This window comes from Amycolatopsis sp. NPDC050768 (assembly GCF_040654155.1).
Taxonomy (GTDB): Bacteria; Actinomycetota; Actinomycetes; order Mycobacteriales; family Pseudonocardiaceae; genus Amycolatopsis.
Map to the genome: position 1 here is coordinate 68,597 of NZ_JBFAHL010000010.1, position 95,993 is coordinate 164,589.

At 70.7% G+C, this 95,993-nt stretch carries 94 protein-coding genes and 4 pseudogenes (1 of these 98 cut by a window edge); 43 read left to right on the top strand and 55 right to left on the bottom strand.

Features of this window, described 5'->3' with window-relative positions; translation table 11 throughout:
- Positions 1-661 carry the 3' portion of a polyprenol monophosphomannose synthase gene (locus tag AB0H62_RS27890; RefSeq protein WP_220240743.1) on the top strand. It extends 107 nt beyond the left edge of the window, so only the last 661 of its 768 coding nucleotides appear in the window; its start codon lies beyond the left edge, outside the window; it ends in the stop codon at positions 659-661.
- A gap of 320 nt (positions 662-981) precedes the next feature.
- Here the strand turns inward: AB0H62_RS27890 and AB0H62_RS27895 are convergent, their stop codons facing one another.
- The 3 genes from AB0H62_RS27895 to AB0H62_RS27905 form a co-directional block, all read right to left on the bottom strand.
- On the bottom strand, positions 982-1,329 hold the full coding sequence (locus AB0H62_RS27895) for an RNA polymerase-binding protein RbpA (protein WP_091613651.1): 348 nt from the start codon (positions 1,327-1,329) through the stop codon (positions 982-984).
- 225 nt (positions 1,330-1,554) lie between these two features.
- Positions 1,555-2,301, bottom strand: coding sequence for a thymidine kinase (locus AB0H62_RS27900; RefSeq protein ID WP_220240742.1), 747 nt, complete (start codon positions 2,299-2,301; stop codon positions 1,555-1,557).
- A gap of 34 nt (positions 2,302-2,335) precedes the next feature.
- Positions 2,336-3,736, bottom strand: coding sequence for an MFS transporter (locus tag AB0H62_RS27905; protein WP_360589150.1), 1,401 nt, complete (start codon positions 3,734-3,736; stop codon positions 2,336-2,338).
- Between the two features lie 247 nt (positions 3,737-3,983).
- On the opposite strand from AB0H62_RS27905, the gene AB0H62_RS27910 reads away from it, so the two are divergent.
- Positions 3,984-4,685, top strand: coding sequence for a transglycosylase family protein (locus AB0H62_RS27910; protein ID WP_220240740.1), 702 nt, complete (start codon positions 3,984-3,986; stop codon positions 4,683-4,685).
- A 9-nt stretch (positions 4,686-4,694) separates the two neighbouring features.
- Here the strand turns inward: AB0H62_RS27910 and AB0H62_RS27915 are convergent, their stop codons facing one another.
- A complete protein-coding gene (locus AB0H62_RS27915; protein WP_220240739.1) occupies positions 4,695-5,480 on the bottom strand; it encodes a glycerophosphodiester phosphodiesterase in 786 nt (261 codons plus the stop codon).
- Positions 5,481-5,570: 90 nt separating this feature from the next.
- On the opposite strand from AB0H62_RS27915, the gene AB0H62_RS27920 reads away from it, so the two are divergent.
- On the top strand, positions 5,571-5,927 hold the full coding sequence (locus tag AB0H62_RS27920; protein WP_255638848.1) for a hypothetical protein: 357 nt from the start codon (positions 5,571-5,573) through the stop codon (positions 5,925-5,927).
- A gap of 126 nt (positions 5,928-6,053) precedes the next feature.
- A complete protein-coding gene (locus AB0H62_RS27925) occupies positions 6,054-7,646 on the top strand; it encodes an AMP-binding protein (RefSeq protein ID WP_220240737.1) in 1,593 nt (530 codons plus the stop codon).
- Positions 7,647-7,650: 4 nt separating this feature from the next.
- Here the strand turns inward: AB0H62_RS27925 and AB0H62_RS27930 are convergent, their stop codons facing one another.
- From AB0H62_RS27930 to AB0H62_RS27940, 3 genes are all read right to left on the bottom strand, one after another.
- On the bottom strand, positions 7,651-8,646 hold the full coding sequence (locus tag AB0H62_RS27930; protein WP_220240736.1) for a tyrosine-type recombinase/integrase: 996 nt from the start codon (positions 8,644-8,646) through the stop codon (positions 7,651-7,653).
- A gap of 632 nt (positions 8,647-9,278) precedes the next feature.
- A complete protein-coding gene (locus AB0H62_RS27935) occupies positions 9,279-9,881 on the bottom strand; it encodes a hypothetical protein (protein ID WP_360589153.1) in 603 nt (200 codons plus the stop codon).
- A gap of 111 nt (positions 9,882-9,992) precedes the next feature.
- Positions 9,993-10,382 (bottom strand): VOC family protein, encoded by a 390-nt coding sequence (locus AB0H62_RS27940; protein ID WP_360589155.1) that lies wholly within the window; start codon positions 10,380-10,382, stop codon positions 9,993-9,995.
- A 122-nt stretch (positions 10,383-10,504) separates the two neighbouring features.
- Here AB0H62_RS27940 and AB0H62_RS27945 point away from each other — a divergent pair, with 122 nt between their 5' ends.
- From AB0H62_RS27945 to AB0H62_RS27955, 3 genes are read left to right on the top strand one after another with little or no spacing between them, the layout of a single operon-like run.
- Positions 10,505-11,110 (top strand): TetR/AcrR family transcriptional regulator, encoded by a 606-nt coding sequence (locus AB0H62_RS27945; RefSeq protein ID WP_220240733.1) that lies wholly within the window; start codon positions 10,505-10,507, stop codon positions 11,108-11,110.
- A complete protein-coding gene (locus AB0H62_RS27950; protein WP_360589157.1) occupies positions 11,094-12,710 on the top strand; it encodes an acyl-CoA dehydrogenase family protein in 1,617 nt (538 codons plus the stop codon). The genes AB0H62_RS27945 and AB0H62_RS27950 overlap by 17 nt, the downstream gene beginning before the upstream one ends.
- Before the next feature lie 51 nt (positions 12,711-12,761).
- On the top strand, positions 12,762-13,412 hold the full coding sequence (locus AB0H62_RS27955) for a class I SAM-dependent methyltransferase (protein WP_360589159.1): 651 nt from the start codon (positions 12,762-12,764) through the stop codon (positions 13,410-13,412).
- A 1-nt stretch (position 13,413) separates the two neighbouring features.
- Here the strand turns inward: AB0H62_RS27955 and AB0H62_RS27960 are convergent, their stop codons facing one another.
- A complete protein-coding gene (locus tag AB0H62_RS27960; protein ID WP_360589514.1) occupies positions 13,414-13,596 on the bottom strand; it encodes a hypothetical protein in 183 nt (60 codons plus the stop codon).
- A gap of 349 nt (positions 13,597-13,945) precedes the next feature.
- Positions 13,946-14,173, bottom strand: a pseudogene (locus AB0H62_RS27965) (NAD(P)-binding domain-containing protein); the annotation flags it as partial.
- A 53-nt stretch (positions 14,174-14,226) separates the two neighbouring features.
- On the opposite strand from AB0H62_RS27965, the gene AB0H62_RS27970 reads away from it, so the two are divergent.
- Together AB0H62_RS27970 and AB0H62_RS27975 are read left to right on the top strand one after the other, a co-directional pair.
- Positions 14,227-14,802, top strand: a complete 576-nt coding sequence (locus AB0H62_RS27970; protein WP_220247740.1) for a DUF4865 family protein — start codon at positions 14,227-14,229, stop codon at positions 14,800-14,802.
- A 40-nt stretch (positions 14,803-14,842) separates the two neighbouring features.
- Positions 14,843-15,625, top strand: coding sequence for an SDR family oxidoreductase (locus tag AB0H62_RS27975; RefSeq protein WP_220240729.1), 783 nt, complete (start codon positions 14,843-14,845; stop codon positions 15,623-15,625).
- On the opposite strand, the gene AB0H62_RS27980 is transcribed toward AB0H62_RS27975, so the two are convergent.
- Together AB0H62_RS27980 and AB0H62_RS27985 are read right to left on the bottom strand one after the other, a co-directional pair.
- Positions 15,622-16,266, bottom strand: a complete 645-nt coding sequence (locus AB0H62_RS27980) for an SWIM zinc finger family protein (protein ID WP_220240728.1) — start codon at positions 16,264-16,266, stop codon at positions 15,622-15,624. The genes AB0H62_RS27975 and AB0H62_RS27980 overlap by 4 nt on opposite strands.
- Complete coding sequence (locus tag AB0H62_RS27985; RefSeq protein ID WP_360589162.1) at positions 16,263-18,785, bottom strand: DEAD/DEAH box helicase; 2,523 nt, start codon at positions 18,783-18,785, stop codon at positions 16,263-16,265. Before AB0H62_RS27985 ends, AB0H62_RS27980 begins: the two co-directional genes overlap by 4 nt.
- An 82-nt stretch (positions 18,786-18,867) precedes the next feature.
- Between AB0H62_RS27985 and AB0H62_RS27990 the strand changes: the two genes are divergently transcribed.
- The 5 genes from AB0H62_RS27990 (at position 18,868) to AB0H62_RS28010 (ending at position 22,724) form a co-directional block, all read left to right on the top strand.
- A complete protein-coding gene (locus AB0H62_RS27990; protein ID WP_360589164.1) occupies positions 18,868-19,638 on the top strand; it encodes a TetR/AcrR family transcriptional regulator in 771 nt (256 codons plus the stop codon).
- A gap of 134 nt (positions 19,639-19,772) precedes the next feature.
- Complete coding sequence (locus AB0H62_RS27995) at positions 19,773-21,080, top strand: RNA polymerase sigma factor (protein WP_360589496.1); 1,308 nt, start codon at positions 19,773-19,775, stop codon at positions 21,078-21,080.
- Positions 21,077-21,883 (top strand): alpha/beta hydrolase, encoded by an 807-nt coding sequence (locus AB0H62_RS28000; protein WP_220240726.1) that lies wholly within the window; start codon positions 21,077-21,079, stop codon positions 21,881-21,883. Before AB0H62_RS27995 ends, AB0H62_RS28000 begins: the two co-directional genes overlap by 4 nt.
- Before the next feature lie 10 nt (positions 21,884-21,893).
- The gene (locus AB0H62_RS28005) at positions 21,894-22,214 is read left to right on the top strand and encodes a YciI family protein (RefSeq protein WP_220240725.1); all 321 of its coding nucleotides are present in this window, start codon (positions 21,894-21,896) and stop codon (positions 22,212-22,214) included.
- Positions 22,215-22,235: 21 nt separating this feature from the next.
- Positions 22,236-22,724, top strand: a complete 489-nt coding sequence (locus AB0H62_RS28010) for a GyrI-like domain-containing protein (protein WP_220240724.1) — start codon at positions 22,236-22,238, stop codon at positions 22,722-22,724.
- Positions 22,725-22,757: 33 nt separating this feature from the next.
- Here the strand turns inward: AB0H62_RS28010 and AB0H62_RS28015 are convergent, their stop codons facing one another.
- Both AB0H62_RS28015 and AB0H62_RS28020 read right to left on the bottom strand, forming a co-directional pair.
- Positions 22,758-23,237, bottom strand: a complete 480-nt coding sequence (locus tag AB0H62_RS28015) for an anthrone oxygenase family protein (RefSeq protein WP_220240723.1) — start codon at positions 23,235-23,237, stop codon at positions 22,758-22,760.
- Between the two features lie 29 nt (positions 23,238-23,266).
- Entirely contained in the window at positions 23,267-24,088 is an 822-nt protein-coding gene (locus tag AB0H62_RS28020; RefSeq protein WP_220240722.1) for an NAD(P)H-binding protein, read from the bottom strand.
- 82 nt (positions 24,089-24,170) lie between these two features.
- Between AB0H62_RS28020 and AB0H62_RS28025 the strand changes: the two genes are divergently transcribed.
- Positions 24,171-25,112 (top strand): AraC family transcriptional regulator, encoded by a 942-nt coding sequence (locus AB0H62_RS28025; protein ID WP_360589168.1) that lies wholly within the window; start codon positions 24,171-24,173, stop codon positions 25,110-25,112.
- 45 nt (positions 25,113-25,157) lie between these two features.
- On the opposite strand, the pseudogene AB0H62_RS28030 reads toward AB0H62_RS28025, so the two are convergent.
- Positions 25,158-25,757, bottom strand: a pseudogene (locus tag AB0H62_RS28030) (ATP-dependent Clp protease proteolytic subunit); the annotation flags it as partial.
- A gap of 176 nt (positions 25,758-25,933) precedes the next feature.
- Between AB0H62_RS28030 and AB0H62_RS28035 the strand changes: the two are divergent.
- The gene (locus AB0H62_RS28035; protein WP_220240719.1) at positions 25,934-26,419 is read left to right on the top strand and encodes a MarR family winged helix-turn-helix transcriptional regulator; all 486 of its coding nucleotides are present in this window, start codon (positions 25,934-25,936) and stop codon (positions 26,417-26,419) included.
- Positions 26,420-26,517: 98 nt separating this feature from the next.
- Entirely contained in the window at positions 26,518-27,360 is an 843-nt protein-coding gene (locus AB0H62_RS28040; protein WP_220240718.1) for a TIGR03621 family F420-dependent LLM class oxidoreductase, read from the top strand.
- Here the strand turns inward: AB0H62_RS28040 and AB0H62_RS28045 are convergent.
- A complete protein-coding gene (locus AB0H62_RS28045) occupies positions 27,344-28,483 on the bottom strand; it encodes an NAD(P)/FAD-dependent oxidoreductase (RefSeq protein ID WP_360589171.1) in 1,140 nt (379 codons plus the stop codon). The genes AB0H62_RS28040 and AB0H62_RS28045 overlap by 17 nt on opposite strands.
- A gap of 70 nt (positions 28,484-28,553) precedes the next feature.
- On the opposite strand from AB0H62_RS28045, the gene AB0H62_RS28050 reads away from it, so the two are divergent.
- Both AB0H62_RS28050 and AB0H62_RS28055 read left to right on the top strand, forming a co-directional pair.
- Positions 28,554-29,246, top strand: coding sequence for a TetR/AcrR family transcriptional regulator C-terminal domain-containing protein (locus AB0H62_RS28050; RefSeq protein ID WP_255638031.1), 693 nt, complete (start codon positions 28,554-28,556; stop codon positions 29,244-29,246).
- A gap of 16 nt (positions 29,247-29,262) precedes the next feature.
- Positions 29,263-30,009: a hypothetical protein gene (locus tag AB0H62_RS28055; protein WP_360589173.1), complete on the top strand. Its 747-nt coding sequence runs from the start codon at positions 29,263-29,265 to the stop codon at positions 30,007-30,009.
- Between the two features lie 32 nt (positions 30,010-30,041).
- Here the strand turns inward: AB0H62_RS28055 and AB0H62_RS28060 are convergent, their stop codons facing one another.
- Together AB0H62_RS28060 and AB0H62_RS28065 are read right to left on the bottom strand one after the other, a co-directional pair.
- Complete coding sequence (locus AB0H62_RS28060) at positions 30,042-31,454, bottom strand: selenium-binding protein SBP56-related protein (protein ID WP_360589176.1); 1,413 nt, start codon at positions 31,452-31,454, stop codon at positions 30,042-30,044.
- A gap of 282 nt (positions 31,455-31,736) precedes the next feature.
- Entirely contained in the window at positions 31,737-32,828 is a 1,092-nt protein-coding gene (locus AB0H62_RS28065) for a response regulator receiver protein (RefSeq protein ID WP_360589178.1), read from the bottom strand.
- Between the two features lie 148 nt (positions 32,829-32,976).
- Here AB0H62_RS28065 and AB0H62_RS28070 point away from each other — a divergent pair, with 148 nt between their 5' ends.
- Together AB0H62_RS28070 and AB0H62_RS28075 are read left to right on the top strand one after the other, a co-directional pair.
- Positions 32,977-34,221, top strand: a complete 1,245-nt coding sequence (locus tag AB0H62_RS28070; RefSeq protein ID WP_360589180.1) for a tyrosine-type recombinase/integrase — start codon at positions 32,977-32,979, stop codon at positions 34,219-34,221.
- 222 nt (positions 34,222-34,443) lie between these two features.
- A complete protein-coding gene (locus AB0H62_RS28075) occupies positions 34,444-35,247 on the top strand; it encodes a pentapeptide repeat-containing protein (RefSeq protein WP_360589182.1) in 804 nt (267 codons plus the stop codon).
- Here the strand turns inward: AB0H62_RS28075 and AB0H62_RS28080 are convergent.
- A complete protein-coding gene (locus AB0H62_RS28080) occupies positions 35,225-35,410 on the bottom strand; it encodes a hypothetical protein (protein ID WP_360589184.1) in 186 nt (61 codons plus the stop codon). The two genes, AB0H62_RS28075 and AB0H62_RS28080, sit on opposite strands and share 23 nt — an antisense overlap.
- Before the next feature lie 25 nt (positions 35,411-35,435).
- Here AB0H62_RS28080 and AB0H62_RS28085 point away from each other — a divergent pair, with 25 nt between their 5' ends.
- Complete coding sequence (locus AB0H62_RS28085) at positions 35,436-35,960, top strand: CGNR zinc finger domain-containing protein (RefSeq protein WP_360589186.1); 525 nt, start codon at positions 35,436-35,438, stop codon at positions 35,958-35,960.
- 1 nt (position 35,961) lies between these two features.
- On the opposite strand, the gene AB0H62_RS28090 is transcribed toward AB0H62_RS28085, so the two are convergent.
- Complete coding sequence (locus AB0H62_RS28090) at positions 35,962-36,849, bottom strand: trypsin-like serine protease (protein ID WP_360589188.1); 888 nt, start codon at positions 36,847-36,849, stop codon at positions 35,962-35,964.
- A gap of 125 nt (positions 36,850-36,974) precedes the next feature.
- Between AB0H62_RS28090 and AB0H62_RS28095 the strand changes: the two genes are divergently transcribed.
- Entirely contained in the window at positions 36,975-37,793 is an 819-nt protein-coding gene (locus AB0H62_RS28095; RefSeq protein WP_360589191.1) for an SGNH/GDSL hydrolase family protein, read from the top strand.
- Here the strand turns inward: AB0H62_RS28095 and AB0H62_RS28100 are convergent.
- Genes AB0H62_RS28100 through AB0H62_RS28115 form a run of 4 tightly spaced genes read right to left on the bottom strand, consistent with a single transcriptional unit; the run spans position 37,761 to position 39,546 of the window.
- On the bottom strand, positions 37,761-38,366 hold the full coding sequence (locus tag AB0H62_RS28100) for a TetR/AcrR family transcriptional regulator (protein ID WP_354880998.1): 606 nt from the start codon (positions 38,364-38,366) through the stop codon (positions 37,761-37,763). The genes AB0H62_RS28095 and AB0H62_RS28100 overlap by 33 nt on opposite strands.
- A gap of 21 nt (positions 38,367-38,387) precedes the next feature.
- A complete protein-coding gene (locus AB0H62_RS28105) occupies positions 38,388-38,801 on the bottom strand; it encodes an SRPBCC domain-containing protein (RefSeq protein WP_360589498.1) in 414 nt (137 codons plus the stop codon).
- A gap of 35 nt (positions 38,802-38,836) precedes the next feature.
- Positions 38,837-39,154 carry a metalloregulator ArsR/SmtB family transcription factor gene (locus tag AB0H62_RS28110; protein ID WP_220240699.1) on the bottom strand — a complete coding sequence of 106 codons (318 nt, stop codon included), beginning with the start codon at positions 39,152-39,154 and terminating at the stop codon, positions 38,837-38,839.
- A 5-nt stretch (positions 39,155-39,159) separates the two neighbouring features.
- Entirely contained in the window at positions 39,160-39,546 is a 387-nt protein-coding gene (locus tag AB0H62_RS28115) for a VOC family protein (RefSeq protein WP_220240698.1), read from the bottom strand.
- 303 nt (positions 39,547-39,849) lie between these two features.
- On the opposite strand from AB0H62_RS28115, the gene AB0H62_RS28120 reads away from it, so the two are divergent.
- Positions 39,850-40,338 (top strand): hypothetical protein, encoded by a 489-nt coding sequence (locus AB0H62_RS28120; protein WP_360589193.1) that lies wholly within the window; start codon positions 39,850-39,852, stop codon positions 40,336-40,338.
- Positions 40,339-40,351: 13 nt separating this feature from the next.
- Here AB0H62_RS28120 and AB0H62_RS28125 read toward each other — a convergent pair whose 3' ends face one another.
- From AB0H62_RS28125 to AB0H62_RS28135, 3 genes are all read right to left on the bottom strand, one after another.
- A complete protein-coding gene (locus tag AB0H62_RS28125) occupies positions 40,352-41,509 on the bottom strand; it encodes a DUF6596 domain-containing protein (protein WP_360589195.1) in 1,158 nt (385 codons plus the stop codon).
- The gene (locus tag AB0H62_RS28130; RefSeq protein WP_360589197.1) at positions 41,506-41,913 is read right to left on the bottom strand and encodes a YciI family protein; all 408 of its coding nucleotides are present in this window, start codon (positions 41,911-41,913) and stop codon (positions 41,506-41,508) included. The genes AB0H62_RS28125 and AB0H62_RS28130 overlap by 4 nt, the downstream gene beginning before the upstream one ends.
- 110 nt (positions 41,914-42,023) lie before the next feature.
- Positions 42,024-42,521 carry a pyridoxamine 5'-phosphate oxidase family protein gene (locus AB0H62_RS28135; protein WP_360589199.1) on the bottom strand — a complete coding sequence of 166 codons (498 nt, stop codon included), beginning with the start codon at positions 42,519-42,521 and terminating at the stop codon, positions 42,024-42,026.
- A 254-nt stretch (positions 42,522-42,775) separates the two neighbouring features.
- Between AB0H62_RS28135 and AB0H62_RS28140 the strand changes: the two genes are divergently transcribed.
- Positions 42,776-44,122: an MFS transporter gene (locus AB0H62_RS28140; RefSeq protein WP_220240694.1), complete on the top strand. Its 1,347-nt coding sequence runs from the start codon at positions 42,776-42,778 to the stop codon at positions 44,120-44,122.
- A 61-nt stretch (positions 44,123-44,183) separates the two neighbouring features.
- Here AB0H62_RS28140 and AB0H62_RS28145 read toward each other — a convergent pair whose 3' ends face one another.
- The 3 genes from AB0H62_RS28145 to AB0H62_RS28155 all read right to left on the bottom strand — a co-directional run bounded on the left by AB0H62_RS28145 (position 44,184) and on the right by AB0H62_RS28155 (position 47,015).
- Positions 44,184-45,617 (bottom strand): SPFH domain-containing protein, encoded by a 1,434-nt coding sequence (locus AB0H62_RS28145; RefSeq protein ID WP_360589500.1) that lies wholly within the window; start codon positions 45,615-45,617, stop codon positions 44,184-44,186.
- A 53-nt stretch (positions 45,618-45,670) separates the two neighbouring features.
- Entirely contained in the window at positions 45,671-46,105 is a 435-nt protein-coding gene (locus tag AB0H62_RS28150; protein ID WP_220240693.1) for an NfeD family protein, read from the bottom strand.
- Positions 46,106-46,208: 103 nt separating this feature from the next.
- Complete coding sequence (locus AB0H62_RS28155; protein ID WP_360589202.1) at positions 46,209-47,015, bottom strand: DUF3097 domain-containing protein; 807 nt, start codon at positions 47,013-47,015, stop codon at positions 46,209-46,211.
- 102 nt (positions 47,016-47,117) lie between these two features.
- Here AB0H62_RS28155 and AB0H62_RS28160 point away from each other — a divergent pair, with 102 nt between their 5' ends.
- Positions 47,118-47,894, top strand: a complete 777-nt coding sequence (locus AB0H62_RS28160; RefSeq protein ID WP_360589204.1) for a M50 family metallopeptidase — start codon at positions 47,118-47,120, stop codon at positions 47,892-47,894.
- Between the two features lie 22 nt (positions 47,895-47,916).
- Here AB0H62_RS28160 and AB0H62_RS28165 read toward each other — a convergent pair whose 3' ends face one another.
- The 4 genes from AB0H62_RS28165 to AB0H62_RS28180 form a co-directional block, all read right to left on the bottom strand.
- Positions 47,917-48,612, bottom strand: coding sequence for a hemerythrin domain-containing protein (locus tag AB0H62_RS28165; protein ID WP_220240691.1), 696 nt, complete (start codon positions 48,610-48,612; stop codon positions 47,917-47,919).
- A gap of 112 nt (positions 48,613-48,724) precedes the next feature.
- The gene (locus AB0H62_RS28170; RefSeq protein ID WP_360589502.1) at positions 48,725-49,612 is read right to left on the bottom strand and encodes a phosphotransferase; all 888 of its coding nucleotides are present in this window, start codon (positions 49,610-49,612) and stop codon (positions 48,725-48,727) included.
- Positions 49,582-50,391, bottom strand: coding sequence for an SCO1664 family protein (locus tag AB0H62_RS28175; protein ID WP_360589206.1), 810 nt, complete (start codon positions 50,389-50,391; stop codon positions 49,582-49,584). Before AB0H62_RS28175 ends, AB0H62_RS28170 begins: the two co-directional genes overlap by 31 nt.
- 8 nt (positions 50,392-50,399) lie before the next feature.
- Entirely contained in the window at positions 50,400-50,975 is a 576-nt protein-coding gene (locus AB0H62_RS28180) for a DUF3090 domain-containing protein (RefSeq protein WP_220240689.1), read from the bottom strand.
- A gap of 119 nt (positions 50,976-51,094) precedes the next feature.
- Between AB0H62_RS28180 and AB0H62_RS28185 the strand changes: the two genes are divergently transcribed.
- From AB0H62_RS28185 to AB0H62_RS28205, 5 genes are read left to right on the top strand one after another with little or no spacing between them, the layout of a single operon-like run.
- Positions 51,095-53,026, top strand: a complete 1,932-nt coding sequence (locus tag AB0H62_RS28185) for a prolyl oligopeptidase family serine peptidase (protein ID WP_360589208.1) — start codon at positions 51,095-51,097, stop codon at positions 53,024-53,026.
- Positions 53,023-53,922 carry an LD-carboxypeptidase gene (locus AB0H62_RS28190; RefSeq protein WP_360589210.1) on the top strand — a complete coding sequence of 300 codons (900 nt, stop codon included), beginning with the start codon at positions 53,023-53,025 and terminating at the stop codon, positions 53,920-53,922. Before AB0H62_RS28185 ends, AB0H62_RS28190 begins: the two co-directional genes overlap by 4 nt.
- Positions 53,923-53,924: 2 nt before the next feature.
- Positions 53,925-54,338, top strand: coding sequence for a TIGR03668 family PPOX class F420-dependent oxidoreductase (locus tag AB0H62_RS28195; protein WP_220240686.1), 414 nt, complete (start codon positions 53,925-53,927; stop codon positions 54,336-54,338).
- Between the two features lie 4 nt (positions 54,339-54,342).
- Positions 54,343-54,747: a hypothetical protein gene (locus AB0H62_RS28200; RefSeq protein WP_360589213.1), complete on the top strand. Its 405-nt coding sequence runs from the start codon at positions 54,343-54,345 to the stop codon at positions 54,745-54,747.
- Between the two features lie 30 nt (positions 54,748-54,777).
- Positions 54,778-55,461: a hypothetical protein gene (locus AB0H62_RS28205; RefSeq protein ID WP_360589215.1), complete on the top strand. Its 684-nt coding sequence runs from the start codon at positions 54,778-54,780 to the stop codon at positions 55,459-55,461.
- Here the strand turns inward: AB0H62_RS28205 and mptB are convergent.
- The 5 genes from mptB to AB0H62_RS28230 form a co-directional block, all read right to left on the bottom strand.
- Positions 55,458-57,032 carry a polyprenol phosphomannose-dependent alpha 1,6 mannosyltransferase MptB gene (gene mptB, locus AB0H62_RS28210; protein WP_360589217.1) on the bottom strand — a complete coding sequence of 525 codons (1,575 nt, stop codon included), beginning with the start codon at positions 57,030-57,032 and terminating at the stop codon, positions 55,458-55,460. The two genes, AB0H62_RS28205 and mptB, sit on opposite strands and share 4 nt — an antisense overlap.
- A 159-nt stretch (positions 57,033-57,191) precedes the next feature.
- The gene (locus AB0H62_RS28215) at positions 57,192-58,844 is read right to left on the bottom strand and encodes an ABC transporter ATP-binding protein (RefSeq protein ID WP_360589219.1); all 1,653 of its coding nucleotides are present in this window, start codon (positions 58,842-58,844) and stop codon (positions 57,192-57,194) included.
- Positions 58,841-59,755, bottom strand: a complete 915-nt coding sequence (locus tag AB0H62_RS28220; RefSeq protein ID WP_220240681.1) for an ABC transporter permease — start codon at positions 59,753-59,755, stop codon at positions 58,841-58,843. The genes AB0H62_RS28215 and AB0H62_RS28220 overlap by 4 nt, the downstream gene beginning before the upstream one ends.
- Entirely contained in the window at positions 59,752-60,783 is a 1,032-nt protein-coding gene (locus tag AB0H62_RS28225; protein ID WP_220240680.1) for an ABC transporter permease, read from the bottom strand. Before AB0H62_RS28225 ends, AB0H62_RS28220 begins: the two co-directional genes overlap by 4 nt.
- 5 nt (positions 60,784-60,788) lie before the next feature.
- Entirely contained in the window at positions 60,789-62,555 is a 1,767-nt protein-coding gene (locus AB0H62_RS28230; RefSeq protein WP_255638847.1) for an ABC transporter substrate-binding protein, read from the bottom strand.
- A 238-nt stretch (positions 62,556-62,793) separates the two neighbouring features.
- Here AB0H62_RS28230 and AB0H62_RS28235 point away from each other — a divergent pair, with 238 nt between their 5' ends.
- Together AB0H62_RS28235 and AB0H62_RS28240 are read left to right on the top strand one after the other, a co-directional pair.
- Positions 62,794-63,621 carry a M55 family metallopeptidase gene (locus AB0H62_RS28235; RefSeq protein WP_220240678.1) on the top strand — a complete coding sequence of 276 codons (828 nt, stop codon included), beginning with the start codon at positions 62,794-62,796 and terminating at the stop codon, positions 63,619-63,621.
- Positions 63,614-64,912: a M20/M25/M40 family metallo-hydrolase gene (locus AB0H62_RS28240; protein ID WP_360589222.1), complete on the top strand. Its 1,299-nt coding sequence runs from the start codon at positions 63,614-63,616 to the stop codon at positions 64,910-64,912. Before AB0H62_RS28235 ends, AB0H62_RS28240 begins: the two co-directional genes overlap by 8 nt.
- A gap of 126 nt (positions 64,913-65,038) precedes the next feature.
- Here AB0H62_RS28240 and AB0H62_RS28245 read toward each other — a convergent pair whose 3' ends face one another.
- From AB0H62_RS28245 to AB0H62_RS28265, 5 genes and pseudogenes are all read right to left on the bottom strand, one after another.
- Positions 65,039-65,224 (bottom strand): hypothetical protein, encoded by a 186-nt coding sequence (locus AB0H62_RS28245; protein WP_360589224.1) that lies wholly within the window; start codon positions 65,222-65,224, stop codon positions 65,039-65,041.
- Positions 65,221-65,802, bottom strand: a complete 582-nt coding sequence (locus AB0H62_RS28250; RefSeq protein WP_360589504.1) for a recombinase family protein — start codon at positions 65,800-65,802, stop codon at positions 65,221-65,223. The genes AB0H62_RS28245 and AB0H62_RS28250 overlap by 4 nt, the downstream gene beginning before the upstream one ends.
- 9 nt (positions 65,803-65,811) lie before the next feature.
- Positions 65,812-65,964 carry a hypothetical protein gene (locus AB0H62_RS28255; protein WP_360589226.1) on the bottom strand — a complete coding sequence of 51 codons (153 nt, stop codon included), beginning with the start codon at positions 65,962-65,964 and terminating at the stop codon, positions 65,812-65,814.
- Positions 65,965-66,006: 42 nt separating this feature from the next.
- Positions 66,007-67,338 (bottom strand): annotated as a pseudogene (locus AB0H62_RS28260) (ISL3 family transposase).
- On the bottom strand, positions 67,335-68,612 hold the full coding sequence (locus tag AB0H62_RS28265) for an MFS transporter (RefSeq protein WP_360589228.1): 1,278 nt from the start codon (positions 68,610-68,612) through the stop codon (positions 67,335-67,337). Before AB0H62_RS28265 ends, AB0H62_RS28260 begins: the two are co-directional and overlap by 4 nt.
- A 132-nt stretch (positions 68,613-68,744) precedes the next feature.
- On the opposite strand from AB0H62_RS28265, the gene AB0H62_RS28270 reads away from it, so the two are divergent.
- The gene (locus AB0H62_RS28270; RefSeq protein WP_360589230.1) at positions 68,745-69,692 is read left to right on the top strand and encodes a LysR family transcriptional regulator; all 948 of its coding nucleotides are present in this window, start codon (positions 68,745-68,747) and stop codon (positions 69,690-69,692) included.
- A gap of 320 nt (positions 69,693-70,012) precedes the next feature.
- On the opposite strand, the gene AB0H62_RS28275 is transcribed toward AB0H62_RS28270, so the two are convergent.
- The gene (locus tag AB0H62_RS28275) at positions 70,013-71,416 is read right to left on the bottom strand and encodes an MFS transporter (protein WP_360589232.1); all 1,404 of its coding nucleotides are present in this window, start codon (positions 71,414-71,416) and stop codon (positions 70,013-70,015) included.
- A 197-nt stretch (positions 71,417-71,613) separates the two neighbouring features.
- Between AB0H62_RS28275 and AB0H62_RS28280 the strand changes: the two genes are divergently transcribed.
- Positions 71,614-72,177, top strand: coding sequence for a TetR/AcrR family transcriptional regulator (locus tag AB0H62_RS28280; RefSeq protein WP_220240673.1), 564 nt, complete (start codon positions 71,614-71,616; stop codon positions 72,175-72,177).
- Between the two features lie 178 nt (positions 72,178-72,355).
- Here the strand turns inward: AB0H62_RS28280 and AB0H62_RS28285 are convergent.
- From AB0H62_RS28285 to AB0H62_RS28295, 3 genes and pseudogenes are all read right to left on the bottom strand, one after another.
- Positions 72,356-72,584: pseudogene (locus AB0H62_RS28285) on the bottom strand (Tn3 family transposase); the annotation flags it as partial.
- 303 nt (positions 72,585-72,887) lie between these two features.
- Positions 72,888-73,226: a hypothetical protein gene (locus AB0H62_RS28290; protein ID WP_360589235.1), complete on the bottom strand. Its 339-nt coding sequence runs from the start codon at positions 73,224-73,226 to the stop codon at positions 72,888-72,890.
- A gap of 1 nt (position 73,227) precedes the next feature.
- Positions 73,228-73,899, bottom strand: a complete 672-nt coding sequence (locus AB0H62_RS28295) for a class I SAM-dependent methyltransferase (RefSeq protein WP_220240671.1) — start codon at positions 73,897-73,899, stop codon at positions 73,228-73,230.
- Positions 73,900-74,036: 137 nt separating this feature from the next.
- On the opposite strand from AB0H62_RS28295, the gene AB0H62_RS28300 reads away from it, so the two are divergent.
- Both AB0H62_RS28300 and AB0H62_RS28305 read left to right on the top strand, forming a co-directional pair.
- Entirely contained in the window at positions 74,037-74,438 is a 402-nt protein-coding gene (locus tag AB0H62_RS28300; protein ID WP_220240670.1) for a hypothetical protein, read from the top strand.
- 175 nt (positions 74,439-74,613) lie between these two features.
- Positions 74,614-78,921, top strand: coding sequence for a GH92 family glycosyl hydrolase (locus AB0H62_RS28305; RefSeq protein WP_360589237.1), 4,308 nt, complete (start codon positions 74,614-74,616; stop codon positions 78,919-78,921).
- A 67-nt stretch (positions 78,922-78,988) separates the two neighbouring features.
- Here AB0H62_RS28305 and AB0H62_RS28310 read toward each other — a convergent pair whose 3' ends face one another.
- Positions 78,989-80,440 carry an amidase gene (locus AB0H62_RS28310; RefSeq protein ID WP_220240668.1) on the bottom strand — a complete coding sequence of 484 codons (1,452 nt, stop codon included), beginning with the start codon at positions 80,438-80,440 and terminating at the stop codon, positions 78,989-78,991.
- 236 nt (positions 80,441-80,676) lie between these two features.
- Between AB0H62_RS28310 and AB0H62_RS28315 the strand changes: the two genes are divergently transcribed.
- The gene (locus AB0H62_RS28315; RefSeq protein WP_220240667.1) at positions 80,677-83,829 is read left to right on the top strand and encodes a GH92 family glycosyl hydrolase; all 3,153 of its coding nucleotides are present in this window, start codon (positions 80,677-80,679) and stop codon (positions 83,827-83,829) included.
- Positions 83,826-85,931 carry an FUSC family protein gene (locus AB0H62_RS28320; protein ID WP_220240666.1) on the top strand — a complete coding sequence of 702 codons (2,106 nt, stop codon included), beginning with the start codon at positions 83,826-83,828 and terminating at the stop codon, positions 85,929-85,931. Before AB0H62_RS28315 ends, AB0H62_RS28320 begins: the two co-directional genes overlap by 4 nt.
- On the opposite strand, the gene AB0H62_RS28325 is transcribed toward AB0H62_RS28320, so the two are convergent.
- The gene (locus AB0H62_RS28325; RefSeq protein WP_360589240.1) at positions 85,915-86,286 is read right to left on the bottom strand and encodes a VOC family protein; all 372 of its coding nucleotides are present in this window, start codon (positions 86,284-86,286) and stop codon (positions 85,915-85,917) included. The two genes, AB0H62_RS28320 and AB0H62_RS28325, sit on opposite strands and share 17 nt — an antisense overlap.
- Positions 86,286-86,684: a nuclear transport factor 2 family protein gene (locus tag AB0H62_RS28330; protein WP_360589242.1), complete on the bottom strand. Its 399-nt coding sequence runs from the start codon at positions 86,682-86,684 to the stop codon at positions 86,286-86,288. Before AB0H62_RS28330 ends, AB0H62_RS28325 begins: the two co-directional genes overlap by 1 nt.
- A 106-nt stretch (positions 86,685-86,790) precedes the next feature.
- On the opposite strand from AB0H62_RS28330, the gene AB0H62_RS28335 reads away from it, so the two are divergent.
- The 3 genes from AB0H62_RS28335 to AB0H62_RS28345 all read left to right on the top strand — a co-directional run bounded on the left by AB0H62_RS28335 (position 86,791) and on the right by AB0H62_RS28345 (position 88,897).
- Positions 86,791-87,231 carry a MarR family winged helix-turn-helix transcriptional regulator gene (locus AB0H62_RS28335; RefSeq protein WP_360589244.1) on the top strand — a complete coding sequence of 147 codons (441 nt, stop codon included), beginning with the start codon at positions 86,791-86,793 and terminating at the stop codon, positions 87,229-87,231.
- Positions 87,232-87,312: 81 nt separating this feature from the next.
- On the top strand, positions 87,313-88,302 hold the full coding sequence (locus AB0H62_RS28340) for a malate dehydrogenase (protein WP_220240662.1): 990 nt from the start codon (positions 87,313-87,315) through the stop codon (positions 88,300-88,302).
- A gap of 1 nt (position 88,303) precedes the next feature.
- A complete protein-coding gene (locus tag AB0H62_RS28345) occupies positions 88,304-88,897 on the top strand; it encodes an AAA family ATPase (protein WP_360589246.1) in 594 nt (197 codons plus the stop codon).
- Positions 88,898-89,023: 126 nt separating this feature from the next.
- On the opposite strand, the gene AB0H62_RS28350 is transcribed toward AB0H62_RS28345, so the two are convergent.
- The 3 genes from AB0H62_RS28350 to AB0H62_RS28360 form a co-directional block, all read right to left on the bottom strand.
- Positions 89,024-90,019: a sigma-70 family RNA polymerase sigma factor gene (locus AB0H62_RS28350; protein ID WP_360589248.1), complete on the bottom strand. Its 996-nt coding sequence runs from the start codon at positions 90,017-90,019 to the stop codon at positions 89,024-89,026.
- Positions 90,020-90,171: 152 nt separating this feature from the next.
- Positions 90,172-91,221: a zinc-binding dehydrogenase gene (locus AB0H62_RS28355; RefSeq protein ID WP_360589250.1), complete on the bottom strand. Its 1,050-nt coding sequence runs from the start codon at positions 91,219-91,221 to the stop codon at positions 90,172-90,174.
- Positions 91,222-91,397: 176 nt separating this feature from the next.
- Positions 91,398-92,279: an alpha/beta hydrolase gene (locus AB0H62_RS28360; protein ID WP_360589252.1), complete on the bottom strand. Its 882-nt coding sequence runs from the start codon at positions 92,277-92,279 to the stop codon at positions 91,398-91,400.
- A gap of 81 nt (positions 92,280-92,360) precedes the next feature.
- Here AB0H62_RS28360 and AB0H62_RS28365 point away from each other — a divergent pair, with 81 nt between their 5' ends.
- Positions 92,361-92,885 (top strand): helix-turn-helix domain-containing protein, encoded by a 525-nt coding sequence (locus tag AB0H62_RS28365; RefSeq protein WP_360589254.1) that lies wholly within the window; start codon positions 92,361-92,363, stop codon positions 92,883-92,885.
- Between the two features lie 100 nt (positions 92,886-92,985).
- On the opposite strand, the gene AB0H62_RS28370 is transcribed toward AB0H62_RS28365, so the two are convergent.
- Together AB0H62_RS28370 and AB0H62_RS28375 are read right to left on the bottom strand one after the other, a co-directional pair.
- Complete coding sequence (locus tag AB0H62_RS28370) at positions 92,986-95,037, bottom strand: M3 family metallopeptidase (protein ID WP_360589506.1); 2,052 nt, start codon at positions 95,035-95,037, stop codon at positions 92,986-92,988.
- A 105-nt stretch (positions 95,038-95,142) separates the two neighbouring features.
- The gene (locus AB0H62_RS28375) at positions 95,143-95,853 is read right to left on the bottom strand and encodes a histidine phosphatase family protein (RefSeq protein WP_220240656.1); all 711 of its coding nucleotides are present in this window, start codon (positions 95,851-95,853) and stop codon (positions 95,143-95,145) included.
- Positions 95,854-95,993 lie beyond the last annotated feature (140 nt).

Here is a 95,993-nt window from a genome sequence, read left to right on the forward strand (position 1 = left end):
GGCACTCCCGGACGTCCACGTGCTCGTCGTCGACGACGGCAGCCCGGACGGCACCGGTGAGCTCGCCGACGAGCGGGCTGCCGCCGACGAGCGCGTCCACGTGCTCCACCGCACGGAGAAGGCGGGGCTGGGCAAGGCCTACATCGCCGGGTTCCGATGGGGCCTGGCGCAGGGCTACGCCACGTTCGTCGAGATGGACGCCGACGGCTCGCACGCCCCGGAGGACCTGCCGCGGATCCTGGACGCGGTCACGGACACCGACCTGTCCATCGGCTCGCGCTACGTGCCCGGCGGCAGCACGGTCAACTGGCCGCTGAGCCGGCAGCTGCTCTCGCGCGGCGCGAACATCTACTCGCGCATCGCCCTGGGCCTCAAGGTCTCCGACATGACGGCCGGCTTCCGCGCCTACCGCCGGCCGGTGCTGGAGAAGCTCGAGCTCGACGAGATCGCCTCCCACGGCTACTGCTTCCAGATCGACCTCACCCGCCGCACCGCCGACGCGGGCTTCGACATCGTCGAGGTCCCCATCACCTTCACCGACCGCGAGATCGGCCAGTCGAAGATGAGCGGCGACATCATGCGCGAGGCCTTCTTCCGCGTCGCGGAGTGGGGCGTGAAGCGGCGCCTGGAGCAGGTCAAGCGCCTGCTCGGCCGGCACTGACGTACTGAGTTCCCGCGAGAGTCCGCCGTCCTGTTCCGGGGCGGCGGACTCTCGCATGTCCGGAGAAAGCTGTGCTGGAGCTGACGCGGGTCGTCCGCTACGGCCGTCCAGTCGACGCTCTCGATCCCGTCCACATCGCGCTCGTCACCCTCCGAGGCGTGGGAACCCACCTTCTCCGGCCAGCCGCACAGGCGGGCTGGCAGGCCAACCAGGGGAGCAACCCGCCGTAGTCGCCCCGGACATGCGAAAGGCCCCCGTGGAGGGAGGTCACGGGGGCCGATCGATCGGGGGATGGGTGGGAGCCAGCTACTGGCCGAGACTCACGCGGACCGGCTGGTCCGGCGTCCCTTGAGCTCGGCGAGACGTTCGTTCAGCAGGTCCTCGAGCTCGGGAATGGAGCGGCGCTCCAGAAGCATGTCCCAGTGGGTCCTGGGAGGCTTGGTCTTCTTCTGCTCGGGCTGCCCGCCATCGACGATCTCGCTCTCGCTGCCGTGCAGGCGGCATTCCCAGACGGTCGGGATCTCGGCGTCGTCGGAGAACGGCACCTCGAACTCGTGGTTCTTGGGGCACGCGTAGCGCACGGTGCGGCGCGGGGCGAGGTCGTGATTGCGGTCGGTCTCGTAGCTGACCGCTCCCAGCCGGCTTCCACGGAGAACACGGTCGGCCATGATGGGGTCCTTTCAGTCAGCTCCGGGTGGAGCCAGGGTGTTGCTCACCCTATGCAACGAACGAGGCGTTCGGGGGATTCCCCGGTAACCATGTCGTTGCTCACGATGAGCTGTGTCACCCTTCGGCATCAGCTTCCTCTACTGGGACAGGTTTCGCGCTCCGGCGTGACGCAGACACCGCCTTCCAAGTGCGGATATCCCCCAGTTGGGCTACTGGCGATCCGTTCACGACAACCGTAACTGACCGTGGTGGGCCGTCACGGGACCCAAGTCACCCAACCGGAAGTGTCGGCGGCACAATACCTGATAACGGACCGTAGTGGATTCAGCATCGGAACGTGCCGAAGCTGAAGATTCAACTACAGGCTGTTCGGTATCTGCTACTACAACGGTGTCACCCTCGCGGAGTATTTCGTCGTCCCGCACGCGTGCGTTGAACCGGCCCGGCAGCCCGCACCAGCACAGCACCTCGACCTGCACCGGCTGCAGCTCGTCGGCCAGTTCGAACAGCCGGCCCGCACCGGGGAACAGTCGGCTGCGGAAGTCGGTGGCGATGCCGAAGCAGTACACGTCGATGCCGGCCTCGTCGGCCAGCTCCGCCAGCTGGTCGACCTGCGCGGGGGAGAGGAACTGCGCCTCGTCGACGATGATGTAGTCCACGTGCTGCCCGTCGGCCCAGCGCTCGCGCACCAGGTCGCGCACGTCCGTGCCCGCGGCGACCTCCGTGGCGAGGCGCGTGATCCCGATCCGGCTGCTGATCTGCGGCGCCCCGGACCGGTCGTGGCGCACCAGCACCAGCCCGCGCCGGCCCTGCCGAGCGTGGTTGTGGTCGATCTGCAGGGCCAGCGTCGACTTCCCGCAGTCCATCGGGCCGTAGCAGAACTTCAGGCGGCCGCCCCGGGCGCGCGCGGCAGGGACCGGGGACAGCGCGTCGGTGGGATCGTCGGGCACGGCTTCTTCGAGGGCAGTCACGACGATCGACCCTATCCGGCCCCGGCCCGCCCGCTCACAGCACGGCGGGCGGACGGTTCCCGGCCGCCACGATCGCGCGCCGCACCGGCACCAGCGCCACGAACACGAACCCGAGGACGAAGAAGACCACCAGCGCGACGATCGCCAACCGGAACGACCCCGTCGCCTGCCCGACGCCCGCGAACACCAGCGGACCCAGCCACGACGTGCCCTTCTCACCCACGACGTAGAGCGAGTAGTACTGCGCGTCCTTGCCGGCCGGGATCATCTGGCTGAACAGCGACCGCGACAACGCGTTCGTGCCGCCCAGCACCAGCCCGATCCCCACCGCCACCGCGTAGAACTGGAGTGGCTGCTCCGGCTGGATGAAGTACGCGCCCACCAGCACCACCACCCACAGCACCAGGCTGCCCAGGATCGTCCGCTTCGCGCCCAGCCGGCGCGCGACCAGCCCGTGCAGCACCCCGCCCACGTAGGCGAGGAACTGGATCACCAGCACCGTGATGATCAGCACCTCGTCGGAGAAGCGCAGCTCGTCCTTCCCGTACTGCGCCGACACCGCCACCACCGTGGAGATCCCGTCGGCGAAGAGCAGGTAGCTGCCCAGGAACGCCAGCGTCAGCGGTAACGCCTTCGCCTCCGCCGCCGTCCGCCGCAGCTCCCGGAACCCGGCCCGCAGCACCGACACGCCACGCTCGACCGCCACCGGTGTGTGGACGCGGGGGAGCGCGCGCACCACCGGAATGGTGAACACCGCCCACCACAGGCCGGAGGTCAGGAAGCAGATCCGCACCGCCGTGCCCGTGTCCACACCCAGCGCGTCGCGGCTGAGGTAGAACGCCAGCTGCAACGCGAGCGCGAGCCCGCCGCCCAGGTAACCGAACGCCCAGCCCTTCGCGGACACGGAGTCACGCTCGTCGGGCTCGGCGATGTCGACCAGGAACGAGTAGTAGACGACCAGCGAACCGCCGTAGCCGATGTTCGCGACGATGAACAGCGCCGCGCCCAGCTGCCAGTCGGAGCCGGCCATGAAGAACATCAGCGCCGACGCCGCCGCGCCGAGCCACGCGAACCAGCCCAGGATGCGCCGCTTGTTCCGGCTGCGGTCGGCCACCGCGCCCGCGATCGGCAGCACCAGCACCTGCACCACCGTCGCCACCGACAGCAGGTAACCCCACGTCGAACCGGCAGGAAAATGCAGCCCGAACAACGACACGTCGCAGTTGTGGAGCTTGTCGTCCACACCGGACGCGTCGAGGCACGCCTTGTCCCCGTTAAGGGTGATGTTCTGCTTCGCGTCCGCCGCCGCGACAGTGCTCATATACAGCGCGCCGAACACCGTCGTCACCGACGAATAGAACGGCGAATTGGCCCAGTCGTAGAAGTACCAGCCCCACCGTTCCCGCTTCTTGTCACGGGTCTCGGCCAGCGTCATCCACGGCTCCTCAGCGGTCGCGAATCTCCAGGTCAGGCGGCAGACTACTGGGGCGGCCGCGCGCGACACCGCCGAACGGGTAAACCGTGTCCGGTTCGTCGCTTGCCGATCATCCGCGCTGCGCCGAACGGCTCCCGAAATAGCGCGGCGAGCGTGTCGCTCACGTGATTCTTTACCGATTTGTGTGAGACTGGTGTGCGTGTTGTGACTCTTGTGGTCAATGGGTCACGTGCTTACTGTGCAACCCATGACCAACCGCGTTCGCACTGCTCACCGCGGCGCCGTGAGGATCCTGCTCCTCGCGGCCGCCGTCCTGGGGCTGCAGCTCGCCGTCGCCGGCGCCGCGTCCGCGGACCCCGCTTCGAGCGCCTGGGCCAAGCTGCGGATGTGCGAGTCCAGTAGCCGCTACACGATCAACACCGGCAACGGCTACTACGGCGCCTACCAGTTCGACCTGCCCACCTGGCGCAGCGTCGGCGGCCAGGGTCGCCCCGACCAGGCCAGCCCCCGCGAACAGGACTACCGCGCGCTCTACCTCTACCGCATGCGCGGCTGGCAGCCCTGGCAGTGCGGCGGGATGCTCAAACTCGTCGGCGACGCCGACGCGCGCAGCAAGCGCATCCCGTCCTACGACGAATCCGCCTACATGGGCGGCACCGGCCTGCCCGCCCCGCCGACCCTGAAGCCCCAGCCCGCACCACCCGCGCCGCCCGGCGGCATGCCCGCCTGGCCCGGAGTCGTCTATGCCTACGGCGACTGCGCACCCGCGCTCAAAACGTTCCAGCTGCGCATGAACGCCTTCGGCTACGGCTTCACCGGCACCGGCTGCTACTACGACAAGACCAAAACCGCCGTGCTCGACCTGCAGCGCGCCAACGGCATCAAAGACTCCGGCCGCCTCGGCCCGCTCACGTGGAAGGCCGCCTGGCAGGGCAAACGCCCCAGGTAGAAACGCGGCTCAGCCGGCCTGCTGCCACACACCCCGCTCGACCAGCACGTCGCGCAGCAGGTCCGGCCGGTCCGTCACGATCCCGTGCACACCCAGGTCCAGCAGCTCCCGCATCTGCGCAGGATCGTCGATCGTCCACGCATGGACCTCGAACCCCGCCCGCTCCGCCGTCTTCACGAACGAACGGTCCACCACCGTCAGCGGCCCCTGCTTCGCCGGCACCTGAGCCAGATACCCGCCCGCGAACCGGCTCAGCGGCAAGGGCGGCACCCACCCGTTGGCCCACACCATCAGCACCGACCGCGGCCCCATCGCCGTGCACAGCTTCGGCCCCGCCAGCCGCCGCAGCCGAGCCAGCCGCGAGTCCGAAAAGGACGCCGCCGCCACCCGGTCGATCGCACCCGTGCGCTCCAGCACCCGCACGAACGGCTCCACCGCGCTGTTGGCCTTCACGTCCACGTTGAACCGAGCCTGCGGCAGCTCCTCCAGCACGTCCTCCAACCGCGACAACGTCGCCCGCCCACCGACCTTGACGCCCTTCACCTGCTCCCACGTCTGCGCCGCGATCGACCCGCCACCATCGGTGGTGCGGTCCAGCGTGTCGTCGTGATGCACCACCACCACACCGTCCGACGTCGCGTGCACATCCGTCTCGACGTACCGGTAACCCTCCTCGACCGCGCGCTTGAACGCCGGCAGCGAGTTCTCCATCCCCTCCAGCTCGTCGAGGTGCCACCCGCGGTGGGCGAACGCACGGGGGAGCGGATCGGCCAGATACGGAAACGGTGGGCGCATCTCCACAGTGTGCTCCACCGGCATGGCCTCGGCATGAGAACACGATGGCCAGCTAGGGTCTGGCGGGTGAGGGAACTGGCCGAGCACCCGATGACCGGCGACGAACTGGTCGTACCGCGCCGCAGCAACGCACCCAAGCACTGCGGCTGGTGCGGCCGCCGCCTGCCCGAGGGCGGCAACGTCGGCCGGCGCCGCCGCTACTGCGGGCAGTCCTGCCGCCAGCGCGCCTACGAACGCCGCACCGCCCTGCAACGCAGCGGCCTGCCCGAAGACGCCGTCGTGCTCTCCGACACCGAGATCGCCGCCCTGCAGGACCGCCTCTTCCAGCTGCGCTGCGCCGCCGAGGACATCGCCACTGCCACCCAGGACGGCGCCGACGCCAACGAGCTTCGCCGCCTCGCCGAAGCAATCGTGCACGCCGCGAAGGACCTCGAGCAGCTCCGCTGAGGATTCACGCGGCTCCGCCGGGATTTCAAGCGGCTCCGCCGGCCCGCGCGGCGGACTAGAGTCCGGAATGTCCCCGGGGGACTGCCGGCAGCGAAGCCGCGCGCCGGCCGAGCGAGGGAGACGCCCGTGACGAAGGCCGCGTTCACACCCGCCACCGAACTCGACGCCGTCCGCGAGCTCACCGTCGGCGACCTGCTCCGCGAAGCCGCCGACCGAGCCCCGGACGCACCCGCCCTCGTCGAAGGCCTGCCCGACCCCGCAGCGCGGCGCCGCTGGACCTACGGCGAGCTCCTCGGCGAAGCCGAAGACGCCGCCCGCGCCCTGCTCGGGCGCTTCGAACCCGGCGAACGCGTGGCCGCCTGGGCCAACAACATCCCCGAATGGGTCCTGCTCGAGATGGCCACCGCCCTCGCCGGCCTGACGCTCGTCACCGTCAACCCCGCCCTGCGCGAAGCCGAACTCCGCCACGTCCTCGGCCAGTCCGGCGCCTCCGGCGTGTTCCTCGTCGGCGAATACCGCGGCACCCCCATGGCCGCCATCCTCGACCACGTCCGCCACGACCTACCAAACCTGCGCGAAACCATCCGGTTCGAAGACTGGCGCGCCTTCCGCGCCTCCGGACTGCCCACCCAGGCCCTGCCCACCGTCGAACCCGGCGACCCTGCCCAGATCCAGTACACCTCCGGCACCACCGGCACCCCCAAAGGCGCCGTGCTCCACCACCGGGGCATCACCAACAACGCCCTGCTCTCCTACGCCCGCACACTGGACATGCGACCCGGCGAGAACTTCGTCAACCCCATGCCCCTGTTCCACACCGCCGGCTGCGTACTCGCCACCCTCGCCCCGATCGCCACCCTCGGCACTCAAGTCCTGATGCCCTGGTTCGACCCCGCACTACAGCTCGCCCTCCTCGAACAGGAGAAGGGAGTGGTCTTCGGCGGCGTGCCCACCATGCTGCTTGCCCTGCTCGGCCACCCCGACTTCCCCAAGACCGACCTCAGCTCCGTCCGCTACGCCCTCAGCGGCGGCGCGACCGTGCCACCCGCCCTCGTCCGCCGCATCGAAGCCACCCTGGGCGTCCCGATGTCCATCATCTACGCCCAGACCGAAGCCTCACCCGGCATTTCCATGACCACCCCCGCCGACAGCGCCGACGACCGCGCCGAAACCCTCGGCCGCGCCCTGCCCGCCTGCGCCGTGAAGATCGTCGACCCCCTCACCGGCGAAATCGCCGCCACGGGGGAGACCGGCGAGCTCTGCACCCGCGGCTACCACGTGATGACCGGCTACCACGCCATGCCCGAACAGACCGCCGCCGCCATCGACGCCGAAGGCTGGCTCCACACCGGCGACCTCGCCCGCATGGACGACCGCGGCTACCTCACCATCGAAGGCCGCGTGAAAGAGATGATCATCCGCGGGGGAGAGAACATCTACCCGCGCGAGATCGAACACGTCCTGCTCGACCACCCCGCCGTCGCCGACGTCGCCGTGGTCGGCATCCCCGACCCGGAGTGGGGCGAACAAGTCGGCGCGTTCGTGCTCCTGCGGCCCGGCGCCGACGCCGGCGAGGAAGAACTGTTCGCCCACGTCCGCGAACACCTCGCACCGCACAAGACACCCAAGGTGTGGCAGTTCGTCACCGAGTTCCCGCTCACCGGCTCCGGCAAGATCCGCAAACACCTGCTCCGCGAGCAGTACATGGCCACCCACTGAACCCTCAGCCCGCATCACCCGCGCCCAGCCCGTCCAGCGCGCGGTACGTCCGGTTGCTCGCCGCCGCGGCCCGCTGCTCCCGGCCCGTCGCCTCGATGTAGTTCTGGCTCGTGGCCAGGCTCGCGTGCCCCAGCAACGCCATGATCTCCGACGCCGTCGCCCCGTCCTCCGCCAAGCGCGTCGCGAACGTATGCCGCAACGCGTGCAGATTCGCGCCCGCCGGAACCCGGTCGTGCAACCCCGCCCACCGGTAACACGACTTCACCAGGTACTCCAGAGCCCCGCGCCCGATCGGCTCACCCGCCCGATCGCGCAGCAATGGCTCCGCCGCCGGGAACCGCAACTGCGGAAACCGCCGCCGGCACGACTTCCCGTAGTCCTCGATCAGCTTCGCCAGCACCGGCTGCACCGGGATCGACCGGTCCCGGCTGCCCTTGCCCGAGACGTGCAACCGCAGCTCACCGTCACGGCCCACCACCGAACGCGGCGTCAGCGCCCGCATCTCCGCCGCCCGCAACCCCGCCACCAGCCCGAGCGCCAGCACCAGCACGTCGCGTTCCGGCCACGGATCCCGCGCGCGCCGCGCACCGTCGGCTGCCGCGGCGAGCAACCGCTCCGGAGTTTCCTCACCCCGCAACGGTTTCGGCACCAGCGGGGGAGTCTTGGGCCGGGCGACCGCGCCCATCGGGTTGCCCGCCAGCAGCCCGTCGGACACGCAGAACGTAAGGAACTGGTTCCACGTCGACCACGCCCGCAGCACGGAGCTCTTCGCGTGCCCGTCGGCGAACGCGCCGAACGCCGTCCGCAACGCCGGCGCCGTCAGATGCTCGACATCCAGCTCCTCGGGCGCGCGGCCGAGCTCCTGGAGCAGGAGAGTGGTGATCCCGGCCAGATCACGACGGTAGGCGGCAGTGGTGTGCGGCGAGTCCTTGCGCGGCCGCCGTGCCGCGAAGAACGCTTGCTGCGCCTCGGAAACCAGCATCTGGATCTTGTACAGCACAGCACCGACAGTTCTGTCGCCCGGATGCTTGTCCGGTATGCTGCATAATGGCGATTATGCATGAAACATGGCCGCGGCAGGGGTGAATCCCCTTGGGGGACAACGGTTCTCTCGGTCTCGCGTCCTCGGCTCGCATGGCCGGTTTGGCGAGTCTTCGACTGTGTGGTGCAGGATTGTCGAGGGATCGTTCATCTGTTCGAGTGGTTGTCTGAGGTCGTTCCAGGCGGCTGTGTCGAGAGCTGATCGACTGTCGATGCTCCAGTACGCGTGTTGGTTGCGTACTTTCGATGTCCCGCCAGTCCCGTTCAATTCGTCACGGTGACGAATTGAACGGGTGTTCCGGGGTGGTATTGACGGCTGAGCTCGGGGATCTCCGCCGAAGTCTCCGGACGGCCTCCAGGAGGCTTGCTCAGGACCTGTCGTGTGGTGAAGGTTCGGTCAGGTGCGGATCGCGGCGCTCCGGCGGGCTTCCCGGGATGCTCTCTCGTTCGCGGTGCTCAAACCGCTGGAATCAGCCTCCTGAAGCCCCTCTCCGGGCTTCCTTCAGCAGGTCGGCCAAGTGCCGATAATGTACATTATGTCAAGTCGCGGTAATCGGCCCGCTCCTCCGGATCAGAGACCGGTGTGGACCACTACTCCGCAGCCGCTGGCACCTCGTTGGCCGAACGCCGACGTCGGGACCGTGACCGGTCTGCCCAATGGACCCATCCGAAGATCATCAAGAGATCGATGGCTCCGCAGACGATGCCGACGGTGAAGTCGACCTCGTCGGGCCGGTGCAGGTCCACTGCCGCTGCCGGGTCGGCTACCACGTCGACGACCGAGCCCGGCTTGTCGCCGTCCACGGCCACGACGCCGTGCTGCCCGTCCGGCGTGACGACGGCCAGGCCGTTGCGCGTGTACTTGCTCGGCGGCGTGAACTGTGCGGCGGTCCAATGGTCGGTGTAGCCGGTTGCGGTCGCCTGCACCTGCGCGCCACGGGTCTCCAGGACGAATCCGTCGACGGCGGTGAGTCCGGCCATGAAGATGATCACGATGTGGATGCCGGCGACGAAGATGCTCAGCAGGCCGAACACCGCGGACCGTGCCAGGATCGCCGGGATCACGAGGATCAGGGCGGCGCTGACCCAGATCAGCAGAGTGCCGCCGCTGCCGTGGAACACGGTCAGTGCGACGCCGACCCAGGTCACCGCGAGCAGCCCGAGTGTGGCCAACACCGTACGCACCCAGATCATGGCCGAATCGTAGCGGCGCGAGGCAGCGGAATGCCGGGGTGTTCCGGGCGTTCGCCCGGTCGGGGTCGCTCGGGGTGTGCGTGGCCGGTATCGGCTGCCTCTCCCCTGGTCTCAGGTCGTCGCGAGCATGTCGACGTAGTGCGGGTTGGACATGATGCCGAGGACGTTGCCGAACGGATCGACGACCGAGGCGGTGACGAATCCGTGGCCGCGTTCGCGCAGGCCGTCGTGTTCGGTGGCGCCCAGGGCGATGAGGCGGTCGAGTGCGGCGGGCAAGTCGTCGACGTGCCAGTACAGGATCGCGCCGGCGGGGCCTTCGGGCGCCGGCGGCAGGTATTGGCGGTCGATGATGCCGAGCTCGGCCTCGTGGTCGCCGAGGCGGTATTCGATGTAGCCGGGCCTGGCGAAGTACGGCTCGATGCCGAGCACGGTCGTGTACCAGACCTGGGCGGCGGAGAGGTCGTCGGCGGAGAAGTTGAGGGTGGCCATTCCACGCAGCATGGTGTGGTCCTTTCGTCCGGTTTCCCAGCCAAGCACGCCCCACTCCCCCTTGGCTGGGCGACTTTTTTGATGGGGGCCGGCGTAGTTGACTGAAGTAATGAATCAGTGCTTCACTTCTTGACGTGCCCTACCGCAGGACCCCCAAGGTGCAGGAGCGCCTCGACGCGCTGCGCGACTCGATCGTCGCCGCGGCGGTCGAGCAGCTGGCCGAGCACGGCTACGCGGGCTGTTCCGTGGCGGCCGTCGCGGAGCGGGCCGGGGTCGCCGTCGGCACGGTGTACCGGCACTTCCCCACCAAGGCCGAGCTGGTCGTGCGGGTGTTCCGTCAGGTCGTGACGCGGGAGGTCGAGGCGGTGCGGGAGGCGTCGGCGGGGCCGGGTGAGCCGGCGGAGCGGGTGGCGGCGGTGTTCGAGACGTTCGCGGCGCGCGCGTTGAAGGCGCCGCGGCTGGCGTACGCGCTGCTGGCCGAGCCGGTGGACGCGCTCATCGACGCGGAGCGGCTGGAGTTCCGGCGCGCTTTCCGGGATGTGGTGGCCGAGCACGTGGCCGCCGGGGTGCGTTCGGGTGCGTTGCCCGCGCAGGATTCCGTGCTGACCGCGGCGGCGCTGGTGGGTGCCGCCGCGGAGGTGTTGATCGGGCCGCTGCGGGGCGGTGCGGTGAGTGATGTCGTCGAGTTGCGGACGTTCGTCGTCCGGTCTTTGGGAGGTTCCGATGTCCGCCACGCATGAGGTCACCAACCAGGTGCCGCCGTTGGTCTACGACGTCGCGAAGGATCCGGCGCTGCTCGAGTCGCTGGATCGCGCGGACGCGGGCTGGGCGGCCGAGGAGGTCCACGAGCTGGGCCGGCTCGCCGGGAGTGAACAGGCCCAGGAGTGGGGCCGGATCGTCAATGAGAACGAGCCGGTGCTGCGCACGCACGACCGGTACGGGAACCGGATCGACGAGGTCGAGTATCACCCCTACTGGCACGAGCTGATGACCGTCGCCGTGTCGCACGGCTTGCAGGGCGCGCCGTGGCGTGACGAGCGGGCCGGGGCGCACGCGGCGCGGGCGGCGAAGATGTACGTGTGGGGTCAGGTGGAGGCCGGGCACACATGCCCGATTTCGATGACCTACGCGGCGGTTCCGGCGTTGCGGGCCAACACGGAGCTGGCGGCGCTGTACGAGCCGCTGCTGGCGTCGACGGAGTACGACTTCGGGCTGCGGGAGCCGAGCACCAAGCGCGGGCTGATCGCGGGCATGTCGATGACGGAGAAGCAGGGTGGCTCCGACGTGCGGGCCAACACCACGACCGCGCGGCCGGTCGCCGATGGTTCCTACCGGCTGGTGGGCCACAAGTGGTTCACCTCGGCGCCGATGTCGGATCTGTTCCTCACGCTGGCGCAGGCGCCCGGCGGCCTGTCGTGTTTCCTGCTCCCCCGCGTGCTGCCCGACGGCAGCCGCAACCCGATCCGCCTGCAGCGGCTGAAGGACAAGCTGGGCAACCGGTCGAACGCGTCGTCGGAGATCGAGTACGAGGACGCCGTGGGCTGGCTCGTCGGCGAGGAGGGCCGCGGGGTCCGCACGATCATCGAGATGGTGAACAACACGCGGCTCGACTGCGCGCTCGGCAGTGCGTCGGGGATGCGGCTGGGTGCGGTGCGGGCGGTGCACCACGCGACGCACCGGCACGCGTTCGGCAAGGCGCTGGTGGATCAGCCGTTGATGGCGAACGTGCTGGCCGACCTTGTGGTTGAGTCCGACGCGGCCGCGACCGTGGCGATGCGGCTCGCGGCGGCGGGCGATCGGCCGGACGACGCGCAGGAGCAGGCGTTTCGGCGCCTCGGGCTGGCGGTCACGAAGTACTGGGTGTGCAAGCGGGCGCCGATGCACGCGGCCGAGGCGCTGGAGTGCTTCGGCGGCAACGGGTACGTCGAGGAGTCCGGGATGCCGCGGCTCTACCGCGAGGCCCCGCTGATGTCCATCTGGGAGGGTTCGGGCAATGTCGCGGCGCTCGACGCGTTGCGCGCCATGACCCGCCAGCCCGAGTCGATGGCGGCGTTCTTCACCGAGGTCGAGCAGGCCGCCGGTGCTGACGCGCGGCTGGACGACGCCTTGGACCGGCTGAAGAAGGAACTGTCCGATCTGGACGATCTGGAGTTCCGGGCGCGGCGTGTGGTGGAGTCGATGGCGTTGGTGCTTCAGGGTTCCCTGCTGGTGCGCCACGGTGATCAGGCGGTGGCCGACGCGTTCTGCGCGTCGCGGTTCGCCGGTGACTGGGGCATCGCGTTCGGCACGCTGTCGGCGGGCACGGACACCTCGGCGATCATCGACCGCGCCCGGGTGTAACCGGGGCGTTTCGCGGACACGGGGCCGGGCGGCCCGCTAGCGTGCGCGGTTATGACCGCCTCCGAAACCGACTTCGTGTCCGCCACCCGCACCGCCTACGACACCGTTGCTGTGTCCTACGCCGATCTGCTGAAGGACGCCCTCGCCGCGAGTCCGTGGGAGCGCGCGATGCTGGACACCTTCAGCGAGCTGGTCGGCGCCGGAGCGCGGGTCGGTGATCTCGGGTGCGGGCCGGGCCGGGTCACGGGGTATCTCGCGGGGCGCGGGCTCGACGCGTTCGGGATCGACCTGTCCCCCGGCATGGTCGAGGTCGCGCGTGAGGCGTATCCGGGGCTGGAGTTCGAGGTCGGGTCGATGGCCGCGTTGCCGCTGGCCGACGCGTCGCTGGCGGGTGCGCTCGCGTGGTACTCGCTGATCCACACTCCGCCGGAGCAGTTGTCGGTGCTGATCATGGAGCTCGCCCGCGTGCTCGAGCCGGGCGGGCGGCTGCTGACGGGATTCCAGGTCGGTGCCGAACGCCGGCACATCGCCAACGGCTACGGCCACGACATCTCCCTCGACGCCTACCGCCTCGACCCGGACTTCATCGCCGGTCTGCTGACCGAGGCCGGCCTCACGGTGGAAGCCCGGCTGGTTCGCGCACCGGAGCCGCCGCACGAGAAGACTCCGCAGGCTTATCTGTTGGCGCGCAAGGAAAGCTGAGCTACTCGCGCAGCCGGGCCAGCACCGCGTCGAGGGCTCGGCGCACCGAGTCGGGCACGCCGTCGTGGCGCAACGCGGTCTTCAGCTGCTCGTTGATCCCTCCCGGTGTGATGTGCTTGCCGGTCAGCTCGGTGAGTGATTCGGTGCCCAGCGACTCGCCCAGCTGGGCGAACAGGTGCGTCACGTAGGTGTCGGCGGCGCCGGGTTCGACGCCGGCCGGCGAGCCAGCTCGCGATGGTGGCCAGGTAGTCCAGGTGCGCGGCGAAGGTGGCGGTCGCGGCGCTGAAGACGTCGAGCGTCGGCTCGTCGGGCGGGACGACCACCCCGCCGAGGGGCTCGAACAGGCCGCGGGCGACGGGGTGGTCCGGGAACAATGCGGTGAGGCTCTGCCGGCGCGCGGCCTGGGGAAGCGGGATGGTCCGTACGACGGGTGCGGCCGGCGCGGTCCACTCCTGCAGCGTCGCCAGCGGTACCCCGGCCACGGCGCTGAGTACCGCGTGGTCCGGCCGGAACTCCAGCTCTGCCACCACTTCCTGCGCCACGGCGGGCCGGACCGCGAGCACGATCACCGAAGCCGCGTCGAGCACGTCCTCGTTGCTCGCGCAGACAGCCACGTTCGGGAACCGCCCGGCCAGCTCGTGTGCGACCTGCCGCCCGCGCGGGGAGAGGAACACGGCGGGCGGGTCAGCCACCTCCGCGCTCAGTCCTTCGACGATCGCGGCCGTGATCTCCCCTGCTCCCACAAACCCGTACGCCCGCATGCCCCCGCCCTCCTAGTGTGGACCTCGACGATCGGAGGTCACCCGTGCACGCCATGCACTACGAGATCACCCTGCCCGCCGACTACGACATGCAGATCATCCACCGCAGGGTGCGCGAGCGCGGGCCGCTGCTGGACGAGTTCCCCGGGCTGGGGCTCAAGGCGTACGGGGTGCGCGAGCGCGGCGTCGACGGCTCGCAGCTCAACCAGTACTCCCCCTTCTACCTCTGGCACGACCCGGCCGGGATGCACTCGTTCCTGTGGGAGGGCGGGTTCCGCGGGATCGTGGACGACTTCGGGCGCCCGCCCGTGCAGCACTGGACCGTGCTGGCGTTCGAGGAGGGACCGGCGTTCGGCACGACACCTCGCGCGGCCGGCAAACGCACCGAAACCCTGCCGCGCGAGGTCCTTCCGGGTGATGTGATCACGCCGGCGCTGGCTGACCTGTCGGAGCACTCGCAGCGCGACGGCGTCCATTCCGCCGCGCTCGTGATCGATCCGCGCGGCTGGGAGCTGGTGCGCTACACGCTGTGGGCCGAGGACGCACCGGACGAAGACCCCGTGCGGTACCGGATCGGGCACGTGTCGATGCCGGAACTGGGGAAACTTCGCCGTGGCAGGCAGTGGTGAACTCGGTACGGTGATCGTCGGAGCAACCTGAGGGAGATCGATGACTCGCCTGCACGATCGCCGGATCCTCGTGACGGGTGCCGGTTCCGGCATCGGCCGCGCCACGACGCTGCGTCTGCTGTCGGAGGGGGCGCGGGTGGTGGCCACCGACGTGTCCGCCGAGACGATCGCGGGCACCGCCGAGCTGGCCGGAGACCCGCGCCTCGAGACCTTCGTGATGGACGTCGCCGACGAGCAGTCGGTGGTGAAGGGCACCGCGGCCGCGGTCGAGCACCTCGGCGGGCTCGACGTGCTCGTCAACGCCGCCGGGATCCTGCAGGCCTCCCACACGCACGAGACGTCGCTGGAGTTCTGGAACCGGATCGTCGCGGTGAACCTCACCGGCACGTTCCTGGTCACGCGCGAGGCGCTGCCCGCGTTGATCGCCACCGGGAAGAGCGTGGTGATCAACTTCAGCTCCACGTCCGCGGCGTTCGCGCACCCCTACATGGCGGCGTACGCGGCGAGCAAGGGCGGGATCCAGGCGTTCACGCACTCGCTGGCGCTGGAGTACAGCAAGCAGGGCGTGCGCGCGGTCAGCGTCGCACCGGGCAGCGTGAAGAGCGGCATCACCGACAACGCGGGCACCTGGATGCCGCAGGACGTGGACTGGGCGCTGTTCGGCAAGCTCCTGCCGATCCTGCCGACGGATCTCGCGACGCCGGTCGGCAACCCGGTCGGCCGCCCGGAGTCGGTGGCCGGTGTCGTGGCGATGCTGGCTTCCGACGACGGCGAGTTCATCACCGGCACCGAGATCCGCATCGACGGCGGCACCCACGCCTAACGCGGCACCGGGCTGAACTCGGCCAGATCCGGCAGGGGCGGCACCACCCGCGCGTACGCGTCGGCGGCGAGGATGCCGTCGGCGGGGCGGGTGGAGCGCTGCCCGAGCTCGTCGAGGACCTCGCGTTCGGTGCGGCCGCGGGCGAGCAGCAGCACGAACGGGTCGGCGTCGAGCAGCCACGACACCTGGAACGACAGCGCGGCCGCGTGCCGGCACGGCAGCTCGAAGCCGGGACAGTCGCAGTCCGGGTCGAGGTCGCCGATCCCCGGCAGCAGCGGCACGTCGTCGGCCAGCTCCGGCGGCAGGTGCCGGTCGAGCAGCGCGGCGAGGTTCCCGGCCCGGTCGGCGGCGCGGCCGAGCAGCAGGTCCCAGTCCGCTGTGGACAGTTCGGCCAGGTGCACGCTCGTGCGGAACGGACCGCCGTCGGTGTCGTCCACGGTCGCGGCGATCCGGCCGGGGCTCACGGTGATCGGCCCGACCAGTCCCGCCACGGCGTAACGGCGGCCGCGCCGCAGCTGCCGCAGATCCAGGGCCGTGTCCTCCATGGCCTGTAGCCACGCGCGGCCCCACCACGTGCGCGCGAACGGACCTCGGCCCTCGCGGGCGGGGAACGCCGGGAACCCCCTGACGCGGTCGGTCATGCCGGCCTCCTCAGCTGCACGAGCTCCGCGAGCTCGATGTCCGTCAGCTCGGTGAACGCCGCTTCCCCACCGGCGAGCACGGCGTCGGCGAGCGCGCGTTTCTCCCGCAGCAGCGCGGCGATGCGGTCCTCCACGGTGCCCTCGGCGACGAGCCGGTGCACCTGCACCGGTCGCGTCTGCCCGATCCGGTACGCGCGGTCAGTCGCCTGGTCCTCCACCGCCGGGTTCCACCAGCGGTCGTAGTGCACGACGTGGTCGGCACGGGTGAGCGTCAGGCCCGTCCCGGCCGCCTTCAGTGACAGCAGGAACACCGGCACGGCACCGTCCTGGAACCGGCGGACCAGCTCCTCCCGCTGAGGAACGGGGGTGCCGCCGTGCAGGAACTGGCTGGGGATTTTACGACCCGCGAGGTGGCGTTGCAGCAGCCGCGCCATCACCACGTACTGGGTGAACACGAGCACCGCGCCGTCTTCGGCGAGGATCGTGTCGAGCAGCTCGTCCAGCAGCTCCAGCTTGCCGGATCGGCCGGACAGGGGCGCTTCGTCGCCTTCGGCCAGGTAGTGGGCCGGGTGGTTGCAGATCTGCTTGAGCGCGGTGAGCAGCTTGACGATCCGGCCGCGGCGCGCCATCCCGTCGCTCGCACCGACCTCGGCCAGCAGCTCCCGCACGGCCGCCTCGTACAGCGCGGCCTGCTCCGACGTCAGGGCCACGGGCCGGTCGGTCTCGGTCTTCGCGGGCAGCTCGGGCGCGATCCCCGGATCGGATTTGCGCCGCCGCAGCAGGAACGGCCGCAGCAGCCTGGAAAGCCGCTCGGCCGCTGCCGGATCGCTGCCCGACTCGACGGGTTTCGCCCAGCGGGCGCGGAACTCCGTGAGCGTGCCGAGCAGGCCCGGCGTGGTCCAGTCCAGGATCGCCCACAGCTCGGACAGCGTGTTCTCCACCGGCGTGCCCGTGAGCGCGACCCGCGCGGACGATCGCAGCGTGCGCAACGCTTTCGCCGTGCCGGAGCGGTGGTTCTTCACGTGCTGGGCCTCGTCGGCCACCACCAGGTCCCACGCCACCGCGGCCAGCGGCGCCGGGTCCGCGCGCAGCGTGCCGTAGGTGGTGAGCACGAACCCGTCCAGGTCGTCGAGCGAGCGGGCACCGCCGTGGAACCGCCGCACGGCCACGCCCGGGGCGAAGCGGTGGATCTCGGCCTCCCACGTGCCCAGCAACGACGCCGGGCACACCACCAGCGTCGGGCCGGCGTCGCGGTGCAGGTGCAGGGCGATGAGGGTGAGCGTCTTGCCCAGGCCCATGTCGTCGGCGAGGCAGCCGCCCAGGCCGAGTGAGGTGACGGTGTCGAGCCAGTGCAGGCCGCGCAGCTGGTAGTCGCGCAGGGTCGCCGTCAGCCCCGCCGGCTGCGGCGCCGGGCCGGGCAGCTCGGCGAGCCGGGACCGCAGAGTGGCGAGCCAGCCGTCGGTGACGAGCTCGACCTCGGCACCGTCCACTTCGGTCGTCCCGGCCAGCACGGCGGCCAGCGCGTCGACGGGCGTGAGGGGCTTCAGCGCCCGCTCCCGCGCGCGACTCGCGGACGCCGGGTCGAGCAGTACCCACCGGTCGCGCAGCCGCACGACGGGCCGGCGGGCCTCCGCGAGTACGTCCAGCTCGGCCGCCGACAGCTGCGCGCCGCCGAGGGCGAGCTGCCAGTCGAGCTCCAGCGCGCGGCTGCCGCCGAAGAACGCGGGCACGTCGTCCGGCGCGGCGCCAGGGCGGGCGACCGCGCGGGCCGTGAGTCCCGCCAGCTCCGCGGGCCAGTGGACGGCGACGCCGAGCTCGGCCAGCCGGCCGGCGGCGTCACCGAGCAGCTCGCGGATGTCGTCGTCGAGCAGCGCCACCTCCGCGGGCACGGGCGCGGCCAGCAGCGGGGCGAGCGGCGGCCACACCTCGGCGCAGCGCCGCAGCACGAGCAGCACCTCGTGGCGGACCGCCTCGGCGCCCGTCCGCCACAGTTCCTCCGCGTCCACGAGTGTGTCGCCGTGGACCTGCACCACGGCGCGGAACCGGCCGCCGTCGAAGTCGTCCGATTCGAGCCGCAGCGACATCCGTGTGGCGGCGGCGAGGCCGGCGACGTCACGCAGGAAGCGCAGCAGCACAGGGAACGGCTCGGGCAGCCGGGCCGGATCGCCGGGCAGCGGGGTGGCGTGGGCGTGCGGCGGCATCGCGTCGGCGAGCCGGCGCAGCCACTGTTCTTCCTCCGGTGCCAGCGGTCCCGTCCACCCAGCCTCGGCCAAGCGCGTGCCCGCCTGCGCGGCGACCGACCAGAACTCGGCCGACGCGTCGCCGGAGACTTCCCTCAGCAGCGCGACGGCGTCGGCAATCGGCACCCGCCGCGCCGGAACCGTGCGCAGTCCGTCGCGCAGGACGACGTCGACCGTCCCGGGCTCGCCCGGTCCCGCCGGTGTGGTGCCGTCCGGGTGCCAGAACACGACGAAACCCGGCTCGACCACCACGGCCTCCCCGGGCGATGCGCTCCCCACGACTCCCCTTCCCGTCGGTCTCGTACGCCGTCCGCCGACATTACCAGAACTCTGTACGACGTACGAGGAAATGCAGGGCAGAATGACGCGGATGAGCACGGAGTACACCGGCGGCGGCGACCCGCGGCGCACGATCGAGCTGCTCTGGGGCGTCCCCGGACCGCCGCGGCGCGGGCCGAAACCCAAGCTCACCGTGGCCGACGTCGTCGCCACCGCGACCCGGCTGGCCGACGCCGACGGGCTCGAGGCCGTGACCATGCGCCGCGTCGCCGACGAGCTCGGCGTTGCCCCGATGTCGCTCTACACCTACGTGCCCGGGCACGCCGAGCTGATCGACCTGATGCTCGACGACGCCCACGGCGAGCTCACCGCCGAACTGCCGTCGACCGGCTGGCGGGACGCGCTCACCACCGTGGCCGAGGACCTGTGGCGCCTCTACCACCGCCACCCCTGGCTGCTGCAGATCACCACCGCCCGCCCGCCGCTCGGACCCAACACCTTCGCCAAGTACGAACGCGAACTCAGCGCGCTCGACGGCCTCGACCTCGACGAGTTGGAGCTCGACGCCGTCGTCGGCCTCGTCATCGGGCTCGTGCAGGGCACCGCGCGCGGCTCCATCGACGCCGTGCGGCTCGCGCGCCGCAGCGGCCTGACCGACGCCGAGTGGTGGGAACGCAGCGCGCCCGTCCTCGCCGAAATCCCCGCCGCCGACGCCGCGAACTTCCCGCGCGCGAGCCGCGTCGGCACCGTCGCCGGCCAGGCCCACGGCGCCGCGACCAACCCCGAGCACCACTTCCGCTTCGGCCTCGCCCGCATCCTCGACGGGGTGACGCTGCTCGTCGAGCGCCGCTGAAGGCCTGGAGAACTGTCGGTCCCGCGGTTTAGGTTCGCACCCGGGTGTCGGTTTCGGCGTGGCCCGCTCGTCGAGCGGGTACGAGCCGGTACCGGAGGGAGCGAGGGTTGCAGCAGGAAGGGCGAGACGCCGCGATGGAGGCCGCCGTCGCGCAGGCGTTCCGGGAAGAGTGGTCGCTGGTCGTGGCCACCCTCATCCGGGTCACCGGCGACTGGGACCTCGCCGAGGAGTGCGCCCAGGACGCCTTCACCCTCGCCGTGCGCACCTGGCCGCGCGACGGCATCCCGGCCAAACCCGGGGCCTGGCTCACCACCGCCGCCCGCAACCGAGCCGTCGACCGGATCCGCCGCGACGCCGTCGGCGCGGGCAAGCTCCGGGAGGCCGCGCGCATGATCGTCCCCGACGAACCACCGACCGACGACGGCACCGTGCCCGACGACCGACTCCGCCTCATCTTCACCTGCTGCCACCCGGCGCTCGCCGTCGAGGCGCAGGTCGCGCTCGCGTTGCGCACCCTCGCCGGGCTCAGCACGGCCGAGATCGCCCGCGCGTTCCTCGTCCCGGAGGCCACGATGTCGCAGCGGCTCGTGCGGGTGAAACGCAAGATCCGCAGCGCCGGCATCCCGTACCGCGTGCCGCCCGCGCACCTGCTGCCCGAACGCACCGCGGCCGTCCTCGGCGTGCTGTACCTGCTGTTCAACGAGGGCTACACCGCCAGCGCCGGGCCCGACCTGCAACGGCCCGACCTCGCCGCGGAAGCGATCCGCCTCGCCCGCGTGCTCGCGCACCTGATGCCCGACGAACCCGAGGCCACCGGCCTGCTCGCGCTCCTGCTGCTGCAGCACGCCCGCCGCGCCACCCGCGTCGCCGACGACGGGGAGCTCGTGCCGCTGGAGGAACAGGATCGCGGCCGCTGGGACGCCGCCGCCATCACCGAGGGCACCACCCTGCTGGAGGGAGCGTTGCGCCGCCGCAGCCCTGGGCCGTACCAGGTGCAGGCCGCGATCGCCGCGTGCCACGCCACGGCCGCGCGCGCTGCCGACACCGACTGGGCCCAGATCGCCGGCCTCTACCGCGAACTGCGCCGCCACCTGCCCACCCCCGTCGTGGAGCTGAACCACGCGGTCGCCGCGGGAATGGCGTTCGGGCCCGGAACCGGCCTCGCGCTCGCCGACGAGCTCACCGCCCGCGGCACGCTGGCCGGCTACCACCTGCTGCCCGCCACCCGCGCCGACTTCCTCCGCCGCCTCGGCCGCACCGCCGAAGCCCACGCCGCATACACCGACGCGTTCGACCTCGCCCGCACCGACGCCGAGCGCAGCTACCTGCGGCGCAGGCTCGCTGAAACATCTCCCGGGAATTCCGGAGCCGAAGTGTCGGTCCCGGCGCCGCCCGTTCGTCGGCTGGACGAACCGACCCGTGAACCGGAAGGACCGCGATGATCACCAAGACGCTGCGCGTACCCGGCGCCGAGCTGACCTACGACCTCGACGGCGACGGCCCCGTGCTGCTGCTCGTGCCCGGCGGCCCCGCCGACGCCACAGCCTTCACCGGCCTGCGCCCGCACCTGACCGACCACTACACCGTGGTCACCTTCGACCCGCGCGGCATCTCCCGCAGCCCGATCGCCGGCGAACCCGGCAGCAACCTCGTCGGTGAGCACGCCGACGACGTGCACCGCCTGCTCACCGAGATCGGCGGCGGGCCCGCGCACGTGTTCGCCAACAGCGGCGGTGCCATCACGATGCTGGAGCACACCCGGCGCCACCCCGGCGAGGTCGCCACCCTGATCGCGCACGAGCCGCCGGTCAGCCGCTACCTCGGCGAGATGCTCGCCGACTTCCCCGACATCCCGGCGATCTACCGCGAGCAGGGCGTCGAGGCCGCGCTCGGCGCGTTCATGGCGGCGTCCGGGTTCGACGTGCCGCCGCCACCGGCGAACCCGACGGCCGAGGAAATCGCGCAGGGCAAACGGATGCAGGGCAACTTCGCCTTCTTCTTCGGCCATCTCATGGCCGCGATCGGCGCCTGGGAACCCGACCTCGACGCCCTGCGCGCCACCGACACCCGCCTCGTCGTCGCCGTCGGCAAGGCCGCGGACGGCACCCCCGCCCACACCGCCGGGCTCGAACTGGCCCGTGCGCTCGGGCAGGACGCCGTGCAGTTTCCCGGCGACCACGGCGGGTTCGCCGGCGAGCCCGGTCCCTTCGCCGCCCGCCTGACCGAAGTCCTCACCCACGCCTAGGAGGCAGCTCATGCGTTACCTGCTCATGATCGCCGGCGAAGAGCCCACCGAAGACCAGAAGATCGCCGGCTGCGGAGGCTGGACCGACGACCTGCTCGCCCGCGGAATCCTCGTCGGCGGCGGAGGCCTGCACCCGCCGGCCACCGCCACCACCGTCCGCGTCCGCGGCGGCGACGTCCTGCTGTCCGACGGGCCGTTCACCGAGAGCAAGGAACAGATCGGCGGCTTCGTCATGATCGACTGCGCCGACCTCGACGAGGCCGTCGACATCGCCTCCCGCCATCCCGCCGCCGCGTACGGCACCATCGAAGTCCGCCCGATGCTGGGCTGACCCGAACACGAGGAGAACCCCATGCCGTCCCTGGTGGACCGCGAAGACCAGCCCTACGTCGCCTACCGCGCGACCGTCGGCTTCGACGGGCTGCGCGAGATCGCGCACCGCATCGCCGCGATCGTCGGCGCCCTCGCCGAACGCGGGGTCACGCCGGCGGGCGCGCCGTTCTTCCGCTACCTCGTGATCGGCCCGGACATGGCGAGCCTGACGGTGGAAGCCGGGGTGCCCGTCGCGGCGCCGGTCGAACTGGGCGAGGACTACCTCAACGACGTCGTGCCCGGCGGGAAGTACGTGACCGCCACCCACCACGGCGCGCCGGACGGACTCGTCGCCGCCACCGCCGAAGTCCTCGCGTGGGGTGCAGCCGAAGGCGTGCGCTGGGACCGCACCCGGGCCGCCGACGGCGAGCACTGGACCGGGCGCCTTGAGGTCTACCGCACCGACCCGCGTGTGGAACCCGACGCCACGAAGTGGGAGACCGACCTGTACTTCCGCCTCGCCGACTGACCCGCGCGCCGCTGGACCGGCTCCGGCACAGCGTCAACCGGTCCCGCGCGCCAGCCACCCGCCGAGCAGGCACGCGAACCCGGCCGTCGAGGCGAAGGCACGCAACAGGTTCCACCGGACCCAGCTCGTCTCGAACTGCCCGCGCAGCTCGGCGAGTGAAGCCGTGCCGCGGTCCAGCGCGTTGTTCATCGGGATGTTCTTCACGGCCGTGATCACGATCATCGCCAGCAGCAGCGCGAAGCCGGCGATCAGCCACGGCAGCGCCCCACGTCCGCCGGCCACCAGGTTCAGCACCACCGCGCCCGCCGCCAGCAGGGGCGCGCCGAGGAACGTGAGCAGGAACCAGCCGTTGACGATCGCGATGTTGATCTCGCGCATCGCCGTCACGAACGTGTGGTCGTCGGCCCGCGCCAGGCCCGGCATCACCGACACCGCGTAGGAGTAGAACAACCCCGCGATCAGCCCCGCCGCGACGATCGCGACCACGAGGACCACTCCGGACACTGTGGACATCACGTGCTCCCTTCCCCAGCCGGCGCGGCTCACCGCGTCCAGACGCCCGTCGCCGCCGTCGAGCGCGCGTAGTCCGCGAAATCGCGCGCCGGACGCCCCAGCACCTGCTCCACGTCACCGGTCACGTGCGAGTTGCGCCCGTCCAGCACCCGCGCGAACAGCTCGACCAGCACCTGCGCCTCGGCCGCCGGCACGCCGCCGTCGGTCGCGAGCCGCACGAACTCCTCCGCCGAAACCGGACGATAGCGGACATCCCGCCCGATCGCGGCGGAGATTTCCCGGGCCACGTCGCCGAAGGTCAGCAGTCGCGGACTGGTCAGCTCCAGCGTGCGGCCGTCGAGTGCACCCGTGGTCAGCGCCTCTGCCGCGATGTCGGCGACGTCGTCGGCGTCCACGAACGGCTCCGTGGTCTGCCCGGCCGGCAGCGCGATCTCGCCCGCCAGCACCGGCTCGAGGAAGAAATGCTCGCTGAAGTTCTGGAAGAACCAGCTCGCCCGCAGCACTGTCCACGCCGCACCCGACTCGCGCACCACCTCCTCACTGACGGCCGCGTCCTCCTCGCCGCGCCCGGACAGCAGCACGATCCGCTCGACCCCGGCCGCCACCGCCTCCGCGCAGAACGCGCGGATCACCGGCGCCGCCCACGGCACCACCAGATCGGGGTAGAACGTCACGTACACCGCGCCGGCCCCGTCGAGCACCGGCGCCCAGGTCGTGTCGTGCGCCCAGTCGAACCGCGGCTCGCTGCCACGCGACACCGCTCGCACCTCGACGCCGCGCGCAGCCAGCCGCTGCGTCACCCGGCGCCCTGTCTTGCCCGTGCCACCCAGAACCAAAGTTGTTTTTGTCATGCCCGTCAGTGAAGCCCGGCCGGGTGAGACTCTCCATGGTTCATCAGCTCGATCCCATGTTCCAGCGTCTACACTGCTGGGCATGGATCCGCTCGCCGCGCTCCTCGACGGGCCCCGCGCGCACGGGGCCTTCCTGCTCCGCTCGGTCCTGACGCCGCCGTGGTCACTGCGCATCGAGGACGAGGCACCGCTCACCATCGTCGCCGTGGTGGCCGGTGAGGCGTGGCTCGTGCCCGACCACGGCGACGCCACGCACCTGGAGGCGGGGGACATCGCGATCGCCCTCGGCCCGGACCCGTACCTGTTCGCCGACGACCCGGCCACCCCGCCGCAGGCGGTGATCCTGCCCGGCCAGGAGTGCCGCACCCCCGACGGCGAGCACCTCATCGACCTCGTCGACGTCGGCGTCCGAACGTGGGGCACCCCCGCCGGTGGCACCACGGTGCTGCTCACGGGGACGTATCCGCGGGTGGGCGAGGTGTCGCGACGGCTGCTCGCCGCCCTGCCCCAGACCCTGCTGGTTCGCGCGGCCGACTGGGACAGCCCCCTCGTCCCGCTGCTTGCGACCGAGATCGGCAAAGACGTGCCCGGCCAGGAAGCCGTGCTCGACCGCCTGCTGGACCTGCTGCTCATCGCGGCGCTGCGCACCTGGTTCGCCCGCCCCGGCTCACCCGCGCCCGCCTGGTATCACGCCCACGACGACCCCGTGGCCGGCCGCGCGCTGCGGCTGCTGCAGGACCAGCCCGCGCACCCGTGGACCGTCGCCGGGCTCGCCGCCGGCACCGGCGTCTCCCGTGCCGCCCTGGCACGGCGCTTCACCGCCACCGTCGGTGAGTCCCCGATGGCCTACCTCGCCGCGTGGCGCCTCGCCCTGGCCGCCGACCTGCTGCGCCAGCAGCCCGACACGACGATCGGTGCGATCGCCCGCCAGGTCGGCTACGGCAGCGCGTTCGCGTTGAGCGCCGCGTTCAAACGCGAATACGGCCGCAGCCCCCAGCAGTACCGCACGCGCGTCCCGGCGTGAGGACGCCGGGACGCGCGTGCCCGAGTGTCTGTCCGGAAGAGACGGTCAGGCCGTCGCGACCCGCTCCGCGCCCACGATGTGGTCCACGAACCCGTAGGCCAGCGCCTCCTCGGCGTCGAACCACCGGTCGCGGTCGGCGTCGGCGGTGATGCGCTCCACCGACTGCCCCGTCTGGGCCGCCGTGAGCTCCGCGATCCGCCGCTTCATCTTCCCGAACACCTCCGCCTGGATCGCGATGTCCGTCGCCGCCCCCGAGATCCCCGCCGACGGCTGGTGCATCACGATCCGCGTGTTCGGCAGCAGGTGCCGCTTGCCCGGCGTGCCCGACGAGAGCAGGAACTGCCCCATCGACGCCACGAACCCCAGCCCCCACGTCGCCACGTCCGGCTTCACCAGCTGCATCGTGTCGTAGATCGCCATCCCCGCCGTGACCGAACCGCCGGGCGAGTTGAGGTAGAAGGTGATGTCCTTTTCGGAGTCGTCCGCGGCGAGCAGCAACAGCTGCGCCGTGATCCGGTTCGCCACCTCGTCGGTCACCTCGGTGCCCAGGAACACGATCCGGTCGCGCAGCAACTGCTCGTACACCGACTCGTTCGGCTGCTGCCCCGCCGCGTGCATCCCGGGAACCACCGTCAGCGTCATCGTCTTCTCCTTCTCTTCGCGAGATCCCTGTCCGTCCCGAACGTAGGAGCGTGGGGGAGGCCGTGGGGACGGCGTTCGCTCACGGCGTGCGCGGTTCGCTCCGGGCGATCACCCAGAGGTAGCTGCGCGAAGCAGCCACTTCCCGCGTCGCGGCATCGCGCCGTCGTTACGCTCTGCCCATGCAGAACACCGGGGACGACCGCGTCCCCACCCTGTTGCGCAGCCGGCCCAGCTGGCTCGTCACCCAGCTCGCCACGCAGGTCACGCGGCTGGTGGGCGAGGCGTTCGACGCCGCCGGGTTCCGCCGCTACCACTACGCGCTGCTCGCCGCGCTCGACGAGTTCGGCCCCGCGAGCCAGGCCGCGCTCGGACGGCGCTGCCGAATCGACCGCAGCTACGTCGTCGAGGCCGTGGGCGAGCTGGACGCCGGCGGCCTGGTGCAGCGCGCACCCGACCCGGCCGACCGCCGCCGCAACGTCGTCACCCTCACCGGCGAAGGCCGCACCCACCTCGCCGCGATGACGAAAACCCTCGACGACGTCCAGGACGAGCTCACCGCGCCCCTGCCCGCGGCCGAGCGCGAGCAGTTCGTCGACCAGCTCGGGCGCGTCCTCGACCACCTGCGCGAACCCCGCGTCACCGGTAAGGGTCGCGAAACCTCGTGATCTCGATCATGGCGTTGAACGGGACTAGCGTGGCGTACGTGTGAGCCGGAGGCCGTACCGGCTTTCTCCGTTCGTCCGCATACGAAGGATCCGCCCCTATGACTACCCAGCCCTTCCGCTTCGGGGTCTCCCTGCTCAACGTCGGCTCCCGCACGGACTGGCGCGCCCGTGCCCGCGAGGTGCAGGACCGCGGCTACGACGTGCTCCAGGTCCCCGACCACCTCGGGATGCCCTCGCCGTTCCCCGCGCTGGTCGCGGCGGCCGACGTCACGAGCATCCGGCTGGGCACCTACGTACTCAACGCCGGCATCCTCAGCCCCGCCTACCTCGCGCGCGACGTCGCCGACGTGCAGCGCCTCACCGACGGCCGGCTCGAGCTCGGTCTCGGCACCGGCTACATGCCGAACGAGTTCGAGGCCGTCGGGGTGCCGATGGGCTCCGGCGGCGAGCGCATCCGCAAGCTGGAGTCCACTCTCAAGGCCACCCGCGAGCTGCTCGCCGCCGAAACCGGCACCCCCGTGCCGCCGATCATGCTGTCCGGTTCGGGCGACCGCATGGTGGCGCTCGGCGGCCGCGAAGCCGACATCTTCAGCTTCTCGATCATGGCCGGCGTCACCGCCGGCACCGCCCCGGAAGACGCGTTCGCCCACCGCGTGCAGGTGCTGCGCGACGCCGCCGGCGACCGCTTCGGCGACATCGAGCTGAACCTGTTCGTCGCGGCCGTCGGCGACAGCGTCGAGGAGCTCGACCTCGGCATCATCCGCCAGGCCAGCGGCCTGCCCGACGAGCAGCTCACCCAGCTGCCCGGCGTGCTCGTGGGCTCGCCGCGCGAGATCGCCGAGCGGCTCGAGCGCTACCGCGAAACGTTCGGCACCACCTACATCAGCGTGCTCGAACCGCACCTCGCCGCGTTCGCCGAGGTCATCAAGCACCTGAGCTGACGTCCACGGCGCCCAGGGACCGCATCAGCTCCAGCACCCCCTGGGCGCCGCGCGGCGACAGGAACTTCGCCAGGTTCGCCGCCGAGTCCCGCGCCTCCTCGGCGGCGCGGGCGAACATCTCCTCCTCGAAGCCGCGCACGTCTTCTGCCGACGCGAGCGCCAAGGCGAGCCGGGCTCCGTCGAGCATCGCCAGGTTCGCGCCCGCTCCGGCGAACGGCGGCATCAGGTGCGCCGCGTCGCCCAGCAATGTCACGCCCGGAACCGGATCCCAGCTCAGGCCGACCGGCAGCGCCGTGATCGGCAGCCGCGTGATCGGTCCTTCGGCCGCGGCGACGAGCTCCAGGAACTCGGGGGCCCAGCCCGCGTAGAGGTCCTGCAGCTGGTTCCTGGCCGTCGCCGGGTCGTCGAACGCGATGCCCGAGGTGGCGAACCAGTCCTCCTCACCGCGCATCGTCAGATGCACCCGGGCGCTGCCATCGCCGTTGCGCTGCGCGGACAGCGTGCGGTTCGGGCCGATCGCCATGAAACTGCCGCGCCCGACGATCCCCGACAGCACCGGATGGGCGCGGTCGATGTGGGGGATCACGAGCTCGATCGCGTTCACGCCCGTGTGCGCGGGTTCGACCGGGGTGACGAGCGGGCGGACGCGGGAACGGGCGCCGTCCGCGCCGACGAGCAGGTCGCAGTCGGCGGTGCCGCCGTCGGTCAGGTGCAGGCGATGACCGTGGGCGAGCGGGGTGACGTCCTCCACGGCGCGTCCCCAGTGGACGGTCTCGGGCGGCAGGGCGTCGAGCAGCAGCTTGCGCAGCGCGGGACGGTCGGCTTCCGGGCGGCCGAACGCGTCGTCGGGCGTGTCCTCGCGCAGCAGCAGGGTGCCGGTGTGGTCGTGGAGCACCAGGTCCTGGCCCTCGGGCCGGGCGATGGCGCGGAATCCGTCGGTCAGCCCCGCTTCGCGCAGCGCGAGCTGGCCGCCGGCGGGATGCAGGTCGAGCGTGCCGCCCTGGATGCGAGCGGTCGGGCCGGCGTCGCGTTCGTAGACGTCGGCGTGGATGCCGTGGACGTGCAGGACCCGGGCGAGCGTCAGCCCACCGAGGCCCCCTCCGGCAATGGCGATACGAGGCATGAGAACTCCGATCGATACGCTGTATTTCTACTATACGATGTATCGACGAGTGCGGTGTATCGTTACCGCGATGAGCGAACTGGTGTGGGAACGGCCCGAGCCACCGGCCAGATCGGCGCCGACCCCGCTGAGCCGGGAGCGGATCGTCGCCGCGGCCTGTGCGCTCGCCGACGCCGAAGGGCTGGAGGCCGTGTCGCTGCGCAAGGTCGGGGCTGCGCTCGGCGCCGGGCCGATGCGCCTCTACGGCTACCTCTCCACCAAGGACGAACTGCTCGACCTCATGGCCGACGCCGTCTACGGCGAGCTGCCCCTGCCCGAGCCCGGCACCGGCCGTCGCGCGGGCCTGCGGGCGCTCGCCCGCGCGGTCCGCACGGCGGCACACCGGCACGAATGGTTCGCCGACCTCCTCGGCGGGCGCCCCGGGCTCGGCCCGAACGCGCTGGCCTACCTCGAAGCGTCACTCGCCGCCGCGGACGAAGGCGATCTCGACGACGCGCTCGTCGCGGTGCACGCCGTGCACTCCTACGTGACCGGCGCCGTCCGCAGCGAGATCACCGAGCTGCGCCGCGAACGCGAGTCCGGCCAGGACGAAGCGCAGTGGCAACGCGCGTCGGCCCCCTACCTGCGGCGCATGCTCGCGACCGGCCGCTACCCCACCCTCGCCCGCGCCGTCGACCTCGGCTCCCACCCCGACCCGGACACCGCGTTCGACGCCGGCCTCGCCCGTGTCCTCGACGGCCCCGGTGGCCCGGTTACCGCTTAAGCGGCAAGATCGCGGCGTGATCCCCGAACTCGGCCCGACGACCCGCGTCATGCACGCGATGGAACAACTGTGGGCCGAAATCCGCCGCCGCCACCCCGACGTGCCCGAGGCCATCCTCGTCCTGGCATCCGGCACGATGGGCACCACCACCGAGATCCACGGCCACTTCGCCCGATCCCGCTGGCACGTCGGCCGCGGCGAGGATCCGCGCGCCGAGTTCTTCCTCGGTGCCGAAGGCCTGCGCCGCCCCGCCACCGACATCCTGGCCACCACGCTGCACGAAGCCGCCCACGGCCTCGCCGCCACGCGCGACATCGTGGACGTGAGCGACGGCCGGTACCACAACAAGCGGTTCGCGGCGCTCGCCCACGAGCTGGGTGTGCGGGCCGACCAGGCGGATCGGATCGGGTGGTCGGCCACCACCGCCTTGCCCGAGACGATCGACGCCTACGCGGATTCGCTGCGCGTTCTCGAACGGGCGTTGACGGTGTGGCGGCACAGCGAGCAGGAGGTGGTCCGTGCGCAGGCTCCGCAGCCGCTGCCCACGGACCCCGACCAGCCCGATGTCGTCGTGCCGGCACCGACTCCGATGGTGATCGCGCCCGTGGACGGCCGCGGTGCTCACCGCGGCGGGCCGAACTACGTGGCCGCGGTGTGCGGGTGCGACAAGCCGCGCCGCATCCGCGCGGCCCGGTCAGTCCTCGAACTGGGGCCGATCACCTGCAGTCTCTGCGCGTCCCCCTTCACGGAATCCGCGACCTGACCGACTCGGCCGGTCGCGGTCGGGTGCTCAGGTCAGCGGAAACAGTACGAGTCCGACGAGGCGTCGCCGCCCTCCAACCGGACCTGGTGTGGGCGCAGGCCACGGAAGTCGTCGCCGTGCAGGAAGCACTTCCCGTCGACGCGCAGCCCGCCGACGGCGGGATCGGTCTCGAGCTTCGCCATCCAGGCCCCGACACCGTCCGGGTAGAACTGGTCGTCCCAGGCGCCGTAGAGGGAGTTGGTGACGTAGATCCGGCGACCGTCGCGGCTCACCTCGACCATCTGGGGGCCACCCGAGAGCTGCAGGGACGGCGCGGACGGATGCGGGACCCGGCCGGTGATGCCCCCGAGGCGCACCGAGCCGGTCTCCCTCGGCCGGGCGGGGTCGCTGACGTCGAACTGCTTGAGCTCGCCGATGCCCCAGCACGACACGTACAGGAACCGGTCGTCCACGCTGAGACCGATGTCGGTGATCAGGGGCGGCACGGCACCGAACGGCCGCAGCGCCGGTGGCAGGTCCGCGGCGTCGGCGGGCTCGGCGGGCACGGTGATCACCTTGTCCACCGCCCAGGTGTCGCCGTCGAGATGCCAGCGCCACACCGACGCCGACAGGTCCTCGGTGGACACTGTCACACCGACGAACCCCCACGTGGCGTCCGGGTCGTGCGACGGGCGCACCTCGAGCACGATCTGGTGCTGCTCGCCGAGGTCGACGCTCTGGCGGTGCCGGCCCTCGGCCAAGTCCCAGAAGTGCAGCGCGTGCCCGTACTTGTGGCCCAGCAGCAGCTCAGGGTTGATGCCGTCCTCGATCATCGCGGGGGTACCCCACTCGCTGCTGATCAGGACGTTCCGGTTGAGGTGCCACCACGCGTCGTAGGCCAGGTACTGCGGGCCCCGCTCGGTCTCCCACGCGCGAACCACGTCGAACGTGTCGTGGTCCAGCAGCGCGATGCCACCCGGGCCGCCCGAGCCCTCCCCGGCGCCGAGGCACGTCAGATACACGCCGTCCGGCCCGCAGTGGGAGGTGTGCGGACGGGAGTATCCGGCCTTCTCGGCCAGCTCGGCCGCGGTCACCGTCTTGTGCAGGACGGGCTGGCGCGGGTCGGGCTGGGTGTCGAACACGTGGATGTTCGACGAACGGATCCCGGGCAGCAGCAGGAATCGGCGGCGCAGGCCGTCGGGGTCGTGCCCGGTGTGCGCGAACGCGCTACTGCACGCGTTCCATCCGAAGTGGTGCAGCTCATCGCCGAGGGTCGGCAGCTCCGACCAGCCGACCACGCTGCCGTAAGTGCCCGAGTCGGGATCCACGTCGACCGTCGCCAGGGCGTCCGGTTTGGCAGCCGTCCGGTCGAATGCCACGACATACGCGAGCTTCTCCGGCGGGGCCGCGATCGCGTCGCCCGGGCTGCGGTAGAAGGTCGGATCGGTCTGTGACTGCGCTGTCATCACGTTCTCCCTCCCCTGTCCGATTCCCCCGCGGCCAATGTCCCGCGCGTGCCGTCGTGGCCGCAAGGCACGAACGCGCACGTCAGACGATGCGTGCCACGGCTCCGCCGGATCTGCGGGCGCCCGCCTCCGCGGTGCGGGACCGGCGTTCGACGGCCGTCTTCCTCTGCCGTTCAAGGGAAAGCGGCTCCGAACGCCGCCCACGCACGTCCGCGAGCCGTCAGTCGCCCCGGCCGGCACGACGTAGTCTCACGGCGGCCGAAGCGGGGTGCGGTTGAAACTTCACGGCCCGGGAGGAGGGGGCTCCCCGGGCAGATTGAGCAGTTCCGCCAGCAGATCCGCGCGCAGGTCGGTGTTCTCGGTGGGAGTCGCCAGCGCGAGCCCGTGCACGCGCTCGAGCCGGGACCGCAAGCCGGTGTGGTGCTCCGCGGCCCGGGTCAGCTGCTCCTGGGCCGCGTCCAGCCGACTGGCCAGGACAGCGGACCGGCTGCGTGCCTCCGCGACAGCTTCGGCCGAGGCGGCGGATTCCGCGCGCTGGTGATGGTGAGCGGCGTCCAGACGTTGCTCGAGGTCCCCGAGGTGGGCCCGGGTGGTGGTGAGCGCCTCGGTGGCCTGGTCGAGCCGGCCGGTGAGGTCCCGCCGGACCTCCTCTTCGCGCGCGCGTGCCTGCGCCAGGCTGGTGAGCGCCGCGTCGCGTTCGGTGGTGCGGACGGCGAGCTGCTCGGAGCGTTGAGCGAGCTCCGCGGCGAGGGCGTCGGCGCGAGTGCGTTCGGTGCGGGTTTCGGCGGCGGCCTGGTCGGCGCGTTCGGCAGCGGCGATGGCGGATGCTTCGGCGCGGGCCTGGTCGAGCTCGGCCGTCTTCCGGGCTTTCACCGCTGTCGCGGCGGTTTCCTGGGCGGCTTTCGCCATGTCGGTCTGTTCCTGGGAGTGGGCCTGGGCGGCGGCGGTGACTTGTTCGGCTTCCAGCGCGCGGGCTTCGGCGGCTTGGCGGAGGCCGTCTGCTTCGGTGGCGCGGGCTTCCGCGGTTTCGGCGCGGGAGAGAGCGGAGGTCACCTCGTCCTGGGCGCGGGCGGCGACGCTGTCGAGGGCGTTGCGCAGCGTCTGCAGCGGCCCACCCAGTTCCGTGGCGGCGCGGACGAACTCCGCGGCCGCGTCGGTGAGGCCGGCGTGTGAGACCGAATCGCCCAGTGCTTCGCGCAGTGCCTGGTCGGCGGCGGCGAGTTGCTTGCACGTGCGGTCCCCGGGCCAGCGCCGGTCCGGGCAGAACTCGAACGGCCGGCCCCCACGCGGTCCCGGTGGCGGCAACGGCGCCCGGCACTGCCGGAACCCACACAGCGCGGCCGTCCGGTCCTCGATCACAGCTCCCTCAGTCACTTCTGAAGCTTATCTGATCGGTTATGCAACCTGTAACTGAGGTTGTAGTTATATAACTCAATACATAGGTCAGCTACAGAACAGAGCTTTTGTTGCTAAGCTGACAGGGAAGATGATCGATCGACGGAGAGTGACGGAACCAGCAGCTGTGAGTGAGATCGTGCGCCTCGAAACCGGCTCGAAAACTGGGTACCCCCTCTCGGCCGACCACGACGTCTGGCCGGGCGTCGAAGACCCCGCCGCACTGCTCGACGCGATCGCGGACTGGCTCGCCGGCTACGGCAACCAGGCCACCCGCCGCACCTACGCCGAAGGACTCGGCCTCCCCGTCACCGCGGCCGACCTCGCCGAGTGGGCCGAACCGGGACGTCACCTCGACACCTGGCGCACGGCCGTCCTCCACTACGCCGACGCCCTCCGCCTCACCCCGAGCCCGAGTTCCGCCACCGCTCCCCCGCCCGCGCCGCGCGGCCGGCTGCGTGCGCACCACTGGTTCCGTTGGTGCGTCACCCGCGGCCTCGACCCGATGGCCGCCACCTCGGCCGACGTGAAGAGCTGGCTCGACACCCTCGCCACCGCCGACGCCGCTCCCGCGACGCGCGACCGGATGCTCGCCACCGTCAAAGCGCTCTACGGCTACCTCGCCGACACCGGCCTCGTCACCGGAAACCCCGCCGCCCTCAACCGCCGCCGGCTCGGCCTCGCCACGGCCGCGAGCAGCACGTCCGGCACCGTCACCCTCACCACACGCCAGGTCCGCGCCCTCTACACCGCCGCCGGCACCCCCCGGCGTGGTGCCGGCCCGCTGGACACGGCGCGCGCGGTGGCCGTGGTCGCGCTCTTCACACTCGGGCTGCGCGTGAGCGAAGTGTGTGGCCTGGACCGCTCCGACCTGCACGTCACCCGCGGCCGCCGCGCACTGCGCGTGCTCGGCAAGGGCGGCAAGACGCGCGTGGTCTACCTCAGCGTCCCGGCGGAGAACGCGCTCATGAGCTACCTCTCCGCCCGCGACACCGCAGCCGCCTCACGCGAGACCACCGTCGAACGCCGGACCCAAGCGCGCCACGCCCCGCCGTCGCCGCTACTGCTGACCCGCACCGGCAACCGCTACCAACGCCAGGCGATCTGGCAGCTGCTCCGCCGCATCACCGCCACCGGCGGCACCGACCTCGAACCCATCGCCGGCGCCATGCACCCCCACGCGCTGCGTCACTTCTACGTCACCACCGCCGTCGAGGCGGGCGCCCAACTCGTCCACGTGCAGGCCGACGTCGGCCACAGCAGCATCGACACCACCCAGCAGACCTACGACCACGCCGCCCGCGCGCCGGAACGCAGCGCCGTCGACCTCGTCGCGAGCAGCTGGTTCCCCGACGACACCACCGCTGGCTGACGTGCGGCCACGGCGCCGCGGTGTACAACGCGCTGTTCGAACGGGGAATGGAACAGCACCTGGACGTCGTCCGGACGGCGGTCGCGGCGGTGCCGGAGGGGCGGCCGGCCCTGCGAGCGATCGCCTCCCGCCGAAGGTCTGCCAGTCGCTGTACGCCGGCTGTCCAGAGCGGCAACGGCGGCGCCGATACCCTGGTGAGAACCCCGCCGGCCAGGAGAACACTTGTCCCACCACGATTCGCTCACTGCCGACTGCGGCAGCTGCTTCGGGCTGTGCTGTGTCGCCCTCACCTTCACGCGTTCCGCGGACTTCGCGATGGACAAGGCGGCCGGCGAGCCGTGCGCCAACCTGGAACCGGAGTTCGGCTGCGGCATCCACGATCGCCTGCGGGACAAGGGGTTCTCCGGCTGCACCGTCTACGACTGCTTCGGCGCCGGGCAGAAGATCTCGCAGATCACCTTCGCCGGGCGTGACTGGCGCGGCGAACCGGGTGGCGCGAAGGAGATGTTCGCCGCGCTGCCCGTGATGCGCCAGCTGCACGAACTGCTCTGGTACCTCACCGAAGCCCGGTCCCTGGACGTCACCCGGGAGCTGCACGAGGGTCTCGACGCCGCGCTCGCCGAGACCGAACAACTCACGCTGACCGACCCCGGCACCCTGCTCGCGCTGGACGTCGCCGACCAGCGCGCCCGCGTGGACGTGCTGCTGCGGGCGACTAGCCGGCTCGTGCGGGACGGGGTGCGCGGCAAGAAGAAGGACCGCCAGGGTGCCGATCTCATGGGGGCCAAGCTCGCGAACGCGGACCTGCGGGGCGCGAACCTGCGCGGGGCCTACCTCATCGCCGCGGACCTGCGCGGCGCCGATCTTCGCCAGGCCGACCTGATCGGGGCGGACCTGCGCGACGCCGACGTCCGCGGCGCGGACCTCACCGCCTGCCTGTTCCTCACGCAGTCGCAGGTCAACGCCGCCCGCGGCGACGCCACGACCCGGCTCACCGAGCGCCTCAGCCGGCCCGCCCACTGGTAGCCGGCCGCGTCGACCCGACCACCACGCCACCGAGCCGCGCGACCCAGCTGCCGCACAGGCAGCGGACGTAGTCGGCACGGCTGCCGCGCGAGGCGGGCACGACGGCGGACGGGGGCAGTTCGGCCAGGGGCCAGCCACAACGGGGGCAACGGTTCTCATCCATGCCCCGATCGTGCTGTAATGAGTCAGTGCACTTCAACCCTTACGGCGGCTCCGGTGCTCAGGTGGCCGCGGCGCTGGCCACGCTGGCCCGGGACGACAGCGTCTCGGCGGACGACGTGCTGGACACCTGCCGGGCCCACGGCATGACGCTGACCGGGCTCACCGACGACGAAGCCGCCCGCATCCTCGACTGGGGCCGGCGGCTGCGTGAAGTTTTCGGCGCGGGCAAAGCGAACCAGGTGGAGCTGGTGAACCGGCTGCTCCTCACCGCGGCGGTGCGCCCGCACATCTCCGGCCACGACGGCAAACCCCCGCACCTGCACTACGCCGGCGAAGACGCCGAGGCCGTGGAACGCGTGCAGGCGCACTCGGCCGGTGGGCTCGCCCACCTCGTGTGTGAGGCGCCCGACCGCTTCGGCCTGTGCGCACGTGAGGGTTGCGGGATCGCGTTCGTGGACACCTCACGCAACGGCCGCCGCCGCTTCTGCTCGACGCGGTGCGGCACGCGGGTCAACGTCGCCGACCACCGGGCCCGGCAGCTCAGCGCCTGACTCAGCTCATCTGCTCGTGGATCCAGTCGAGGATCGTGTCCACGCGCGCGGTGGTCTCCACACCGGGCTGGGGGCAGTCCGGGCCGTTGTCCTCGATCGCCACGAGCCGGCCCTTCTGGTCGCCCTCGGGGATGAAAAACGGTGAGCCCGAGTCGTCGTGACACGGGCTGTTCTCGACGGTGCGCGCCTCCCGGGGGCTCATGTCGAGCTCGGTGTGGCGGATGTCGCTGACCTCGAAGTGGCCGCGTTTCATGTGGTCGGCCGGCGCGACGACGGTGGCCGAGAGCGAGCCCCAGCCCACGAAGTCGACGTCCTCGCCGACCTTCGGCGGACCGGTCGGCAGCGTCAACGGCGCGATGTCGGTGATCGGGGCGCTGAGCTTGACCAGCGCGAGGTCGTTGACCGGCGACTGGCGCACGTCCACGGCCTGCACCACGTGCCCGCGCGGGTCCTCGTCGTTGATCTTCCCGACCGCCACCGTCATGTGGTACTTCGGCGCGCCGCCGGCGCGGGTGCCGTCGAGGTCGTGGAAGCAGTGCCCGGCCGTGATGATCCAGTCCGGCGCGATCAGGGACCCGCTGCAGCCACCACCGCGCACGCCGCCGCCCTCGACGGGGATGTCCTTCGACGTGAGCTTCGCGTTGAACGGCATCACGCTCGGCGGCAAGGCCGGAGCAGTGCTGCTGGGCGCCGGCTTCGGTTGGGCCGACGCGCCCTGGCCGCCCGCGCCCGCCCGCGTGTGCGCGACTTCGGCCGCGTCGGCGGTCCCGGCGGCGGACGCTGTCGGGCCCTTCTGGATGGTGACGTAGCCGGCGAGGCCCGCACCAGCGACGATGGCGAGTGCCAGCGCGCCGTGCCGGGAGCGACGGTGACCGGATCGTGACTTCACACTTGCAACAACGGACGGAGACGCTGAGAAGTTCAGCCATCCGTGGAGAAATCTCAGCGAATCTCGTCACTCTGTGACACCGGAGGCGATCAAGGGACGATTCGGGCTGCATTAGGGTTCTCGTTATGACCAACCGCTTGGTATCTCTGGGCGATTCCTTCACCGAAGGTGTCGGCGACGACGATCCCGCCGCGCCGAACGGCGTGCGTGGCTGGGCCGACCGCGTCGCCGAGGTGCTGGGCGCCCGTGAGCCGGACTTCCGCTACGCCAACCTCGCCATCCGCGGGAAGCTGCTGCCACAGGTGCTCGCCGAGCAGGTCGAGCCGGCGATCGCGATGGAACCGGACCTGGTCACGCTCTACGCGGGCGGCAACGACCTCATGCGCCCGAAGGTCGACATCGACGCGCTGACCGACTCCTACGAGCTCGCCGTCGCCCGGCTGCGTGGGACCGGCGCCCGGGTCGTGCTGTTCACCGGTGTCGACGGGGTCGAGGACGCGCTGTTCCGGCAGATGCGCGGGCGCGTCGCGATCTACAACGAGAACGTGCGCGGCATCGCCGCCCGCCACGGCACGCTGCTGGTGGACATGTGGTCGATGCGGCAGCTGCGCGACCGGCGCCTGTGGGCACCGGACCGCCTCCACCTCAACTCCCGGGGCCACCTCGAGATCGCGATCGCGGTCCTCGGCGCGCTCGGGGTCCCCCACGACCTCACCTCGGCCGAGCTGGCGCCGCGCCCGCGCCTGTCGACCCGCGAACGCCGCGAGGAGAACCTGCGCTGGAGCCGCGAGCACGCGTGGCCTTGGGTGCAGCGCCGCCTGCGCGGCGAGTCGTCCGGCGACACGATGAGCCCGAAGCGCCCGGTGCTGGAACCGTTCGGATCCGGCGTACTTGGATCAGGCGCGCTTGAGTCAGGCCCCGACGCGCGGAGCGTGCGCGGCTGACAAGGCCGGGCGCAGGCCGTCGAACAGGATCGCGACCACGCGGTCGCGCAGCGCGCAGTCGGCACCGATGTGCTCGGCGGCCTTGGCCGTGCCGATGATCACCGGGATCAGTTCGGCCACGGTGAGGTCGGCACGCACCGCGTCGGCGTCCTGCGCGCGGCGCAGCAGCACCCCGAGCGCTTCCAGCAGGTGGGTGGCGACGTCCGAGCCTGCCTTCGGCACGTGGACGCCGGCGGCGCTGAGGGCTTCGAAGTAGGCGTTCTTGGCGCTGGACATCTCGATCCAGCTGGTCAGGAACGTGAAGAATGCGGCGCCGGCGTCGGGCGAGTCCTGCGCGACGACCACCTCGGCCTCGTCGACGAAGCGGTGCAGCCGCGCGTAGAGCACCGCTTCGAGCAGCGCCTCCTTGGTCGGGAAGTGCCGGAACACCGTGCCGACGCCTACGCCCGCCTCGCGTGCGACCTCTTCGGTCGGGGCGCCCGTGCCTTTGGCCGCGAACACCGTCTCCGCGGCTTCGAGCACTTTGGCCCGGTTGCGCCGGGCGTCGGCGCGCAGCGGTTTGGACTCCGTCACGGTGCCTGATCGTAGCCGGGTTCAGCCGGGCAGCGCGCTGAGCACGCGTTCCAGGGCCCGCGGCACGTGCGAGCGCCAGCCGCCGCCCATGATCCGGCGGGACACACGCTCGAACTCGTCGTCCGGGTCGAAGCCCTCGTGGCTGAGGAACAGCCGGGTGCCGGTGCCCTCCGGCACGAGTCGCCACGTGACCGTCCACTTCGGACCCCACTTGATGCTCAGCTCGCGTTCGGGGTCGGCCACGAGCACTTCGCACCGCACCGGCCCGCCCGCGAACCCGGCCGCCGGCACGGGCTGGGCGAGCAGCTCGAAGCGGTGTCCCACCACGGGTTTGATGTCGTTGGGCATCGCGAGCCAGCGTTCCAGCAGCTCGGGTTCGGTGAGCGCGCGCCAGACCTTGCGCGCGGGGTGCGGCAGGAACTGGTCGACGTGCACCGCCGTCGGGTCTTCCGGGTTCGGCGCGGCCTCGGTCACAGGTCCTCCTCGTCGAGCAGATCACGCAGGTTGGTGAGCTTCGTGCGCCAGAACCGCTCGAACGGGTGCAGCCACGTCGTGACTTCCTCCAGCGGCGCGGCTTCGAGGGAGTAGAGGCGGTTGCGCCCGGCTCGTTGCTCGGTGACCAGGCCGGCTTCCCGCAGCACGCGCAGGTGTTCCGACAGGCTGGGCCGGCGCATGTCGAAGCGCTCGGCCAGATCGCCGGCGGCCATGGGGCCGTCGAGCAGCATCCGCAGCACCTCGCGCCGCGCGGGGTTGGCGAGCGCGGCGAAGACGTCGTCGTTGACGGGCACGCCGCTCAGCCCGGCCGGTTGCCGAACGCCGAGGGCTCGAGCAGGCCGACGCCGTTGCCGTCGAGGTCCTGGAACGAGGTCGCGCGGCCCCACGGCATCGCCTGCGGCTCGGGGACCTCGATCCCGTTGTCGCGCAACGCGGCCACGTCGGCGTCGAGGTCGGTGGTGTCGAGCTGGAAGTGCAGCGGGCCGGTGAGCGTGACACCGGAGATCGGGTAGTCGACGAGCACCAGGCCGGTCTGGGCGCCCTTCGGCGCCACCATCACGAACCGGCCGGCCGGGCCGTGGCGATCGACGACGACCTCGAACCCGAGTTTGTCGACGTAGAACTCGCGGGCTTTCGCCTGGTCGGCCACCGGCACGGTGACGAACTGGATGCGGGAGACGGTCATGCCGGAAACAATAGGTAGGATAATTCCTACGTGTCAACCGCGGAGCGCTGCGCCAGGGTGGGTGGGGCTCGACCGGGTACGCGCCCGGGTTCGTCGGGCTGTTCAACGAGGCTCCCGTGCTGACCGAGCTGGCGCGGGCCAGCGCCGCGCGCTACGACGAGATCCCGGCCGGGTTCAGCCGCGTCGGCGGCCTGGAGGTCGCGACCACTGTGGACGGTCTGCGGGATCTGGAGCGACGAGCGACGGCGGCCGAAGCCGCCGGGCTGCCGGCGCGGGTGCTGGATCCGGCGGAGGCGGCCGCGTATGTTCCCGCGCTCGTGGATCCGGTTCGTGCGCTGGCCCGAGCACTACGTCTACGCGCGCGACCACGGCGAGCGCCTGGGACTCGGCACCTACGACCACCGTCCGCTGCCGGTCACGCCCGGCGAGTCCGCCCAACAGGCGTGGGTCACGGAGCAGTTCGACCCGGCCATCGCCACCGCGCTCGCGCTGCTGCCGGAAGCCACGCGCTTCACGCCGGCCGAGCGGCTCAACGGCGTGTTCTCCATGACGCCCGACAACCTGCCGCTGCTGGCCCCGGTCGCGCACGTCGCGGGCCTGTGGCTGGCGGAGGCGATCTGGGTCACGCACGCCGCCGGGTCGGCCGCGGCGCTCGCCGCGTTGCTGCGCGGCGAAGACCCCGGCGTCCCCCACCTCGAGACGCTGCGGCCCGGCCGCTTCGCCGGACAGGACGGCGACGACCTCACCCGCCGCGCGCTGAAGCGCTACCGCGACATCTACGCGACCGCCTGACCCCGAGCTGCGTTCACCCGCGCAGCCGGGAGTTCAGGCGGGCGGCCTGCCGGGTGAGGTGCTCGCGTTCGGGGAGGTTGGGCGCGGCCGCGGCGGCTTCGACGTAGAGCCGGGCCGCGGTAGCGGGGTCGCCGTCGCGTTCGTGGAGGTACGCCGACGCGGCGGTGTGGCGGGGCAGGGCGGGGTCGAGCTCAGCGAGCGCGGCCAGGCCCGCGCGGGGACCGTCGGCCTCCCCGACCGCGACGGCCCGGTTGAGCCGGGCGACCGGGCTGTCGGTGAGGCGCACCAGCTCGTCGTACCACTCGACGATCTGCACCCAGTCGGTCTCTTCGGCCGCCTGCGCGTCGGCGTGCAGCGCGGCGATCGCGGCCTGGGCCTGGAACTCGCCCAGCCGGTCGCGCGTGAGCGCCGCCTGCAGGATGTCGACGCCCTCGGCGATCAGGCCTGTGTCCCACTGGCTGCGGTCCTGGTCGGCCAGCGGCACGAGCCGGCCGTCGGAGCTGGTCCGCGCCGGGCGGCGGGCGTGGTGGAGCAGCATGAGGGCGAGCAGGCCCGCGACCTCCTCGTGGTCGATCCGGGCGGCGAGCTGGCGCGTGAGCCGGATGGCCTCGGCGGCGAGGTCGACGTCGCCGGAGTAGCCCTCGTTGAACACCAGGTACAGCACCCGCAGCACCGTGCCGACGTCGCCGGCCTGGTTCAGGCGCGCACCCGCCACGGTTTTCTTGGCCCGGGTGATGCGCTGGCCCATCGTCACCTCTGGCACGAGGTAGGCCTGCGCGATCTGCCGCGTGGTCAGCCCGCCGACCGCGCGCAACGTGAGCGCGACGGCCGAAGCCGGGGTCAGCGACGGGTGGGTGCACAGGAAGTACAGCTGCAGCGTGTCGTCCGTGACCTCGGTCGGGCCGGGTTCCGGCTCCTCGTCGGCGCGCAGCTCGCGGTCGCGCCGCGAGGAGTCGGCGCGCACGGCGTCGAGGAACTTGCGCCACGCGACGGTGACCAGCCAGCCCTTCGGGTCGCGCGGCGGGTCGTCCGGCCACACGCGCACCGCCTCGACCAGGGCTTCCTGCACCGCGTCCTCGGCCGCCGCGAAATCCGCTCCGCGACGGCCGAGGATCCCGATCACGGCCGGTGTGAGGGCCCGCAGCAGGGTTTCGTCCACCGGTGCCGTCATTCGGTGATGGCGGGGCACTCGCCGTAGAACGGGCGCACCTCGAGCCACTCCTGGGTCGGCTTCCCGCCCGCACCCGGCGACGCGGACAGCTCGCCGGCGAGCTCGACCGCGCGCTCGTGGGTCTCGACGTCGATGATCACCCAGCCGGCGATGAGGTCCTTGGTCTCCGCGAACGGCCCGTCGGTGACCGGCGGCCGGCCCTCGCCGCCGGAGCGGACCCACGTGCCTTCCTGCGACAACGCCTGGCTGTCCACGAACTCGCCGGTGCTTTCGAGCTTGGCCGCGAAGTCACGCAAGTACTGCATGTGGGCCGTGACCTCCTCCGGGGTCCACTGGTCCATCGGCACGTCGTTGCCCGCGGCCGGCGCGCCGCGGTAGTGCTTGAGCAGCAGGTACTTGGCCATCGTCGTTCTCCTTGGTGTGGTCCGGCCCATTCTGGCCGGGTTCGGTACGGGGACGCAGCCGTTCGCGGGTTCTCGACATCCCGCGGCGAAACTTTTTCCGGCTGGGGTTTTCAGGCTTGCTGACACTCGGCGCGCTGCTTGACCAGCTCTTCGACGGCGCTGGGCAGTGTGGTCTCGAAGTCGATGAGCTTCGCCCAGGTCGGGGTCACGACGATGCGGACCATGCCGTCGTAGAGCGAGCGGACCTCGGCCTCCCACTCGACCCGCTGTTCGGCGGTCATCTCGTAGTTGCCGTTCATCTGCAGATACTCCTCGGGGATCCCGTCGACGACGTCGAGCTCGGCGCGGCCCCGGATGAGCAGGATCTTGGGCGGGTGCACCTCGGTGTCGATCGTGAGCGCCACCATCGGGTTGGCCCGCAGGGACGGGAGCTTCGGCGCGTTCTTGGCGGTGCACATGACAATCTCGGTGCCGCTCCAGGTGAACGCGATCGGCACGTTGCGCGGCGTCCCGTCCTGCGCGACGTACGCCAGGCGGGTCAAGTCGCGCGCCAGCAGCTCCTGGCTGAGCGGCCGGTCGAGGATCTCGGTGATCTCACTGCGGTCCACGGGGTTCTCCTCGGTGGTGTCGGTCCGGCCGGTGAGCTTCGGTCTGTTGTCACCGCGGGGACGGAGCCGCGCACGGGTTTCCGACACCCATCGCGAAGTTTTTCGGAACAATCGCAGACCGTGGTTTTCGGCGGAATACGACCACAAAGGGTGACAGAACGAAACGACCTTCCCGCATCGTTCGTCAGGAATCGCCAAACAGGCGGGCACGGCTCACACTATTGAGTGACGCCAGTCACGAGAGGTGTGCACCCATGGTTCTAGGCGACAACGAAGTCAGCCAGTCAGTCCAAGCGTCCACGGGAGACCGTCGAGTGCAAGTGCGGCGAGCGGCGCTCGCCGGGTCGATCGGCACGACGATCGAGTGGTACGACTTTTTCCTCTACAACACGGCAGCGGCACTTGTTTTCCCGCACCTGTTCTTCCCCTCCTCGAGCGGATACGCCGGCGTGATGCAGTCGTTCGCCACCTACGCGGTCGGGTTCGCGGCCCGGCCGGTCGGCGCGGCGATCTTCGGGCACTGGGGCGATCGGCTGGGGCGCAAGGCGACGCTGATCGTCACACTCCTGCTGATGGGCCTGTCCTCGGCGGTGGTGGGGGTGCTGCCGGGGACGGCGTCGATCGGGTTCGCGGCGCCGTTGATCCTGGTGCTGCTGCGACTGATCCAGGGCATCGCGATCGGCGGTGAGTGGAGCGGGTCGGTGCTGCTCGCGATGGAATGGGGTGACCAGCGAAGGCGCGGGCTCCTCGCGAGCTTCGCGCAGATCGGCGTGCCGGTCGGCCTGGTGCTCGGAACCGGTGGCATGACGCTGCTGTCGGCGACGCTGTCGAAAGAGGACTTCGACTCGTGGGGCTGGCGGATCCCGTTCCTGCTGAGTCTGGTGCTCGTGGTCATCGGGCTGGTGATCCGGCTGCGGATCCTCGAGACGCCGATGTTCGCGGCGGTGGTGGCGAACAAGAAGACGTCCAAGGCGCCGGTGAAGGACGCGGTGCGCCACCACTGGCGGGAGATCCTGCTCTCAGCCGGTCTGCGCTTCAGCGAGCAGATGCCGTTCTACCTGTTCACCAGCTTCGTGCTCGTGTACGTGGTGGAGCGTCCTGAGTTCAGCAAGACGTTCGTCCTCAACGCGGTGCTCGTCGGCGCGTTGGCGGAGCTGGTGCTGATCCCGGTGTTCTCCCAGCTCTCCGACCGCATCGGCCGAAAACGGGTGTACCTGACCGGCGCGGTGCTCACGGCGCTGATCGCGTTCCCGTACTTCACGGTGCTGAGCCACGGCGGGCACGCCCTGATCTTCATCGCGGTGATCGTGTCGCTGGTCGCGCACGCGATGCAGTACGGGCCGCAGGCCGCGCTGATCGGCGAGAGCTTCCCGACGCACCTGCGTTACGGCGGCGCCGGCCTCGGGTACCAGCTGGCGTCGGTGTTCGCGGGTGGGCCCGCGCCGCTGCTGGCGACCTGGCTGCTGCACCTGACGGGCACGCCGTACTCGGTGTCGATCTACATCGTGTTGTCCGCGGTGGTCACGATCCTGTGTGTGATCGCGCTGCCGGACCGGTCGAAGGCGAACATCGACGACGTCAGCGTCTACGCCCGCCGCTAGCGACAAAAAGAGGGGCGCCGCACCGGAATCCGGTGCGGCGCCCCTCTTTTCGCGTGATGTGTCAGCGGCGCTGCTGCGGCGGCCCGCCCTGGGGTCCGCCGAACGGGCCCTGCTGCGGGAACGGCCCGCTGCCCGGACCCTGCTGTCCCTGCTGACCCTGCTGGCCGCCGAACTGCTGCGGCGGGCCCTGGTACGGGCCACCCGGCGGCGTGGTCGGGGGCTGCGGCTGCGGGAGCGACGGCGGGTTCTGCTGCTGGACACCCGGCGGCGGCGTGCTGGGCGGCGGCGTGGCCGGGGCCGGCGGTGCGGGCGGCTCTTCTTCCGCCGGTGCCGCCGGAGCCGCGGCTTCCGGTGCCGGGGTGGGTCCACCGAGGGCGCGGCGCGGCGGCGCGGTGTTGAGCGGGCTCGGCACCTCCTTGCGCGCCACGGCTTCTGCGGCGGCGACGGCCTCGGCGACCTTCGGGTCGGTCGAGGTGTCGAACCAGCCGGCGACCTCGTCGTCGTCCAGGTCGGGGCGTTCGGGGGTGTCGTCCTTCGGCGGCTCGTAGCGGAACACGCCGTCGTCGCCGGGGGCGCCGAGCGCGCGGGCGAAGCCTTCGAGGGCCTTGCCGTAGTCGCTCGGGATCATCCAGACCTTGTTCGCGTCGCCCTGCGCCATCTGCGGCAGGGTCTGCAGGTACTGGTAGGCGAGCACCTCGGGCGTCGGGCGGCCGGCCTTGATGGCGGCGAACACCTTCTCGATCGCCTTCGCCTGGCCCTGGGCCTGCAGGTAGCGGGCGGCGCGTTCACCCTGCGCGCGCAGGATGCGGGACTGCCGTTCGGCCTCGGCCGCGAGGATCGCGGCCTGCTTCTGGCCTTCGGCGGAGAGGATCTGGCTCTGCTTCTGGCCTTCCGCCGTCTTGATCGACGACTCCCGCTGACCTTCGGCGGTGAGGATCATCGCGCGCTTCTCCCGGTCGGCGCGCATCTGCTTCTCCATCGAGTCCTGGATCGACGGCGGCGGGTCGATCGCCTTGAGCTCGACCCGCGCGACGCGGATGCCCCAGCGGCCGGTGGCCTCGTCGAGCACGCCGCGCAGCTGGCTGTTGATCGCGTCGCGGGAGGTCAGCGTCTGCTCCAGGCTCATGCCACCGACCACATTGCGGAGTGTGGTGGTGGTGAGCTGCTCGACACCGATGATGTAGTTGGAGATCTCGTAGACCGCGGCGCGCGAGTCGGTGACTTGGAAGTACACGACGGTGTCGATGTTGACCGTCAGGTTGTCCTCGGTGATCACCGGCTGCGGCGGGAACGAGACGACCTGCTCGCGCAGGTCGATCCGGGCGCGGACCTTGTCCAGGAACGGCACCAGGAACGTCAGGCCGGGCGAGGCGACCGTGCGGAACCGGCCGAGTCGCTCGATCACCGCCGACTGGGCCTGCGGCACCACCATGATCGCCTTGACCACCGTGATGATGACGAACAAGATCAGGAGCGCGACCACGACGATCGCAATTGTGGACAAGAGCGTTTCCCCTTACCTAGTACCGTTTTCCGGAGTTCTCGCGATCACGACACGATGTCCACCACGGCGGTGGCGCCGGAGATTTCGACGACGGTGACGCTGGTGCCCGGCGCGATCGGCGGGTGCGACTCGTGCACGGCGCGCGCCGACCAGATCTCTCCCCCGATCTTCACCTGCCCGGCGTCGTAGTCCACTGTGGACACCACGACGGCGCGGGCGCCGATGAGCGCGTCCGTGCCCGTGGGCGTGTGGGAGCCGGCGAGGAAGCGGCGCTTGAGCATGGGGCGGGCCAGCGCCAGCAGCGCGACGGAGCTGACGGCGAACACGGCGACGTCGATGAAGATGTTGCCGGTGATCGCTTCGGAGCCGGCGCCGAGCAGCGCGGCGATGCCGAGCATGATCAACACGAAGTCGCCGGAGATGACTTCCGCGATCATCAGGACGATGCCGATGATCAGCCAGATCAATGCTGCTGCCATGTGCTCATGCTCTCAGATCGCGCCGGTTCGCACCGGGCAAGTGACTCGACGTGACCGACGCGTGACCTTGTCCGAAACCGGGCATACCGGGCTCATTTCGTGCTCATTCCGAGGGCTCGGTGACGAAGTCGATGAGCCGTTCGACGGCGCCGATGAGCGGTGTCTCGAGGTCGCGGAAACTGCTCACGGCGGCCAGGACCCGTTGCCAGCCTTCATAGGTCTCGCCCCAGCCGAGCGCCTCGCAGATGCCGACCTTCCACTCGGTGCCGCGCGGGATCTCCGGCCACGCGCGGATGCCGACGGCGGCAGGTTTCACGGCCTGCCAGATATCCACGTACGGGTGACCGGTCACGAGCACCTGCTCGTCGCGGACCTGTGCGACCAGCCGCGACTCCTTGCTGCCCTTCACGAGGTGATCGACCAGCACGCCGAGGCGGCGGCCGGGCCCGGTGCCGAACTCGGCGATCTTCTCGGCCAGCACGTCGACGCCGTCGAGCGGTTCCACGACGACGCCTTCCACGCGCAGGTCGTGGCCCCACACGCGCTCGACGAGCTCCGCGTCGTGCTTGCCCTCGACCCAGATCCGGGAGTCCCGCGCGACGCGCGCCTGCAGACCCTGCACCTTCACCGACCCGGACGCCGACACCTGCTTGACGGGCGCGGCGGCCTTGCGGACCGGCACGAGCGTGACGGGCTTGCCCTCCAGCAGGAACGCCGCGGGGCCGAGCGGGAACACACGCTGGCGACCCTTGGCATCCTCGAGGACGACGTTGCCGTACTCGATCTTCACGACCGCGCCGCAAAAGCCGCTGGCGGGGTCTTCGACCACGAGCCCCCGTTCGGCCGGGACTTCGGGGATCTTCCGCTTGCGCGGACCCGACAGCACGTCGTCGTACGAATGTGAGCGCACGGCCGAGCACGCTAGTGCGGTTCGTGGGGTGAAGTCCTGCCGCCACGCCGGGCGGCGGCTGATCCTTGACGCGCTTCGGTGGGCCGGAAATGTCGTACCCACGTGCGATTCTTCGGGTTCCTGCCGTTCCCAGGGGAGGTCGAGGTCATGGCGGGTGGGGGGTTCTTCGGGTCGCTGACTGAGGCGGTCGAGGCGCCCGGGCAGTGGTTGGTGCTGGTGACGGGGCTGTTCGCGGCCGCGGTGTCGACGGGGACGTTCGCGTTCCTGACGAGCGAGAAGGATCTGCTGATCGGGCGCGCGAACGTGCTGGGGACGGTGTTCCACGAGAGCGGGCACGCGCTCGCGAGCGTCGTCACCGGCGGTGGGGTGTACCGGATCGCGATCACCAGCGCCGACAGCGGCGCCACGTGGTCGTGGACGCGATCGCTGTGGTCGCGGACCTTGACCTGCGTGGCCGGGTACGCGATGCCGTCGCTGGCTGGGCTCGGTGCCGCCGGGCTGTTGCGGCACGGCTACGCGCCCGCCGTCCTCGCGCTCACCACGCTGGTGATGGTGCTCGTGCTGGTGGTCACGCGTGACCTGATCACCTTCGTCGCGGTCGTCGCGCTCGGGATGGTCACTTTCACCGTCTGGCGGACGGCGCCGGGGTGGGTGCAGAACGCGGTCGCGTACGGCGAGACGTGGCTGTTGCTCACCAGCGAGATCGGCGGGCTGGCCGCGCTCGTGTCCAACCGGGTGCGCCACGGCCTGCGGCACCACACCGACGACGCGGCCGGCCTCGCGGAGCTCACCTCGATCCCGGCGTTCGTGTGGATCGCCGGCTGGTTCGTGGTCATCGGCTGGGCACTGGAGAAGGCGGTGCCGCTCCTGTGGCCGTGACGTGTGGCCGTGACGTGCCGGTTCAGCGGGCCGGCGTGGATTCCTTCGGCGGGGTGCGGGTGCCGTGGAGGGTTTCGGCGAGGTCCGCGTACAGGCGCGGCGCCAGCTCGGCGACGGTGTCGCGGGCTTCGGCGGGCAGGTTGCCGAGTGCGTCCTGGACGGCGCCGGGGTCGCCTTCGTACATCATGATCCCGAGCACGAGCGGGAGCTTCTCGGCGGGGAGCTCGGCCGCGCCCTGGGCGACCATGGTGTCCCACTCCGCGGCGGTGATGTGCTGTTCGATGAGCGGGAGCACGTAGTCCTCTTCCGCGCCGAGGTGTTCGTTCAGCACGGCGATCAGCGGGTCGAGGACGGCCAGCACGGCGTCGCGGTGCGCGGTGTTCGGCTCGGCGCGCCACGCCGCGACGGCGTCGGTGAGGTCGACGCCGAGGAACGCGATGCGTTCGTGGTGGCGCTCCATGCCGTACACGAGCGGGGCGACGTCGGCGGGGCAGCGTTCGAGCAGGTTGGGCCAGATCTCGAGATCTTCGGCGTGATGGTGGTGGTGCAGGATCGTGCTGACGAGCCCGAGGTGGTCGGCGACGAGCGCGGCGCGCTGCGTGTCCCCTTCGGCGACGCCGGCGATCAGCTTCGGCATCAGCCCGAACTCGCGGCGCAGCGCGGTGTGCACCATGCGCATCTCGCGGGTCATCGCGCCGGGAGCCTTCGTTGCGGTCATGTCAGTCCTTCGGCAGCGGGAGCCGGCGCGTGCGCGCGCGGCTCCGCGCGACACGGGGCCCGGGGCGGCGGCGGTTGAACCCGGGGCCGAACAGTGACGAGCGCCACACTCGTTAAGGCAGGAGCGCGAGGACCGCGTCGGTGAAGGGCGTCGGGCCGGTACGGCGCAGGGGTCCCATCGCCATCAGCGGGGCGAGCGCGACGCACCACGCGCGGGTGCGGTCGGGGTCGGGCAGCCGGGCGAGGCCATCGTCGAGCGTGCCGCCGTCGGCGAGCGGGAGGAACGCCCAGTCGACGCCGTCGAGAGCGGGGTCGCCGACGCACGGGCGGGGGTCGATCGCGACGATGCCGCGGGCCGGGCCGGCGTCGAGGACGTTGCCGGGGTGCAGGTCGCCGTGGACGAGGGCGACGGGACCGGTCGTGGCGAGGGTTTCGGCGCGGGTGCGTCCGGCGTGCAGCACGTCGAGCGGCAGGTGCTCTTCCGCCCTGCTGCCGCGCAGCCGGCGTTCGGCGAGGTCGAACATCGCGTGGACGCGCTCGAGCTGGGTCGGGAACGGGCCGTCCGCCGCGACCTCGTGGAGCTGGCCGAGCAGGTCGCGGACCTCGTCCCAGGGAATTTCGGTGCCGGTCAGGGTCGTGCCGGGCACGAGGCCTTCGAGCAGGATCGCACCTGCGGCGAGGTCGGTGTCGAGCAGCTGCACGACCTGCGGCAGACCGGCCCACGCCAGCAAAGCCGTGGCTTCGGCCTGGGCGATCCCGGGATCGGGGCACAGCTTCAGGACATGGGGACCGTCGGGGCCGTCGCACAGCAGCGTCCGGCCGGTGTTGCCCGGGCGCGCTTCCCGGACCGTGAGGTTCCAGCGCTGCGCCAGGCGCGCGACGAGGTCGGGCAGTGCGTCGCACCACGGTCCGACGCCCGCGCCGAACCGGTCGACCAGCCGGGCGCGGGCCGCGGTGTCCAGCGAGTCGCTCAGAAGAGCGGCCAGGGGATCGCGCGCCAGTCGTCGCCGGGTTCGGGGAAGACGCCTTCGGCGAGCAGGAAGTCGGCGCGCTGTGAGAGCGCGCGGACCTCGAAGGTGGTGATGTGCTCGCCGAGGTCGGCGCCGAGCTTGCCGTCGAGGTCGGACCGCAGCTTGCGCAACTTCTCCGCGGTGTCGTCCCCGAGGCGCTCGCCGATCCAGCCCCACAGCACGGTCCGCAGCTTCGGGTCGGTGTGCAGGCAGATGCCGTGGTCGACGCCGTAGACACGGCCGTCGGTGCCCGCGAGCAGATGCCCGCCCTTGCGGTCGGTGTTGTTCACGATGACGTCGAGCACGGCCAGCTCACGCATCCCGGGGTGGTCGGCGTGCACCAGCACCGCCGGGTCGCCGAGGCGGTCGTGGGCGTGCAGCACGGTGCGCCAGCCTTCGGGGACCTCGTCGGGGGCGCAGACGTCGACGACGTCGTCGTCCTCGGCGGTCTCCACCCACAGCTGGACCATGCCGGGCCCGAACGGGCCGTCGCGCAGGACCGTGGGCGGGATGGCGCCGAGGCCGGACGCGTCGGCGATCATCGCGGTCGCGACCTCACGGCCGGCGAGGGTGCCGTCGGGGAAGTCCCACAGCGGCCGCTCCCCCGACACCGGCTTGTAGACCACACGGCCGGTGACGCCGTCGAGCTCGATCGCGCAGAACAGGGTGACGTTGGAGGCGTCGACGAGCCGGCCCTCGACGTCGATGCGGCCGTGGGTGACGAACTCGCGCGCGGCGGGGTCCGTCGGCTCCGGCGGAGTGCTGGCCACCGGCGCCCTCAGTCCTCGGCCACGTCGACGTCGCGGCGGTAGCCGTTCTGCCGCGGGCAGATGTGCCCGGTCGAGTCGAGCGGCTCGCCGCACAGCGGGCACGGCTTGCGCCCGGCGTTGACGACGCGGTCGGCGCGCTCGGCGAAGGCGCGGGCGCCGACCGGGGTGAGGAACACGCGCACGGCGTCGGGACCCTCTTCGGTGTCGTCGAGGACCACGGTCTCGTCGACCTCACCCTCGGTGATCGCGAGGAGCTCGATCACGACGGCGCTGGAGTCGGCGTCCCAGCCGAGACCCATGGTGCCGACGCGGAACTCCTCCTCGACGGGGACCGTGAGGGGGTCGACGTCGAGCTGGTCGTCGGGGACGTCGGTGGGCACGTCCGCGCCGAAGCGGCTGGCGACCTCCTCCAGAAGGGAGCCGAGGCGTTCGGCGAGAACGACGACCTGCTGTTTCTCGATCGTCACGCTGACCGTCCGGACATCTTCCGACGCCTGGAGGTAGAACGTGCGATCGCCGGGCTCGCCGACCGTTCCGGCGACGAACCGGTCGGGCTTGCGGAAGACGTGGATTACGCGAGACATAGCACCCCCGACCCTAGGCCACGGTCGCTTGATCGGCATCCGCCGCCCCTGGTTGATCGGGATTTCGGTGCGGTGCGTGCGGGTGCGGACACGCAGCGGATCGCCGTTAGGCTTTCCGGGTGCCACAGATCTCTGCATACGGAACCTGGACCTCACCCGTTTCGGCGGCGGACGTGGCGGCCGCGGGAGGTGGCGCACAGTGGCCGGCGACCGTGGGTGACGAACTGTGGTGGGCCGAGGCCCGACCGGCCGAAGGTGGCCGCGTGGCGCTCGTGCGCGCGGTGCCGGGTGGCGGGGTCGAGGACGTGGTGCCCGCGCCGTGGAACGTCCGCAACCGGGTGCACGAGTACGGCGGCCGCCCGTGGGTCGCGATCGGTGCCGTCGTGGTTTTCACCCATTGGGCCGATCAGCGGGTGTACGCGTCCGTCGCCGGTGAGGTGACGCCGCTGACGCCGGAGCCGGCCGAGTCGCAGGGCGTGCGCTACAGCGATCTCCGCGCAGGCCTCGCCGGCGAGGTGTGGGCGGTGCGTGAGCGCAGCACCGGGCCGCGCCGCACGGACATTTCCCGCGAGCTCGTGGCCATCCCCCTCGCGGGTGGTGCCGAGCGGGTGCTCGTTGAGGGGCACCGCTTTTTCACGGCGCCGCAGCTCTCGCCCGACGGCGCGCACGCGGCGTGGCTCGCGTGGGATCACCCGGCGATGCCGTGGGACGGCACGGAGCTGTTCGTCGCGCCCGTGGACGGCGACGGGGTGTTCGGTGAGGCCCGCGTGCTGGCCGGTGGCACTGACGTGGCGGTCTGCCAGCTGGAGTGGGAGACGCCGGACCGGCTGCTGGCGCTGCTGGACCCGGACGGCTGGTGGAACCTGCACCGCGTCGGGCTCGACGGGTCGGTGGTGAACCTCGCACCGGTGGAGCAGGAGATCGGCGGTGCCATGTGGAAGCTCGGCGCGAGCTGGTTCGCCCCGCTCGGCGGCGGGCGGCACGCCGTCCTCACGGAGGACGGGTTGGCGGTGCTCGACGAGCACGCCGGTTCGGTGACGCCGGTGGTGCCGGAGCTGAGCGTGTGGTCGACGTCGGGGCTGGCCGCGGTGCCGGGTGGTGTCGCGGGGATCGCCGGGGGCGCGGATCGCGAGAGCGCCGTGGTGCGGGTGGATCTCGAGGCGGGTACGTGGACGGCGCTGACGCCGCAGCCGGCCGACCTGCCGTCGTCGGACTACCTGCCGGTGCCGCAGGAGCGCGTGTTCGCCGCGGCGGACGGTTCGCGGATCCCGGCATTCGTGTTCGGGCCGCGGAACCCGGACTTCACCGGTCCCGAGGGTGAGCGGCCGCCGTTCCTGGTCCACGTGCACGGCGGGCCGACCGGGCGCAGCGACGCGGCGCTGGACCTGACGATCGCGTACTTCACCAGCCGCGGCATCGGCGTGGTGGCCGTGAACTACGGCGGCTCGACCGGCTACGGGCGGGCGTTCCGGGAGCGGCTGCGCGAGCAGTGGGGTGTGGTGGACGTCGGCGATTGCGTGGCGGTGGCCGAGGCGCTCGTGGCCGAGGGCGCCGCCGACGGCGCGCGGCTGGGGATCCGGGGCGGCAGTGCGGGCGGGTTCACGTCGGCGGCGTCGATCACGATGACCCGCACGTACGCGGCCGCGACGGTGAAGTTCCCGATCCTGGACCTCGCCACGTGGACGGGCGCGGGCGGCGAGACGCACGACTTCGAGTCGCAGTACCTCGTGGGGCTGGTCGGGCCGTACCCGGAGACCGAGGAGCGCTACCGGGAGCGCTCGCCGATCACGCACGCGGGTTCGCTGGCGGGGCCGGTGCTGTTCCTGCAGGGGCTGGAGGACCAGATCTGCCCGCCGGAGCAGGCGGACCGGTTCGTCGCCGGGCTGGCCGGCAGCGGCGTCGGCCACGCCTACCTGCGGTTCCCGGGTGAGCAGCACGGGTTCCGGCGGGCGGAGACGATCGTGACGGCGCTGGAGGCCGAGCTGTCGTTCTACGGCCAGGTGTTCGGGTTCGCGACGCCGGACGTGGCGAAGCTGGAGCTGTCCCGATGAGACCACCGCGGCTGGCGCCCGGGGACACGGTGGCGCTGGTGGCGCCGTCCGGTCCCGTGGCGCCGGACCTGCTCGACGCGGCGCTCCCGGTGCTGCGCGGCTGGGGCGTGAAGGTGCGGGTCGGCGAGGCGGTGCACGGCTCGACGTCGGGCTACCTGTCGGCGCCGGACCAGGTGCGGGCCGCGGAGTTCACGGCCGCGTGGCTCGACCCGGAGGTCTCGTGCGTACTCGCGGCCCGCGGCGGGTACGGCTCGCAGCGGATGCTCGACCTGATCGACTGGGCGGCGTTGCGGGCTGCCGGCCCGAAGGTGCTGGCGGGCTCGTCCGACGTGACGGCGCTGCACCGCGCCGTGGCCACGCACCTGGACCTGGACACGCTGTTCTCGCCGATGCCCGCTTCGGTCTTGTTCGACGAGACCGCGGCCGAGCACCTGCGCCGCACGCTGTTCGAACCGGAGCGCACGCGTGTGCTGCGGGCACCGGAGGCGGACGTGCTCGTGCCGGGCCGCGCGTCGGGGGTGCTGGTGGGCGGGAACCTGTCGCTGCTCGCGGCTGGGCTCGGCACGGCCGAGCAGGGGTCGGCCGAGGACGGGATCGTGCTGCTGGAGGACGTGACCGAGAGCGTCTACCGGATCGACCGGATGCTGACGCAGCTGCTGCGCTCGGGCTGGTTCGCCGGGGCGCGGGGCGTGGTGCTGGGTTCGTGGGCCGCGTGCGGCGACCCAGCCGAGATCCGGTCGCTGGTGCTGGACCGCTTGACGCCTTTGGGGATCCCCGTGCTGGGCGACTTCGGGTTCGGCCACGTGGCGTCGTCGCCGACCTTGCCACTGGGCGCGCGGGCTTCGCTGGACACGGAGCTGGGCACGCTGACTCTCGACTCCCCCGCGCTGGCCTGATCATGCGGCTTTCCGGTTTTGAGGCTCGCACCAGATTTGCCGCCGCTCGGGTGGCCCGCCTGGCGACCGTCTCGGCTGCCGGCGTCCCGCACCTGGTACCGGTGACCTTCGCGGTGTCCGGCGACGAGATCGCCTTCGCCGTGGACCACAAACCGAAGTCGACGACCTCGTTGCGACGCCTGGCGAACATCGCGGAGAACCCGTCGGTGTCCTTCCTGGTTGACGCCTACTCCGACGACTGGTCCCAGCTGTGGTGGGCGCGGGCGGACGGCGTCGCGCGCGTGCTGGATCCGGCCGCGCGGGCCGAGCCGGTGTCGTGGCTGGTGGCGAAGTACCCGCAGTACGCCGAGCGCCCGCCGGAGCACGCCGTGATCCTCACGACCGTCCGTTCGTGGCACGGCTGGTCCTTCGCATAACGGTGTGACGACGGCGGCTGCCGATCGCTGGGTGATCGACGATCTTGCTGCCGACCGGGTTCGCGCTGGAGACGGCGGCCCAGTCGATCATCAGCGTCGTGTACCCGAAGAAGCTCATCGTCGCGTGCAAGAACGTGGCGATGGAGTCGTGGGACAAGGCCGTTTCAAGGTGGACGAAACCTTCTCCGCCCCCGCTCTCCCTGGGGTCGACGCGCAGTACGGGTTCTGCGGCGCCGCCACCGACGCGCCCGATGCTCGCAAGTGCTTTCTGTTCCTCGCGCACGGCGATCGGGCAGAGGCCCTCCAATCCAGCGAAGTGAACGACGAGGGATTGAAACCCGGCAAGGCGAAGAAGAGCCTGCTGACCACGCTGCCGATGTTCGCCGGGGCCTTCACGAAGGACCGGTAACGATCACCGGGTGATCGACGATCTTGGTGCGTGCACAGACGGATTTTGTGGAAAACGGCGGTGGTGTCCGGTCTCGCGGTCCTGGTCGCGGGGTGTTCGTCCGGTGCGGCGACGCCGCCGCCCAGCGTGATGCCGAAGGCGCCGCCCGTGTCGAGCAGTGCGCCGCCTTCGCCGGTGGTGCATCCGCCGACCTTGGAGCGGCTGCTGCCGACCGACGACGAACTGGCGAAGGTCGGGCAGGACGAGTACGTGCAGCCGGTCGAGTACATCATCGGCGAGACCACGCCGTTGCGGCTGGTGAATGCCTGCGGTGCGGCGCAGCCGTGGGACGCGAAAGCCAAGCTGGGCGCCCAGGCGCATTCGAGCGATCGCAGCGGGGAGATCGCGCAGCTCGTGGCCGAGTACGACGGTTACACCGGTGCTCAGGTCGTGGATGGCGTGAAAAAGGCGCTCGCCTGTGGCCACGTGACGGTGCAGCACCTTGATTTCGCGTCGGTCAGCGAGTTCACGGCGCCGAAGGTGGCGGATGCGCAGTACGGGTTCTGCGCGGCGCCGACCGAACCCATCGGGGTGCGGATCTGCGTGCTGGTGCTGGGCAAGGGTGATCGTGCCGAGGCGCTCGTGTTCAAGAACATCGACTGGGTCGACAAGGCGGGCCAGTCCGTGTTGAAGAAAGTCGCCCCGGTGTTCGCCGAGGCGCTCGCGCGGTCTTAGTCCTGGGAAGCAGGGGAAGCAGCAGGAGCTGCGGGGAGGAACTTCTCTTCCCGCGGTCGCCGCCACGCCGCGATGAGGCCCAGCGGGTCCGGGCGCAGCAGCGACGCGGCCGCGTAGAGGCTCACCACCACGACGATCGCGATGAACCACCAGTCGTACAGGGCCTGCTCGCCGGTCGGGTAGTACACGAGGGTCACGAAGACCGACACGGCGACCACGGCGGAGAGGTTGCGGCGTCCCCAGGGGAACGCGGAAATCAGCACGAAGCCCCATGTGAGGTACCACGGCAGGGTGGGCGGCATGAGGATCGCGACGGCCAGCAGGGTGATCGCGGCGCGGTACACGGCCTTGGCGCCGCCTTCGCGGGCGAGCCACCACTGGCGGATGCCGAAGGCGGCGAGGCCGAGCATGGCGATCGCGCGGGCGACGGTGACGAACGGCGAGGCCTGGACGTTGGCGACGAGGTGCACGAGGTTGTACACGGCTTCGCCGATGCCGGTCGGGAAGTTGAGCCAGTTGGCGATGAGCTGGGGCGCCGCGAGGCCCGACCACCAGCCGAGGTTGAGCGAGCCCAGTGAGAGCCACGTGCCGGCGACGAACACGGGCAGGAAAAGCCCGACGGACGCGGCGCCGGCCTTGAAGAAGTTCTTGACCTTCGACTCGCCGGTCATGTTCGCGGCCCACATCCACACGAGGAAGGGCAGCGCGACGGCGGCGGTCGGTTTGATCAGCATGCCGATGGTGACGAGCACGACGGCGACGATGTACTTGCGTTCGAGCGCGGCGAGGACGCCGGTGGTGAGGAACCCGAGCATCATGAGGTCGTTGTGCGGGCCGCCGAAGAGGTGGATGACCATCATCGGGCTGGCGACCGCGAGCCACAGCGCCACGGGCAGCTTGCCGCCGAGGTGCTTCACGAGCCGCGGCAGCGCCCACAGGGTCATGCCGAGGCCGACGAGCAGCACGACGCGGGTGAGGATCACGCCGGCGATCATGTTGTCCTGCGTGATGGACACGATGCCCTTGGAGATCAGCAGGAACAGCGGCCCGTACGGGGCGGGCGTGGTCTGCCACAGCGGGTGGACGTTCTGCACCACGTTGGGGAGCACGTCGAGCTCGGCGGGGCCGTTGGCGTACGGGTCGAGCCCGTAGAGCAGCTGCGCGCCCTGGCCGAGGTAGGAGAAGACGTCGCGGGTGAACAGCGGCGGCGACACCAGCAGGGGCGCCATCCAGCACAGCGCGGCGATGAGGATCGGTTTGCTGCCGATGCGGCCGGCGAGCACGTAGCGGCCGAGGCGGACCCAGGCCCAGACGACGAGCGCGAAGCCGAGGTAGAGCAGTGCGTTGGCGAGCGCGCGGCCGTGGCCGTAGCGGATCCACGAGAGGGGCCCGTGGCCGAGGACGGGGTCGCGGATCAGGATCCCGCCGGCGCCGAGCGCGGCGAGCATGAGCAGCGTGGTCCCGATGGTGCCCATCGCGATCGTGCGGTATGGGAACCGCGAGGGCGTGAGGAATCGCGCGTCCGGGGCGCTGATCGCGGACGGCTGCGCGGAGTCGGTGGTGGTCGCCATTTCGATCCAGGAGATTACCGGGTGAATCTTCGCCTCACCGCACGGGCTCCCGCTCCGATGCCATTTCGCGCACCTGTTCGGATGGCCGGCGTGCGGTCCGGGTGAATCTTCCGCCCGTGGGTGGTGAACGTCGGTTTTTCCGGAAGCTGTCCGGAACGCTCAGCTGCCGCTGGTCGCGCGCTGGGCCGTGCCGCCGGGCAGGGCGGCGAGCAGGGAGCGCGTGTACTCGTGCCGGGGGTCGAGCAGGACCTGTTCGACGGTGCCCGTTTCGACGAGCTCGCCCCGGTACATCACGGCGACGCGGTCGGCGATGTTCCAGGCCAGGCCCAGGTCGTGAGTGATCACGAGCCCGGCGAGGCCGAGCTCGCGCCGCAGCCGCAGCAGCAGCGCGAGGATCTCGCCGCGCACGGACGCGTCGAGCGAGGCGACGGGTTCGTCGGCCACGAGCACGGCGGGTTCGAGCGCGAGGGCACCGGCGATGACCACGCGCTGGCGCTGGCCGCCGGAGAGCTCGTGGGGCAGGCGGTCGAGGAACTTCTCCGGGGGCCGCAGCTCCGCCGCCTCCAGGGCCTTGAGCACGGTCTCGCGTTCGGCGGGCAGGCCGTGGATGCGCGGGCCTTCCGCGACGGCTTCGTAGACGGTGTGGGCCGGGTTGAGCGCGCTGGTGGGGTCCTGCAGCACGAGCTGGACCTTGCGCCGGTACGCGCGCAGCGCGGCGCCCCCGGCGGGGATGGGTTTGCCGTCGTGGCGGACCGCGCCGGAGTCGGCTTTCTGCAGGCCGAGCAGTGTGCGCGCGAGCGTGGTCTTGCCGGAGCCGGACTGGCCGACCAAGGCCACGATCTCGTCGCGGCGCACGGTGAGGTCGACGCCGTTGACGGCGTGGATGCGCTTGCCGGTGCGGTCGCGGAAGCTCACGTGGAGGTTCTCGGCTTCGAGCGGCGGCGTGTCGTCGGGCCCGGCGCGGTGTTCGGGTTCGGGGGGCAGCGGGGTGCTGGTGGCCGGGGCGAAGCGGGACACGGGGTCGCCGACGGTGGGGAACGCGGCGGCAAGCGCGCGGCTGTGTTCGTGGTGCGGGTCGGCCATGAGCTCGGCGCTGGGGCGTTCTTCGACGAGCTGCCCGTCGTACATCACGGCGATGCGGTCGCAGGTGGCAGCGAGCACGGACAGGTCATGGCTGATCATGACGAGCCCGATGTCCTGTTCGGCCACGAGCTTCGACAGCAACGCCAGCACCTGGGCCTGCACGATCACGTCGAGCGCGGTGGTCGGCTCGTCGGCGATCACCAGGCGGGGTGAGCAGGCCAGGGCCATCGCGATCATCACGCGCTGCTTCTGCCCGCCGGACAGCTCGTGCGGGTAGGCGCCGGCGCGCGAGGTCGGCAGGTCCACCTGTTCGAGCAGCTCGGCGACGCGGGCCTTCACCTGGGTCTCGCTGAGCGCGCCGGTCTCGGGTGGGTGCAGGCGCAGGGGTTCGGCGATCTGCTCGCCGACGCGGCGCACGGGGTTGAGCGCGTGCATGGCGCCCTGGAACACCACCGACGCCTCGGCCCAGCGCACGGTGCGCAACCGGCCCCAGCGCATGGTGCTCACGTCTTCGCCGTCGAGCAGGATTTCACCGGTCACGTTGGCGCTGCGCGGGAGCAGCCGCAGGACACTCATGGCGACGGTGGACTTGCCCGAGCCGGACTCCCCCGCCACGCCGAGCGTGCCGCCCGCTTCGAGACGCAGGTCGACGCCGCGGACGGCGGGGATGTCGCCGCCGCCGGTGCGGTAGGTGACGCCGAGGTTCTTGAGTTCGAGCAGGGCGGTCACTGGTGTTGTCCTTTGAGCCTCGGGTTCAGCACCGTCTCCAGCCCGCGCCCGACCAGGGTGAAAAACAGCACGACGAGCACGATCGCGATGCCCGGCGGTAGCAGGTTCCACCAGGCTCCGCGGGTGACGGCCCCGGTGGAGAGGGCGGTCTGGAGCATCGCGCCCCAGGAGATGGCGTTCGGGTCGCCGACGCCGAGGAACGCCAGGGTCGCGTCGGCGATCACGGCGTTGCCGACGACCAGGGTGGTGTTGGCGAGCACGAGCGGCAGCACGCCGGGCAGCACGTGCCGGCCGATGACGTGGAGGTGGCCGCCGCCGAGAGCACGGGCGCGCTCGATGTAGGGGCGGCTCTCGATGGTGAGGGTCTGGGCGCGTACGAGCCGGGCGGTGCTGGGCCAGGCGGTGAGGCCGATGGCGAGGATGATCGTGCGCGGGCTCTGCGGCAGCACCGCCGAGAGCGCGATCGCGAGGATCAGCGAGGGCAGCACGAGGAAGAAGTCGGTGAATCGCAGCAGGATCGCCGAGAACCAGCCGCCGAAGTGCGCGGCGGCGATGCCGACGATCGCACCGATCAGCACGCTCAGCACGGTGGCGGAGAATCCGACGAGCAGCGAGAGCCGGGTGCCCCAGATCGTCATGAGCAGCACGGAGCGGCCGTCGATGTCGGTGCCGAGCCAGAACTGCCCGTCCGGTGGGCTGAGGGGACGGCCGGTGGCCTTGGTGACGTCGAGACCGTCGGAGTCGCTGATCAGGGGTAGCAGGATCGCGACGACGACGGTCACGGCGAGCAGGCAGAAACCGATCAGCGCACCCTTCTGGGTGGCGAAGTCGCGCCAAGTGCGCGCGACCGCCGCGCGCCGCCGGCGCCAGGTGATGGCGCGCGAGGTCTCGGTCGGGGCGGAGGTGGTCATGCGGTGCGCACCCTCGGGTCGAGTACGCGGTAGAGCAGTTCCGCGAACAGGTTCATCAGGACCACGGCGCTCGCCAGCACGACGAGCACGCCTTGCAGCACCGGGAGGTCGGGCCCGTGGATCGCGTCGTAGGTGAGCTGCCCGAGACCGGGCCAGGAGAACACGGCCTCGACGGTGACGGCGCCGGAGACGACCATGCCGAACTGCATGAACACCAGCGTCACGGTGGGCAGCAGCGCGTTGGGCACGGCGTGGCGGCGGCGCACGAGGTCCTCGCGCAGGCCTTTGGCGCGGGCGGTGGTGAGGTAGTCGGCGTTCATCTCCCCCAGCAACGACGAGCGCATCACCAGCATGTACTGCGCGTAGAAGACCACTAGCAGGGTCACGCACGGCAGGATCAGGTGGTGCAGCACGTCGAGCGTCTGCGGGAGGAAGCCGGGTGCCGCGTCGGGTGAGTGCATGCCGCGGCTGGGGAACAGGCCGCCGGTGGCGACGAGCAGGATCAGGCCGAGCCAGAATTGCGGGACCGACCACAACGTCAGGGCGATGCCGGTCTGGGCGCGGTCGAAGAAGCTGTTTCGCTTCCACGCGGCGCGGATGCCGAGCCACAAGCCGATCGCGACGGCCAGCACGGTGGCGCTGCCGACGAGCAGCACGGTGGGCCAGAGGCGTTCGCCGATCATGTCGAGCACGGGCCGGCGTTCGATGTAGGACTCGCCGAAGTCGCCGCGGAACAGGCCGGTGAAGTAGTCCCAGAACTGCGTGAGCATGGGCTTGTCGATGCCGAGGCGGTCGCGCAGTTCGGCGATCTGGGCGGGGTCGGTGGGGCGTTCGCGGACCATGAACGCCACCGGGTCGCCCGGCAGGAGCCGGAACAGCAGGAAGCCCAGCACGATCACGAGCAGGATGCTAGCGACGGCTTCGGCGACCTTGGTCAGGACGAAGCGGAGGGTCCCGGTGCCGCTTCGCTGCTCGTCGGGGTCGACGAGCAGCGAAGCCGGGTCCGAAGGGGAAAATGCCTGCGTCAAGAGGATTACTCCCGGTCGTCCGCGGCTTTGCCGCGCCGGCCGAGCAGGACGCCGCCGCCGACGAGCACCACGACCACGACCGCGCCGAGCACGATCCACAGCACGGTGTTCGAGCCGCCGCTCTCGGCGGCGGTGTTCTCCGTGCCGGCGGGGACGGCGCCGTAGACGCCCCAGTAGCCGGTCTGCTCCAGGATCGAGCCCTGGGGCTGCGGCTGGGTCTGGAAGCCGGAGAACTTGTCGGAGCGGTAGGCCTCGAGCGCGTTGTCGTAGTCGAGGACGACGTTCACGGCCTGGCTGTAGAGGCGCGCCTGGGCCTGCTTGACGTAGCCGGCGCGGGTGGCCGGGTCGGTGTCGGTGAGCTGCTGCTTGTAGAACCCGTCGTAGGTCGGGTCGCAGAAGAAGGTGTCGGTGGTGGCGCCCTTGCCCTCGGCGTTGGGCCGCGAGGCGCAGGTGTGCAGCGCGAGCGCGTAGTCCGGGTCGGGGTTGGTGGCGTAGCCGGAGATCACGAGGTCGTAGTTGCCGGCGGTGGTGCGGTCGTTGAGCTCTTCGTCGGAGACGAGCTCCTGCTTGACCGAGATGCCGATCTGCTGCAGCCAGCCCGTGACGTACTGCGCGGTGCGCTGGTCGAACGCGCGGTTGGCGTGGCCGGTGAGGCGCAGCTCGAGGCGCGCGCCACCCGGGGCGATCCGGACGCCGTCCGGGCCCTTGGTGTAGCCGGCCTGGTCCAGCGCCGCGTTGGCGGCGGCGAGGTCGAACTTGCGGGCCTCAGTCGGTGCGGGATCCCAGTGGTAGGCGGAGTAGATCGGCGGGATGACGCCTCCGCCGAGCTGGCCGTAGCCCCCCATGACCTTGTCCACGATGGTCTTGGTGTCGATGCTCTGGGCGATGGCCTGTCGCAGGCGGAGGTCCTTCAGCACGGGGTTGCCGTTGCCGATGGGCTTGTTGTTCACGTCTTCGACGCCGAAGTTGATGTTGATCTCGTTGTAGCGGCGCCCGGGTGCCTTGTTGGTGGCGATGTTCGGCTGGCCCGCGAGGGCGTCGAACTGGGTCGGGGTGAGCCGGTTGATCACGTCGACCTCGCCCTGCTTGAGGGCGTTGACGGCGGCCTCGACGTCCTTGAACACGAGCAGCTGCAGCTCGTCGACCTTGGGCGCGCCGCGCCAGTAGGACGTGTTGGCCTTGAACTTCACGTACTCGTTCTGCTTGTACTCGGTGAGTTGGTACGGGCCGTCGCTCACGCCGACCACGGACAGGTCGTCGGTCTTCGGGTCGTTGAGGTCCTTGATCGGCGCCCAGATGTGCTCGGGCACGATCGGCACGTCGAGCAGGTCCATGGTGGCCTGCACGGCCTTCGTCTTGATCACCAGCGTCGTGTCGTCCGGCGCGGCGACGCTCTGGAAGTTGGCGACGTAGTTGCCGTTCGCGGTGCGCGCGGTCTCGTCGTCGAGCATGCGCTGGAAGGTGAACGCCGCATCCTTGGCCGTGACAGGCTGCCCGTCGGACCACTTCACGCCCTGGCGGATCTTGAACGTCCAGGTGAGCTTGTCGGGCGAGGTCGTCCACGACTCCGCGAGCGCGGGCGAGGCTTCGGCCTTGTCCGCGCTCGGGATGGTGAGGAACTCGTAGATGAACCGGCCGACCTGCGTCGACGCCGCGAGCGACGCCGTGAACGGGTTCAGGTGATCGATCCCGGTCGTGAGCGCCACCCGCAGCACTTTCGGCTGCGCCGGCTGCTGCGCCGCGGCGGTGCCCGCCAGCGGCAAAATCGCCATGGTTCCCGCGGCCAGAACCGCGATGACGCGGTTCACCCCGCGCCGAACGTGCTTGATCCGCACTTGAAGACCACCCCATCGTCTAGCCCCAGATTCGAAAAGTAACCACATACCGAGGGAAGGGCGCAATATGTTCCGACAACTGTGCGGGTCCGATCGTTATGTGCGAAGCGGGGTCACCGTGGGTGACCTCGGGTGTTCCGCCGCGGGCCGGACGTAGGATGACTAGAGTGCCCGCATGCGGATCATGGTCTCGGCGGACATGGAAGGCGCCACGGGCGTCACGTGGACCGACGACGTCGTGCCCGGCACCGAGCCCTGGCAGCGGTTCCGGCGGTTGTTCACCGGTGACGTCAACGCGGTGCTGGCGGGGTTGTTCGATGCCGGTGCGTCCGACGTCCTCGTGAACGAGGCGCATTCGTCGCAGCGGAACCTGTTGCTGGAGGAGCTGGATCCGCGGGCGCGGATGCTCACGGGGCGCCACAAGCCGTTGTCGATGATGCAGGGCATCGATTCCGGTGTGGACGGTGTGGTGTTCCTCGGTTACCACGCGGGCGCGGGGTTCGACGGCGTGCTGTCGCACACCTACCTGGAGAACCAGATCACCGGGGTGTGGCTGGACGACGTGCCCGCGAGCGAGGGCCGGCTCAACGCGGCGCTGGCCGCGGAGTACGGCGTGCCGGTGCTGCTGGTCAGCGGTGACGACCAGGCGTGCGAAGACGCCCGTGACTACGCTCCCGAGGCGGAGCTGGTGCCGGTGAAGGAATGCGTGAGCCGGTACGCGGCGATCTGCCTGCCGCCGGTGCGCACCGCGGAGCTGCTGAGGACGGCGGCGCTGGACTCGTGCGTGCGGGCCGGGCGGGTGGAGCGGTTGCCGGGGCGGCACCGGATCGAGGTGGAGTTCGACGCGAGCCACCTGGCGCAGGCGACGGCGGTGATCCCGACGGTGGAGCAGATCGGCACGCGCCGCGTGGGGTTCGACGCGCCGAGCATGACCGAGGCGATGAAGGCGTTCAAGGTGGTCACGGCCATCGCGGCGGGGGCGGTGCAGGGTATCTATGGCTGACGTCGTCGAGCTCTGCGCGGACTTGATCCGGTTCGACACCACCAACCGCGGTGGCGGGGACTCCGAGGGCGAGCGGGAGGCGGCGGAATACGTCGCCGAATTCCTGGGGCGGCACGGGGTTTCGGCGAAGATCGTGGAGTCGGCGCCGCGACGGGCGAACGTGATCGCGCGGATCCCGGGTGCCGATCCGGCGTTGCCGGCGCTGCTGGTGCAGGGGCATCTGGACGTGGTGCCGGCGGACGCGGCGGACTGGTCGGTGGCGCCGTTTTCCGGTGAGGTGAGCGACGGGTTCCTGTGGGGCCGAGGCGCGGTGGACATGAAGGACTTCTGCGCGATGGTGCTGTCCGCCGTCGCGTCGGGGCTGCGGCCACGCCGGGATCTGGTGCTGGCGTTCGTGGCGGACGAGGAGGACAAGGGCGACTTCGGGGCGCATTGGCTGGTCGAGCGGCACCCGGAGCTGTTCGAGGACTGCGTCGCGGCGATCAGCGAGTCGGGTGGCTACAGCTACCACGTGCCGGCGGCCGACGGGCGCACCGTGCGGCTGTACCCGGTCGGGACGGCTGAGCGCGGCACCGCGCACATCAAGCTGACCGCGCGCGGCCGGGCCGGGCACGGTTCGCGCCCCAACGACGAGAACGCCGTGACCATGCTCGCCGACGCGTTGCACCGGATCGCCGGGCATCGCTGGCCGGTGCGGCTGACCCCGACCGTGCGGGCGTTCCTGGACCGCGCCGGTACGGCTTTGGGCGTGCCCGTGGACCTTTCTTCGGGTGACGCGGTGGACGCGACGGTGGCGCGGCTCGGTCCGGCGGGTTCGCTGGTGCTGCCGACGGTCCGCAACAGCACCACGCCGACGATGCTGTCCGCCGGCTACAAGGTGAACGTGATCCCGTCGACCGCGACGGCCCAGGTGGACGTGCGGGTGCTGCCGGACGCGGAGGACGAACTGTTCGAGGTCCTCGACTCGCTGCTGGGTCCCGGGGTGACGCGGGAGTTCGTGGCGCACCAGCCGCCCGTGCAGGCGCCGGTCGACTCGCCGTGGTTCGACGCCATGGCCGCCGCACTGCGCGGCGAGGATCCCGACGCCGTGGTGGTGCCGTACTGCATGGGCGGCGGCACCGACGCGAAGGCGTTCTCCAAACTGGGCATGGCGTGTTACGGCTTCGCTCCCCTGTCGCTGCCCGAGGGGTTCCCGTACCGCGCGATGGCGCACGGCGTCGACGAACGCGTGCCGGTCGACGGGCTCCGGTTCGGGACGCGGGTGCTGAAGCGGTTCCTGGAGTCCTGTTAGGCGCCCTTGTTCCGCGGAGGTTCTGGTGACCGGCAGGCGAAGCGGGTTGTGGACGATCGCGTGGTCGCGGAAGGCGACCTCGTCCATCGGGGAACATCGGTACAGCGGTTAACGCTAAGCCGGTGATCATGGTCCGGCCGGTGTGAGCGCGCTGACGCGATTCTCATACTCGCGGCGGGCCTTGCGCTGGGCCGGGACCGCGGGAACGCCGTGGCCGCCGTCGAGCGGCTGGCAGCGGGCGAGGAGTCCGAGGTGCACGGCGGGGACCGCGCTGACGCGCAGGGTGTAGCCCTGGCCACGTCGTACGTTCACCCCCTGGTCGAGCGCATCCCGCTCGGCGGGGTCCAGTTCGGAGGCGCGGAGGAAGTCGGCGACTTTGCCCGGCGTGTCGAGGGTGACCGGCAGCTCCGGCGCCGGGGGTCCTCCTCGAGGGCGGCGTGGTCGGGCAGGAGGTCGGCGACGGCCGTACGGATCGCGCCGCGGCTGACGCCGTGGTCGCGGGCGAGGGCGGCGATGGACCGGCCTTCCAGGTACGCGACGCGCACGTCGGCGGTCTTTGCGTCCGCCACGGCGGGGCGGCGACCGCCCTTGCTGCCCTTGGCCTCGGCGGCGCGCAGTCCGTCGTAGGTCAGCTCGCGCTGGAGGTCACGCTGGAGTTCGCCGGCGGCCGCGAGGGTCTGCACCATGAACTTCACGGTGGACAGCAGCTCGCCGGTGCGCGGATGACGGGCGGTGAGGTCCGTCGCGGAGAACGCGCCGTCGTGGATGCGCAGGGCGACCTGGTCGCGGTGGAGGACGTCGAGCACGTCGAGGATGTGGCCGGTGCCGCGTACGAGGCGAAGCATCTCGGAGATGTGCACGGTGTCGCCTGGCCGCGCGTAGTTCAGCAGCTCGCGGAACTACGCGCGCTGGAGCGGGTGGAGGCGGCTGGAGGTCCCCGGGTCCTCCTCGAAGACGACCGGGTCCTCGATCCCGGCCTCGTCCAGGACGAGGTTCTGCCGGGCGGTCGACTGCTGGTCGGTCGAGACCCGCTTGTAGACCAGGTTCGCCACTCGGGGGCCCCTTCCGTACGGAGGATCGGACCCCACCTGTCGTCAAACCGGCTCTTCACAGTCGAGGTGTAGGTGCGGCTTGAAGCCGCCGGTCTCGAGCAGGCTCCTGGCGATGTAGTGGGTGAGGTTGCGGAACCCGAGCGCGGGGCCGCGCAGGTGCTCAAGCCGGCCGTTGATCGCCTCCGTCGGGCCGTTGCTCGTTCCTGGCCGGTCGAAGTAGGCCAGCACATCGGTGGCGCGCCTCTTCAGGGTCCGGCCTAGGGTGACGATCTCGGTGAGCGCCTGCGGCACGCCGCTGGTGATCGACTCGATGAGCTTGACCATCGGTTCGCGGCCCTTGGCGCGGTCAGGCTCGCGGTAGGCGGCGATCATGCGCTGGTAGATGCCTCAGGTGACCTCGACCTCGATGTGGGCGTCGTCGGCGAACAGCGCGGCAAGTCGGTCCTTCTGCTTGTCGGTGAGCAGGTCGGCACCGGTGTGCAGGGTGCGTCGGGCGGAGTAGAGCGGGTCGTTCTTCATTCCGCGGTGGCCGTGGACGGCGAGCTGGATGCGGCGACGGCAGCGGTCGAGCGCGTCGCCCGCCAGGCGGATCACATGGAAGGGGTCCCTCACCGCGACTGCGTCGGGAAGCTCCTCGGTAGTGGCGGTCTTGAAGCCGGTGAACCCGTCCATCGCAACGACCTCCACGGCGTCGCGCCATGCCTCGGGGCGCTGGGAGAGCCAGGTTTTGAACGCCTGCTTGGAGCGGCCCTCGACCATGTCGAGCAGCCGTGCAGGTCCGGTGCCGTCACGGATCCCGGTGAGGTCGATGATCACCGTGACGTACTTGTCGCCACGGCGGGTGTGACGCCATACGTGCTCATCAATCCCGATCGCGGTGACGCCGTCGAACCGGCGCTCGTCATCGATCAGCAGCCGCTTGCCTTCGGCCAGGACGGCGTCGTTGGCGGAGTTCCACGCGACCCCGAGGCCTTCGGCGACCCGGGCGACGGTCAGGTACTGGACCACGATCGCTTCCAGCGCCCACCGCAGCCCGCGGCGCGACAACTTCGCTCGCGGCTCGGCCGCCAGCGTGGTGTCCTGACGCCAGACGTGCTTGCAGTCGGTGCATCTGTAGCGACGCACGATGATCTCCAGCATGGTCGCGCGCCAGCCCCGCGGTTCGTGCGCCAACCGACGGACGACACTGTCACGCGGGACGCCTTCACCGCCGCAGCGACGGCACCACTGATCGGACTTGACGACCCGGCACGTGATCACCGCGCGGTCTAACTCGAGACGCTGTCCTATGGCTTCGAGACCGAGCTCGTCGAGTCGGCAGAACGTGGTCAGGTCAGGGCACGCGAAACCCGCCGCCGTATGGCGGGCGGTCACATCTCCTCAGTGATGAGCGGCCTCGTTTGGCGCTCGCCAGGTGCCCCGGTGCGCGCAGGGGCGCTGTCGCGCGATGTCGCAGCCCGGAGCAGGAGCAGCGGCGTGGCAAGCAGCACAAGGCCGGCCAACCCGATCGCGATCCTCGTCGACGTCAGCGCTGCCAGGGCGCCCCACGCGAGCGTGAGGAAGGCCGTAGCGAGGCTGCTGCTGATCTGCCACGCCGACAGCGTCCGTGAGAGTCGCTCGTGCTCGATGTGCTTGAGCCGAAAGGTCGCGACCACCGGGTTGAACAGGCTCATCGGCATGATGACACCGAACTCGATGACCATGACCAGCAGCAGTCCGGCGATGCCGGTGGGAATGAACGCCAGTCCAATCGGCCATAGGACCGCGCCGATGGCCGCGAGCCACATGACCTTGTGCTCGCCGTACTTGGCGACTGTTGGACCGGCAAGGCGCGAGCCGACGAATCCGCCGATGCACGGTACGGCGAAGGCGAGTCCGTACTGCCACGGCGCGAAGTGGAGGTCACGCAGCATGAGCACCGCGACCAGCGGTTCCTGCGCCATGATGAGGCCGCCTACGGCGAGGCGGTTCAGGAATACTGGACGCAGCTGCGGGTGGCTGAGCAGGTACCGCCAACTGTCCGGCAGATCCCGCAGGGTGACCTTCTGCGCCGCATCCTTCATGGGAGTCGGCTCGCGGCCGCCGATGGCGGTGATGCCGAGCGCTGAGAGCAGGTAGCTCAGGCCGTCGGCGACAACGGTAGTGGTGTAGCCGAACAGCCCGATCGCGGCGCCGCCCAGCGGCGGGCCAATCGCGATCGAGCTCCACCATGTGGATTCGAAGCGGCTGTTGGCCGCCAGGAGGTCGTCGCGGGCCACGACCGACTTCAGGTAGGCGCCGCTGGCGGTGGCGAACCCGATCTTGGCAGCGGCAACCACGATTGCGACGAGCAACAGCTGCACGTAGGTCAGCCAGCCGAGCCAGTAGGCCAGCGGAATGGTCGCCATCGCGGCGAAGCGCAGCAGGTCCATCGTGATCATGACGGGCCGCTTGCGTCGGGTTTCGATCCAGGGCCCGGTCGGGATAGCGACGAGGGCACCGACGATGAGGCTTGCCGACGAGAGCGCGGAAACGCTGGCGGGGCTGGAGTGCAGGACGCTGATGGCGATCAGGCCGAAGGCGCCGAACCCGAGACCGGAGCCGTAGGCACTGACCGCGTACGCGGCCCACAGCCATCCGAACTGCCGCCCGAGCTTCCTGCGTGCCACGTCGTTCCTCCATCTCGTGTATCCACAACCGTCCGTACTGCTCGGGATATGCAATCCCCAGTGGCGAAGCGGGAGGTAACAACCGATCTGGCGGCGCGCCACAACTCCCCGTTGTGTCACTAGGGTGAGTGTGTGGATCTCGACGCGGTGCGGACCTTCCTCCAGGTCGCTTCGGAAGGACAGTTCCAGAGCGCGGCCGACGAGCTGGGCGTCACTCAGCAGGCTGTCTCGAAGCGCATCGGTGCCCTCGAGCGCGAGCTCGGCGTGGTTCTCTTCGCCCGCGGGCCTCGCGGCGCCACGCTGACGGTCGACGGCCAGGCGTTCCTGCCGCACGCCCGCGAGCTGCTCCAGGCCGAGGATCGCGCTATCGCATCGGTGATGCCCGGACGCCGAGCGCTCCGAGTCGACGTACGGAACCGGCGGACGGCACCGGCCACCCTCCTTCATGCCTTCTATCAGCAACGCCGCGGGCTCGACCTGAACGTCGTCGCATTGGCCGACCTCAACCTCGAGGCGGCGCTCGCGGCGGTCGCGAGCGGCACCGTCGACGCCACCTTCCGCGGCCTGACCGACCCGAAGAGGCAACTCTCAGGCACGGGACTCTCCAGCGCCCTGGTCATCGAGGACCGCCACGAGCTGCTGGTCGGCCCGAAGCACCCGCTTGCAGATGCTCCGTCTGTGACCCCACGCCAGCTCGCCGATCACCCGATCTGGATGCCGGGGCTGCCCAGCGGGGACGAAGTCGCGGCCTACTACGCCGAGCTCGCCGCCACTTTCGGGATCACCATCGACCTCCTGGGCCCTGCGTTCGGGGCCGAGGTGCTGATGACCGAGATCGCCGAGTCGGCGACACTCGCGAACCTCGTCGGCGAAGGCTCCCGCTATCTCTGGCCCGCGCACTACGACCTTCGACGCATCCCGATCGTCGACCCCACACCGGTCTTCCCGCTTTGGGTCATCTGGCGTACCGACAACCGGCAGCCCGATCTGGCCGAGCTGCTCGCCTTCCTCGAAGCCGACTTCGCCGGCCGACAAGGCAGCGACAGATGGCGCCCGTCCTGGGCGCGCCACGGCCACTAGTTAAAGCTGCTGCAACTTTGGTGAGCAGCTGCGACGCCGTCGCCGTGTCAAAGTTCCCAGTCCACCCTCATCTGTGATGAGCCGTCAAACCCTGTCAGCAATCACCATCGGATCTGATTGGATTCGCGCCGCCTCGAACCCCCGGATTGCACGGGTTCATTGGACGCGCCGACTGCCTGTCGTCAAACAATCGTTTGACGACAGGCAGGGCAAGGTTGTCCTTACCGCTAACCGCTGCGCTTCCTTCTGGTGTGAGCGGACAGTTCAGGCGTGACCCTGCTTGGTCTGGGGGGACCGGCTCAATCGGGTGGCGGTCCGGCTCAGTCGGCGTCGGCTGCGGTGTCCTGGGCGGGCTTGAGCCGCAGGGCCAGGGCGGCGGTGACGAGGCCGAGGACGGCGAGGGCGTAGAAGGCGATGCGGTAGCCGTCCACGACGGCCGTGTTGCCGCTGCTGGTGCTATGGCTGGTGACGGTGGTGGAGATGGTGACCAGGACGGCCAGGCCGAGGGCGGCGCCGAGCTGGCGGCACATGTTGATCAGCCCGGAGGCGACGCCGGCGTTACGCGGGTCGATGCCGCTGGTCGATGCGACGATCGCAGGCATCATCGTCAGGCTGGTGCCCGCACCGACGACCACGGTGGGCAGCAGCACGTGGGCGACGTAGTCGGAGTGGACGGGCAGCTGCCCCACCCAGGTCAGTCCTGCGGCGACGATGATGCCGCCGATCACCACCAGGCGGCGCGCGCCAACGATGGGGATCAGCTTCTGGGACAGCAGAACTCCGATGCTGATGACCGCGACCATCGGCAGGAGGGACAGTCCGGTGCGCACGGCGCTCTGGCCCAGGACCTGCTGCAGATACAGCGAGAGGAAGAACAGCGGCGCGGTGATGACGGCGCCCATGCACAGCGTAAGGACGTTGCCCATGCGCACGTTGGCGAGGGAGAAGATCCCTAGCGGGATCAGCGGGTCACTGCTGCGGCGTTCGATGGCCACGAACGCCGCGAGCAGGAGCACGCCGGCCACCAGGGAGACGACCACGCGGGCCGATCCCCAGCCCGCGTCGGGTGCGGCCGAGACGCCGTAGACGAGTGCCGCGGCCGACAGTGTCACGGTGATCGCGCCGGGAAGATCGATACGAGAGCGCCGCTGTCCGGTCTCGGTCGGTGCCAGGCACATCAGGCTGGCGATCAACAGGCCGATGCCGATCGGCACGTTGACCAGCATCACCCACCGCCAGCTCACCGACGCCAGCAGCCCACCGACGACGATGCCCGCGGCCCCGGCACTGGAGGCGGCAACACCCCACCACGTCATGGCCCGGGTGCGCTGGGAGGGCTCGGTGTGACTGGCGGTGATCAGGCTGAGGCTGGACGGTGCCAGCGCCGCCGCCCCAGCTCCTTGCACCAACCGGGCCGCCAGCAGCATCCAGCCGTCCTGCGCCAGCCCGCCGGCCAGGGACGCCAGCGAGAAAACGACCAGTCCGACCTGAAAGACGCGGCGGCGCCCGAACAGGTCGCTGGCGCGCGCAGCGAACAGCAGCAGACCGCCGAAGGCGACCAGGTAGCCGTTGACCACCCACTGCTGGGCAGAGGGCGACAGGCCCAGGCCCGACTTCATGCTCGGCAGGGCCACGTTCACGATGGAGGAGTCCAGCACCACCATGAACTGCGCCACGCATGCGACGGCCGCGACGGCCGCGAGTCCGACACCGCGCTTGGCCACCCCGTGTGAGGGGTCTGTCTCTGACGGCGCGGATGCGCCGGCGCTTGGGGAGAGGTGTGATCGGCTGGGCATGGCTGTGCTCCTCGAAGTTTCCGGATAGCCTGTCCGTCAAAGATAGAGCGATACCGGATAGGCTGTCCACTTGAGAAGTGCGGGCCTTGACCAGTGGGCGCGCCTGAGCACGCGTGGAGGAGTTCATGGAGGCAGGCAAGGCAGCGTTCCCGAAGCGGCGCGCAGCCGCAGAGCGCAATCGCGACAAGATCCTCGACGCGGCCCGAGAGGCATTCGCCGACCCTGCCCCCGACATCTCCATGGCGGAGATCGCCCGCCGCGCCGGAGTCGGTATGGCCACCCTGTACCGCAACTTCCCCGGCCGGCAGGAACTCCTCGAAGCGCTCTACGCCGACGAAGTCGACCAGATCTGCGCTGCGGCCACGATCGAGCCCGGCCAGACCCCCGCGTCAGCCCTCATCGCCTGGCTGCGCCTGCAGATCGCATTCATACCGCACAAGCGGCTCATCATCTCCGAGCTGCTGGAGCACACCGACCGGGACGGCATCACCAGCCACCGCGCCCGCGCCATAGAGGCGGGCCGTCCCCTGCTGGCCGCTGCCCAGGAAGCCGGGCAGATCCGCGACGACCTCACGCTGGAGCAGGTCTTCGACTTGATCGTCGCCACCGCCAAGGTTAATGAAACCCCCGACTACCTACGCCCCCTCTTCGAGACCATCCTCGACGGCCTGCACCGGACGACGGCATGACGAAGCCCGGCTCTGGCAGCGAAGTCAAGGAGTACGACGAGAACTGCCGGCCGCGCCTGCGTGCGGCAAGCCGAGGCGGCGCAGACGTACGTCCTGTGTGGTGCGGCCTCGGCCGTCGAGCAATGCGACGCAGCTCTGGTACCCGCCGGCTAACCATCCGCCTCCTGCGGTGCTTGAGCGGGGAGAGCCCGGCGATGTCCTCCTCGCGAATCTCGTGGCCCGGCCTTCAGCTGGGCACCGACCGCGTCGATGTACTTCGTCGTCCACAGCACGATGGCGTTGAGGACCAAGCCGAGCGCGCCGAGCTGGTCCTCCATGCCGTCCCGGTACGCCTGGTGGATGGTGCCGCGCTTGCCGTGGCACACGTCCCGGGCCAGTTTGTGGCGGGACTCCTGCACGGTCAGCTGCCGGTTCATCTGCCTCCGGTAGGTGTCGTCCACGGGGTCGACCACGCGCAGCAGGTGCTCGGCGACCGCGCGGGCCTCCGACACCTGCCGGGCCAGCACCGACACCCCGGGCAGCAGCACCCGCTACCTGCGCTAGAAGCCGTGATCACCGGTTTAGCGTTAACCGCTGTACCGATGTTCCCCGAGGCCGTCGTCCATCGGCACGGTCGTGCGCAGGCCGGGGAACCGCCGGAATAGCGCGGGCACGTTTTAGTGCCGCCCCGACCTACGGAGACTGTTCGTGCGCGGTGGCCGTCCGTAGCGCTAGGCGCGCCAGGCGCCCGGCAGGTTCTGCGGGTGCGTGCGGTCGAGTTCCGCTTCGAGCGCGGCTTGGCGCTGTTCCGCGGCTTCGGCGCTCGGGAGCCCTAGGCGTTCGGCGATGCGTTCCCAGGACCAGCCGCGCCGGCGGGCCTGGTTGATGAACTCGGGTTCGGACTGGTCGACGATCCGGCGGCTGGTGACGACTTCGCGGCCCCAGGCGTCGAGCACGTCGTCGGGGGCCGCGTGGCCGAGCTGGGCGGCCATGAGCAGCGCGGTGAGCACGTCGGTCGGCGGCAGGTCCGGGAGGTGCTCGGTGAACCAGCGTTCGAGGATCGGGTTCACGTCAGGCCGTCCGGGTGAACTGGGCCCACCAGCGGCTGCCGTCGCGGACGCGGTCGACGGTGGTGGCTTGGACGCCGTCGCGGGCGAAGGAGTCGAGCTCGGCGCGGTTGAGCGGCCAGGGTGGTCCGGACCAGGTCGCGAGGTCGATGCTCTCCTCGGCGAACGCGCCGACGACGAGCGTGCCGCCGGGGGCGAGGAAGCCGGCCACGGAGGCGATCGCCGCGTCGCGCACGGACTTCGGCATGGACTGCACGGTGAGGATCTCGACGACGACGTCGAAGGCGTGGTGCCATTCGGCGGGCGGGTCGAGCAGGTCGGCGGTGCGGTAGGAGACGCGCGTGTCGGGGAAGCGGTTCAGCACGGCCTTGATCGCGCTGGGCGAGACGTCGAACGCCGAGGTCGCGTAGCCGGCCTCGGCGAGCAGTTCCGCGTCGTCGCCCATGCCGCACCCGACGACGAGCGCGCTGCGGCCCTGGCCGGGGTTCGCCGCCGCCCAGGCCGCGAGTTCGGGACCCGGTTCGCCGCGGTACCACGGCACGACGGCCTGCCCCGCTTCGGCCGCGGCGTAGAGGGGTTCGAACCATCCCGTCGGGTCGCCGGAGGCCAGCGCGGTCTCGGCGCGGCGGCGCGCGGCGTCATCGGCCGCCGCCTGGTCGATGGCTTCAGGGGGCATCTTCCCCTTATACCGGCGGCGGCCATCCGGTGTGCGGGATTTCCGGATGCGCCACCCGGCCGCGCAAGGCTCCCTGGTGTGAATCCGGCGCGAATCCGGTGAAGGCCCGACTGTGCGGCTGCGGTTCACTGATCGCCATGAACCGACTGCCCGACCTCCAGACCAGCCTGCTGATCCGCACGGACTTCGCCGATCCGGCGGGTTGGGACGCGGTCCGCACCGCCGTGACGACCCCGATCGAAGAGGATTTCCTGCCGGACCTGCACGTGGTCGACGACCCGGCGTACCGCGACGCGACCGCGGACCAGTTGGTCGCGCTGGCGCCGGAGTGGGCGCTGCTGGTGCTGGCGGACCGGACGGCGCTCGCGTCGGCGGAGCTGCCGTTGCTGGTGGTCCGGGTGAGCCCGCGCGTGAGCGGGCGGCTGCGGGTGGTCGCGGAGCACCTGTACTCGATCGAGAACAACATCTCGCTGGCCAACATGGATTGGGAGGAGTTCACGTCGGCGGCGGACGAGGACGGGGTGTTCCGCGGGTTCTGATGCGTCCGGCGACCGGATGCGCCAGCGGGTACGTCCGGCGTTGTCCGTTTCCGGTCAGGTTTGCCCACCGGATCTTGACATCGATGTCACACACGGGTTTCCCTTCCGTAGCGCCGCCGCCGGGAGGGTTCCTGCGCGGGCGCGCCCGACCCGCCCCGACAAGCTGGGAGCAACGATGCCCCGAAGCGTCAGATCCGTCCGCGCCGCGCTGGTCGCGGTCGTGGCGGCGGCCGGACTGGTCGCCGTGCCGGCGACCTCGACCGCCGAGGCGGACGCCCCTCCGCCGGATTTCTCGTCCTCGTTCGAGCCGTCCGATCCGCAGCCGACGTGGCAGGACACCGTTGACACCGATGCCGCGGGGCAGCCGCGGACGTCGGGGGTCAACGGCGCGAACGGTGCCACGATCCCGGGTGACATCCGGGGCAAGGTGACCGAGACGAGCGCGAGCAGCGAGAACACCGACGGTGGTGAGGTCTCGGCGAATCTGGTCGACGGCACGACGGACACGAAGTGGCTTTCGTGGGAGCCCACGGCGTGGACTCAGCTGACGTTGTCGGAGCCGGTGGCGATCACGCACTACGCGCTCAGCTCGGCCAACGACTTCCCCGGCCGTGATCCGCAGGACTGGGCGCTGCAGGGGTCGAACGACGCGCAGCAGTGGACGGACCTGGACAAGCAGTCGGGTCAGTCGTTCGACGCCCGGTTCCAGGAGCACCAGTACAAGCTGGCGGCGCCGAGCGCGGCCTACCGCTACTACCGCCTCGACGTGACGCGCAACCACGGTGACGACATCCTGCAGATGTCGGAGCTGCTGCTGGCCAACGACGACGCTGCGCCGCCGCCGTTGCCGAACATGCGCAGCTTCGTCGACTCCGGGCCCACCAGCGGGTACACGAACAAGAACCGCGTGGGCTTCACGGGCAAGAAGGCGTTCCGCTACGCCGGCACGCAGACCGCGGCCGGGCACGGTTACTCCTACAACAAGGTGTTCGACGTGAACCTGCCGGTGGTCCCGACCACCGAGCTGTCCTACAAGGTGCAGCCGCAGTTGACGGGCAACGACCTGAAGTACCCGAGCACGAACGTCGCGATCGACCTGGCGTTCACCGACGGGACGTACCTGTCGGGGCTGGGTGCGACGGACCAGTACGGGTTCCCGCTCACGCCGTCGGGCCAGGGTGCGAGCAAGGTGTTGTACGCGAACCAGTGGAACCTGGTGCGTTCGGCGGTCGGCACGGTCGCGGCGGGCAAGACGATCGACCGGATCCTCGTGGGCTATGACAACCCGAACGGGCCGGGCGCGTTCCAGGGCTGGCTCGACGACGTGAAGATCTCGGCGACCCCGACGCCGCCGGCGAGCCAGCGCCCGAGTGACAACGTGCTGACCACGCGCGGCACGATGGCCAACGGCACGTTCTCGCGGGGCAACAACTTCCCGGCCACGGCGGTGCCGCACGGGTTCAACTTCTGGACGCCGGTGACGGACGCGGGTTCGGACAGCTGGCTGTACAACTACTCGACGCAGAACAACGCGGACAACCGGCCGCAGCTGCAGGCGTTCTCGGCGAGCCACGAGCCGAGCCCGTGGATGGGTGACCGGCAGAGTTTCCAGGTCATGCCGTCGGCCGCGGCCGGGGTGCCGGACGCGAACCGCGACGCGCGGGCGCTGGCGTTCTCCCACGACAACGAGGTCGCGCGGGCGCACTACTACGGCGTGACGTTCGACAACGGGATCAAGACGGAGATCGCGCCGACCGACCACGCGGCGGTCATGCGATTCTCCTTCCCGGGCAACGACTCGAGCCTGATCTTCGACAACGTGAACAACTCCGGCGGGCTCACGCTCGACCCGGCCACGGGCACGCTGACCGGGTACTCGGACGCGAAGAGCGGGCTGTCCGCGGGTGCGGGGCGGATGTTCGTCTACGCGAGCTTCGACAAGCCGGTGACCGCCGGGGCGAAGCTGACCGGCCAGGGCCGCGACAACGTCACGGGCTACCTGCGGTTCGCCGCGGGCGCGGACAAGACGGTGACGATGCGGATCGCGACGTCGCTGATCAGCGTGGAGCAGGCGAAGAAGAACCTCGAGCAGGAGCTCGCCCCGACGGCCACGTTCGACTCCGTGCGCGACGCCGCGCAGCAGGCGTGGGACAAGCAGCTGGGCGTGATCGAGGTGCAGGGCGCGTCGAAGGACCAGCTGGAGACGCTGTACTCGAACCTCTACCGGCTGTTCCTGTACCCGAACGAGGCGTTCGAGAACACCGGCACGCCGCAGGCCCCGGCCTACAAGTACGCCAGCCCGGTGGCGGCCAAGACGGGCGCGGACACCGCGACGCAGACCGGGTCGAAGATCGTGGACGGCCAGATCTACGTCAACAACGGGTTCTGGGACACCTACCGCACCACGTGGCCGGCGTATTCGCTGCTCACGCCGGACATGGCCGGGAAGATGGTCGACGGGTTCGTGCAGCAGTACCGCGACTCGGGCTGGATCGCGCGCTGGTCCTCCCCCGGTTACGCGGACCTGATGACGGGCACGAGCTCCGACGTCGCGTTCGCCGACGCCTATCTCAAGGGCGTGACGAACTTCGACGTGAAGTCGGCTTACGACGCGGCGCTGAAGAACGCCACGGTGACCCCGCCGAACTCGGCAGTGGGCCGCAAGGGCCTGGACCAGTCGATCTTCCTCGGCTACACGCCGAACACCACGGGTGAGGGCTTCTCGTGGGCGATCGAGGGCTACGTCAACGACTTCGGCATCGCGAACCTGTCGAAGAAGCTCTACGACGAGGCGCCGGCGAGTGACCCGCGCAAGGCGGAGTACCTGGAGAACTACCAGTACTTCACCAGCCGCGCGCAGCAGTACGTGAACCTGTTCGACCCGAGCATCGGGTTCTTCCAGGGCAAGGACGCCAGCGGCAAGTTCACGAAGACGGCCGACCAGTACGACCCGCGGGTGTGGGGCGGGGACTACACGGAGACCGACGGCTGGAACATGGCGTTCACCGTGCCGCAGGACGGGCAGGGGCTGGCGAACCTCTACGGCGGCAAGGACAAGCTGGCGCAGAAGCTGGACCAGTTCTTCGCCGACCAGGAGACCGCGACCTTCCCGGGCACCTACGGCGGCGCGATCCACGAGATGAGGGAGGCGCGGGACGTCCGGATGGGCCAGTACGGCCACTCCAACCAGCCTTCGCACCACCTGCTCTACATGTACGACTACGCGGGCCAGCCGTCGAAGACGCAGGCCAAGGTACGTGAGGCGCTCTCGCGGCTGTACTCGGGCAGCGAGCTGGGCCAGGGTTACGCGGGCGACGAGGACAACGGCGAGATGTCCGCGTGGTACGTGTTCGGCGCGCTGGGTTTCTACCCGTTGCAGATGGGCAGCCCGAACTACGCGATCGGGTCGCCGCTGTTCACCAAAGCGACGCTGCACCTGCCGGGTGGTGACGTGGTGATCAACGCGCCGAAGAACTCGGCGAAGAACGTCTACGTGCAGGGCCTGAAGATCAACGGCAAGGCCTGGACGTCGACGTCGCTGCCGCAGGACGTGCTCTCGCACGGGGCGACGCTCGACTTCGACATGGGCCCGAACCCCTCGGCCTGGGGCACGGGTGCCAACGACGCGCCGAAGTCGATCACCACGGGCGACGCGGTGCCGACGCCGCTGCACGACGAGACGGGCGCCGGCAAGGGCACGCTGTCCACTTCGGACGGTTCGAACGCGGTGGCGCTGATCGACAACTCGTCGCGCACCGAGGCGAAGGTGACCGGCGCGGTGACCTACCAGCTGAACTCGACGGACGAGGCGGTCACGCACTACACGCTGACCTCGCCGAAGGGCGCGGGTGATCCGAAGAGCTGGCAGCTCGAGGGTTCCTACGACGGGAAGACGTGGGCGGTCGCCGACCAGCAGACCGGTCAGACGTTCCCGTGGCGGCAGCAGACGCGGGCGTTCGCGGTGGCCAACCCGGCGCACTACGCCTACTACCGGCTCACCGTGACCGACAGCAGCGGCGGTCCGGCTTCGCTGGCGGAGTTCGAGCTGCTGGGCCGGCCGGACGCGTCGTGCACGAAGACGCTGACGGGTGTGCAGAAGGGTCCGTTGGCGGTGTCGAGCGGCACCGTGTGCCTCGAGGGCGCGACGGTGTCCGGTCCGGTGACCGTGTCCGCCGGTGCGTCGCTGGTCGTGCGCGGTGGCTCGATCGCGGGACCACTCGCGGCGACGGGTGCGGGCCAGGTGGTGCTGAACCGCACGAAGGTGTCGGGTCCGGTGGCGATCACGGGCACGACCGGGGCCGTCTCGGTCGAGCTGACCGACATCGGCGGCCCGGCGACCTTCACGGGCAACCACGGGCCGGTGCTGGCCGGCAGCACCGTGGGCGGGCCGCTGGCCTGCACGGGCAACACGCCCGCCCCGACCGACCACGACCTCGCCAACACCGTCCGCGGCCCGGCCGCGGGGCAGTGCGCGAAGCTGTAGCCGGCCGAGGTGACAGGTGTGGCCCCGCAGGGTTTCCTGCGGGGCCACACCTGTGTCCGGGGGTTCGCTACTTCGGTGCCTGGAAGCCGCCGATCTCGCGTTCGAGCAGATCTGCCAGCTGCAGTGGGGTGCGGTCCTCGAACATCGGGCCGATGAGCTGCACTCCCACCGGCAGGCCCTCCGGGGAGCGGCCCGCCGGGATGGCCGTGGCGGGCAGACCGGGCATGGTGGCGAGACCGGCCCAGACGAGCTGGTCGAAGTACGGGTACTCGACGCCGTCGATGTCGAGGCGCCGTTCCAGTGGGTTGGGGTCGTGGTCGTGCGGGAACGCGGGGGTGGGCGTGATCGGGCACACCACGGCGTCGAACTCGGCGAACAGCTGCCGCCACGCGTGGCGGTGGAGTTCGCGACGGTTGTTCGCCTCGAGCCAGTCGCGGTGGCTGAACACCATGGCGCGCAGCCGCACGGCGTCGAGACTCCGGTCGTCCGGGCTCAGCCCGGCGGCGCGGGCCTGCAACTGCTCGTATCCGTCGAGGGGAAACCGCGCGACGGAGCCCGAAATCAGCAACTGCATGTACAGCGTCGCCGCTTCGGCCAGGTCAGGCAGCAGCGGACTGCGCCGGTGGACGCGGGCACCGCCGTCGACGAGCGCGTCGGCCACCCGGTTCACGCCCGCCCGCACGGCGGACCCGGTCGGGATGAGCGGATGGTCGTCGAGGACCAGGACGCGGAAGTCGGACAGCTTCTCGTGGCGTGCGGGCGGCAGCGTCACGTGGTGCGCCTTGCCGAGCGTCAACGGGTCCGGTCCGGCCATGACGTCAAGCAGGAGCGCCAGGTCGCGGGCGGTGCGAGCCATCGGACCGACGACGGCGAGGTCGAGGTCGACCGGCAATGGTGGTGCCGGCGGCGCGACCATGCCGCGGGTGGCCGCCAGCCCGAGTGTCGGCTTGTGCGCGTAGATGCCGCAGAAATGCGCGGGGGTGCGCAGCGAACCGGCGAGGTCGGAGCCGATGGACAATGCGCCGAATCCGGAGGCCAGGGCCGCCGCTGATCCGCCGGAGGAGCCGCCCGGCGTGCGATCGTGATCCCACGGATTGTCGGTGGTGCCGTAGATCTCGTTGAAGCTCTGGATGTCCTGCAGACCCAAGGGCACGTTGGTTTTTCCGAGCACCACCGCGCCGGCGGCCTTGAGCCGCGACACCTGCACCGCGTCCTCGGCCGGCACGTGGTCGCGGTGCGGCGGCAGGCCCCACGTCGTGGGCAATCCGGCGATGTCGTAGGACTCCTTGACCGTCACCGGGATGCCGAGCAGGGGCCGGTCCTCGCCGCGGGCGCGTGCCTGGTCGGCGCAGTGCGCGGCGGCCCGTGCCCGGTCGAAGTCCGGCACGCAGATCGCGTTGATCGCCGGGTCGTCCCGTTCGATCCGGGAGATCGCCTCGTCAGTCAGTTCCACCGAGGTCACCTCACCGGCCCGCAAGGCCGTGGCGAGCTGTTCGGCCGAGTGAAAACTCCATTCCATGAAATCCGACCCTAGCCGCAATAAAAGTCCACGCCCGGAAAAGGACGCGATGAGTGTTGAGACATCCATCCCGTTGCCGGAAAAGGAATTTCGTGGCCTGAGAGGGCGAAATCGGCTCGCCACACAATGGCGACAATGTCAATTCGAATCCCTACCGGCAATTCGCCGGATCAGTGGTGCCCGGGAGGTCGTGGTCACGGCAGGCCGACCCGTGGCGCAGCGACTACCGTGAGCGCGTGACCAGCGCCGGGTTCTTCTCATCGTTCGAGGCGGGTGACCCGCAGCCGGTCGCCTCCGGTGTCCGCGTGGACAGCGGACCCGACCGGTCCCCCACCGCGAAACCAGGTGTGGGGTTCACCGGCATGCGCGCGCTGCGCTACAGCGGCGTGGCGCGGACGGTGCTGTTCGAGACCGACGTCGAGGTCACCGCCCACAGTGCACTGTCCTACGTGGTCTTCCCGGCGTCGGACGCGGCGGTCCCTTCCTACCGCAGCACGTTCGTCGCGCTGGACGTCGAGTTCGACGACGGCAGCACCGCCGGGTTCTCGGCCACCGAGCAGGGGCACGCGAAGACCCTGCTGGTGGACCAGTGGAACCTCGTGCGCCGCCCGCTGGGCGCGTTCGCCGGGCGCCGCGTGCGCCGGATCGTGCTGCTCACCGACGCGCCGGGCGGCCGTGACGTCAAGGGCTGGCTCGACGACGTGCGCATCGGCGAGCACCACCCGCGCACCGGCGACGCGGTCGACCACGTCCGCACGACACGGGGCACACACTCCGGCTTCGGCTTCTCGCGCGGCAACACGTTCCCGGCCACGGCCGTGCCGCACGGGTTCAACTTCTGGACCCCGGTCACCGACGCGCGGTCGCTGGACTGGTTCTACTCCTACCACCGGCACAACACGGCGGCGAACGAGCCGGCGCTGCAGGCGTTCGCACTGAGCCACCAGCCGAGCCCGTGGATGGGCGACCGCCACACCTTCCACCTGATGCCCGGCACCGGTCCCGTCGAGACCGACCGCCGGCGCCGCGCGCTCGCGTTCTCCCACGAAGACGAGACCGATCGGCCGCACCACTACGGCGTGCGGTTCGGCAACGGCGTCACAGCGGAGGTCGCGCCCACCGACCACGCGGCGATGTTCCGATTCACCTTCCCCGACGGCGCCGGCTGGGTGGTCTTCGACAACGCCCGCAACCGCGGCGGCCTGCGCGTGCACCCGTCGACCGGGGTGGTCACCGGGCACACGTGGGTGCGCAGCCGCTTGTCCACCGGAGCGCGGCGGATGTTCGTCTACGCGCAGGCCGACGTGCCCGCGTCCGGCGGGGGCCGCGGCCCGTTCCGGCGCCGGGTGGCCGGGCTCCTGGAGTTCGCCGCGCCGGAGGTGACGCTGCGGATCGCGACGTCGCTGATCAGCCTCGCGCAGGCGCGGCGCAATCTGGAGCTGGAGATCCCGGCCGGCACCACATTCGACGAGGTCCGCGACCGCGCGCGGGAGAAGTGGCAGGACGTGCTGGGGCGCGTCGAGCTCGAGGGCGCGAGCGAGGACGAGCTGGCCACGTTCTACTCGAACCTCTACCGGCTCTACCTCTACCCGAACCTCGCGCACGAGAACACGCCCGACGGCATCCGCCACGCCAGCCCCGTCGCCCGCGGCCGCGCCTTCAGCACCCGCAAACGCACCGGCGCGAAGATCGTCGACGGCGAGCTGTACGTCAACAACGGCTTCTGGGACACCTACCGCACCACCTGGCCCGCGTACGCGCTGCTCACCCCCGAGCGCTGCGGCCGGATGATCGACGGGTTCGTGCAGCAGTACCGCGAAGGCGGCTGGATCGCCCGCTGGTCCTCCCCGGGCTACGCCGACCTCATGACCGGCACCAGCTCCGACGTCGCCTTCGCCGACGCCTACCTCAAAGGCGTGCGCAACTTCGACGTCGAGTCCGCCTACGACGCCGCGCTGAAAAACGCGACCGTCGCCCCGCCCCGCGCCGGCGTGGGCCGCAAAGGCCTCGACACCTCACCGTTCCTCGGCTACACGCCCACCTCGACCCGCGAAGGCCTCTCGTGGGCGCTGGAAGGCTGCCTCAACGACTTCGGCCTCGCCAACCTCGCCGACGCGCTCGCCCGCGAAAGCGAAGGCCCTCGCGCGCGCCGCCGCGCCGACAACGCCGCCTACCTGCGCCAGCGCGCCCAGCACTACGTGCACCACTTCGACCCGCGCATCGGCTTCTTCCAGGGCCGCACCCCCGACGGCGGCCGGCACTTCCCGGCGCGGGGCTACGACCCCGAGGCGTGGGGCGGCGACTTCGTGGAGACCAACGCGTGGAACACCGCGTTCTCCGTGCCCCACGACGGGCCCGGCCTCGCCGCCCTGCACGGCGGCACCGCCGGCCTCGAAGCCAAGCTCGACACGTTCTTCACCACCCCCGAGACCGGCCGCAAACCCGGCGCCTACGGCGGCCTCATCCACGAGATGACCGAAGCCCGCGACGTGCGCATGGGCCAGTACGGCCACTCCAACCAGCCTTCGCACCACATCCCGTGGATCTACGCCTACGCCGGAGCGCCCGCGAAGCTGCAGCGCACCGTCCGCGAGGTCCTGCGCCGCCTCTACCTCGGCAGCGAACTCGGCCAGGGCTACCCGGGCGACGAGGACAACGGCGAGATGTCCGCCTGGTACGTCTTCGCCGCGCTCGGCCTGTACCCGCTCACGGTCGGCAGCCCGCGGTACGTGGTGTGCGCGCCGCTGTTCCGCCAGGCGACCCTGCACCTGGAGAACGGCCACGACCTCGTGATCCGCGCCCCCGGCGCTGCGACGGCCGCCGACACTGGGGACACGGTCGACACGCCCTACGTCCACGGCCTCACCATCGACGGCCGGCCCCACCACTCCGCGACCCTCTCCCACGCCGTGCTCGCCCGCGGCGCCGTGCTGGAGTTCGACGTCCGCAGCGAACCCGGCACCTGGGGCACCGAACCCGCCACGCCGGCGAAGCCCGCGCCGCTGACCGACCTCGTCGGCACCGCCTACAGCCCCGACGGTCCCGCCGCGCTCCTCGTCGACGACACCAGCCGCACCGAAGCCACCTTCACCACCCGCACCCCCGTGGTCGAGTTCTCCGTGCACGGCAACCCCCGCGAAGTCACGATGTACACGCTCACCTCGGGCAGCCGCGACGGCGACCCGACCGCGTGGGTGCTGGAAGGCTCCGCCGACGGCCGCCAATGGACGGTGCTCGACCGTCGCAGCGACGAGTTGTTCCGCTGGCGCCGCCAGATTCGCCCGTTCGTCCTCGACAGCCCCGCGGCCTGCGCGCACTACCGTTTGCGTGTCACGGCGGCGAACCGCCGCCGCGTCACCCTCGCCCAGTGGGAGCTGCTCGCCCGATGATCGCCGACCTCCGCGACGCCACCCTCGACCGGCTGGCGGGAGCCGATCCCGGCCTCGTCCGCCTGCGGCTGGCCGGCTCCGCCGTACTGGGCATCATCATCGCCATCCTCGTGCTGCAGCCCCTGCACTTCCCGCTCACCACGTCACTGGTCGCCGCCATCGCCGCGATGATGAGCGCCTTCACCGTCAACGACCCCACCACCGGCGGCCAAGCCGTCACGCTGTGCCTCGCGGCCGTCGTCGGCGCCTGCTCCATCACCCTGGCCACCATCGGCGCCGCCTACCCGCCGCTCGACAGCATCGTCTTCGTCCTGCTGATCTTCGTCGCGGTCTACATCCAGCGCTTCGGCCCCCGCGGCACCGCACTGGGCTCCATGGCGTTCTTCCTGTTCTTCTTCCCCATGTTTCTGCAGGCCCACCTTTCCCAAGCCCCGCAGCTGCTCATCGCCATGGCCACCGGCATCGCCGCCAACGCCCTCGTGCGCTTCGTCCTGCTGCGCCGCAACGCCGAAACCGAGTTCATCCGCATCCGCCGCGCCTTCCGCGCCCGCGTCGGCGCCACCGTGCGCGCCACCGAGGCCTACATCGCCTCCGCCGGCAGCGACCGCAGCAACCGCCAGATCCGCACCGCCCTGGCCCGCCTGCACGAATCCGTCCTGCTCATCGAGGACAACGCCCCCGACGTCGTCGACGCCCGCAACGCCGACCTCCTACGCCGCCGCGCCATCGAGGTCGAGCTCGCCGTCCAATGGCTCACCATCACCGTGCAACGCACCTACTCCCACCCGATGCCCGAAGGCGTCGCCGACGACCTCGTCGCCCGGCTGGCGAAGTTCCGCTCCCTCATGGAACGCGACCCCCGCGAACTGCCCCTCATCAGCGAGACCGGTGAATACAGCCGCATGCTCGTGGAAGGCAGCCGCATCGACGAGAAAGCCCGCCCCGGCGACGGCGTCCGCCGCGCCATCGCCGAGCTCGCCGTCGCCGACGACCGCGCCCAGCGCGTCGCCGGCCGCGAGGCCACAGTGGACTACTCCCTCGACGAAGACGACGACGAACCCGAACCCACCAAAGCGTTCGCCTACGACAACCAGACCCGCAGCGCCATCCAGGCCGTCATCGGCGGCGGGCTCGCCGTCCTCGCCGGACAGCTCATCTCCCACCAACGCTGGTACTGGGCCGTACTGACCGTCTTCGTGGTCTTCGTCGGCACCTCCAGCGCCGGCGCCCGATTCGTCAAAGGAGTCCGCCGCACCGGCGGCACCCTCATCGGCATCGTCGGCGGCGTCGCACTGGCCCTGCTCGTCAGCGGCAACACCATCGCGATCCTCGCCCTGATCATGGTCTGCGTCTTCGGCATGGTCTACATGGCCCGCGTCTCGCAGTTCCTCATGGCCTTCTTCGTCACCAGCATGCTCGGCCTGCTCTACAGCCTCCTCGGCACCTTCAGCATCGAGGTCCTCTGGATCCGCGTCGCCGAAACCGCCGTCGGCGCCGCCTCCGGCCTGCTCGCCGCCATGGTCATCGTCCCCGTCCGCACCCGCTCGGTGATGCTCGACGACATCGCGACCGTCCTCGACGAGCTGCACGAGTTCGTCGAATCAGCCGAAACCCTGCTCTCCGGCCGCGACAACGTGAACATCATCGAGATGTCCCGCGACCTCGACCGCTCCGTCGAACAGGTCCGCAAGACGATCGAACCGCTCACCCACCCCATCAACCTCCGCAGCGCGCGGCGCGACTACGGCTGGCACGTGCTCACCACCCTCGAAGGCATCGCCTTCCGCGCCCGCCACGTCGCCGCCCGCGCCCAGCCCGGCCAGCTCGACGGACCCGTCGCCGACCGCCTCGACCTCTTCGCCGGCCGTGTACTCGCCAACATCGACCTCGTCGGCGAAGCCGTCCGCCACCCCAACACCACGCCCACGGACAAGCTCCTCCGCGACGACGGCACCCCCGTCGTCGACCGCATCGACGACTCCGAAACCCGCGCCGTCGTCTCCAGCTTCAGCCACCTCGACGAAGGCGTGATCGCGCTGGGCCGCGTGTTCAACGTCGACGCGACCCAGCCCGCACCGGCCGGCGCTAACCGGCCCTCGTGAGCAGCTCCATGTTGTGCCCGTCCGGATCGTCGAAGTAGAACCCGCGCCCGCCGAACATCCCGTTGATCCCCGTCGTGCGGTGCAGCGGATCGGCGTAGATCGCCGTCCCCGACGCCGTGAGGCGCTCCAGCGCGGCGTCGAACTCCGCATCGCTCACCAGAAACGCGTAGTGCTGACCGGCGACTGTGTCCGACTTGCCCGCCTGCGCGAAGTCCAGCGTCACCCCATTGCCCAGCACCACCGGCAGGAACGGCGCCGTCTCCTCACCCACAGCCAACCCCAACACACCCGCGAGGAACTCCGCCGACGCGCCTCGATCCGTCGCCCAGACGATCGTGTGGTTCAGCTCCGCCATCACGCACCCCCGCGCGCGAACGCCAGCGGCGCACCGATCGGGCTCAGGTGCATCCCCGCCAGCAACCACCGGCCGTCCTCGCGCACCAGCACGCGCGTCGACCGGAACTGTCCGTCCACCGCGTTGCCCCGGTGCGTCGCCTCCTGCTCGTGCACGCCGACCGCGATCGCCGAGTCACCGTGCTCTCGCACCTCGACCTCGCGCCAGTCCAGCCGGCGCGTGACGAGCCCGCCGCCTTCGTAGCGCTGCAGCCACTGGTCGCGGTTCAGCACGAAGCCCAGCGGGCCGATTAAGGTGAAGTTACCCGTGGTCATCCCGGCCAGCGTCGTGGTGTCCCCGGCCGTCTCGGCCGCGACCCAGCGTTTCCCCAAGTCGGTGATCTCTTCGGTGGTGCCCATGATCCCTCCCGCGGTCAGTGGAGCAGCTTGACGCGACAAACGTTAGAACTCTAATCGTTAGGTGTAAAACGCTTAGACTTCGATCAATCTGCGCTACGGTGCACCCGTGCCACGACCAACCACCGCCCCTATCGGCGTCGTCCTCGCCCGCACCGCCAAAGCCGCGGGGCAGGCCTTCGACCAGGCCCTCGCCGCCGTCGGCGGCTCCCAGCCCATCTGGCAGATCCTCATCGCCCTCAAAACCCACCAGCACACCAGCCAACGCCAGCTCGCCGACGCCGTCGGCATCCAAGGCGCCACCCTCACCCACCACCTCAACGGCATGGAAACCGCCGGCCTGCTCACCCGCACCCGCGACCCCGAAAACCGCCGCGTCCACCACGTCGAGCTCACCGACCACGGCGAAACCACCTTCCACCGCCTCGCCGAAGCCGCCGTCGCCCACGACAACCGCATGCGCACCGGCCTCACCGACCACGAGATCGCGACCCTCGCCACGCTCCTGCGCCGGCTCGCGGCCAACGTCACGACACCCGCCGGAGAGTGACTGGACGCACCCGAACGATCGCACCCGCGAGTACTAGAGTCGCGGTACTAGCCAAAGTCGTCTCAAGCTGGAGAACCCGCTATGACCCAAGCCCCTGTCAACGTCACCGTCACCGGTGCGGCCGGCCAGATCGGCTACGCGCTGCTCTTCCGCATCGCGTCCGGTCAGCTCCTCGGCCCGGACACCCCGGTGAAACTGCGGCTCCTCGAGATCCCGCAGGCGGTCAAGGCGGCTGAGGGCACCGCGATGGAGCTCGACGACGGCGCCTTCCCGCTCCTGTCGGGGATCGACATCTTCGACGACCCCAAGCAGGCGTTCTCCGGCACCAACATCGCCCTGCTCGTCGGCGCCCGCCCCCGCACCAAGGGCATGGAGCGCGGCGACCTGCTCGAGGCCAACGGCGGCATCTTCAAGCCCCAGGGCGAAGCCATCAACGCCGGCGCGGCCGACGACATCCGCGTCCTCGTGGTGGGCAACCCGGCCAACACCAACGCCCTCATCGCCAAGTCCCACGCGCCCGACGTACCGGCCGACCGCTTCACCGCGATGACCCGCCTCGACCACAACCGCGCCCTCGCGCAGCTGTCGAAGAAGCTCGACGTCCCGGTCTCGGACATCAAGCGCCTGGCCATCTGGGGCAACCACTCGGCCACGCAGTACCCGATGATCACCCACGGCACCGTCGGCGGCAAGAACCTCGCCGAGGCCGTCAACGACCAGACCTGGGTCGAAGAGACCTTCATCCCCACCGTCGCCAAGCGCGGCGCGGCCATCATCGAAGCCCGCGGCCTCTCCTCCGCCGCCTCCGCCGCGTCGGCCGCCATCGACCACGTCTACACCTGGGTCAACGGCACCGACGAAGGCGACTGGACCTCCGCCGCGGTCATCTCCGACGGCTCCTACGGTGTCCCCGAGGGCCTCATCTCGTCCTTCCCCGTCACCGCCAAGGACGGCAAGTACGAGATCGTGCAGGGCCTCGAGATCGACGACTTCTCCCGCACCCGCATCGACGCCACCGTCGGCGAGCTCGCCGAGGAGCGCGACGCCGTGCAGAAGCTCGGCCTCATCTGAGTTGAGCACTGCTTCTTTTGAGGGCCGCCCCGGATCCGTCCGGGGCGGCCCTCGCCTCATCCACCTCAACGGACCGTCGGGCATCGGGAAGTCCACCGTCGCGCGCCTCTACGCCGACCGCCACCCCGGCGTGCTCGACCTCGACACCGACCACGTTGTCTCCCTCATCGGCGGCTGGCGCGACGACTTCTTCGCCACCCTGCCCGTCGCGCGCCGCCTGGCTGTCGCCATGGCCGAAACCCATCTGCGGTCCGGGTTCTCCGTCGTGATGCCCCAGCTGGCAACGCACCTGAAAGAGGTCTCGGGGTTCGAAGCAGCCGCGCGTGCCGCAGGAGCTTCGTACGTCGAGATCGTGCTGACCGCGGCGAAGCCCCACGCGTTCGACCGCTACTCGTCCCGCTCCAGCGACAGCGGACCGGCCCGCGACATCGACGAGATCATCACCCTTGCCGGCGGGCTGGAGCTGATCGACCGCGTCCACGACCACCTCGCGGCGTACCTGCGGCAGCGTCCGAAGTGCACTGTGGTCGATACGGAAAGCCTTGACGTGGAACAGACCTACGACGCCGTGGTCGGGATTCTCGCTGGTCTTTAGCTGGGTTTTGGTGGTGAGCTGGGCTGTTGGGTGACAAATTGGTTTTTGACATTTGACCCGCTGTATAGGTCGTTATACATTTTTGAGAGTGACTGTCTACACCGGACTTGGCGCGACCGGTCAGGATCAGTCTGTGAGCGATTCGGGGAAGCCGAACAGGGTGACCAGGACCGCGTCGTGGAACGCGACGACACGGGAGACGCCGGCGGCGGTCGGGTCCAGCACCACGATGCCTCTCCCCCGGAACACACCGGCTTCGTCTCGGCGGTACTCGACGGCAGCGGGCTGGCCATTGGCGGTGGTGGCGAGCATCCGCCAGTCCCCCGGTGCCCCCAGCACGTCCGCGGTGAGCATGCGGATGCAGTTCACCAGCCCGGCCTGCCACTCGCGGAACGGTGTCGCCTCGAGCGTCGCGTCCGCGCGCAGCACCTGTTCCAGGAGACCGGCATCCGAGCGTTCGAAGGCCGCGATGTAACCGTCGAGCAGTGCCCGTGCCCGCTGGTCAGCCGGTTCCAGCAACTGCTCCGGCCGCGGTTCCAGCTCACCCAGCCGCGCCCGGGCCCGCTGCAGCCCGCTCTTCACCGCCGCTGTGGTGGTACCGAGCAGCTGCGCGGTTTCGGCCGCGGAGAACGCGAGCACCTCACGCAGGATGAGGATCGCGCGCTGGCGGGCGGGCAGGTGCTGCAGGCTCGCGATGAGCGCCAGGCGCAGTGATTCGCGCGCGACGACCGACGTGGCCGGGTCGTCGTCGGCGGCGGTGGTCCACCGGTCCGGCCACGGTTCCAGCCACGAGACCTCATCCGGCGCGACGGGGTTGGCCGAGGTCTCGGATCCCTCCTGGGGACCGCCCAGGCCCGAGGGCAGCATCCGGATCTTGCGCGGCTCCACCGCGGTCAGGCAGACGTTGGTGGCGATCTTGTAGAGCCAGGACCGGATCGACGCACGGCCTTCGAACCCGGCGTAGGATCGCCAGGCCCGCAGGTAGGTTTCCTGCACCAGGTCCTCGGCGTCATGCGCAGAACCGACCATGCGGTAGCAGTGCGCCAGCAGCTCCCGCCGGAACGGCTCGGTTTCGGCGGTGAACCGGTCCCGATCCGCCGGCTCCCGCACCTGGGCCGTCATGCGGCGAGCCCAGGTCGCGGCATGGGGGTGACCGTGGATTGCCTGGTGACCATGCCCTGCTCCTCGTCCGGACCGCTCCCGCGGATCGGGACCGTCACCCCATAAGACCCCGAAAGTGGCACGAAGGTATCGAACCCCAGGTCAGCGCGACGTCAGGGCCGCAGGGCGAGCTTGCCGACGGTCACCCTCGACTCCAGCGCGGCGAGGGCTTGCGGGCCGTCGGCCAAGTCGTAGACGACCGGGCGTTCGGGTGGGAGGACACCGGCGGCGACGAGGGCCGACAGCTCACCCATGACCTCACCGAAGATCCGGGGAGCCGCCCGGATCAGCATCCCGAGGTTGAGGCCGACGACGTGGACCTGGTGGCGGTACACCAGGTCCCAGTTGGTGAACGCGGCTTCGCCGCCCGCCAAGCCGTAGACGACGACCCGGCCGGTGACCGGCTTGGCGGAGGCCAGGCCGGCCGCGAAGCCGGCACCTCCGGCGGACTCCAGCACCAGATCGGCACCGGCACCACCGGTCAGCCGCAGGACTTCGGCGGCGAGATCGGGGGTGGCGGAGTCCAGGACGTGATCGGCGCCGAGCGCCCGCACGGTCTCGTGCTTGCCCCGGGAAGCGGTGGCGATGACCGTCGCGCCGTAGTGCTTGGCCATCCTCACCGCGGCCTGGCCGGTCGCGCCCGCCGCGGCGTGGACCACCACCGTCTCCCCCGAGGTCAGCCGGCCCAGCGGCTTGAGCGCCGCGAGCGCGGTCGGCCGGTTCACGACCAGGCCCAGCGCCTGCTCGGCCGTCCAGCCGGCAGGCACCGGCATCGCCGCGGCCGCGGGCAGGACCGCGTACTCGGCGAACGCACCGGGCCCGACGCCGATGACCGGGCTCCCCGGCCCCAGGCCGGTTACCTCCGCACCCAGCGCGACAACGTCGCCCGCGGCCTCGAAACCCGCCAGGTAAGGCGGCTGCGGGCCGCCCCGGAACACCCCGTGGGCCTGCGAGAGGTCGGCGAAGTTGACCCCGGCGGCCCGGACCCTGATCAGCACTTCACCCCGGCCGGGAGCCGGCACCGGCACGTCGGTTATCAACCGCAGGTCTTGCGGCCCCTCGAGCGAAGTCTGCTCCAGCGCGCGCATGGTCGCGGGAATGCTCACGGCGATCAGCCCTCTTCTCGGGTTGCCGAACCACGGCCGGCTCGGGGCGAGCCGCACCGTCGAAGAGGTAGACCTCGCGCGGAGCCGAAAGGAATCGGCCGCCGTCTGGGTGCCGGTCTTTGCAGAGGTTTGGGGGTACGTGAGAGCTTCGAGGGATCACCTGGTTTGTGCACAACGCCCAGCGGTATAGGTCGTTATACACTTCAAGGGGTGCCATCTCGCGCGGATCGTCCTCAGAGGACTGAGCGGATCGCCTCCACGACAGCGTCTTCGTGCTCCAGGTGCATCGTCTGGTGTGCCGCACCGTCGAGTATGCGGTGCTCACCTCGCGGCACGGACGCGGCGATCGACGCGTGCAGGGCCTTGATCCCCGCGAGCATCGAATCCATCAGCTCCGGGGAGGCGAACTGCGCCCAGTACGGGTTGGCCCCGAGCGCGCTCAGCACCACGAGCGGTACGTCCGGCAGCACTCCCCCGGCGCGGACCTGGTCGTACACCTCGGTTTCGAAGTTCCGCGTCTCCAGGACCGCCGTGCGCCACTCCGTGAGGTGCTTGTCCATCAACGCGTCCCGGACACCGTCGGGCCAGTTCGCGTACAGCTTCAGCAATGCGTCGCGCGACGCGTCCAGTTGCGCGGGAGTCGGCTCGGGCAGGGCGGCCAGGTCGGGCTTGAGGCTCTCGTTCAGCTCGGCGGCCTCCTTCGGCAGGAACTCCAGGATGTCCTCGTGGCCCGGATCGAGGAACACCAGGCCGGCGACCTCCCCTGGGAAGCGCTGCGCATAGCGGCGGGCGTACAGCGCCCCGAGCGAATGTCCGGCCAGCACGTACGGCCCGGGCACGTCCGCCGCCGCCAGCAGGGCCCGCAGTTCCTCCGTCACCTCGTCCGGCGTGCGGGGCAGCTCGACGGCGTCGCTCCATCCCGTGCCGGCGCGGTCGTACACCACGCTCGTGGTGAACTCCGCGACGCGCTGCTGCACGTTCAGGAAGTCATACGCCATCAAGCCCGCGCCAGGCAGGAACACCACCGGCGGCCCGCCGGAGCCGCAGCGATGCAGCAGCAGCCGCCGCCCGGCCACTTCGTAGTGCTCGCCCAGTGGTGCCACGTCGACCTTCATCGCCGAATCTCCCATCCCGGGCCCCCAGTGGCCCAACGTTCTCAATATTGAGAACGGTAGCAGATGTGCGAACATAACGGCGTGGACGATCTGGAACTCCTGGTGCACCCGGTGCGGCTGCGCGTGGTGCACGCCCTCTCCGGCGGGCGGCCCCTGACCACCACCCAGCTGGCCGAGCGCATCCACGACGTGTCGAAGGCGACCCTGTACCGCCACGTCGGCCTGCTCGCCGAAGCCGGAATCCTCGAAGTGGCCGAGGAACAACGCGTCCGCGGCGCCGTCGAGCGCAGCTACCGGCTGCGGCGTGACCGCGCGGTGATCGACGCGGACGCGGCGGCCTCGGCGACGCACGACGATCACCGCAATGTGTTCGCGACCGCGATGACGACGTTGATCGCCGAGTTCACCGCGTACCTGGGCCGGGCCGGTGCGGATCCGGTCGAGGACCTGGTGGGCTACCGCCAGCACTCGGTCTGGCTGAGCCACGAGGAGCTCGCCGAGCTCATCACCGAGCTCCGCGAAGTACTCCTCCCCCGGCTGCGCAACGAGCCCGCCCCCGGCCGGCGCCAGCACCTCATCAGCCCGATCTTGTTCCCTCTGGAGTGACCACAGCCAAACTCAACCCTGGCCGTATAGATCGTTATACAGTCCATGAGAGACAAAAGTGGGGCCGACCGAGAACGGCCGGCCCCACCCGAAAAGACGATCAGGCCCCCGCGAGACCCCGGCGCTCCAGCAGCGGCTGGATCTCCGGCTGACGACCGCGGAAGTTCGCGAACGCCTCCATCGGGTCCACACTCCCGCCGCGGCCGAGCAGCGTCGAGCGGAAGTGGTCGCCGTTCTCGCGCTTGAGGCCGCCGTTCTCGCGGAACCACTGCACGGTGTCGGCGTCGAGGACCTCGCTCCAGATGTAGGAGTAGTAGCCCGCGCTGTAACCGCCGCCGAAGACGTGGTTGAAGTACGTGGTGCGGTAGCGCGGCGGCACGCTTTCCAGCGCGACGCCGGCCTTCTCCAGCGCGTCGGACTCGAAGCGCTGCACGTCGTCGACGCGGTCGTCCACGCCGAGGCGGTGCCAGGCGAGGTCGAGCAGCGACGCGGCGAGGTACTCGGTCGTCTTGAAGCCCTCGCCGTACTGCTGCGAGGCTTCGAGCTTGGCGACCTGCTCGGCCGGCAGCGGCTCCCCCGTCACGTGGTGCTTGGCGTAGTTCGCCAGCACCTCGGGCCACAGCATCCACATCTCGTTGACCTGCGACGGGTACTCCACGAAGTCCCGCGGCACGCTCGGGCCGGAGAACGTCGGGTACTCGACGCCCGAGAGCAGCCCGTGCAGCGCGTGGCCGAACTCGTGGAACACGGTGGTGACCTCGTCGAGCGTCAGCAGGGTCGGTTCCCCCGCCGGCGGCTTCGCGACGTTGAGCACGTTGACCACCACGGACTTGCGCCCCAGCAGGTCCGACTGGCTCACGAAGTTGTTCATCCACGCGCCGCCGCGCTTGGAGTCACGCGTGTAGTAGTCCACGAGGAACAGGCCCATGCCGCTGCCGTCGGCGTCGAAGACCTCGAAGGTCCGCACCTCCGGGTGGTATTTCGGCAGGTCGTCGCGCTCGGTGAAGGTCAGGCCGTACAGGCGGTTCGCGGCGAAGAACACTCCGTCGGTCAGCACGCGGTTCAGCTCGAAGTACGGGCGCAGCGCCGCGGTGTCCACCTCGTAGCGCTCGCGGCGCACCTTCTCGGCGTAGAACGCCCAGTCCCACGGCTTCAGCGTCGCGCCCGGGACGTCCGCCTCGAGGTGCTGCTGCAGCTCGGCGGCCTCGACGCGGGCGTTGGCCACGGCGACCGGCGCCAGCCGCTCCAGCAGGCCCGAGGCCGCGTCGGCGGTCTTGGCCGTCTCGTCGGAGATCACGTACGACGCGTGGTCCGGGTAGCCCAGCAGCGCCGCGCGTTCGGCCCGCAGACGGACGATCTCGGCGGCGACGGAGTTGTTGTCGTACTCGTTGCCGCGGTTGCCTCGCGAGACCGAGGCGGTGAAGACGCGCTCGCGCACCGCGCGGTTCTCCAGCGACTCCAGGGCCGCCTGCGCGGTCGGCAGCGTGAGGTTCAGGACGTACTTGGCCTCTTCGCCGCGAGCGGCAGCCGCTTCGGCGGCGGTGGCGATCGCCCCCTCGTCGAGCCCGGCCAGGTCGGCGACGTCGTCGAGGACCACGGCGAGCTCGTTGGTGTCGCGCAGCAGGTTCTTCTGGAACTTCGTCTGCAGGGTCGAGAGCTGCTCGTTGAGCTTGCGCAGCTTGTCCTGCTCGGCCTCGGGCAGCCCGGCGCCGGCGCGGCTGAAGTCGGTGTGCCGGCGCTCCAGCAGACGCAGCGACTCGGGGTCGAGGCCGAGGCTCTCGCGCCGCTCGTACAGCGCGTTGATCCGCGCGAACAGCTGCGCGTCCAGGTGGATCGCGTCGGAGTGCGCGGCCAGTTTCGGCGCCAGCTCGGCCTGGATCTCCTGGATCTCGTCGGTCGAGTCGGAGCTGGAGACGTTGAAGAACGTGCCGGACGCCCGCTCCAGCAGCTCCCCCGCCCGCTCCAGCGCGGCGATCGTGTTCTCGAACGTGGGCTCCGCCCGGTTCGCGGCGATGTCGTGGATCTCCGCGGCGTGGGCGGTCAGGCCCTCGTCGAACGCGGGCCTGAAGTGCTCGACCGTGATGCGGTCGAACGGCGGCAGGGCGTAGGGCAGCTCACTCGGGGTGGCGAACGGGTTGTCCGGCGAAATCATCGGGTTGTGCTCCTGGTTCTTCACGTGCGTCCCGCGCTGATCCCGCCACCCTACGGGTTTCGCGGCCCTGGTCGAGCCGCTTTCCGCCGAGGGCGTGTCCGCGGCTCAGCGCCCGGTGCTGCCCCCGACCACCGCGTCGCTGTCGCCCGCCTTCCTGCCGCGGCCGGTCTTCTTCTTCGGCGGCGGGGGCACGATGCCCTTCAGGTCGCCGCCGTTCTCGTTCACGCGCAGCACGAACGGCCGCGTCTCGGTGTAGCGGACCACCGACACCGACGCGGGGTCGACCACAATGCGCTGGAACGCGTCGAGGTGCTGGCCCAGGGCATCGGCCAGCACCGCCTTGATCACGTCGCCGTGGCTGCAGGCGATCCACACGGCGTGGTCGCCGTGCTCGGCGGTGATGCGTGCGTCGTGCGCGCGGATCGCGGCCACCGCGCGGGCCTGCATCGCGGCCAGCCCCTCACCGCCGGGGAACACCGCCGCCGACGGGTGGGACTGGACCACCCGCCACAGCTGCTCCTTGACCAGCGTCTTCAGCTCACGACCGGTCCACTCGCCGTAGTCCACTTCGGACAGGCGCGGCTCCACGGTCTTGTCCAGACCCAGCGCGGTCGCCAACGGCGTCACCGTCTGCTTGCAGCGCAGCATCGGCGACACCACCAGCTCGGCGACGGGCACGCCGGCCAGCCGCTCGACCAGCCTGTCGGCCTGCGCGCGGCCGGTGTCGTCGAGACCGACCTTCGGCGTGCGCCCCGCCAGGACGCCGGACCCGTTCGCGGTGGACTTCCCGTGCCGCAGCAAGATGACCGTACTCACAACGTAACCCTAACTGTATCTTTTGCCTCGGCTCCGCCGAGGCGTGCGAGATCGCCTTTGAGCCGGCTTCCGGATGGGGCGGTCGGATCGGCCGGGGCCGATCGCTACGCCCCCAACGGGACCCGGGGGGGGGTAGGGCC

What these genes read in the sequence shown, in the direction of transcription:
- AB0H62_RS27935 (WP_360589153.1), bottom strand. Translation starts at nt 9,881, where the DNA reads ATGATCTGGGTGCGTACGGTGTTGGCCACACTCGGGCTGCTCGCGGTG.
- AB0H62_RS28120 (WP_360589193.1), top strand. Translation starts at nt 39,850, where the DNA reads ATGTTCCCGCGCTCGTGGATCCGGTTCGTGCGCTGGCCCGAGCACTAC.
- AB0H62_RS28195 (WP_220240686.1), top strand. Translation starts at nt 53,925, where the DNA reads ATGCGGCTTTCCGGTTTTGAGGCTCGCACCAGATTTGCCGCCGCTCGG.
- AB0H62_RS28140 (WP_220240694.1), top strand. Translation starts at nt 42,776, where the DNA reads ATGGTTCTAGGCGACAACGAAGTCAGCCAGTCAGTCCAAGCGTCCACG.
- AB0H62_RS28330 (WP_360589242.1), bottom strand. Translation starts at nt 86,684, where the DNA reads ATGGGCACCACCGAAGAGATCACCGACTTGGGGAAACGCTGGGTCGCG.
- AB0H62_RS27940 (WP_360589155.1), bottom strand. Translation starts at nt 10,382, where the DNA reads ATGCTGCGTGGAATGGCCACCCTCAACTTCTCCGCCGACGACCTCTCC.
- AB0H62_RS27950 (WP_360589157.1), top strand. Translation starts at nt 11,094, where the DNA reads ATGTCCGCCACGCATGAGGTCACCAACCAGGTGCCGCCGTTGGTCTAC.
- AB0H62_RS28010 (WP_220240724.1), top strand. Translation starts at nt 22,236, where the DNA reads ATGCCGTCCCTGGTGGACCGCGAAGACCAGCCCTACGTCGCCTACCGC.
- AB0H62_RS28310 (WP_220240668.1), bottom strand. Translation starts at nt 80,440, where the DNA reads ATGGAATGGAGTTTTCACTCGGCCGAACAGCTCGCCACGGCCTTGCGG.
- AB0H62_RS28040 (WP_220240718.1), top strand. Translation starts at nt 26,518, where the DNA reads ATGACTACCCAGCCCTTCCGCTTCGGGGTCTCCCTGCTCAACGTCGGC.
- AB0H62_RS28165 (WP_220240691.1), bottom strand. Translation starts at nt 48,612, where the DNA reads ATGACCGCAACGAAGGCTCCCGGCGCGATGACCCGCGAGATGCGCATG.
- AB0H62_RS28080 (WP_360589184.1), bottom strand. Translation starts at nt 35,410, where the DNA reads ATGGATGAGAACCGTTGCCCCCGTTGTGGCTGGCCCCTGGCCGAACTG.
- AB0H62_RS28300 (WP_220240670.1), top strand. Translation starts at nt 74,037, where the DNA reads ATGAACCGACTGCCCGACCTCCAGACCAGCCTGCTGATCCGCACGGAC.
- AB0H62_RS27970 (WP_220247740.1), top strand. Translation starts at nt 14,227, where the DNA reads ATGCACTACGAGATCACCCTGCCCGCCGACTACGACATGCAGATCATC.
- AB0H62_RS28360 (WP_360589252.1), bottom strand. Translation starts at nt 92,279, where the DNA reads ATGAAGGTCGACGTGGCACCACTGGGCGAGCACTACGAAGTGGCCGGG.
- AB0H62_RS28060 (WP_360589176.1), bottom strand. Translation starts at nt 31,454, where the DNA reads ATGACAGCGCAGTCACAGACCGATCCGACCTTCTACCGCAGCCCGGGC.
- AB0H62_RS27910 (WP_220240740.1), top strand. Translation starts at nt 3,984, where the DNA reads ATGACCAACCGCGTTCGCACTGCTCACCGCGGCGCCGTGAGGATCCTG.
- AB0H62_RS28295 (WP_220240671.1), bottom strand. Translation starts at nt 73,899, where the DNA reads ATGCCCCCTGAAGCCATCGACCAGGCGGCGGCCGATGACGCCGCGCGC.
- AB0H62_RS28045 (WP_360589171.1), bottom strand. Translation starts at nt 28,483, where the DNA reads ATGCCTCGTATCGCCATTGCCGGAGGGGGCCTCGGTGGGCTGACGCTC.
- AB0H62_RS28180 (WP_220240689.1), bottom strand. Translation starts at nt 50,975, where the DNA reads ATGTCTCGCGTAATCCACGTCTTCCGCAAGCCCGACCGGTTCGTCGCC.
- AB0H62_RS28340 (WP_220240662.1), top strand. Translation starts at nt 87,313, where the DNA reads ATGACCCAAGCCCCTGTCAACGTCACCGTCACCGGTGCGGCCGGCCAG.
- AB0H62_RS27980 (WP_220240728.1), bottom strand. Translation starts at nt 16,266, where the DNA reads ATGACCGACCGCGTCAGGGGGTTCCCGGCGTTCCCCGCCCGCGAGGGC.
- AB0H62_RS28230 (WP_255638847.1), bottom strand. Translation starts at nt 62,555, where the DNA reads ATGGCGATTTTGCCGCTGGCGGGCACCGCCGCGGCGCAGCAGCCGGCG.
- AB0H62_RS27955 (WP_360589159.1), top strand. Translation starts at nt 12,762, where the DNA reads ATGACCGCCTCCGAAACCGACTTCGTGTCCGCCACCCGCACCGCCTAC.
- AB0H62_RS28050 (WP_255638031.1), top strand. Translation starts at nt 28,554, where the DNA reads ATGAGCGAACTGGTGTGGGAACGGCCCGAGCCACCGGCCAGATCGGCG.
- AB0H62_RS27915 (WP_220240739.1), bottom strand. Translation starts at nt 5,480, where the DNA reads ATGCGCCCACCGTTTCCGTATCTGGCCGATCCGCTCCCCCGTGCGTTC.
- AB0H62_RS27975 (WP_220240729.1), top strand. Translation starts at nt 14,843, where the DNA reads ATGACTCGCCTGCACGATCGCCGGATCCTCGTGACGGGTGCCGGTTCC.
- AB0H62_RS27905 (WP_360589150.1), bottom strand. Translation starts at nt 3,736, where the DNA reads ATGACGCTGGCCGAGACCCGTGACAAGAAGCGGGAACGGTGGGGCTGG.
- AB0H62_RS28125 (WP_360589195.1), bottom strand. Translation starts at nt 41,509, where the DNA reads ATGACGGCACCGGTGGACGAAACCCTGCTGCGGGCCCTCACACCGGCC.
- AB0H62_RS28280 (WP_220240673.1), top strand. Translation starts at nt 71,614, where the DNA reads ATGGAGGCAGGCAAGGCAGCGTTCCCGAAGCGGCGCGCAGCCGCAGAG.
- AB0H62_RS28015 (WP_220240723.1), bottom strand. Translation starts at nt 23,237, where the DNA reads ATGTCCACAGTGTCCGGAGTGGTCCTCGTGGTCGCGATCGTCGCGGCG.
- AB0H62_RS28130 (WP_360589197.1), bottom strand. Translation starts at nt 41,913, where the DNA reads ATGGCCAAGTACCTGCTGCTCAAGCACTACCGCGGCGCGCCGGCCGCG.
- AB0H62_RS28350 (WP_360589248.1), bottom strand. Translation starts at nt 90,019, where the DNA reads ATGACGGCCCAGGTGCGGGAGCCGGCGGATCGGGACCGGTTCACCGCC.
- AB0H62_RS27895 (WP_091613651.1), bottom strand. Translation starts at nt 1,329, where the DNA reads ATGGCCGACCGTGTTCTCCGTGGAAGCCGGCTGGGAGCGGTCAGCTAC.
- AB0H62_RS27920 (WP_255638848.1), top strand. Translation starts at nt 5,571, where the DNA reads ATGACCGGCGACGAACTGGTCGTACCGCGCCGCAGCAACGCACCCAAG.
- AB0H62_RS28325 (WP_360589240.1), bottom strand. Translation starts at nt 86,286, where the DNA reads ATGGCGGAGCTGAACCACACGATCGTCTGGGCGACGGATCGAGGCGCG.
- mptB (WP_360589217.1), bottom strand. Translation starts at nt 57,032, where the DNA reads ATGGCGACCACCACCGACTCCGCGCAGCCGTCCGCGATCAGCGCCCCG.
- AB0H62_RS28005 (WP_220240725.1), top strand. Translation starts at nt 21,894, where the DNA reads ATGCGTTACCTGCTCATGATCGCCGGCGAAGAGCCCACCGAAGACCAG.
- AB0H62_RS28240 (WP_360589222.1), top strand. Translation starts at nt 63,614, where the DNA reads ATGGCTGACGTCGTCGAGCTCTGCGCGGACTTGATCCGGTTCGACACC.
- AB0H62_RS28095 (WP_360589191.1), top strand. Translation starts at nt 36,975, where the DNA reads ATGACCAACCGCTTGGTATCTCTGGGCGATTCCTTCACCGAAGGTGTC.
- AB0H62_RS28020 (WP_220240722.1), bottom strand. Translation starts at nt 24,088, where the DNA reads ATGACAAAAACAACTTTGGTTCTGGGTGGCACGGGCAAGACAGGGCGC.
- AB0H62_RS28190 (WP_360589210.1), top strand. Translation starts at nt 53,023, where the DNA reads ATGAGACCACCGCGGCTGGCGCCCGGGGACACGGTGGCGCTGGTGGCG.
- AB0H62_RS28025 (WP_360589168.1), top strand. Translation starts at nt 24,171, where the DNA reads ATGGATCCGCTCGCCGCGCTCCTCGACGGGCCCCGCGCGCACGGGGCC.
- AB0H62_RS28150 (WP_220240693.1), bottom strand. Translation starts at nt 46,105, where the DNA reads ATGGCAGCAGCATTGATCTGGCTGATCATCGGCATCGTCCTGATGATC.
- AB0H62_RS28370 (WP_360589506.1), bottom strand. Translation starts at nt 95,037, where the DNA reads ATGATTTCGCCGGACAACCCGTTCGCCACCCCGAGTGAGCTGCCCTAC.
- AB0H62_RS28115 (WP_220240698.1), bottom strand. Translation starts at nt 39,546, where the DNA reads ATGACCGTCTCCCGCATCCAGTTCGTCACCGTGCCGGTGGCCGACCAG.
- AB0H62_RS28220 (WP_220240681.1), bottom strand. Translation starts at nt 59,755, where the DNA reads ATGACCACCTCCGCCCCGACCGAGACCTCGCGCGCCATCACCTGGCGC.
- AB0H62_RS28235 (WP_220240678.1), top strand. Translation starts at nt 62,794, where the DNA reads ATGCGGATCATGGTCTCGGCGGACATGGAAGGCGCCACGGGCGTCACG.
- AB0H62_RS27990 (WP_360589164.1), top strand. Translation starts at nt 18,868, where the DNA reads ATGACGCGGATGAGCACGGAGTACACCGGCGGCGGCGACCCGCGGCGC.
- AB0H62_RS28305 (WP_360589237.1), top strand. Translation starts at nt 74,614, where the DNA reads ATGCCCCGAAGCGTCAGATCCGTCCGCGCCGCGCTGGTCGCGGTCGTG.
- AB0H62_RS28000 (WP_220240726.1), top strand. Translation starts at nt 21,077, where the DNA reads ATGATCACCAAGACGCTGCGCGTACCCGGCGCCGAGCTGACCTACGAC.
- AB0H62_RS27995 (WP_360589496.1), top strand. Translation starts at nt 19,773, where the DNA reads ATGGAGGCCGCCGTCGCGCAGGCGTTCCGGGAAGAGTGGTCGCTGGTC.
- AB0H62_RS28320 (WP_220240666.1), top strand. Translation starts at nt 83,826, where the DNA reads ATGATCGCCGACCTCCGCGACGCCACCCTCGACCGGCTGGCGGGAGCC.
- AB0H62_RS28035 (WP_220240719.1), top strand. Translation starts at nt 25,934, where the DNA reads ATGCAGAACACCGGGGACGACCGCGTCCCCACCCTGTTGCGCAGCCGG.